Source organism: Perlucidibaca piscinae DSM 21586 (assembly GCF_000420045.1).
Taxonomy (GTDB): domain Bacteria; phylum Pseudomonadota; class Gammaproteobacteria; order Pseudomonadales; family Moraxellaceae; genus Perlucidibaca; species Perlucidibaca piscinae.
Genome location: NZ_ATUE01000009.1, coordinates 1 through 111,335 on the forward strand (window position 1 = coordinate 1; position 111,335 = coordinate 111,335).

Consider the following 111,335-nt stretch of genomic DNA (forward strand, 5'->3'; position numbering starts at 1 on the left):
GCAAAGGGTCTAACATGGCGGGCATCCGATAGGGTCTGGCGGTCAATCCACCCTGCCAGTCCTGTCGCCCATGCTTGCGCAACCAGACCAGAACCGTCGACCGCCCCTGGATACCGTAGCGCACCTGCGCCTGCTTGTAACTCAGTTCGCCTTTTTCAACCTGCTCGACAACGGCGAGTTTAAAAGCCAGCGAGTAATCCCCCTGCGTCCGCTTCACCTCAGCATTCATCGCACTCTCCTGAAAACAGCATGGAAAGTGTCAACCTTATTCAGGACGAGACACCAGCCATGAAAAAGCCCGGTCATGCCGGGCTTTTTCATCACGCAGCCGATGCTGTCGTCAGTGCGACGGCTCGCTGACGGCACGGCGCTTGCGCATGCGGATGTTGAGCATTTCGACCAGCACCGAGAACGCCATGGCAGCGTAGACATAGCCCTTGTCGATGTGCTGACCGAAGCCTTCGGCAATCAGCAGGGTACCGACCAGCACCAGGAAGGCCAGAGCCAGCACCTTGATCGACGGATGATTCTCGACGAAATCGCCGATGGGCTTGGCAGCGAACATCATCACCACGACCGAGGCGACGATGGCGATGACCATGATCTCGACATCCTGGGCCAGGCCGACGGCGGTGATCACCGAGTCCAGCGAGAACACGATGTCGATGATGGCGATCTGCGCGATCACGCTGAAGAAGCCGGCGGTACCGGCGGCCATGGCCGAGGCCTGCTCTTCCGGGCTTTCGCCTTCCACGGTGTCGAAGATCTCGGTGGCACTCTTCCAGAGCAGGAACAGGCCGCCGCCGATCAGGATGAGATCGCGTCCGGTGACAATCACGTCACCCAGCTGGACCAGCGGCTCGGTCAGGCGCATGACCCAGGCAATCGACAGCAGCAGCGCGATGCGGCTGACCATGGCCAGGCCGAGGCCGAAGTAGCGCGCGAACTGGCGCTTCGCGGCTTCGACCTTGTTGACCAGGATGGACAGGAAAATGATGTTGTCGATGCCCAGCACGATCTCGAGCAGGCTGAGGGTGGCCAGGGTGATCCAGGCCTGCGGGTCGTTGATCCATTCAAACATGATGCGTTGCTCGCTCAGACAAAGTGGCAGATGTAGTCGACGCGCTCCGGCGCCTCGATCTGGAAGCTGGACTGTCCCGGCACATTGAAGGACTCGCCGGCGACGATGTCACGCCACGCCGACTCGCCCGGCAGCAGTACGCGGCAGCGGCCGCCGACAATCTCCATCACCTCCGGTGCGCCGGTGTTGAAGGTCAGCGTGGCGGGAAAGATGACGCCCACGGTCTTGCGGCTGGCATCGGCGAACAGCACGGTGTAGCTGACGCAGAGGCCGTCGAAGTAGACGTTGGGTTTCGTGATGACACTGACGTTGTCGAACTGGCTCATGGGTCTCCGCCCGGAAGTGTGGAACAAGGCGCATAGTCTAGGGCCTGCCGCAGGCGCCACCAAGAGCTGTCACCGGCTGGTCACGGAATCTTCACCGGCCTGCAGCCTGTTCATCGCGTGAGCGTCACATGCCCTGCCTAAGGTGGCGGCATGAAAACCAAGCCACTCCGATTTTCATGGCGGGCCGCGTTTGATGATGTCGTCAGCCTGCCCGAGCAGCCCTACCGGTCCGTGCGCGAGCATCTGCGAACCGGAGACGTGGTGCTGTTCTCCGGCCGCACGGCGGCATCCCGCCTGGTGCGTGGCTGCACCGGCAGTCCCTGGTCGCACATCGGCATGGTGGTGCGCCTGCCGGATCTGCCGCAGACGCCTCTGCTGTGGGAAGCGACGCGTGCCAGCAAGACCTGCGACATCGTGCAGGGCAGGGCCTTCGATGGTGTCCAGCTGGTCAGCCTGGATGAGCGCCTGCTCAGCTATCCGGGTGTCGCCGCCGTGCGCCGGCTGCAGGGCGTGACCCTGTCGGCGCAGGCGCGTGGCTGCCTGGAGCAGCTGATGGAGGCATGGTCGGCCAAGCCTTACCGCAACTTCGTGCGTCAGCATGTTGCCGGCTGGTGGTCAAGCGAGCCCGAGCCGGCGTTTGCCCAGGGCGGCTTCTGCAGCGAGCTGGTGGCGGAGGTCTATCGGCACTGGCGGCTGCTGCCTGCCGAGACGCCGGCGCACCATTATGTGCCACGCGATTTCGCCAGTGACGAGCTGGTGCTGCCGGGCGGTTCGGGTGCGCTGGCACCGGCCCGTCTGCTGACGGTCTGATGGCTGGTTTTTTGATCAACCCAGGCTTACTCCCGCAGGGAGAACTGCGCTAGGTTAGGGGTGAGGCAAAGCCTCATGCCGTCGTGGCGGTGCGACGTGGCCGCGCGACTTTCCTCCCTCCTGGAGAGCCCTGCATGATCCAGCGCGCTGCAGATGACACCCGCCCCCTGATGTACGTTCTCGACACCAACGTCCTCATTCACGACCCCAACGCGCTGCTGAACTTCGAAGAACATCTGGTGCTGATTCCGATGACCGTGCTGGAGGAGCTGGACAAGCTCAAGTCCGGCAAGGCCTCGGTGTCGGCCGAGTGCCGCGCTGCCATCCGGCTGATTGATCGCGTGCTCGGCGAGGCCCCGCCGGAACAGGTGCGCCGCGGCGTGCCGATCTGGCGCGACGCGCAGCGCATCCATCTGGGGACGCTGGCGGTGCTCATGGACCAGCCCGAAGGTGGGGTGCAGACGCTGGCCAACTCGCTCAACGACAACAAGATCATCAACGTGCTGGTGGCCTTGCAGCAGGGCCGGCCGGATGCGCGCGTGGTGCTGGTCACCAAGGACATCAACATGCGCCTGAAGGCGCGCGCCTGCGGTCTCGATGCCGAGGACTATGCCAACGACCAGCTGGTGTCGGACATCCGTCAGCTGTCCAAGGGCTATGCCGAGTTCACCGGTTCGTTCTGGGAACGCTTCAATCGTGTCGAGACCGTGCAGGCCATCGGCGAGACGCGTCATTACCTTAGCCGCGCCGACTGGAGCGATCCGGTGTTCGCCAACCAGTTCGTGGTCGACGAGCAGGGCTTCATCGGGCGCGTGCTCAGCGTCGACGATCAGCACATCGTGCTGCGCGACCTCAATCACGAGCGCCTGATGAGCCAGGAGGTCTGGGGCCTGCGTCCGCACAACATCCACCAGGCCATGGCGCTGGACCTGTTGCGCGATCCGTCGGTGCACCTGGTGTCGCTGACCGGCCCGGCCGGCTCCGGCAAGACCATCCTTGCGCTGGCGACGGCCATCGAGCAGAGCATCGAGGAGAAGCGCTTCAACAAGATCATCGCGACGCGCTCGACGCCGCCACTGGCCGAGGAGCACGGCTTCCTGCCCGGTACCGAAGAGGAGAAGATGGACCCGTGGCTGGGTGCCATCAGCGACAACATCGAGGCCCTGCACCTGCATGACGAGAGCCCCAAGGGCTCCATCGCCTACGTCAAGGAGCGCGCCAACATCCAGTTCAAGGCCCTCAACTACATTCGCGGACGCAGCTTCCAGAAGGCGCTGATCCTCATCGACGAGTGCCAGAACCTGACCCCGCACCAGATGAAGGCCATCATCACGCGGGCCGGGGAGGGCTCCAAGGTGGTCTGTCTGGGCAACCTGGCGCAGATCGACACGCCCTACCTGACCCCGACCAGCTCGGGTCTGACCTACATGTGCGAGCGCTTCAAGGGCTTTGCCCACGGCGGACACATCCAGCTCGAAGGCGTGCCGCGCTCGGTGCTGGCGGAGTATGCCGAGGCCAATCTCTGACGTGGCGGCGCGATCATCCGTTCATCTGACCGGATGGTCGCGAATCCTCGTCTGCACAGGGGGCGCATTCTTGATTGTGTCATCTTTTGGCTTTACCCTTCGCGGCGTCAGTGCCAGGGCGAACAAGCCGTCGAGCAGCGCAGCAACCTGACGCCTGGATGAGCCTCTAGCGGACCGTTGTGCAACAGTCAGACTAGGGGCTTTTGTCTTTTTTGTGACATGCGGGATGGATGCATATGCGCCTTTCAGATTACTGCTCGGACGCCGAGTGGGCCAAGATCAAGAAGCTTGCCGACGAGAAGGAGACGCCGTTCCTGGTTGTCGATCTCGAGATCATCAAGCAGAAGTACGAAGAGCTGACCGGCTGCTTCCCGATGGCCAAGGTGCATTACGCGCTCAAGGCCAATCCGGGCCAGCCTGTCATCGACCTGCTGCGCGACGTCGGTTCCAACTTCGACTGCGCCTCCATCTTCGAGCTGGACAAGGTGCTGAACTCGGGCGTCTCGCCGGACCGCATCTCCTACGGCAACACCATCAAGAAGGCGGCCCACGTCAAGTACGCCTATGACAAGGGCATTCGCCTGTTCGCCACCGACTCCAAGTCCGACCTGCAGAACATTGCCGAGTACGCGCCGGGCTCCAAGGTCTTCGTGCGCATCCTGGTGGAAGGTGGCGAGACCGCCGAGTGGCCGCTGTCGCGCAAGTTCGGCTGCCACCCGGACATGGCCATCGACCTGCTGGTGCAGGCCAAGAACCAGGGTCTGATTCCCTACGGCATCTCCTTCCACGTGGGCTCGCAGCAGAAGGACATCGCCGTCTGGGATGCCGCCCTGTCGAAGGTCAAGTACATGTTCGACTGGATGAAGTACGAGGAAGACGTCGAACTCAAGATGATCAACATGGGTGGCGGCTTCCCGGCCAACTACATCTCGGAAGTCAACCCGATCAACGTCTATGCCGAGGAAATCCTGCGCTACCTGCACGATGACTACGGTGATGACCTGCCCGAGATCATCCTCGAGCCGGGTCGTTCGCTGGTCGGCGAGTCCGGCGTGCTGGTGTCCGAGGTCGTCCTGATCTCGCGCAAGTCGCGTACCGACCTCAAGCGCTGGGTCTATACCGACGTCGGCCTGTTCCAGGGTCTGATGGAGACCATGGGCGAGTCGATCAAGTACCCGATCTACACCGAGAAGATGGACGAGTCAGGCAATCGTGACGGCAGCGTCGTGCTAGCCGGTCCGACCTGCGACTCCACGGACATCATGTACGAGAACGTCGGCTATCACCTGCCGCTCAGCCTCGCCGTGCGTGACCGCCTGTACTGGATGACCACGGGTGCCTATACCAACTCGTACAGCTCGGTGGAGTTCAACGGCTTCCCGCCGCTGAAGACCTACTACGTCAAGTAAGCGCGTGTGTGGTTCCTGAAGACGCCCGGCATCCGCCGGGCGTTTTTCATGGTGCGGGCGGCGGCCTGACACGCGCCTCCGCCTGATCCTGGCGATGTTCCTCGGCCAGATCGCGCGCCAGCTCCCGGTCGCGCTCGAACAGGTCCTCGAGCTCGATCATGGCCTGCTTGATGCTGGCGTTGAGCTCGGCCTCGTCCTGATAGATCGCCTGCTGGCGGCGCAGCAGCTCCTCGTCAAAGGACTTGAAACGTTCGATGCAGCGGCTGCTGCGCTCCTTGTCGTGACCCAGACGCAGCAGGACATCCTCGGCCATGGCCAGGCTGCTCAGGTAGGTCTCCCGGTGCACGACGTTGACGCCCATGTCGAGCAGCCGGTAAGCGTGCATGCGGTCGCGGGCGCGGGCATAGATGGGCAATCGCGGGTAGTGCCGGCGAATCAGCCGGGCGGTCTGCAGCGACTCCTCGATGTTGTCGATGGCCAGGATCACCAGCTTGACCTGGGCGATGCCGGCAGCGGTGAGCATGGCCAGGCTGTCCGGTCGTCCGTAGTAGATCTTGTTGCCCAGGCGACGCACGAAGTCGACCTGGCGGGCGCTGCTTTCGAGGGCGACAAAAGGGATGTGCTGCATGCGCAGCACCCGGGCGATGATCTGGCCGACACGGCCGAAGCCGGCGATGAGCACCTCCGGATGCGTGTCCAGCGTGATCTCGTCATAGTGCCTGGGCTCCTTGGCAGCCCAGTGCGGCGCGATGTAGCGTTCCAGCAGCCAGAAGCCCAGCGGGGTCAGTGCCATGGACAGCGTGACCACCAGCACCAGACGCTCGCCCAGCAGCTCGGGCAGCAGACCGAGCAGGGTGGCGGTGGTGAAGACAATGAACGCGAACTCGCCGCCCTGGGGCAGGGCCACGCCCAGACGGATCGCGGACAGCGTCTCGTTGCCGGTGGCCTTGCCGAGCGCGAACAGAATCACGCCCTTGAACAGCATCAGCACGAGCGCGGCAAGCAGCAGCCAGTGACCTTCCGAGAGCAGCAGCGGCAGGTTGGCGGTCATGCCCACGGTCATGAAGAACAGACCCAGCAGCAGCCCCTTGAAGGGCTGGATCTGGGCCTCCAGCTCGTGCCGGTACTCGCTGTCGGCGAGCAGCACGCCGGCGAGGAAGGCGCCCAGTGAAACCGACAGATGAATGCTGTGCATCAGCCAGGCGGTGCCGACCACGATGAACAGGGCGGCGGCCGTGAACAGTTCGGCAGTCTGGCTGGCGGCGATGGCACGGAAGGCCGGACGCACCAGGAAGCGGCTGGCAAAGAACAGGAAGAGCATGACCGCGAGCACATGCCACGGGTCTGGCGGCGTGATGGCGTGGGCACTGGCGGTGCTCGCGCTGACCAGCAGCGGCATGACCGCAAGCAGGGGAATCACGGCGATGTCCTGGAACAGTAGGATGGCAAACGATTCGCGCCCATGCCGGGTGGCGAGCTGGCCCTTGTCGCTGAGCAGCTGCAGGGCAAAAGCGGTGGAGGACAGCGACAGGCCCATGCCGACGATGAGGCTGGTTTCCACGCCGAGGCCGGCGAACCAGCCTGCCAGTGCCAGCAGGCTGCCGGTCAGCAGCACCTGCAGGCCACCCAGGGTGAGCACGGAATGGCGCAGGACCCAGAGCCGGCTGGGTTCGAGTTCGAGGCCGATGACAAAGAGCAGCATGGCGATGCCGAAATCGGCCATGCTGATCATGGCCTCCGGCTGGTCGATGATGTTGAGCAGGTGGGGGCCGATCAGCAGGCCCGAGATCAGGTAGCCGATGACCGAGGGCATGCCCAGGCTGCGCAGCAAGGGCACCACGACGAGGGCAATCGCCAGCAGCCATGCGATGGATTCAACGCCCTGCATGTCGTGCTCTCCGGTAGGCATCAGGTTTCTGGCAGTCTTTTTAGCACAGTGCAGCCGCAAATCCCCTTCCGTTGCTCATACCTTGTGTCAGGGCATGCCCCGAAAGCGAACGGCAAAGGCTATAATGCGGCGGTTTTTTCACCGTCCGAGAGTCGAGGCCCCGACATGAGCTACAACAACATTCCCGCCGGCAAGGATGTTCCCAACGACATCTACGTCATCATCGAGATTCCGGCCAACGCCGCCCCGATCAAGTACGAGATCGACAAGGATTCCGACGCGCTCTTCGTCGACCGCTTCATCGGCACCGGCATGTCCTATCCGGTCAACTACGGCTACATCCCGCACACCCTGTCGGAAGACGGTGATCCCCTGGACGTGCTGGTGGTGACGCCGTTCCCGGTCGAGCCGGGCTCGGTCATCCGCTCGCGCGTGGTTGGCAAGCTCAACATGGAAGACGAAGCCGGCATTGATACCAAGCTCATCGCCGTGCCGCACGACAAGCTCACCCCGCTCTACAAGAACGTCAAGGAGTACACCGATCTGCCCGAGCTGCTGCTGGGCCAGATCAAGCACTTCTTCGAGAACTACAAGGCGCTGGAGCCGGGCAAGTGGGTCAAGCTCACCGGCTGGGAAGGGGCGGAAGCCGCCAAGGCCGACATCCTCAAGTCGATCGAGGCCGCCAAGGCCTGATCCCGCCTGACAGCGGGTTGCGGTACCGGAAGCGCTGCCCACTGGCGGCGCTTCTGCTTTAAGCGGCAACATCCCCGTGGCTGGCTGGTCACAAATAAACCCCCTCATTGCCTGTTTGTCAGACAATTCATTGGTTGTTTACCGTTCATCCTCCCTATCATGGGTCACATCAGGAAGCCCGATGCCGGGTTCCGGAAAAGACCAAAGACCACTGATCAAGGAGAAAACATCATGGGCGAACTGAAGAATTTTGCTGCTGAACAACAGGCTGTCATCGAGCGCGCCAAGAACGCCGGTCGTCAGGCTTACCTGGCTGCCCTCGGCCTGGTTGAAGTGCTGAAGGCTGAAGGCGAGAAGCTGCAAGCCATCGACGTCAACGCCAAGACCGAAGAACTGAAGGCCAAGGCCCAGGAACTGAAGACCAAGCTGCAAGCCGTCGACGTCAAGGCTGAAGCCGGCAAGCTGCAAGCCATCGACCTCAAGGCCAAGGCTGAAGAGCTGAAGGCTCTGGCTCTGGAACTCAAGGGCAAGGTCCTGGCCGTGGATGCCAAGGCTGAAGTCGAAAAGCTGCTGGCCGAAGTCCAGAAGCTGTTCGCTGAACTGGTCGCCAAGGGCGAACAGCGCGCTGCCTGAACCGCGATTGCTGAACCTACTGTTTCATGACAGTACCCTCTTGGGGCGGCGCTAGCCGCCCCTTTTTTTTGCCTCGGCTCCGGCATCCGGCGTCTGCCATCTCTGTGCCGTGCTGCTCGCTTTGCTCCATCCCGTCAATGCCGTTGGTCAGCCGCCAGTTCCGCTGACGCCATTCCTGCTTTGGCTTCACCGCGCGCTGGGCTAGGCTGTGTCTCCCGAGTACGGGATGCACTCGCGCCAACAAGCAGGTAACCATGATGAACAACAAAACCATCGCCCGTCTGGGCCTGATCGCCGTCGCTCTCGGCGCCTCAACTGCCGCTTCGGCTCAGAAGTTCTGCGTCTATGACCCGGTGGGAGCCCAGGGTTCCTTCTTCGCGATGGCCAAGGACTATGCGCTCGCCGCCAAGGGATGGGGTGTGCCCAGTCTCGAGCTCAAGGCCTACACCGACGAGCGCGTCGCCGCCGAGGACTTCAAGGCCGGCCAGTGCGATGGTGTGGCCATCACCGGTCTGCGTGGTCGCGCCTTCAACCCCTATGTGGGCAGCATCGACTCCATCGGTGCGGTGCCGTCCTACAAGCACCTGAAAACCGTGATCCAGGTCCTGGCCAGTCCGCAGAGCGAAGCCAGCATGAAGCGTGGCGCCTATGAAGTGGTCGGCATCATTCCGCTGGGAGCTGCCTTCGTGTTCGTGCGTGACCGCAGCATCAACTCGGTCGAGAAGGCCGCCGGCAAGAAGATCGCCGTGCTCGACTTCGACAAGTCGCAGGCGCGCATGGTGCAGCAGCTGGGCGCCCAGCCGGTGGCATCGGACATCACCAACTTCACCACCAAGTTCAACAACGGCCAGGTCGACATCGTGGTTGCCCCTGGCATCGCCTACAAGCCCTTCGAAATGTACAAGGGTCTGGGTACCCAGGGCGCGGTCTACCGCTTCCCCCTTGCCCAGCTCACGGCCAACATGATGATCCGCACCGACAAGTTCCCGGCCGGCTTCGGGCAGAAGTCGCGTCAGTACGTGCTCAGCCAGCTTGGCACGGCTGACCGCACCATTGCCAAGGCCGAGGCGGACATTCCGGCCAAGTTCTGGCTCGATCTGAGCCCGGCAGACAAGGACAAGTACAACAACATGATGCGTGAAGCCCGTATCCAGATGACCAAGGAAGGCTTCTACGATCCCAAGATGATGTCGATGCTGAAGAAGGTTCGCTGCAAGATCGAGCCGGCCAATGCCGAGTGCGCCGACAAGCTGGAGTGATCCTGCGGGTGCATGGATGATGTGCTGAAAAAGCCGCCTTCGGGCGGCTTTTTCATGCCTGCAAGCTTCGGCAAGGTTGGCGACAGTCAGTGGCATAGAGTGGCATGTTGAAAATAGCGCCGCCATGCCGTCGGTGGTTGTGAGCACCATACAAGGAGTCAAGACATGCCAGCATTTGCATTTGCGCGGTTGCACCCTCCCGCAGCCCTTGTCCGGCTGCGCAGTGCCAGTGTGCTGTGCGGGCTCATGCTGCTGATGGCAGTGACGCAGGCACATGCCATGCAGATCTTCGTCGATGGGCCGTCAGGGGAGATCACGCTCGATGTCGAACCCAGTGACAGCATCGAGAACGTCAAGGCGAAGATCCAGGACAAGACAGGGACTCCGCCCGAGCGTCAGAGTCTCACCTTTGGCGGCATGGTGCTTGAAGATGGCAGGACGCTGGCGGACTACAACATCCAGAAGGAAGCCGTGCTGACCCTGGCCTTGCCTGGCATGCGTGACTTCACGGCGGTGCTGCGTGCGGCGCCGGCCACGTTGATGCTGCACAGCCAGGTGCGCTGGCAGCAAGGCGTGCTGTCATTGCGCGACACGGCCTCCGATGCGCGCGACATGGCAGTTCTGGTGTCGGCGCAGGGTGCCCGTCAGCGTGGAGGCAGAGGTGGCGAGGGCTACGACGCCAAGATCAATGACCTGCTGATCGGACGCACGTTTGCGGCGAATGCCGGCGGTCACTGGGGTGTCATGCTGCTGGCTGGTGACAGCGACTTCCGGGCGGGCAGCGATCTGGACGTGCAGGCAACGCAGTTTGGTGCCGCCCTGTTCGTGGAGCGTCAGCCGGCATCCGGTCGTCGTGTCTTTGCCCTGGCGGGCATGGCACACACTCGCTATCAGGAAAAACTCCGTGACACGGGGATGATCGTGCGTGATCGTGCCGAAGGTCGACGCGTCGACGGACTGCTGGGCATCGAGCAGGCGGTCGGATCGCACATGGCCTTTCGTTCCGTGCTCCGCGGCTCCACCGAGCGCATTGCACGGTCAGCAGTGCTTGATGAGCGACGCGATATCCACTTGGGGACGCTGGAGAACGCGGTGCGCGTGACGCCGGCGGCGCCGACCCGGTCGGGCATCTTCGTCTTGTCACCCTACCTCGAGGCCAGTCACACGCTGGTCACCGCGCCCGAGCTGCTCTCGCCAGGCACTTCGGGTCATGGCTTTGCGACAATTTCATTAGGCATCCAGAGTCACCCCGGCAGACGCTTTCCATTGGTCCTCCATGCCAGGGTGCAGCACAGCCGGGGACTGGATGCGTTTCGTGGCAATGGTTTGGATATTGGCGTCAGCTACGCGTTCTGAGACTGCTGCGGGCGCCTGTGGAATGTCCGGAAACGAAAAACCCGCCTCGATGTGAATTTTGGCGGGTTTTTTGTTGCCATGAAATGGCGTCGAGAGGTGGTGGCTACGGCTGGACTTGAACCTGCGACCCCAGCATTATGAGTGCTGTGCTCTAACCGACTGAGCTACGTAGCCAAACAAGCCGCGAATCTTAGTTTTCACTCCGGAGCCTGTCAAGGACTCCGCCGCAAAACCTCGACCTGCTGTCAGCGTGCCTCGTGCCAGAGCGGAATGCGTCCCGGCACCTGAAGGCCGGCGCTGGCTTCGGCATCCGGCTCCACCCACTGCGGGGCATCCGCACTCAGGGCATTGATCGACTCGACACGGGTCACGCGCACGTCGGCAAAGCGGCCGATCAGCGCGGCATCGCCGGGGAAATGTATCCAGCGCGTGTTCTCGGCGATGCCGATGAGCCAGCCGTCGAAGCGCGTCGACGGACGGTCCACCAGCACGCGCTGCACGCTGCCCAGCATGGCGTCAGTCTTGTGGGCGGTGTTGCGCGCGATTTGCGTCTTCAGTGCCTGCAGACGCTGTTTCTTGACGCTTTCCGGGGTGTCGTCGGGCAGTTCCGCCGCCGGCGTGCCGGGGCGCTTGCTGTAGACGAAGCTGTAGGAATGGTCGAAGCCGACGAAATCGATCAGGTCCAGGGTGTCCTGGAAGTCCTGGTCGGTTTCGCCGGGGAAACCGATGATGAAGTCGGACGACAGCTCGATGCCCGGTTTCGCCGCCTTGAGCCGGGTGATGATGTCGCGATAGACACTGATCTCGTGATTGCGCTTCATGGCCGCGAGGATGCGGTCGGAGCCGCTCTGCACCGGCAGGTGCACATGCGCGGCCAGCTCCGGCAGCTCGGCATGGGCGCGGATCAGCGCGTCGCTGAACTCCAGCGGGTGCGAGGTGGTGTAGCGGATGCGGCCGATGCCGGGCACGGCCGCGACCGCGCGCAGCAGCGACGCGAAGTCGCAGATGCTGCCGTCATGGCGGGGACCGTAGTAGCCGTTGACGTTCTGGCCGAGCAGGGTGACTTCGCGCACGCCCTGGCGGGCGAGCTGGGCAACTTCGGCGAGCACGTCGTCGAAGGGGCGCGAGACTTCCTCGCCACGGGTGTAGGGCACGACGCAGAAGGTGCAGTACTTGGAGCAGCCCTCCATGATCGAGACAAAGGCCTTGTGACCCTCCACCCGTGGCTCGGGCAGGAAGTCGAACTTCTCGATCTCGGGAAAGCTGACATCGACTTGCGACAGCCGGGTGCCGTCACCGCGCGTCACGGCGTCCAGCATCTCCGGCAGACGGTGCAGCGTCTGCGGTCCGAACACCAGGTCGACGTAGGGCGCGCGCTTGAGAATGCCTTCGCCTTCCTGGGAGGCCACGCAGCCACCCACGCCGATGACCACGTCGGGCCGGCTGCGCTTGAGCTTGTGCCAGCGCCCGAGCTCGGAGAACACCTTCTCCTGGGCCTTTTCGCGGATCGAGCAGCTGTTCAGCAGCAGCACGTCGGCCTCGTCCGGGTTGTCGGTGCGGCTCAGGCCATGGCTGCTGGCAAGCAGGTCGCGCATGCGGGACGAGTCGTACTCGTTCATCTGGCATCCCTGTGTCTCGATGTACAACTTGCCGGCCATGTCTGCGTTACCCGTATTGCCTGAGGGCGACATTATACAGGTATGCTTGGGCGAAGTCGGGCCGGGTGGCGGCAGTGCGGGCGAGGGCAGGGAGACAGCGGCATGACGTGGGTGGCGAGCAAGGGATGGCAAGGGCTGCTGGCAGGGGCGTTGCTGTGGCTTCCGGGGTCGCTGCCGGCTGCCGACGCGGACTGGCTGAGTGCGCGGGATGCCTATCGCCAGGGCAATGTGGCTGCGTTCACGCAGGCTGCCGATGCCTTGCAGGGCTCGGTACTGCAGCCCTATGTGCCGTACTGGCAGCTGCTGTTCCGTATCGAGACGGCAAGTGATGCCGAGGTGCGTCGCTACCTGGCGCAGCAGGCCACCCCGCTGCTGGCGCAGCGGGTGCGTGTCGAGTGGTTGCGTCGGCTGGCGAAGCGACAGGACTGGAAGACCTTTCAGCAGCATTTCGCCGAGCTCGACCAGGCCCCCGAGATCGAGCTGCAGTGCCTGTTCCTGCAGTCGCAGCTGGCGCTGGGTCAGCGCATGGATGCTGCCCGTTACAAGGACGCGGTATGGCTGACCGGCAAGGACCAGCTCTCGGTCTGCGACCCGGTGATCACGGCCTGGCAGAACCAAGGCGTGATCAGCGAGGAGGACCGCTGGTTGCGACTGCGTCTGGCGCTGGAGGCCGGCAGCCAGCCGCTGGTGCGCTTCCTTCTGCGCAGCCCGGAGGGTGAGCTGCCAAGCATCGAGGATCTGCGACTGGTGGCCGAGGCGCCGACCGAGTTCATCACCCGCGCCGACCTGGGTCGGCGCGATCAGCGCGAGCTGGCGGCCTGGGCTTACGGTCGCTGGGCGCGTCGTGACCTGCCGGCGGCGGTCGCCATGCTGGAGAGCGATGGCGGACGCCTGGGCAAGGAAGCTGCCGTGGCCTGGCGGCAGATAGCGCTGGCGGCGGCGCGCGAACTGGATCCGCGCAGCGAGCGCTTCTTCGCGCTCAGCGAAAAGGCCTGGTGGCCTGTGGCGCATCACGAAAACCGGTTCCGCCTGCTGGTACGTTACGGCCGCTGGCCTGAGCTGCTGGCGTTGCAGGAACGGGTGCCTGCCGCCGTGCGCGAGCGCCGTGACTGGCAATACTGGCATGCCGTCGCGTCGCTGCAGCTGCCCGGTGCGGCCCGTCATCGCCAGGCCCGCGAGACACTCTGGCAGCTGATCCGCCAGGATGACTACTATGGCCTTCTGGCGCGTGAGCAGCTGGGGCTGAGTCTACCCGCGGCGCAGACGCTGACGGTCGATCCGGTGGCCCGTGATCGTGTCCGTGCCAGCCCCGGCGTGCAACGCGCCTTGGCGCTGTTTGCCTTGAACCAGCGGGTTGATGCCAACAACGAATGGCAGCATGCCTTGCGTGGCGTTGACGAGGCCTTCCGGCTGGCGGCGGCCGAGGTTGCCGAACAGGCTGGCTGGCTGGATCGCGCCATACTCGCGGCGGAGCTGATGACCAATCCGGGCGATCTTGATCGTCGCTTCCCGATGCCGCATCGCGACCTGGCCGATGCCAGCACGCGAGATGCCGGACTGGAGCTGGCCTGGGTCTATGGTCTGATTCGCCAGGAGAGCCGCTTCATGCCGGCGGCGCGCTCGCATGCCGGTGCCGGTGGCCTGATGCAGCTGATGCCGGGCACCGCGCAGTGGGTGGCGGATCGTCTCGGCGAGCCCTGGCAGGCCGAGCGTGTCAACGACATTGCCACCAACATGCGTTACGGCAGCTACTACCTGCGTCATGTCCTCGACGAGCTTGGCCATCCGGTGCTGGCCACGGCCGGCTACAACGCCGGTCCGCGGCGGGCCCTGGCCTGGCAGGCCGACGTGCCCATGCCGGCGACGCAGTACGTCGAGAGCATTCCCTTTGGCGAGACCCGTGACTACGTGAAGAAGGTGATGACCAATGCCGTGCACTATTCGCGTCGTCTCGGCACTGGCGAGACCCGCCTGTTGAGTCGTCTGGGCAGCATTCCGGCGCGTCAGCCGGCGGTCATCGAGGGGCCTTGAATGCGTGCTGACTCCTCACCCAACGACCCGTTGCGCAGCCTGCGACTGCTGGCCTGGGGTGCGCTGCTGAGCGTGGCGCTGCTGCTTGGTGCTGTCGCCGCCTGGCGCGCCTTCATGCCGGTCGACAGCGGCCTGCCGGTGCTGCCGCTGGGCGGCGACTTCAGTCTCGGCGATGACAGGGGGCAGACCTTCCGGCTTGGTGACCAGCGTGGCCAGGTCGTGCTGCTGAGCTTCGGTTTCACCAGCTGCCCTGACATCTGTCCGCTGACCCTGGCGCGCTACCGTGCCGTGCTGGCCGGTCTGTCGCAGGATGCCGCACGCCTGACGCCGGTGATGATCAGCGTGGACCCTGCGCGTGATACGCCCGCGCGCCTGCATGAATACGTGCGCTACTTCCATCCCCGCATCATCGGACTGACCGGCACACCGGCCGAGCTGGCCGTGGTGGCACGCCGTTTCGGGGCGGTGATCCGGGTGCCGGCTCCCGGCGAGCCAGGCCAGGTCATGCACAGCGACTACCTGTACCTGCTTGATACCCAGGGGCGCGTGCGCCGTCTTTATGATCAGCAGGCCGGTGTCGATGCCATCGTCCGCGAGGTTCGAGCCCTGCTGCGCGAGGCGCGCTAGAAGCCGCCGCAGCGCGGCGCTTGCGGTGTCTGTCCTGCACTTGTCATGGAGATGTTATGAGCAACTGCTTCAGTATGCGGTCGGGTCTGCGTGTGGCGATCTGCCTGCTCGCGTTCGGGTGTGTCATCCCTGCCGCCGTGGCGGGCGTTAAAGCGACGGATGTCTGGATTGGCGAGGTGCCGCCCAGCAGCGACGTCGCCGCCGGCTATCTGGTGCTGCGCAACGAGGGCAGACAGCCCATGGCACTGACGGCAATCAGCAGTCCGGTGGCCAGACGTGTCGAATGGCATGACGTGCAGCATCAGGACGGCATGGTGAAGATGCAGCCGCGCCAGTCCGTGCTGCTGGCCCCCGGGCAGCAGCGCGTGCTGGGCCCCGGTGACAGCCATCTGATGTTGATCGGGCTGACACGGCCGCTGGCGCTGGGCGAGCGGGTCGCACTCACCCTGCAGTGGCAGGACGGCTCCCGGCAGACAGTGACGGCGACAGTGCGGCCACGTCCGTTGCCCGCCGCACCGGCAGCAACGCATCACCATCACCACGGTCATCATTGAAACGGGAGCAGGCATGCAGGGGTTGGCACGGGGAGTGATGGCGGGGATGGCCGGGGTGCTGCTGGCGGCCTGTGCCGATGAGCCGGCACCGGCCAAGGCGCGTCCGCTGCCGACCGTCGAAGTGACCGGCGTGCGCGAGATCGAGCGTGCGACCACGCTGTCCGCCATCGGTACCCTGCGCGCCAACGAAAGCCTGATGGTGCGTCCGGAGATCAGTGCCCGTGTGGTGTCACTGGGTTTCCGCGAGGGCCAGCCGGTGCGTCGCGGCCAGCTGCTGGTTCAGCTTGATGACGCCCAGGCGCGTGCCGACATGGCGTCGGTCGAGGCGGCGCTCGCGCTGGCACGGTCCGAGCTGCGCCGGGCCACGGCCCTGCCTGCGGATCTGATCGCCCGGCATGAGCTCGAGCGTCTGCAGGCCCAGCTTGCGATGCAGCAGGCAGCCCTGGCGCGTGCCCGCGCGGTACTGGCAAAAACCCGTATCCTGGCCCCCTTTGACGGTGTTGCCGGTCTGCGCCTGTTCAGTCCCGGCGAGGTCGTGCAGCCGGGCCAGGACCTGTTCTCGCTGACGGCCCTGCAGCCCATGAAGCTGGATGTGCCGGTACCGGAGAGTCGTGCCGGTGACGTCCGTGTCGGTCAGGTGGTGAGCGCCACGATTGCGGCACTGCCGGAGGCGGCAGTGACCGGTCGCGTCGCGGCCATGGAGCCGGCGCTCGATGCCGGGTCGCGAGCCCTGCGGCTGCGCGTGCTCATCGACAACCCGGGTGGTCGTCTGCAGCCGGGCATGACGGCCCGCATCAGTCTGGCCACCTCGGCACCCGTGCGGGTGCGCGTGGTGCCGGATCAGGCGGTGGTGCCCATGGGCGGCCACCAGGTGGTGTTCGTGCTTGGCGAGAAGAATGTCGCGACAGCTGTGGCCGTGCAGCCCGGGTTGCGCGTTGACGGCCTGACCGAGATCGGCGATGCCCTGGCGCTTGCGGCCCAGGTGGTGGTCTCCGGTCAGAACAAGCTCAACAAGCCGTCACAGCCGGTGCGTCCGATACCGTTCCCGGCCGGTGGCGCGGACGTCATGCCATGACCCTGGGTGAGCTCTGCGTACGTCGGCCCGTGCTGGCGACGGTGCTCAACCTGCTGGTGATGCTGGCCGGCGTGATGGCCTGGGATCGCCTTACCGTGCGCGAGTACCCCAACATCGACACGCCGGTGGTGACGGTGCAGACCGACTACCGGGGCGCCAGCGCCGCCATCATCGAGTCGACGGTCACCAAGGTGCTGGAGGACTCCCTGTCCGGCATCGAGGGCATCGACTTCATGACCTCGACCAGCCGCCAGGAAAGCAGCCAGATCACCCTGACCTTCAATCCGGAGCGCGACATCGACAGCGCCTCCAGCGATGTCCGTGACCGGGTCGCCCGGGTGCGCCAGCGCCTGCCGGAAGAGGTCGACGAGCCACGCATCAGCAAGGCCGAGGCGGATGCCCAGCCCATCATGTGGCTGGCGCTGTCGTCGACGCGGCACAGTCCGCTGGCCATCAGCCAGGTTGCCGAACGCCAGATCAAGGATCGCCTGCAGAGCATTGCCGGGGTTTCCGACATCCGTATCAACGGCGAGCGCCGGCCGGCCATGCGCATCTGGCTGGATGCGCCACGTCTGGCGGCCCTCGCGCTGACGCCTGCCGATGTCGAGACCGCGTTGCGGGCGCAGAACCTCGAGGTGCCCTCGGGGCGGGTCGAGGGTGCGGAGCGCGAGTTCACCGTGCTGGCGGAAACCGACCTCAACACCCCGGAGCAGTTCGCCGGCATCATTCTGCGTGACAGCGGCGGCTATCTGGTGCGCCTGGGCGATGTCGCGCGCATCGCGCTCGGCGCTGCCGACGAACGCCGCGCCACGCGCTACAACGGCCAGGATGGTGTCGGTCTCGGCGTCATCAAGCTGTCGACCGCGAATCCGCTGGAGGTGTCCAAGGGCGTGCGCGCCGCGATTCCCGACATCATCGCGCAGCTGCCCGAGGGCATGAACCTGACCCTGGCCTACGACTCCTCGGTGTTCATCGAGGAGTCCATTCAAAGCGTCGCCAGCACCCTCATCGAGGCCACCGTGCTGGTGGTGCTGGTGATCTTCCTGTTCCTGCGCAGCGCGCGCGCGACCCTGATTCCGCTGCTGACCATTCCGGTCTCCCTGCTCGGCGCCATGGTCTTCATGCAGGCCTTCGGCTTCTCGCTCAACACCCTGACGCTGCTCGCCTTCGTGCTTGCCATCGGTCTGGTGGTGGACGATGCCATCGTGGTGCTGGAGAACATCTACCGGCACATCGAGGAGGGCTTGGCGCCGCTGCAGGCGGCGATCAAGGGCATACGCGAGATCGCCTTCGCGGTGATTGCCATGACGCTGACGCTGGTGGCCGTGTTCGCGCCGCTGGCCTTCACCACCGGACGCACCGGCAAGCTGTTCACCGAGTTCGCGCTGACCCTGGCGGCGGCGGTTCTGGTGTCGGGCTTCTGCGCGCTGACCCTGTCGCCGATGATGGCATCGCGGGTGCTGAAACCGGTCCACGCGCAGCCACCGGCCTGGTCGCAGGCCATCGAGCGTTTTCTGGACGGTCTCTCGGCCGCCTACCGTCGCGCGCTGGATCGGGTGCTGCCACGGCAGGGTCTGGTCGCGGGCGTGGCGCTGGCCCTGCTGGGCCTGTCCGGCGTGGTCTACACCAGCCTGCCCAGCGAGCTGTCGCCCATCGAGGATCGCGGCATCATCATTGCCGCCGGCTCGGCACCGGAAGGTGCCACGCCCGAGTATGTCGCGCGCTATGCCGGTCAGGTCGAGGGCATCATCCGCACCGTGCCGGAGTGGCGTTCCACCTTCATGGTGCGCGGCTTCCCGGACGAGTCGCGCTTCATGAGCTTCAACCGCTTCGTGCCCTGGGACGAGCGCGAGCGCAAGACCCAGGAGATGGCGCCGGCTCTGGGGGCGCGCCTGTCCGAGGTACCCGGCCTGCAGGTCGCGCCCATCCTGCCGCCGTCACTGGGGCAGAGCAACCGCAGCAGTCCGGTCGAGTTCGTGGTGCAGACCTCGGCCGGCTACGATGAGCTCAGCGACACCCTGAATGCCCTGATGGATCGTGCTGCCGACAACCCCGGCCTGGTCAATGTCAGCAGTGACCTCAAGCTCAACAAGCCGCAGCTCTCGGTGCGTCCGGATCGCGACAAGGCGGCGCTGCTGGGCATTGCGGTGTCAGACATCGCCCGGGTCCTGGAGTCCTACCTGGGCGGTCGCGCCGTCACCACCTTCAAGCTCGACGGCAACCAGTACGACGTGCTGGTGCAGATCGAGGATGCCCAGCGCGCCGAGCCCGGCCAGCTGGCCGACCTGTTCGTGCGTGCCCGTTCCGGCGAGATGGTGCCGCTGGCCAACGTGGTGTCGGTCGAGGAGAGCATCAGCCCGTCCTCGCTGGGGCATTTCAACAAGCTGCGCAGCGCCACCCTGACGGCCAATCTCGCGCCAGGCTACTCGCAGGGCGAGGCCGTGGCGTTCATGGAGCAGGCCGCGCGTGAGCTCGGCAACCCGCGGGTGAGCACGGACTGGAGCGGGCCCACGCGCGAGTTCCTGGCTGCCAGCGGCACGCTGGCGCTGACCTTCGGTCTTGCGCTGGTGTTCATCTTCCTGCTCCTGGCCGCGCAGTTCGAGAGCTTCCGCCACCCGCTGGTGATCCTGTTCACCGTGCCGCTGGCCATGCTGGGGGCGCTGCTGGCGCTCACGTTCACGGGCGGCTCGCTCAACGTGTACAGCCAGATCGGTCTGGTCACCCTGGTCGGTCTCATCACCAAGCACGGCATCCTCATTGTCGAGTTCGCCAACCAGCTGCGCGCGCGTGGCGAGAACGCGCTGGTGGCGGTGCGTGAAGCTGCCGTGCAGCGTCTGCGTCCTATCCTGATGACGGCGGCCACCATGGTGCTGGGCGCGCTGCCGCTGGCACTCGCCAGCGGAGCCGGTGCCGAGGCACGTCAGCCCATCGGCTGGGTGATCGTCGGCGGCATGACCGTGGGCACGCTGTTCACGCTCTATGTGGTGCCGGCGGTGTATCTGCTGATTGCCGGTCGCGCACCGGTGCCTGTGTTGTCCGAGGCCGAGGAGGCTGCCCATGTCGCGCCCGTCCAATCCCGCTGAAGCCCTGCTGCGCAGCATGCGCGTGACCCAGGGGCTGCTGGCGCGTCCGCAGGTGGCGCGCCCCGGCAATGACCATTGGGATGGTCACCACTTCCGCAATCCCGGCACGCATACCGGACATGGCGTGAAGGCGGCCCTGCGCTGGATGGCGACCCGGCAGCCGGCGCCCTGGCCGCAATGGCGTTCGGACGGTCTGGATGCACGGCCGCAGGTGCGGCTGAGCGAGTCGCTGCAGGACTGGCGGGTGACCTTCGTCAACCATGCCACCGTGCTGCTGCAGATCGGTCCCTGGAACCTGCTTACCGATCCGGTCTGGTCGACCCGCTGCAGTCCGCTCAGCATGGCCGGTCCGCGGCGCGTCTGCCGGCCGGGCGTGGCGCTGCCCCATCTGCCACCCATCCATGCCGTGCTCCTCAGTCATGACCACTACGATCATCTCGACATCCGCACCCTGATCTGGATCTCGCGGCGTGACCAGCCGCTGATCGTCACCGGGCTGGGCGTGGGCTCGCTGCTGCGTGCCAACGGCATCACGCGCGTAGCCGAGTGCGACTGGTGGGAGTCCGTGAGCCTGGGCGACCTGCAGCTGCATTTCGTGCCGGCGCAGCATTTCTCGGGGCGGGGCGCGCGTGATCGTGACCGCACACTCTGGGGCGGACTGGCCGTGACCTGCTCCGGCGGTACCGCATTCTTTGCCGGTGATACCGGTTACGGCCCGCACTTTGCCGCCATTCGCGAGCGTCTCGGCACGCCCAGGCTGGCACTGTTGCCGATTGGCGCCTACGAGCCTCGCTGGTTCATGGCGCCGGTGCACATGAATCCTGACGATGCCGTGCGCGCTCATCGCGATCTGGGGGCACGGCAGACACTGGGCATTCACTTCAACACCTTCCAGCTCACCGATGAGCCGGTGGATGCCCCGGAGCGTGAGCTGCTCGCGGCCCTGCATGCGCATCATGTCGAGCCGGGTCGCTTCGTGGTGCTGCCCGAAGGCGGGGAGATGGATGTGCAGATGTGCGCGAACGTGCCGGCGTCGGCTCAGCTGGTCGGTGAGAACCAGGCCGACATGGCCGCTTCCTGAGCCGCTGCGCGGCGGGCGCCCACGGGTTGCCAGCGCTCCCAGGACACGGCTGCCTGCTGCAGGAAATCAAACAGCGTCATGTGGCGACGCAGCACGCGCTCGTGGCGATGCGGCAGCAGCGGATTGAACAGGCCGAGCGGGTCGAGCAGCTGACGCGGGTTCTTCTTCATCCACAGCCAGGAGCCCATCTCCAGGGTCAGCGGCAGGAAGGGCGGATGTCCCTGCTCGCGCGCCTCCTCATAGAGAAAGTCCCAGAGGTCGCCGTGCGTGGTGTAGCTCAGGCACTGCGGTTCCATCAGGTAGAAGCTGTGGTTGGGGTAGGTGCGCTGGAACAGGTCGCGCAGAGACCAGATCTCGGCCAGATGGGCCAGCGGCGTCTTGCGGCCGGCATAGGGAAACCACAGGCGGTCACGGAAACCGAAGCCGGAATGGCAGTCGATGCTGATGGCCACGCGGTGGCTGAACAGGCGCTGACGCACCACCCGGTACAGCGCCTCCGCTTCCGGCTGCAACACGCCGCCGGCGGGGCCCCGGTACCAGGGCAGGGCAGGGCTCAGGCGCTGGCCGCCGAGTGGCCAGGGCGCCTCCACCTCGGCATCGATGTCGGCATGGCGCATCAGGTCGACACCGGCCGGATTGGCCCGCGTGCCCTTGAGAAAGCCGCCGGGATTGACGATGGGCATGAACACCAGGCGGATGCGGCGCAGCTGCTCGTGCAGCGTGGCGTCCCACGACAGGCGCTCGACCAGGTGACTGAGGTAGGCGATCAGCACCTGGCTGCCGATGCGCTCGACGCCATGCACGCCGCCAAAGAAGCCCACGGCCGGCACGCTGGGGCTGCGGTTGCCCAGCGACAGGCACCAGACCGGCAGGCGGTGACCGTCGGCGTCGACATGGGTGACCACGTCGCACATGACATGGGCGCCAGCGCGGTCGATCAGGGCATCCAGCGCCAACAATTCCGGGTTGTTGGCGAGGCGGCTCATAACCAGTTGCGGCGCTTGAAGTAGAGGAAGGGCGTCACCGCCGACAGCACCATCAGGCCGATGGCGAAGGGGTAGCCGCCGGACCAGTCGAGCTCTGGCATGAAACGGAAGTTCATGCCGTAGATGCTGGCGATCATGGTCGGCGGCAGGAACACCACCGAGGCCACCGAGAAGATCTTGATGATCTTGTTCTGGTTGACGTTGATGAAGCCGAGCGTGGTGTCGAGCAGGAACTTGATCTTGTCGAACAGGAACGAGGTGTGCGCGATCAGGGACTCGGAGTCGCGGATGATGTCGCGCAGGCGTTCGCTGAGCTCGGCGTTGAGCATGCCCGAGCGCAGCAGCAGGTAGAGCATGCGCTGCAGGTCGACCATGGAGATACGCACCTTGCCGATGATGTCTTCCTGTTGCGCGATCTCGGTCAGCAGCGACTCCATGTCGTCGGTCTCGGCATTGCCGAGCACCTGGCTGCTGGTGACCTCGAGATCGGCGGCGACGCGCTCGATCATGTCGGCGAGGTTCTCCACCTTGGTCTCGAACAGGCCGATCAGGATGGACTTCGGATTGCTGACGTTGACCAGACCTTTGCGCGCGCGCAGGCGGAACAGGCGGAAGGCGGCCAGCTCCTCCTCGCGCAGGGTGAACAGGCGATCGCCGTTGAACACGAAGGCGGCCGAGATGTTGGCCGAGGTCTGGTCGGCGTAGTTCAGGAAGTAGGAGCTGATGTGCAGGCCGTCATCATTTTCGTAGAAGCGCGAGGTCGCCTCGATCTCGTAGAGATCGTCGATGCTTGGCAGCTCCTGCCGGTAGGCCGTGCGCACCCATTCGCGTTCCTCGTCCGTGGGGTTGATCAGGTCAACCCAGAGAATGTCCTGGACCAGGTCTTCGGCGGCATTGATGGCCACGGGTTCGAGCAAACCCTTGTTGAGGGTGAAGGCCATCAGCATGGCGAGAACATCTCCCGAGTGGTGACCGCATTCTAGCAATGCCTTGCGCGCGGCAGCCACCCGCCTGAGCATCCCCGGACAAAGAAATAGGTCGTGGCTCAAGGCGGCAGCGTGCGCGCCACAACCAGCGCCCGGACCTCGCCTGCGCCGGCCTCCGTGAGCACGCGAGCAAGCGCCGACAGGGTGGCTCCGGTAGTCAACACGTCGTCGATGACAAGCACGTTGCATCCCTGCAATGGCGGGCCCTGCCAGCTGAAGGCATCGGCCAGGTTGGCTTCGCGTTGCGCCGGCGACAAGGTTTTCTGCATTGCCGTGACGCGCCGGCGCTGCAGGCTGTCGGGCTGGTAACGCATGTGCTGACGGGTGGCCACGTCGCGTGCCAGCAGTGCCGCCTGGTTGTAGCCACGTTCACGCAGGCGTTGCGTGTGCACCGGCACCGGCACGACCAGGCTGTCCTGCCAGTCGGGCGGCAGGCGCGCGGCCAGCAGCTCTCCCAGTGCATCGGCAAGCGTCAGCCGGCCCTGGTACTTGAAGGCGGCGATCAGGGCATCGACCGGAAACTCGTAGCGAAACACGGCGGCCGCCTGCCAGGGTGGCGGATCGCGCTGGCACTCGCCGCAGCAGCGCGTGTTCACGGGTGTCTCTTCATGTTCAGGCAGGGGCAGGGCGCAGCGGCGGCAGCTGTCGTCCAGCCAGGGCAGATCATTCAGGCAGGCCGGGCACAGGCAGCGATCCAGGCAGCGTCCGCCACAAAGAAGGCAGTGGCTGGCTCGAACATTGTCAACCATGGCCTTGATCATGAGTTGACGATAGCGTGCCAGCCTCGCCAGAATCGGCCATTGCCGGCGCGGTGCCGGTCTTTCTGCAGGATGCCTGTCCATGTCCCAGTTCTCCGGCGTGGTGCGTACCGACTGGACGCGCCCGGAAGTGCGCGCCCTCTTCGAGTTGCCCTTCAATGACCTGCTGTTCCGGGCCCAGCAGGTGCATCGCCAGCATTTCGATGCCAATGCCGTGCAGGTCAGCACGCTGCTGTCGATCAAGACCGGCGCCTGCCCCGAGGACTGCAAGTACTGTTCGCAGTCCGGGCACTACGACACCGGCCTCGACAAGGAAAAGCTGCTCGCTATAGAGAAGGTAGTCGAGGAAGCCAGGAACGCTAGGGAAAAGGGCGCCTCGCGCTTCTGCATGGGCGCGGCCTGGCGCAGCCCGCGCGAAAAGGACATGCCCTACGTGCTGGAGATGGTGAAGCGCGTGAAGGCGCTGGGCCTGGAGACGTGCATGACGCTGGGCATGCTCGACGGCGGCCAGGCGCAGCAGCTCGCCGAGGCCGGTCTGGACTATTACAACCACAACCTCGACACCAGCCCCGAGCACTACAACCAGATCATCACCACGCGCAGCTACCAGGACCGTCTGGACACGCTGGCGCATGTGCGTGATGCCGGCATGAAGGTCTGTGCCGGTGGCATCGTCGGTCTTGGCGAGTCACGCGAGGATCGCGTCGGCCTGCTCACCCAGCTGGCCACGCTGCCGGCGCACCCGGACTCGGTGCCGATCAACCAGCTGGTGAAGATTGCCGGCACACCGCTGGGCGAGGTCGACGACCTGGATCCCTTCGAGTTCGTGCGCACCATCGCGGTCGCCCGCATCCTGATGCCGCGCAGCATGGTGCGTCTGTCCGCCGGTCGCGAGCAGATGCCCGAGTCGCTGCAGGCGCTGTGCTTCCTCGCCGGTGCCAACTCCATCTTCTATGGCGAGAAGCTGCTGACCACGGCAAACCCCGAGGCCGAGGCCGACCGTCGCCTGTTCCAGCGTCTCGGCATCCATCCGCGCGAGGAGCAGACGGTGTTCGAGCCGACGCTTGCGGCTGCGCCGGTCAACCGTCCTGCCTCGCTGTGGCGTGATGCCATGGCCACGGCCGGCTGACGCGACCGGACTGCACATGAGTCTGCCATCCGCCTGGGCACAGTGGGCCGACGCCGTCATCGCCGAGCGCACGGCTGCCGGCCTGCTGCGCCGTTACCAGACCCTGGCGTCGCCGCAGGGGGCCCGGGTGCTGCGTGACGGGCGCTGGCTGCTGAACTTCTGCAGCAACGACTACCTCGGCCTCGCTGCAGATGCGCGCTTGCGCAGCGCCCTGCAGCAGGCGGTTGCCGATACCGGCGTGGGTGCCGGCGCGTCGGCGCTGGTGTGCGGGCATCACCACGCCCATGATGCCCTTGCCGAAGCCTTGGCGGACTGGCTGGGTGTCGAGTTGGTGCTGCTGTTCGGCAATGGCTACCTGGCCAATCTCGGCGTCCTGCAGGGCCTGGCCGGACGTGACGACGCGATCTTCCAGGATCGTCTCAACCATGCCTCGCTGCTGGATGGCGGCCTGGCGTCGGGTGCCGCGCACCAGCGCTACCGTCATGCTGACGTGGATGATCTGCAGGCACGTCTGCACCGCACGCCGGCGCGCCGCCGTCTTGTCGTCAGTGATGGCGTGTTCAGCATGGATGGCGACATCGCGCCGTTGCCCGACCTGTTGCGGCTGGCACAGACGCACGAAGCCTTGCTGGTGCTGGACGAGGCCCATGCCTTCGGCGTGCTTGGCGAGCAGGGGCGCGGCAGCGTCAGCCACTTCGGGCTGGCGGCGGATGCCGTGCCTCTGCGCGTCGGCACCTTGGGCAAGGCCTTTGGTGTCTACGGTGCCTTCGTGGCCGGGCCGCGCGCATTGCTTGCGGCGCTGCAGCAGCTGGCGCGGCCGGGCATCTACACCACCGCCTTGCCGCCGGCGCTGGCCATGACCACGCTGACTGCACTGCAACTGGTGCGCGACGAGGACTGGCGACGCCAGCATCTGCAGAATCTGGTGCAGCGCCTGCGTGCCGGTCTGCTGGCCCAGGGCTGGACGCTGATGGCCAGCGACACCCCCATCCAGCCGGTGCTGCTGGGCTCTGCCGAGCGCGCGCTGGCGGTCAGCCAGGCCCTCGCGGAGCGCGCCATCTGGGTCGCGGCAATCCGTCCCCCCACCGTGCCCGCCGGTACCGCACGCCTGCGTCTGACGCTGACCGCAACGCACACCGATGCTGATGTCGACGCACTGCTCGATGCCATGGCGCAGCTGGCGCCAGCCCATGCCTGCCTGGAGGATGTTGCGTGACGCACGCCGATTCCCTGACCCTTTACCACGACACCTATGCCTGCACCGGTCCGGCCGGAGCCGCAGCGCCGGAGCTGGTGCTGCTGCATGGCTGGGGCCTGCACTCGGTGGTCTGGGATCCGGTCGTGCCGGATTTGCTCGAGCACTTCCAGGTCACCGTCATCGACCTGCCCGGCATGGGTCGCAGCCCGCTGCCGCGTCAGGGCCTGCAGCGTGATGACCTGGTGCGGCGTCTGCTCGCGGTGGCGCCGGCTCGCGCCGTGTGGATGGGCTGGTCGCTGGGTGGCGAACTGGCGCTGGCGGTCGCCGCGCAGGCGCCCCAGCGTGTGTCGGCGCTGGCGCTGGTCGCCACCAATGCCTGCTTCCTGCAGCGCGAGGACTGGCCCTGTGCCATGCCGGCCGCGGTCTTTCGCCAGTTCAGCGAGCTTTTCGCCGAGGATGGCGACGGCACCCTGTTCCGCTTTCTCGCGCTGCAGTGCCGTGGCTCCGAGCGCATGAAGGAAGACATCCGCTTTCTGCAGGAGATCGTCTACCTGCAGGGGCTGCCTGCGCCCAGGGCGCTGCGCGAGGGGCTGGATCTGCTGGCGGCGCTGGACCTGCGCCATGAGCTTGCGACGCTGCAGCAACCGGTGCAGCTGATTCTCGGCGCCACCGACTACCTGGTGCCGGCGGCTGCCGGCGACGCCCTCAAGGCCCTGCAGCCGACGCTGTCGCTGGCGGTCATCGAGGGCAGCGGGCATGCGCCGTTCCTGGCGCAGCCGGCGCTGTTCCTGGCAGCGTTCCGTGACTTCTGTCGCGAGCGTCTGGCGCTGGCATGCTGACCATGGCCATGACCTGGCAGGCGCGCGTGCAGCGTCGCTTTGATCGTGCGGCGTCGCGCTACGACGCCTGGGCGGGTGCCCAGCAGTCCTGTGTCGACGAGCTGCTGGCGTGGCTGGCCGGGGACATCCGCTGTGCCGGGTGCTGGCTGGATCTGGGCGCCGGCACCGGTCAGCTGGGCCGCCGCCTGCTCAGCCTGCCAGACATGGAGACGGTGCTGGCACTGGACCTCAGTCCCGGCATGCTGGGCATGGCGATGCACGGCAATGCCGGCGCGGCCATACTCCCTGTCTGTGCCGATGCCCTCGCGCTGCCGCTGGCCAGCCATGCGCTGGATGGCGTGGCGAGCAGCTTTGCCCTGCACTGGACCTGTGATCCGCCGCGTGCCTTGAATGAAATCGTGCGCGTACTCAAGCCGGCAGCACCTGCCTGCCTGGCCATTCCGGTATTGGGCAGCCTGCCCGGGCGCCCGGCGGATACCACGCAGGGCTCGGCCCTGCAGCCGCTGGCAGACTGGCGCGACGCGGCGATGGCGTGCGCGGTCATCGAGAAGGAGCGGGTGGTGACCTATGCCGACCATTACCCGCAACCGGATGACTGGCTGGATGCCGTGCGCGCCATGGGCATCACCGCGCGTCATGCCGGCCCTGAAGGCCTGGGCGGACGCCAGCGCCTGGCTGAGCTGCGGGATGGTCTCGAGGCCGTCCGCGAACCTGCCGGCATTCCCTTGCGCTACACCGTCTGGCAGGTACGCCTGAGAGCGCCTGCCAGCACGAACCAGACAGGATGAACAGGGCATGACCTCTGCGTATTTCATTACCGGTACCGACACCGATGTCGGCAAGACCCTGGTGGCGACGGCTTGGTTGCAGGCGGCCAATGAACGCGGTCTGTCGACGCTGGGCCTGAAGCCGGTGGCGGCAGGGTGCGAGCGTACTGCAGAGGGATTGCGCAATGCCGATGCCCTCGCGCTGCACGCGGCCAGCAGTCTGCGCCCGCTGTATTACGAGGAGGTCAATCCGGTGGCGTTGCCGGATGCCTGCTCGCCACATCTGGCGGCGCGCCATGCCGGCCGGCGGCCAACCGTGTCGCAGGTCGTCGGCTTCTGCCGTGGCAGCCTGTCGCGCCGCGCCGGGCTCACCCTGATCGAGGGCGCAGGGGGCTGGCGGGTGCCGCTGAATGACATCGAGTTCATGTCGGCGATTGCGGTCACGCTCAAGCTGCCGGTGGTTCTGGTGGTTGGTGTTCGTCTCGGCTGCCTGAATGCGGCGTTTCTCACGGCAGAGGCCATACGCCGCGACGGACTGGAACTGGCCGGCTGGGTCGCGAATGTGCGTGATCCCGGCATGCTGGCGCTGGACGAGAACATCGCGTCGCTGGCGCAGGGCTTGAAAGCGCCGTGTCTGGGGGTTGTCCCGGTGCTGGAGTCGCCGTCACCGGCAGCCGCGGCGGCATTCTTGACCAACCTGCCCTGGGCCGCAGCGTCTTGACCGGGGCTTGTTCAGCTGTACTGTACAAAACTCCTGTCATCATGATCTCCGGAAACCGTTACAGGGTTTTCGCAAATCGTGAACGGCCAGTCACAAACCAGAGTGTGTTGCTGTTCAGATTTTGACTAAACTCGAGCACTTCTGTCGGAGCCCGTCGCGTGACTGTCGTGATGTCCGGACTCCCTCAGTCAGACGGAACATACATTCCGGGCATAGCCCGGACACTTACCAGAGGTTTGACAACATGGCATTTCAATACAAGGCCCCGCAGCGCGACATGCAGTTCGTCATGCACGACGTACTTGGTCTCGAATCCCTCTATGCCTCGCTGCCGAAGTTTGCCGATACCAACCGCGAGCTGATCGACAGCGTGGTCGAAGCCGGCGCCCAGTTCTGTGAAGGCGAGCTGGCCCCGATCAACCGTTCGGGTGATGAAGAGGGCTGCACCTTCGACAACGGTGTGGTGACCACGCCCAAGGGCTTCAAGGAAGCCTATGCCAAGTATGTCGAACTCGGCTTCGGGGCACTGGCTGCCGAACCGGAACACGGTGGCCAGGGTCTTCCGCCCACCGTCGGCGTCGCCATGAGCGAGATGATGGGTACCGCCAACTGGTCGTTCGGCATGTATCCGGGTCTGTCGCACGGTGCCATCAACACCCTTGAGGAACATGGCACGCCGGAGCAGAAGGAGGTCTACCTGACCAAGCTGATCTCGGGCGAGTGGACCGGCACCATGTGCCTGACCGAGCCGCATGCCGGCTCCGACCTCGGCATCATCCGCACCAAGGCCGAGCCCAACGCTGACGGCTCCTACGCCATCACCGGCACCAAGATCTTCATCTCGGCCGGTGAGCATGACCTCGCCGACAACATCGTGCACATCGTGCTGGCCCGTCTGCCGGATGCGCCAAAGGGCACCAAGGGCATTTCGCTCTTCATCGTGCCCAAGTTCATGCCCAGTGGCGAGCGCAACACCGTGGCCTGCGGCTCCATCGAGCACAAGATGGGCATCAAGGCCTCGGCCACCTGCGTGATGAACTTCGATGCCGCCAAGGGCTTCCTGATCGGCCCGCCCAACCGTGGCCTGAACTGCATGTTCACCTTCATGAACACCGCCCGCATCGGCACCGCCGTGCAGGGTTTGGCCGCTGCCGAAGGCTCCTTCCAGGGCGCCCTCGAATACGCTCGTGACCGTCTCGCCATGCGCGCCCTGACCGGTCCGGCCAACCCCGAGAAGGAAGCCGATCCGATCATCGTGCATCCGGCCGTGCGTCAGATGCTGATGACCCAGAAGGCCTTTGCCGAAGGCGGTCGTCTGCTCTGCTACTGGCTGTCGACCCAGAACGACATCGTTCAGGGATCCACTGACGAAGAAGCTCGCAAGAAGGCTGACGAGCTGCTGTCCTTCCTGACCCCGATCGCCAAGGCCTTCCTCACCGAAGTCGGCTACGAGTCCGCCAACCACGGTGTCCAGGTCTACGGTGGCCACGGCTTCATCCGCGAATGGGGCATGGAGCAGATCGTCCGTGACACCCGCATTGCCCTGCTGTACGAAGGCACCACGCAGATTCAGGCGCTGGACCTGCTGGGCCGCAAGGTGCTGCAGACCCAGGGTGCCATGCTGCGCAACTTCACCAAGATCGTGCACAAGTTCTGCGAAGCCGAGGCTGGCAATGCCGCCATGGCCGAGTTCACCGGTCCGCTGTCCGCGCTCAACAAGGAGTGGGGCGATCTCACGATGCGCATCGGCATGAAGGCCATGCAGAACCCCAACGAGGCCGGTGCTGCCGCAGTCGATTACATGATGTACTCGGGCTACGTCACGCTCGGCTATCTGTGGGCCTGGATGGCGAAGGTCGCCCAGGACAAGATCGCCGCCGGTGAAGGCAACACCGCCTTCTACGAAGCCAAGATCAAGACCGCTCAGTTCTACTTCAAGAAGATCCTGCCGCGCACCAAGGGCCACGTCGATATCATCGACGGCGGTGTCGACGTGCTCATGCAGATGGATGCCGAGTCCTTCGCGTTCTGATCCGACTGAGGTGACACGGACCGGAGCCCGCGCATGCGGGCTTCTGTCCGTCTGCGACATTCCGTTTTCGCCGGTTTCCACGGCTTGACCCGGCGGCAGTGACCGCCCCAGAGAGAATCGACATGCCCGTCTTCAAGGCTCCCCTGCGCGACATGCGCTTCATCCTCGACGAAGTCTTCCAGGCCAGCGACATCTGGTCGCGTCTGCCAGCCCTGGCGGATGTGGATCGCGACACCGTCGATGCCATCCTCGAGGAAGCCGCCAAGTTCAACGAGAACGTGGTGTTCCCGATCAACCGCTCCGGCGACGAGGAAGGTGCCCAGTTCAACAACGGCGTGGTGACCACGCCCGCCGGCTTCAAGGAAGCCTTTGCCCAGTATGGCGAAGGTGGCTGGATCGGTCTTGGTGCCGATCCGCGCTGGGGTGGCCAGGGCATGCCCAAGATGGTCACGGTGATGACGGAAGAGATCCTGTTCGCGGCCAACCCCTCGTTCGCGCTCTACCCGCTGCTCGGCATTGGTGCTGCCCTGGCCATGTCGCAGCACGCCAGCACCGAACTCAACGAGCGCTACCTGCCCAAGATCTACTCGGGCGAATGGGCTGGCACCATGTGTCTGACCGAGCCGCATTGCGGCACCGACCTCGGCATCATGAAGACCCGCGCCGTGCCGCAGGCGGACGGCAGCTTCCAGATCACCGGGACCAAGATCTTCATCACCGGCGGCGAGCACGACCTGACCAGCAACATCGTTCACCTGGTGCTTGCCAAGCTGCCGGATGCGCCGGCCGGATCCAAGGGCATCTCGCTGTTCGTGGTGCCCAAGTTCCTCGTCAACGAGGACGGCTCGCTGGGTGCCCGCAATGCCGTGTCTGCCGGCAACATCGAGCACAAGATGGGCATCAAGGGCTCGGCCACCTGCGTGATGAACTTCGATGGCGCCACCGGCTGGCTGGTCGGTGAGGTCAACAAGGGCCTGGCCGCCATGTTCGTGATGATGAACTACGAGCGTCTGTCCATGGGCCTGCAGGGCATCGGTGCCTCGGAAGTGGCCTACCAGAATGCCGCCGCCTATGCCAAGGACCGCATCCAGGGCCGCTCCGCCCAGGGACCGCAGCAGCCCGAGAAGGCCGCAGACAGCATCCTCGTGCACGCCGACGTGCGACGCATGCTGCTCAAGGTTCGTGCCCACAACGAGGCCGGCCGCTGTTTCGCCATGTATGTCTCCAAGTACCTTGACCTCTCGAAGTACAGCGAGAATGACGCCGAGCGCGTCGCTGCCAATGACATCGTCGCCCTGATGACCCCGGTCGCCAAGGCCTTCCTCACGGATCGTGCCTTTGACGCATGCGTCGAGGCCCAGCAGGTGTTCGGCGGCCATGGCTACGTGCGCGAGTGGGGCATGGAACAGCTCGTACGTGATACCCGTATCGCACAGATCTATGAAGGTGCCAACGGCATCCAGGCGCTTGATCTCGTTGCGCGCAAGCTGGCGGCCAACGGCGGGCGCTTCATCGAGACCTATCTCGCCGAGGTGCGTGCGCTGATTGCCGAGGCAGCCGGAAATCCTGCCCTCGCAGGCTTCGCGCAGGCCACGGCCGCGGCTGCCGATGCGATTGCCGATGCAACCGCGTGGATCCTGTCGGTGGTGCGTGAGCGTCCCAACGAGCTCAGCGGCAGCTCGGTGGACTTCCTGCATGCCTTCGGTCTGCTCTGCTACGCGCACATGTGGCTGCTCATGGCCCGTGCCGCGGCCGCCGGTGACACGCCGTTCCACGCCGACAAGCTCGCCGTGGCGCGCTTCTTCTTCGGTCGCACGCTGCCTGAGCTGCACAGCCGGGTTGCCGCCGTGAAGGCAGGTTCAGACGACATCATGGCACTGGATGCCGCGAGCTTCTGAGCGCCTCGCTGAATGGTCAGGAAAGAGCCCCGCAAGGGGCTTTTTCTTGACAAAATCCTGACAACCAACCGACAGAACTCACTCGACGCCGGCGCCGCAGTTGTGCAAGCCTGAAACCGTGTGCTCGTGCACCCGTGTCGGAGGGCTGTCATGACTGGCTGGCTGGCTGGAACTGTCCGTGCGATTCCTTTGTGTCTGGCGGCTGTCGGCGCGCACGCTGCGGCAGAGCCGCCCTGCATCGAGCGGGATGCCAAGGGCGATTTCCTCGGCTGGGCCGACTACCCGCACTGTCTGGTCGACCTGCACTCGCAATCCACCGTGCGCTGGCTGGATGACTGGTTCGGTCATCCGGACGTCGAGGACCAGGCCAAGGTGTCGATGCGGGCCATCACCGAGCTGGTGATCGACGAGGAGGGCGAGCTCACCCCGGCCTTGCGTGTGCGTGCCAAGGTCAGGTTGCCGAGAATCAGCAAGCGCCTGTCGCTGGTGTTCGAGGACGAATCCCAGGAGTCCAGCCGCGAGCAGGGCATTCCCACTGTCAACGAGTCGGCGCTGGCCTTGCGCTGGCTGGCCTACAACCTTGATCGCCTGCAGATCGAGACCGATGCCGGGGTGCGCTCCGGTCCTGACCTGTTCGTGCGCGCGCGCTTCCGCAAGACCTGGTCGCTGGGCGAGCACGATGCCATCCGCTTTTCGCAGAGCGCGCGCTACAGCGTCGACGAGCGTCTGCGCGCGATCAACGAGATCGACTACACCCATGCCTTCAGCGCAAAGCGTGCCGGTACCCTGTATCACAACCTCGATCACCAGGAAGAGGACAGCGACCAGGGGCTGTTCTGGTCTCGTGGCGGCCTGATCAGCCAGACGCTCAGCCATCATGCGGCGGTGTCGGCCGGTCTCGGGCAGGAAGGGGTTACCAAGCCGGAGTGGCAGACCGAAAGCCGCTCCCTGTGGCTGCGCTACCGTCAGCGCATCTGGCGCGACTGGCTGTTCTACGAGGTTGAGCCCCGACTGACGCAGACGCGGGCGCGCGACTGGGATACATTACCCGCTATTGCACTGCGTCTCGAAGTACACTTCGGTTCTCAACGCCCGTGATGCCGGCTCCTGATCGAGCCGGCTGCCGTTTCTGCTGGTTGGATTATGACTTCTGCTGCCTTCATTCCGCGCGAGCCGGTGCTGACCGGCGGCTTCGATCAGTACGTCCGCTGGGGTCTTGACCCGCACAGCGGGCAGGCCTTCTGGCTGCGTCAGCAGACCTGCAGTCGCGTGCTGGGCCAGCCGCAAACCATGGAAGTGACCCTGGCCACCTTCCAGCGCAATGGTCGTCGCAGCGAGCTGGTGCATGACAGCGAGCGCCTGTCTCGCCTGCATCGCCGTCAGTGGCGCCAGCACGGACAGTGGGATGTGCTGCAGCACAACTGGAGCAGTGGCAGCTACCTGGCCGAGCGCGAGCAGCAGGTGCAAAGCCGGCTGTTCACGCCGGAGGGACTGGGCAATTGTCGTCTGCAGTCGCTGTCGGCGGCAGAGGCACCGCATCTGCTCGACTGGCCTCTGGGCAGCGTGCACTGGCAGCCCATGAGCTGGCGTGGCGAGGCTGCCGCCCAGGCGCTGGGCGTTTCCGGCAGCTTCCAGGGCGGCACCTGGCAGGCCTGGGGGCGCATGACCACGCCAGGCATGGCCTGGGTGCAGGCCGTGCACTTCACGGACCGTCCCGGTGTCAGCTTTCTCGGCATCGGTCAGACCCTGGCGGCGCAATGGCAGCAGTCCGAGCCGCTCTCGTTGAGCGTCGCCACGCTGCAGCTGGAAGAGGAGGTGATCCAGTTCGATCGCTGGTGGCCGGGCCCCACCGTCGATGCCCCGCGTCTCGACAACTATCGCTGGATGGCCACGCTGGTGAATGCGCGCTACCGCCTTCAGGTTCTTTGCGATGGCGGAAACTCCCGTCTGCAGCCCTGGCTGGCCATGAACGACGCGGTACCCGGTGGTGGTCTCCGGGTGCTCAAGATGACTCCGTTCGCCAGTCTCAAGCTGCGCCTGTTCGCGCGTGGCAGCGACATTCCCCTGCGTGAGCTGGTGGCGCCACATTGTCTGCTGATGACGGCGTTGCCGGGCAATGACATCAACCCCGACGGGCCGCGCGCCATCGCCTGAGTCAGCGCTTGGCGGCGCGTGTGGCGGAACCTGTCCAGGTCAGGATGGCGTTGCGCAGCGTGCGCATGTCCACCGGCTTGGCAATGAAGTCATTCATCCCGGCATCCAGCGCCTGGGCCCGCTGCTCGTCCGAGACGTGTGCGGTCACGGCGAGAATGGGCAGCGGCCGCCGGTGCAGCTCGCGCTCGCGCTGACGCCAGACTTGGGTGGTGGACAGCCCGTCGAGCTCGGGCAGGTCGCAGTCCATCAGCACCATGTCCAGCGCCTCATGCTCCATCAGCGACAAGGCAATCATGCCGTTCTCGGCGGTCAGCGTGTCTATGCCCTGCTTGCGCAGCAGGCCGACAATGACCTGACGCACCCAGGGGTTGTCCTCCACCAGCAGGATGCGCAAGGGCAGGCGCAGGCTCTGGCTGTCGATATCGGGAACATCCGTCCGGATGCGGACCTCCTCGTCTGCCGGCTGACGCACCGCAGGGGGCTCGATGGTCGCTGCCGGGGCGCTGACCCGGGTGTCAGTGCGTGACAGTGCCAGCAGCAGCAGGCAGCTGTGCAGCAGGTGGAACGGCAGCAGCCACTGATAAGGCTCGAAGGGAATCAGCAGCTGTCCGGTCAGCGACAGCGTCAGGGCATTGCGCGACACCAGCAGCAGGGCACTGGCCCAGAAGATCAGGTTGATGCCCTGTCCGGACTGACGTATGGCCGGAATGCAGGCCATGGCCATGACGATGCCGGGTAGCATGGAGACCAGCGTGAGCAGCGCCAGCGCATGCTGACGCTCCAGCACGACGCTGAGCATGAGGGCGATGGCCAGCGCAGCCTGGGTCAGCAGCAGGGCGTGATGCCAGAACGCCGTCAGCAGCTTGCGCTCGCTGAGCAAGGTCAGCACGAACCAGACGATGCTCATCTGCAGCAGCATCATGCACAGCTGCATGAGGCCGTGCTGAATGGTTGGAATGTCCAGCCACCAGGTGCTGGGCACGCCTCGATCGGTGAGCGCGCTGATCACCACCAGCAGCTGGATCAGGGTGAAGCTGGCGAGCAGGCTCCTGGAGTGCCGGCCGCCGTTGAGCAGCAGCAATGCGGCCGCCAGCGCCAGCGTCATGCCCAGGGCCATGCCATGCCAGCTTGACTGCCGCTGTGCCGCACTCAGGCTGGCCATTGGCGTCGACAGGGTGACGGCGGTATTGAGGGCATAGTCCGACTTGAGCTGGAACAGCAGTTCGGAGTCCCCCGGCGGGATGTGTACCCGGAAGGCATAGCCCAGGTGGTCGGGATCGCCGTTGCGGCCCTGATTGCTGGTGCCGGCCTTGCGCCACTGCCAGTTTCCATCGGCGTTGCGCGCATAGAGGCCGATCTGCCCGAGGGTGGCGCGGCTGAACTCCAGCAGACGTTCTTCTGCCTTGCCGGGGTTGTGCAGACGAAGGCGGAACCACCAGGTCTGGCCGCTGAAGCCGAGGTTGATGCGGTCGGTAAGGTGGGGCTGCCAGAGTGTTCGGGTATCCGGGGTGTTTCTGCCCAGCAGCTCCGAGGGCATCAGGTCCTCATCCAGCGTGGCAAAGTGGTCGAGCCAGCGCCCGAGCGCCACGCGTTCCGCATCGGCAGACAGCACCAGACGCTTTTCCGCCGCCGGCAGCGAGCTGCTGGCGAGCAGCATCAGACCGAACAGTGCAAGCCAGGTCAGGCATGAGGTCAGGCGTGAGGACAAGGCGGACTGGTTTGTCATGTCGGAAGACTACACCAGGCCGGCAGGGAAGGGCAGCTGCCCGGCCCCGAGTCGCTCGGGGCCGGGATGGCGGGTCAGCCGCGCGCGGCGGCCTCTGCGACGGTCAGCGCAGTCATGTTGACGATGCGGCGCACGGTGCAGCTCGGCGACATGATGTGTACCGGCTTGCTGGCGCCCAGCAGGATGGGGCCGACGGTGACGCCATTGCCGCTGGCGGTCTTGAGCAGGTTGAAGGAGATGTTGGCGGCATCGATGTTGGGCATGATCAGCAGGTTGGCCGAGCCCTTGAGACGCGAGTTCGGGAAGACCCGGTTGCGGATGTGCTCGTCGAGCGCCGCATCGCCATGCATCTCGCCTTCGACTTCCAGTTCCGGCGCGCGATCCTGCAGCAGCTGGAACACCTCGCGCATCTTGCGTGCGCTGGGCGTGTCCTCGTTGCCGAAATTGGAATGCGACAGCAGCGCGACTTTCGGGGTGATGCCGAAGTTGCGCACTGCTTCGGCGGCAAGCAGCGTCATGTCGGCCAGCTCTTCCGCGCTCGGATCAGGGTTGACGTAGGTGTCGGCGATGAACAGGGTGCGGTCCTGCAGCATCAGCACGTTCATGGCCGCGAAGGCCTTGGCGCCGGGACGCAGGCCGATGGTGCGACGCACGTAGCTCAGGTGCAGGCCGTAGTTGGCAAAGGAGCCGCAGATCATGCCGTCGGCGTGACCGAACTCCACCAGCAGGGCACCGATCAGCGTGGTGCGCCGGCGCGCCTCGCGCTTGGCCAGTTCCTCGCCGACGCCGCGACGCTCCAGCGTGCGGTGGTAGTGCTGCCAGAACTGCTCGTACTGCGGGTAGTTGTCCTGGTCGACGATCTCGATCTCGGAGCCTGCGCGCACGCGCAGCCCGAGGTGCTCGATGCGTTCCGTGATGACACCGGGGCGTCCCACCAGAATGGGGCGCGCCAGGCCTTCATCGACGATGATCTGCACGGCACGCAGCACGCGGTCATCCTCGCCTTCACAGAACACCACGCGCTTGGGCTGCTGCTTGGCCTTCGCGTACACCGGCTTCATGATGAAGGCCGAGTTGTAGACGAATTCGGACAGGCGCTGGCGGTAGGCGGCGAAGTCGGTGATCGGGCGTGTGGCGATGCCGCTGTCCATGGCGGCCTGGGCGACAGCCGGGGCAATCGCCATGATCAGGCGCGGATCCAGCGGACGCGGAATGATGTAGTCGCGACCGAAGCGCAGACTTTCGCCGAGCACCGCATCGGCAGACTCGGCGTGCGCCATGCGAGCGATCGCGTGCACGCAGGCAATCTTCATGGCCTCGTTGACGGTGGTGGCACCGGAGTCCAGCGCGCCGCGGAAGATATAGGGAAAGCAGAGCGCGTTGTTGACCTGGTTCGGGTAGTCCGAGCGACCGGTGGCCATGATGGCATCCGGACGAGCGGCCTTGGCAATCTCCGGCAGGATTTCCGGGGTCGGGTTGGCGAGCGCGAAGATGATGGGGTCGCGAGCCATCTGCTTGACCATGTCCTGCGACACGATCCCGGCCGTGGACAGGCCGAGGAACATGTCGGCACCGGCGAACAGGTCCTCCAGGGTACGGGCATCGGTCTTCTGGGCGAAGCGCTGCTTGCTTTCATCCAGGCCGCTGCGCTCGCTGTGGATCACGCCCTTGGAGTCGGTCACGAAGATGTTTTCGCGGCGCGCGCCCAGGGAGATCAGCAGCTCGAGACAGGAAATGGCGGCGGCGCCAGCCCCGGAGCAGACGATGCGGATGTCCTCGATCTTCTTGTCGACCAGTTTGAGGGCATTGAGCAGGCCAGCGCCGACAATGATCGAGGTACCGTGCTGGTCATCGTGGAAGACCGGAATCTTGCAGCGTTCGCGCAGCTTTTTCTCGACGTAGAAGCATTCCGGTGCCTTGATGTCCTCGAGGTTGATGCCACCGAAGGTCGGCTCCAGAGACGCGATGATGTCGACCAGCTTCTCGGGGTCGCGCTCGTTGATCTCGATGTCGAAGACATCGATGCCGGCGAACTTCTTGAACAGCACGCCCTTTCCTTCCATCACCGGCTTCGAGGCCAGCGGTCCGATGTCGCCCAGGCCGAGCACGGCGGTGCCATTGGTGATCACGGCAACCAGGTTGCCACGGGCGGTGTAGCGGGAAACGGTGGAGGGGTCGCGCTCGATTTCCTCGCAGGGCGCGGCGACGCCAGGCGAGTAGGCCAGTGCCAGGTCACGCTGGTTGCTCAGCTGCTTGCTGGGCGTGACGCTGATCTTGCCGGGCTGGGGAAACTCGTGGTAGTCGAGTGCCGCTTTGCGCAGTGCCTCATCCATAGTGTCTCTCGCTTGTACGGGGTGCTGTTATCAAGCGCCGGAGTATAGCATCGGCGTCCAGTACGCGGGTTATACAGGGCCGTTTCCGTCCGACTGACGGGTCTCGCTTTGGTGGCAGGCAGGCGCGTCCATGCTGGCGCCTGAGGATACGTGAAACGGAGGCATGAAAAAGCCCTCCGGAGAGGGCTTTCAGGTGCTGCCGGCAGTGTCGGGCGGTCAGCCGCGACCCTGTTCTCGCGCCACCGCACGGTAGCCAATGTCGCTGCGGTGGTATTCGCCCGTCCAGCTCACCTTCGCCACTTCGGCATAGGCGGCCGCCTGGGCTTCCGAAACCGTCGCACCGAGGCCGGTGGCGCAGAGCACGCGGCCGCCGCTGGTCACCACCTCGCCATCCTTCAGCGCGGTGCCGGCATGGAAGACCTTGGCATCCGCCGCTTCCTGGCCGAGGCCGCTGATCACGTCACCCTTGCGGATGTCGCCGGGATAGCCGCCGGCAGCCATGACCACGCCCAGCGCCGCACGCGGGTCCCAGTCGGCCTCGATCCGGTCCAGTTCACCGGCGATGCCGGCTTCCACCAGTGCCACCAGCGAGCTGCGCAGGCGCATCATCACCGGCTGCGTCTCGGGGTCGCCGAAGCGGCAGTTGAACTCGATTACGCGCGGCGCGCCGCTGTCGTCGATCATCAGGCCGGCGTACAGGAAGCCGGTGTAGGGATGGCCTTCGCTGATCATGCCGTTGACGGTCGGCATGATGACCTCGCGCATCACGCGCGCATGCACCTCGGCTGTCACCACCGGGGCCGGCGAGTAGGCGCCCATGCCGCCGGTGTTGGGGCCGGTGTCGGCATCGCCGATGCGCTTGTGATCCTGGCTTGTGGCCATGGCGAGGGCATTCCTGCCATCGACCATGACGATGAACGAGGCTTCCTCGCCCTCCAGGAACTGCTCGACCACGACGCGCGCGCCGGCCGAGCCGAACTTGTTGCCCGCCAGCATGTCGATGATGGCTTCTTCCGCCTCGGCCAGCGTCATGGCGACGATGACGCCCTTGCCGGCGGCCAGGCCGTCAGCCTTGATCACGATGGGCGCACCTTTCTCGCGCACGTAGGCGAGGGCGGCATCGGTATCGGTGAAGACCTGGTAGAACGCGGTCGGGATGTCGTGGCGTGCCAGGAAATCCTTGGCAAAGGCCTTGGAACCCTCGAGCTGGGCGGCGTGCTGGGTCGGACCCCAGATCTTCAGGCCGGCGGCACGGAAGGCATTGACCACGCCGTTGACCAGCGGGGCTTCCGGGCCGACCACGGTCAGCGCAATGCCTTCCGACTGCGCGAACGCGACCAGGGCTGCGTTGTCGAGGATGTCCAGCGCCACGTTGCGGCACTTGGCTTCGGTCGCGGAGCCGGCGTTGCCGGGGGCGACGAAGACCGTCTCGACGCGGGGATCCTGGGCCAGTTTCCAGGCCAGGGCATGTTCACGGCCACCGGAGCCGAGCAGCAGAATCTTCATGTTTCTCATCGCCTTGTTCAGGGGCCTTGCTGTTGCGGTGTGGCGGGGTACGTGGAAGACGCCGTGAACCCGTCCCTGGGGGCTCGCATGCGCCATCCATGGCGCATGACGCTTCCACGTACCCCGCCACACCGCAGCAGCAGGGCCGAGGTCAATTCGTTGCACCCGCTCGATGACGTTTCGGCGAGGCGCGGTGGTCAGTTCAAGGCACGGACACGTGCCGAGGTTGCCGGGTGGTGCCAGTCACTGTCCGGGACATCGTGCGCCATGGATGGCGCACGAGAGCCTACAAGGACGTACTCGCGGCGGTCCCGGACAGTGACTGGCACCATCCGGCAGCCGCTCCTCTCGATCAGTGTCGGAAATGCCGCATGCCCGTGAACACCATGGCGATGCCGGCTTCGTCAGCCGCCGCGATCACCTCGGCGTCACGCATCGAGCCGCCCGGCTGGATGATGGCCGCAATGCCTGCCTTGGCGGCATTGTCGATGCCGTCGCGGAACGGGAAGAAGGCATCCGAGGCCATCACGGCACCCTGCACCTGCAGGCCGGCGTGCTCGGCCTTGATGGCGGCGATGCGCGCGGAGTTGACGCGGCTCATCTGGCCGGCACCAACGCCCACGGTCTGGCGGTTCTTCGCGTACACGATGGCATTGGACTTCACGTACTTGGCGACCTTCCAGGCGAAGATCAGGTCGTGGATCTCGGCTTCGGTCGGCGCGCGCTTGGTCACGATCTTGAGATCGCTGTCCTTGATCATGCCCAGGTCCTGATCCTGCACCAGCAGGCCGCCGGTGACGCGTTTGAAATCCCACTGCGTGGCGCGCGAGGTGATGTCAGGCAGAGCACCGCAGGTCAGCACGCGCACGTTCTGCTTGGCGGCGGTCACGGCCAGGGCTTCCGCGGTCACGCTGGGGGCGATGATGACTTCGACGAACTGGCGGTCGACGATGGCCTTGGCGGTGTCGGCATCGAGTTCGCGGTTGAAGGCGATGATGCCGCCAAACGCCGATTCCGGGTCGGTGGCGTAAGCCAGGTCATAGGCCTTGCGGATGCCGCCTTCGGCATCCGGCACCACGGAGACGCCACAGGGGTTGGCGTGCTTGACGATGACGCAGGCCGGCTTGGCGAAGCTCTTCACGCATTCCAGGGCGGCATCGGTGTCAGCGATGTTGTTGTACGACAGCTCCTTGCCTTGCAGCTGCTTCGCGGTGGCAACCGAGGCCTCCTTGGGCGCGGCTTCCCTGTAGAAGGCGGCACGCTGATGCGGGTTCTCGCCGTAGCGCAGATCCTGGGCCTTGAAGAACTGGGTGTTGAAGGTGCGCGGGAAGGTATCGCGGGCAGCCAGGTCGCCCTTGGTCGAGCCAACCAGACCGCCGAGGTAGTTGGCGATCATGCCGTCGTAGCCGGCAGTGTGCTCGAAGGCCTTCACGGCCAGGTCGAAGCGGGTTTCGTACGACAGGCCGCCGGTGGCCTTCACTTCGGCCAGCACGGTGTCGTAGTCCGACGCGTTCACCACGATGCCGACATGGGCGTGGTTCTTGGCAGCCGAGCGCACCATGGTCGGGCCACCGATGTCGATGTTCTCGATGGCGTCAGGCAGCGTGCAGTCAGCCTTGGCGACGGTGGCAGCGAAGGGGTAGAGGTTGACCACCACCAGGTCGATGCCGCCGATGCCGTGCGCGGCCATGACCGCGTCATCCTGGCCGCGACGGCCGAGAATGCCGCCATGAATCTTGGGGTGCAGCGTCTTCACGCGGCCGTCCATCATTTCCGGGAAGCCGGTGTAGTCGGAGACCTCGGTCACCGCCACGCCCTCGCTCTGCAGCAGCTTGAAGGTGCCGCCGGTGGAGAGCAGGTGGACGCCGGCGGCAGCCAGCTCGCGGGCAAAGGCAACAATGCCGGTCTTGTCGGAAACGCTGATCAGGGCGCGCTGCACACGTTGGGTCATGTTCGGGCTCGGGTCGTGCTGAGGAGTATGAAAAGAAACGCCCGGACCATCACGATCCGGGCGTCGTCTGCCGGCTGTCAGTTCATCAGGCCGTGTTGCTTGAGCTTCTTGCGCAGCGTGCCGCGATTGAGGCCGAGAATCTCGGAAGCGCGAGTCTGGTTGCCGCGCGTGTACTCAAGGACCACTTCCAGCAGCGGGGTTTCCACCTCGGCGAGGACCATGTCGTAGACCTCGGTCGCACGTTCGCCATCCAGATGGGCAAAGTAGTTGCGCATGGCAAGCTCGACATGGTCGCGCAGGGTCTGGTTGGGGCGGGTGCTGGTGCTGGTCAGCGGTTTCTTGATGACGGACATGTCCATGCGTGTAACTCTCGAAAGTGTGCGGGTGTCAGGCGGCGGCCACGGGCCGCCGGTCGTCGACCCGGCGCAAAAAATACTCGCTGACCAGCGCGATCTGCTGGTCAGCCTCGGTCATGGCATTGAACTGCCGGCTGAGCGCACGGCCCTCCGGCAACGTGTCGGCATACCAACCCAGGTGCTTGCGTGCGAAGCGGACACCCAGGTGCTCACCGTAGAAGGCATGCAGGCTGCGCAGATGGCACAACACGATGTCACCGCATTCCTCCAGGGTGGGAGGAGGCAGTGAGTTGCCGGTTCTCAGGAAGTGAGCGATTTCACGGAACACCCATGGACGGCCATGGGCACCGCGTCCGACCATAATACCATCGCAACCGGTGTGCTCAAATACTCGCCGCGCCTTTTCCGCAGTGTCGATGTCGCCATTGGCCAGCACCGGAATGCTCACCGCCCGCTTGATGGCGGCGATGGTGTCGTATTCGGCCTCGCCGAGGTACTTGTCCGCGCGCGTGCGGCCATGAATGGACAGCATGCGGATGCCGGCCTGTTCGGCAATCTTCGCGATGGTGACGCCGTTGCGGTTGTCGCGGTTCCAGCCGGTACGCGTCTTCAGTGTCACCGGCACGTCCACGGCGGCAACCACGGCATGCAGGATGCGCTTGACCAGGGCCTCGTCCTGCATCAGGGCGGAGCCGGCGAGGCGATTGCAGACCTTCTTGGCCGGACAGCCCATGTTGATGTCGATGATCTCGGCGCCGCGAGCGACGTTCTGACGTGCGGCCTCGGCCAGCATATCGGGGTCGTAGCCAACAATCTGCACGGTGACCGGTCCCGGTTCGCCGCTGTGGTCAAGGCGGAAGCGTGACTTGTCGGTGTGCCAGAGACGGGTCTCGGATGACACCATCTCGGACACCACATGACCGGCGCCCAGCGACCGGCAGAGTTGCCGGAAGGGGCGGTCGGTGACCCCGGCCATGGGGGCCAGCGCCAGCGGCGTCTCGATCTGGTGCGGACCGAGCATGAGCGGTTGCAGGAAGCTCATCAGGGCTGCGGCGTCAAGGCGGCGCTGGCGAACGCCGGGTAGCTGCCATCAGCCGCCGCGCGCTGGCGAATGCCCACCTGTATCTGCACCGGCTGCTCGCCTTCCAGCAGGTCAACGGCGCCGGAGGCAGGCAGGTAGTCCGACGGCATCAGCTGGCGCGAGCCCACGATGTCGCCGGCCTCGTTCTTCATCTGCAGTTCAAGCACGGGCCAGGGCTGCAGGATGCGCGCGGAGTGCATGAGCACGGCACTGACCTGCCAGACGCCAGGCGTGGCGGCATCCGCCACCAGGTCGACTCGGCTGGTTTGCCAGACGTCACGCAGGACGGGGCGCTCCAGGCTGCTGCCCAGCGCGGTCACCACCGGTGTCAGAACCTGGCGCACACCGGGATGCGCCAGCCAGAGCGGGCGCAGCAGCCAGAGCAGCTGTGCCGCGATCAGCAGCAGGCCGAGCAGGAGCAGCCAGGACAGGCGCCGTGAGGGCGGGGTGGTGGTTGTCGCTTGCGGTGCCGTCAGGGGCGTGCCCGGGCGTGTGCCGGTGCTGGTGATCTCTGCCATGGCGCGTCCCCTCTCGTTCAATCCGGTTTCAGTGTCGACGGCCGGACAGGCGGCACCAGTCCTCGTCGCGGGTGGCGAGGCCGTCCATGTCGCACCACTGGCTATAAATAGCGCGTAATTCGTCCACTTGCGACAGGATGATGCCAGACAGCGCGATCTCGCCGCCGGATCGCAGCAGCCCGGTCAGGGTCGGCGCCAGCATGCCCAGCGGGCCGGCGAGAATGTTGGCGACCACGACATCGGCCCCCTGGCCATGGTTGAAGTCGGCAGGGAAGTCCTCGGGCATGAACATCTTGACGCGCTCGGCCACGCCGTTGCGCTCGGCATTGTCGCGGGTCGCGGTCAGCGCCTGCGGATCGAGGTCGACGCACCAGGCTTCGCGGGCACCCAGCAGCAGGGCGGCCACGGCGAGGATGCCGGAGCCGCAGCCGTAGTCGACAACGACCTTGTCCTTGAGGTCCAGACCATCCAGCCACTCCAGACACAGCGCGGTGGTCTGGTGGGTGCCGGTACCGAAGGCCAGGCCCGGATCCAGCAGCAGGTTGATGGCGTCGGGGCGCGGGGGGGGCGTCCAGCTCGGTACCACCCAGAGGCGGTCACCGAAGCACATGGGGTGGTAGTTGTCCATCCAGGCGCGTTCCCAGTCCTTGTCCTCCAGCACCTCGATGCGGTGTGGTGGCAGGGCATGGCCGAGCTCGGCCTCCATGAACTCGACCACGGCATCCATCTCGGAGTCGACCACGAACAGGCCGATTACACGGGTTGCGTCCCACAGCGGCTGTGCCCCGGGCGGTGGTTCCAGCAGGGGCTGATCCGCGGAGTCCTCCATCAGCACGGCGGCCGCCCCCACGGTCTCCAGCAGGGCTTCGTACTGAGGCGCATGCGCCTTCTGGGTCTCGATCTTGAGTTGCAGCCAGGACATTCGCGGGCTCCTTGGAAAAGACCGCGAAGTGTAGTCGTCTTGCTGGCGATTTTGTAGTCAGACGCTGGTCTGAAAAGGTATGAAAAAGGGGTTGTGCCCTGGGGCTGATGTCTGACGGAAGACATCAGCCCCAGGGCACAACCCCTTGACGCAGGCGGGTGTCAGCCCAGGCCCAGCTTCTTCTCCAGGTGATGGATGTCCACGCCGCCCTTGAGAAAGGCTTCATCGTTGAGGATGACGTCACGGTGCAGCGAGATGTTGCTCTTGATGCCGTCGACCACGATCTCGTCGAGCGCGTTGCGCAGGCGGCGCAGGGCCACGTCGCGGCTCGGGCCGTAGGCGATGAGCTTGCCGATCAGCGAGTCGTAGTTGGGCGGCACGCTGTAGCCGGAGTACAGGTGCGAGTCCATGCGGATGCCGGGGCCGCCGGGGGCGTGGTAGTAGTTGACCTTGCCGGGGCAGGGCATGAAGGTGCGCGGATCCTCGGCATTGATCCGGCTTTCCACGGCATGCCCGCGTAGCGTGATCTGGTCCTGGGTCACCGACAGGCCGAGGCCGGCGGCGACGCGCAGCTGTTCCTGGATGATGTCGACGCCGGTGATCATCTCGGTGACCGGATGCTCGACCTGCACGCGCGTGTTCATCTCGATGAAGTAGAAACGCTCGTTCTCGTAGAGAAACTCGAAGGTGCCGGCGCCGCGATACTTCATCTGCTCGCAGGCACGCACGCAGGCGGCATAGACCTCCTCGCGGATATGCTGCGGAATGCCGGGTGCCGGTGCCTCCTCGACCACTTTCTGGTGGCGGCGCTGCAGCGAGCAGTCGCGGTCGAAGAGGTGGATGGCTTTGCCTTCGCCGTCGCCGATGATCTGGATCTCGACATGGCGTGGATGGATCAGGAACTTCTCCATGTACACGGTGTCGTCACCGAAGGCGGCACCGGCTTCGGCCTTGGTGATGGCCAGCGCGTTCAGCACCTCGTGTTCTTCGTAGACCACGCGCATCCCGCGGCCACCCCCGCCGGCAGCTGCCTTGATGATGATCGGCAAACCGATCTTGCGTGCCATCTCGAGGGCGTCATCAGCGGTCACGGCGCCATCCGAGCCCGGCACGGTGGGCACGCCGGCCGCCTTCATGGCCACGATCGCTGACACCTTGTTACCCATCATGCGGATGGATTCGGCGCGCGGACCGATGAACCTGAAACCGGACTTCTCGACCGCGTCGGCGAAGTCGGCGTTTTCGGCGAGGAAGCCGTAGCCGGGGTGTATGGCCTGGGCGTCGGTGACTTCCGCCGCCGAGATCAGCGCCGGAATATTGAGGTAGGAGTCCTTGCTAGGCGCCGGACCGATGCACACGGCCTGGTCGGCAAGACGCACGTGCAGCAGGTCGCGGTCGGCCTTGGAGTAGACCGCCACGGTCTTGATGCCGAGCTCCTTGCAGGCGCGCAGGATGCGCAGCGCAATTTCGCCACGGTTGGCGATGACCACCTTGTCCAGCATGTCGGTGATCTCCGCTTAGACGATGGTGAACAGCGGCTGGTCGTATTCCACCGGCTGGCCGTCCTCGACCAGGATGCTCTCGATGACGCCGCCCTTGTCCGCCTGGATCTGGTTCATCATCTTCATGGCCTCGATGATGCAGATGGTGTCACCCGGCTTGACCGTGGCACCGATCTCGACGAAGCGGGCGGAGCCGGGAGCCGGCGAGCGGTAGAAGGTGCCAACCATGGGCGAGCGCTGAACATGACCATTGGTGGAGGGTTCGCTGGCGGCCGGAGCCGTGCCCTTGGTGCTGGCAGCAGCGGGAGCGGGCGCCGGCGCCGGTGCGGCAATCGGGGCCGGCATGGCGGCGGCTGCCGGCGGCAGGCTGTAGCTGACCGCGTTCGGTGCCCTGTTGCGGGCGATGCGTACCGATTCCTCGCCTTCGGTGATTTCCAGCTCGTCGATGCCGGACTCTTCCACCAGCTCGATCAGCTTCTTGATCTTGCGAATGTCCATGAAACTCTCCTCAATGAATTCAGTGGGCGCTGCGCAGCAGGCGCAGGGCATGAGACAGGGCCAGCTCGTAGCCGTGGGCACCGAGACCGGTGATCACGCCGATGGCCTTGTCGGACAGATACGAGTGCTGCCGGAACGGCTCACGGGCATGCACGTTGGACAGATGCACCTCGATGAACGGAATGCTGACGCCGAGCAGGGCGTCGCGGAGTGCCACCGAGGTGTGGGTGTAGGCCGCCGGATTGATCAGGATGCAGCGAGTGCCATCCTGGCCGGCCTGGTGTATGCGGTCGACCAGGGCGCCTTCGTGATTGCTCTGGAAGCATTCCAGGCTGACGCCGGCCTGTTCGGCCTGTGCCAGCAGACGCTTGTTGATGCTGTCCAGGGTCTCGGCGCCGTAGAGGCCGGGCTCGCGTTGTCCGAGCAGATTCAGGTTGGGTCCGTGCAAGACAAGCAGGGCAGGCATGAGGCGGGCTTCCTGAATGGATGTGATGTCCTGCAGCGGCGATGATAGCGGCCGTATGGCTGCAAATGGCAGCGATTGACGCCAAATGCCGGACAAGTTGCTCGGCAAGATAGCGAAAGCCCGCAGGCCAGGCAATCACCTTGCAGCACAGTGTGTGCTTTTTGGGACAAAGCCTGCCGGCAGCCGCCGAATGGCATGCGGAAGTCGCCATTCAGCCGGTCGTCGGTCGATGAACGGCAAGCCCGGTGACCGACTGGACACCGGGCAAACAAAGCTCCTACTCTCGGGTCCAGAAAGAACAAGAGGTGAACGCGCGGCGGGTCCGATCAGTCTCCCGGCTCATCACACGCCATGCAGTTCGTCCCGGCGGGTCAACCCCGACAGACTGGAGGGCAGGTTGCATGCGGAATTCCGTGGTCATGCGTTACGTTGCTGGCGTGTGTTGTCTTCTACCCCTTCCCGTGCTGGCAGCCTCAGGCTGGGACATGACGGCTGGCGTCACCGACATCAGCAACCAGGTCTTTTCCCTGCACCGCACCATTCTCTATATCTGCATCGCCATTGGTCTGGTGGTGTTCGGCATGATGTTCTGGTCCATCCTGCATCACCGCAAGTCCAAGGGGGCGGTGGCCGCCAATTTCCACGAAAGCACGACCGTGGAAATCATCTGGACGGTGATTCCCTTTCTCATCCTCATCGGCATGGCGATTCCGGCAACCAAGGTGCTGGTGGCCATGAACGACACGGCGGATTCCGACCTCACCATCCGTGTCACCGGTTCGCAGTGGAAATGGCATTACGAATACCTGACCTACGGGGATGACAAGGACGTCGGTGTCGGCTTCCTGTCCGCCCTGTCGACGCCGCGCGAGCAGTACGAGCGTCAGGCGGGCGGTTTCGGCAGCAGCAACCTGCCCGATTTCGAGAAGCACCCCAACTACCTGATCGAGGTCGATCGTCCACTGGTGATTCCCACCGGCAAGAAGGTGCGTTTCCTGGTCACGTCCGATGACGTCATTCATGCCTGGTGGGTGCCGGACTTCGCGCTCAAGCGCGATGCCGTGCCCGGCTTCATCAACGAGCTCTGGACCGAGGTTCCGGCCGGCAAGGAAGGGGTCTACCGCGGTCGCTGCGCCGAGCTCTGCGGCAAGGATCACGCCTTCATGCCCATCGTTGTCGAGGCGCGCTCCGATGCCGAATTCAAGACCTGGCTGAAGCAGGCCAAGGTGCGTGCCGCCGAGGAGGCCAAGGCCGCTGCCGCGTCCGTGGACTACAAGTTCCCGTCGCTGGATGCCGCCATGAAGGAGGGCGAGGCTGTCTACACCGCACGCTGCGCCGCCTGCCACCAGGTCAACGGCGAGGGTCTGCCACCGATGTTCCCGGCCTTGAAGGGCAGTGCCATGGCTACCACCAAGACGCGTCTGGGCGAGCACATCGACATCGTGGTGGCTGGCAAGAACGCCATGCCGGCCTGGAAGGCCATTCTCACCCCGCGCGAAATGGCGGCAGTGGTGACGTACGAACGCAACGCCTGGGGCAACAGCACGGGTGATCTGGTGCAGCCTGCGGAGATGGTCAAATGAGCGGAGAACACGTCTTGTCCCACCCGGCCCATGACCACGACCATCATCATGCGCTGAAGCCGTTCTGGCAGCGCATGTTCACCACCACCAATCACAAGGACATCGGCACGATGTACCTGGTGTTCGCCTTCCTGATGCTGCTCTGCGGCGGGCTGGCGGCCATGGTCATCCGTGCCGAGCTGATGTATCCGGGCATGCAGCTGGTGCAGCCGGACTTCTTCAACCAGATGACCACGGTGCATGGTCTGCTCATGGTCTTCGGCGCCATCATGCCGGCCTTCACCGGTTTCGCGAACTGGATGGTGCCGATGATGATCGGTGCCCCGGACATGGCCTTGCCGCGTCTCAACAACTTCTCGTTCTGGCTGCTGCCGTTCGCCTTTGCCATGCTCATCGGCTCGGTGGTGATCTCGGTCATGGGCGGCGGTCCGGCACCCAACTTCGGCTGGACCTTCTACGCGCCGCTGTCCACCACCTACGGTCCGGCTAGCACCGACTTCTTCATCTTCTCCGTGCACCTGATGGGCATCTCGTCCATCCTCGGCGCCATCAACGTGGTCGTCACCATTCTCAATCTGCGCGCCCCCGGCATGACGCTGATGAAGATGCCGCTGTTCGTGTGGACCTGGCTGATCACCGCGTTCCTGCTCATCGCCGTGATGCCGGTGCTGGCGGGCGTGGTCACCATGATGCTCACCGACCGTCACTTCGGCACCAGCTTCTTCAGTGCCGCCGGTGGTGGTGATCCGGTGCTGTTCCAGCACATCTTCTGGTTCTTCGGACATCCCGAGGTCTACATCATGATCCTGCCGTCGTTCGGGATCGTCTCGGCCATCATTCCGGTGTTCGCGCGCAAGCCGCTGTTCGGCTACTCCTCCATGGTCTATGCCACGGCCTCGATCGCCTTGCTGTCGTTCGTGGTCTGGGCCCACCACATGTTCACCACCGGCCTGCCGCTGGCCGGCTCGCTGTTCTACATGTACATGACCATGCTGATCTCGGTGCCGACCGGCGTGAAGGTGTTCAACTGGGTCGCGACCATGTGGCGCGGTTCGATCAGCTTCGAGGTGCCCATGCTGTTCGCGCTGGCCTTCGTGGTGCTGTTCACCATCGGCGGCTTCTCCGGACTCATGCTGGCCATCACGCCGGCCGACTACCAGTACCACGACACCTATTTCGTGGTGGCGCATTTCCACTACGTGCTGGTCACCGGCTCCCTGTTCGCGATCTTTGCCGGCGCCTACTACTGGCTGCCCAAGTGGTCCGGCCACTGGTTCAACGAGCGCCTCGCCAAGCTGCACTTCTGGAGCTCGCTGCTGTCGGTAAACCTGCTGTTCTTCCCGATGCACTTCGTCGGGCTGGCCGGCATGCCGCGCCGCTATGCCGACTACTCCATGCAGTTTGCCGACCTCAACTTCTGGATCTCCATCGGCGGTTTCTGGTTCGGTGCCAGCCAGCTTCTGTTCATTGCCGTGCTGCTGACCCTGAAGCGCCAGCCCAAGGCGCCGGCCAATCCCTGGCAGGTGACTGACGGCCTGGAGTGGACCGTGCCCAGCCCGGCGCCGTACCACACCTTCTCCGAACCGCCGACCGTGAAGTGAGTCAGGACATGGCCTCGTCACCATCGATCACCCGGCAGCTGTGCTGGCTGTCGGGTGTCGGCGTGGCCATGTTCGTGTTTGCGCTGTTCGTGATGCCGCCGATCTACCGGGTGTTCTGCGAGATCACCGGTCTCAATGGCAAGCCCTCGGCGATGGCGGCCGGCGAAACACCGGGTGTGGTGTCTGATCGAACCGTCACGGTGGAGTTCGTGACCTCGGTGGATGCCGGTCTGCCCTGGCAGTTTGCCGGTGACCGGCGCGTGATGACGGTACGACCCGGACAGATCAACCAGGTCTCGTTTCATGTCGTCAACGAGGCCAGCGAGGCCGTCACGGGGCGGGCCATCCCCTCGGTGGCGCCCGCGGCCGGCGCGGCGCACGTCAAGAAGACGCAGTGCTTCTGCTTCGAGGAGCAGACCCTGCAGGCAGGCCAGCGGCTGGACATGCCGCTGATCTTCTACATCGACCCGGATCTGCCCAGGCATGTCCGGACCGTGACACTGGCATACCGCTTCTATCGTCAGGCTGACCAGGCCCCGACGTTGTGACGCGAAACCCTGATACGAGGAGATGTGCGTGATGACCCACACCAGCAATCTGCCGCATGCTGACAAGCCGACGCACTACTACGTGCCGGAATCGAGTCCCTGGCCCATCTTCGGCTCCGCCGTGCTGTTCGTCTTCGTGCTTGGTGCCGGCAACATGATCCAGTCGCACAGCCAGTCGGGCATCGCCGCCAACGAGGGCACGCTGAACTTCCTGTTCCCGATCGGCCTGCTGGGCATCTTCGCCCTGATGTTCCTCTGGTTCCGTGACACCATCCGGGAAAGCATGGGGCACATGAACTCCCTGCAGATGGATCGTTCCTATCGCCAGGGCATGACCTGGTTCATCTTCTCCGAGGTCATGTTCTTTGCGGCGTTCTTCGGCGCCCTGTTCTACGCGCGTCAGTTCAGCGTGCCGTGGCTGGGGGGCGAGGGCAAGGGTGCCATGACCCACGAGGTGCTGTGGCCGCAGTTCCAGGCACTGTGGCCGCTGGTGAAGATGCCCAGTGGCGAGACCACGCAGGCCATGGGGCCGTGGGGACTGCCGTTCGTCAACACGGTGATCCTGCTGACCTCGTCGGTGACGCTGACCATTGCCCATCATGCTCTTTTGGTGGGCGATCGTCGTCGCCAGGTCGGGTTCCTGGCGCTGACCGCGCTGCTGGGCGTGATCTTCCTGGCCTGCCAGGTCTACGAGTACCAGCATGCCTATGCCGAACTGGGGCTGACCCTGGATGCCGGCATCTACGGCTCGACCTTTTTCATGCTGACCGGCTTTCACGGTCTGCACGTCACCATCGGCACCCTGATGCTCATCGTCATGACCCTTCGCTCCATGAAGGGTCACATGACGCCGGACAGCCATTTCGCGTTCGAGGCCTCGGCCTGGTACTGGCACTTCGTCGATGTTGTCTGGCTGTTCCTGTTCGTGACGGTGTACTGGCTCTGATCAGGTGCTGAGGCCGTGGGGCTCGATCAGGCCGAGCGCGCCCATGACGAACAGGGCGGCAACAATGAGTATGGACAGGATCACGCGTCGCTTCAGTGCCTGCAGCAGCTGTTGCGGGTCGCCCTTGGCGCCGCGTGACATGGCGCGCAGTGCAACCGCGAGTTGCCATACCACCAGGGCCAGTGCCAGCAGGATGAAAATGTTCAGCATGACGTGTCTCTCCGTTGTGATGTGAAGCGGAGTATAGGCATGGGGGATGTAGTGAGCCGGCCGCAGGCGACGAGCGGTCAACGCCGATGGGCGTGGGGCCCGTTGGCGATGGCGCTGGCCGGGCTGCTCGTGCTGCTGTCGCTGGCGTTCTGGCAGTGGCAGCGTGCTGCCGAGAAGCAGACCTTGCGTGATCGCGAGCAGTCGCGAGCCGGGCTGGCGGCGCTGGATTGGCAAGGCATGCGGGCGCTGGGGGAGGATGTCGCCGACCGGCCAGTGCGCCTGCAGGGCAGATTCGATGATCGGTTTCTGGTCGCGCTGGATAACCAGTTGCGCAAAGGGCGCGCCGGGCAGGAAGTGTTTGCCGTGTTTCACGCCGCGGACGGCCGTCAGGCCGTGCTCGTCAATCTGGGCTGGCAGCCCAGCGATCGTCAGGGTGGTCCCGCCATTCGTCGTCAGGTTCCCGCTGTGAGCGAGATCATTGGTGTTGCCGACCTGCCGCCGGCCTATGTCGTTGCCGGCGCGCCGCAGCGCGAGCGCGGACTCTGGCGCGCCGGGCGCATCGAGCCGGCGCATTGGGCGCAGTATTGGCAGCTGCCCTTGCTGGCGTGGACGGTCAGATTGTCGCCCGAGGTTCCTGGTGGCTATCTGCGGGACTGGGCACCGCGTACCACGCAGCGCATGGGACCGGATCAGCATCGCGGCTATGCCGTGCAATGGCTGGCGCTGGCACTGGCATGGTGCCTGTGCTGGTGGGCGTTCTGGCGGCATGCCGCCAGCGGGGAGGAGAGGTGATGAGGTCGGGGGAAACGCGTCGCCGGTCGGCGCGCTGGGTGCTTCTGGCCATGCTGGCCAGCGTGGTGCTGCCGCTGTGGCTGGGACAGGTGGCGTATGAGCGCGGCTGGTTTGCCGGCGGACAGACCAACAAGGGCAAGCTGCTGACGCCGCCGCTGGCGCTCACGACCTGGGTGCCCGGGGAGGCTGCCAGCACGTCATCCGGTCTTGCCTCACGCTGGTGGATCATCTACGTGGTGCCCGCCGACTGCGACGCTGCCTGCCGCAACAGCTGGGAGGCCTTGCCGCGCATGCAGGCCGGCCTGGGGCGCTACCGTGACCGTGTGGGCGTTCTGCTGATCAGTGGCGCCGGCAGTGCCGCCGTGCCGGATGCCCTGCGGCGCGATCCGCAGGTGCGCGTCATGCACAGCGAGCTGGCGGCTGCCGACCTGGCGGCCAGCGGTCGCTGGCACATCATGGATCCCATGGGCTGGATCATGCTGCGCTACGTGCCGCCGGCAGATCCGCATGCCGCCGTGCTGGCCGCCCAGGATCTGCTCGACGATCTGCAGAAGCTGCTCAAGGTATCCCGCATTGGCTGACTCGACTCGCGCACGTCTGGTGCAACTCTCCCGCCTCGCCGTTCTGCTGGTGCTGGTGGTCATCATCCTGGGCGCCTGGACGCGCCTGCGTGATGCCGGACTGGGCTGCCCGGACTGGCCGACCTGCTACGGCCATTACACGGTGCCCACCACGCCCGAGGCTCTGGCGCGCGCCAGTGCCCTCTACCCCGGTCAGGTGGTTGATCCGGCCAAGGCCTGGCCGGAAACCATTCATCGTTTCTTCGCGGCCGGCATCGGCTTCGTCATCCTGGTCATGGCCGGCTGGCTGTGGACGCTGCGACGGAGTCGCCCGGATCTGCCCTGGCGCCACGCCTTGGCTCTGCTGCTGCTGGTTTCCTGCCAGGGCGGCTTTGGGGCCCTGACCGTCACCGAGAAGCTCTATCCGCCCGTGGTGACCACGCATCTGCTGCTCGGGTTTGCGACCTTGACCGGTCTGGTGCTGCTCAGCTTGCGACTGTCCTCGGCCTTTGCATCGGCGGCACTGAGCCGTTCACGAGCGGCAGACTTGCGTCCCCTGGTGAGGGTGGCGCTGGTGGTGGTGTTGGCGCAGATCTTTCTTGGCGGCTGGACGGCAGCCAATTACGCCGCGGCCGTCTGCACCGATCTTCCGATCTGCCAGCCTGGCTGGCAGCAGGCCTGGAGTCCGGCACAGGCCTTTGCGCTGTTTCATCCCGATGACCGCTCCTTCGAATTTGCGCCGCATCTCGATGCCTCCGCCAAGGTGACCATACATGCCGCTCATCGCATCGGCGCCATGATCACCACCGTGGTTCTGCTATTACTGGTCTGGCGCCTGTGGTCGCAGGCCGCTTCCGGACGCTATCGCGGTTTCGCCATGGCGGTCGCGGGGCTGCTGCTGCTGCAGCTGGTGCTCGGCGTGATCAACGTGAAGGCGGGTCTGCCGCTGTGGAACGCGGTGGCGCACAACCTGGTGGCTGCCCTGCTGCTGCAGGTGCTGGTGATGCTGGCATTCGCCCTGCATCGTGACATGAGAAGAGGGTGAGCACGGTATGGCAACGGTAATGATGGCGCAGGCTGCAGCTCCCTGGCGTGCCTACTGGGCGCTGACCAAGCCCCGGGTGGTGGCCATGCTCATGGTCACTGCCGGTGTCGGCATGATACTGGCGCCGCATGCCCTGATGTCGCCCGGGCGGTATCTGCTGGTGCTGGCCGGGCTCTGGGCCGGCATGGCCTCGGCGGCCGTGATCAACCAGTGGGTCGATCAGCGCATCGATGCGGTCATGGCGCGCACCCAGGGGCGTCCGCTGGTGGCTGGCACGGTGTCCGGACCGGCGGCACTGCTCTGGGCCGGTTTTCTCGCGGCGCTCTCCATGCTCGTCCTGACGCTGTGGGCAAATCCGCTCACGGCCTGGCTGACCGCGCTGGGCATGGTTGGCTATGCCGGCATCTATACCCGCTATCTGAAGCGGGCCACACCGCAGAACATCGTCATTGGCGGTCTTTCCGGGGCGCTGCCGCCGCTGCTCGGCTGGGCCGCCGTCACCGGCGAGATGTCGGCACAGGCCTGGCTGCTGGTGCTCATCATCTTTGTCTGGACGCCGCCGCATTTCTGGGCCCTGGCGATCCACCGCCGCGACGAGTACGCGCGTGCCGGCATTCCCATGCTGCCGGTGACACATGGTGTCAGGCTGACCGCAGACTGTGTCTGGTACTACACCATTCTGCTGGCCATCGTGGCCGTGATGCCCTGGCTGATCGGCATGTCCGGCGAGCTTTACCTGGTGGTGTCCAGCCTGCTGTCGCTGCGTTTCATGCAGCAGGCCTGGCGCTTGCGACAGGGCGATGACCCTGCCCAGGCCATGCGTACTTTCGGGTTTTCCATCGTGTATCTGCTCGGATTGTTCGCGGCGCTGCTGGCTGATCATGGTCTGAACCAGCTGATGGGCTGAACGGCTTGACAAGATGCATTTTTATTGTTGCGTTGCCTGCCCAATCCGTGTCTAATCAAAAAGCCTGTGGGCACCTTCTCTACAAAACGCCATGTTCAATCATTTGCGCGCGTAGCGGATTGTGGGTCATGGGAATCCGATACAGTGTTTTTTGAGGTTGATTATGTCGCAGCGTGAGCAGGGCACCGTGAAGTGGTTCAACGATGCCAAGGGTTTCGGTTTCATTCAGCGCCAAGCTGGTGAAGACGTGTTTGTCCACTTCCGTGCCATTCGTGGCGATGGCCACCGCTCCCTGCGGGACGGCCAGAAGGTCGAATTCAGCGTGGTGAAGGGCCAGAAGGGCTTCCAGGCTGAAGACGTCCTGCCCCTGGACTGATGCACCGGTCAGGGCAGACCGTTCCGGTCTGCCCTGACACCCTCATCGGCTTTCTTCCAGCCGATTTCTCCTTTATTACCGCATCGGGAGCCGGGCTTTTCCCCCTGTCTTTCTCGGCCTCAGGTATTGGTATCGTGTTGGCCCGATGCCCAACCGAGTGTTTTCGAGTTTGACTATGCGCAGCAAACAACGCGTTGCCCTGCTGTATTCAGTGCTTGGCATGGCGTACGTTCTCAATGGCCTGTTCATGTTGGCCATTCCAGCCGTCTGGCTGTCCTTTTTCCCGTTGGCGTTTTCCGCTCCTGCATCTCTCGATGCCCTGCATGCCGTGCGTCTTCTCGGTACCGTGGAACTTTCCCTGGCCCCGCTGTTCTTCTGGTGTGCCCGCAATCTCAAGCGTTGCCGCTCGGTTCGTCTGGTTCTGACGCTGCAATCCGCTGGCTTTGCCCTCATGGTCGCCGTTTCCTTGCTGGCCCAGCCCCAGGTATCGACCCAGGCCTGGCTGTCACTGGCCATCCTCGCCATTCCGGCCCTGCTGCTGCTGCTGCTTGGCATTCCGCCGCGCACGGTGCGCGTGAAGGGGCCGCGCGAGTCCGGCGAGGTCAAGTGGTTCAATGCCAACAAGGGTTTCGGCTTCATTACCCGCGACAATGGCGACGACATTTTCGTGCATTACCGGGCCATTCGCGGCGAGGGCCATCGCACCCTGCGTGAAGGCCAGCGCGTTGATTTCTTCCTCAAGCGTGGTGACAAGGGCCTTCAGGCCGATGACGTGCAGGCACTGTGATGACGACACAGATGAATGACGAGATTGATGCACCCGCTGATGCCCATGCGCCAGCGCCGGAGGCTTTGCCCGAGGCGGTGGTGACCGATGAGCCTGAGGCTCCCGTGGTTGTCGAGGCGGCGCCTCGCGTGCGTTTCGCCGAGCTGCCGTTGCCGTCCGAGATCCTGCGTGCCGTGGATGATCTCGGCTTCGAGTTCTGCACCCCTATCCAGGGTCGTGTGCTGCGCTTCACGCTGGCGGGGCACGATGCCATCGGTCGGGCGCAGACAGGTACCGGCAAGACCGCGGCCTTTCTCATCACGGTGATTGCCGACCTGCTGAAGAACCCCATTCGCGAGGAGCGCTATGTCGGCGAGCCGCGTGCGCTGGTGCTGGCACCGACGCGCGAGCTGGCATTGCAGATCGCCAAGGACGCCGAGGGACTGGCCAAGTATGCCGACCTCAATGTCGTCACCCTCGTTGGCGGCATGGATTACGAGAAGCAGCGCCGTCAGCTCAATGACAAGCCGGTGGACATCGTGGTGGCGACACCGGGCCGTCTGATCGATTTCGCCAACAAGCAGGAAGTCCATCTCGACCAGGTCGAGCTGCTGGTGATCGACGAGGCTGACCGCATGCTGGACATGGGCTTCATTCCCGACGTCAAGCGCATCGTGCGTCTGACGCCGCCGAAGTCGCATCGCCAGACCCTGCTGTTCTCCGCCACGTTCACGCGCGATGTGCTCAACCTGTCGGCGCAGTGGACATTCTGCCCGGTCACCGTGGAGATCGAGCAGGACCAGGCGACAACGGAGACCGTCGACCAGAAGGTCTACATCGTCACCACCGATGAAAAGATTCCGCTGCTCTACAACCTGATCACCCAGCACAAGCTGGAGCGCGTCATGGTGTTCGCCAACCGCCGTGACCAGACCCGTCGCCTCACCGACGTGCTGAAGGCGCACAACCTGTCGTGTGCGCTGCTGTCGGGTGACGTGCCGCAGGAAAAGCGCGTGAAGACCCTGGACAACTTCAAGGCCGGCAAGATCAGCGTGCTGGTTGCCACCGATGTGGCCGGTCGCGGCATTCACGTCGATGGCGTCAGCCATGTCGTCAACTTCACGTTGCCGGAGCAGACGGATGACTACGTGCACCGCATCGGTCGTACCGGCCGTGCCGGCGCCAGCGGTACCAGCATCAGCTTTGCCTGCGAGGATGACGGCCATCTGATTCCCGAGCTGGAAGCCGCCATCGGCCGCAAGCTGGACTGCGTGCATCCGCCTGCCGAACTGCTGGCACCCATCCCTGAGGTGACGGTGATTCACGGGGCCTCCGGTGCCGAGCCGGCACCGCGTCGTCCGGGTGGTGGTGGTGGCGGCGGGGGCGGGCGTCGCCCCGGCGGCCCCCGTCGCCGCTGATCCTGTTGCTCGCGAAGCCCGGCCCTGTGCCGGGCTTCCTGTTTCCGGGCGTCGCGTCTACTCCGAAAGTCGCGTAGCGATATCCTGCCGATTCCGTAGTCTCGATGAAGTGGGATAGAGCCGCATGTGCAGCGTCTCGCAACCCGGACCAAGGAGTTGAAAATGACAAGACAAAGAAACTGGGAGGCCATAGCGGCCAGCCCGAAATTCCAGGCGCTGGTGGCGCGCAAACGCCGCGTGCTGTCCGGATTGATGCTGTTCTCGATCTTCTATTACTTCCTGCTGCCGCTGGGCGCGGCCTATCAGCAGGACCTGTTCAAGCAGCAGGTCTGGGGCCCGCTGAACGTTGGCCTGGTGTTCGCGCTGTCCGAGTTCATCGTGGCCTGGGGCGTCGCGATCATCTACTCGCGCATTGCCAACCGCGAGTTCGATGCTATGGCGGCCGAGATCGTCGCCGATGCGGAGGGGCGCTGACATGAGCAGAAAACTCTGGTTGGGCGGCCTGCTCGGTCTGGGCATTCCCGCCGTGGCACTGGCTGCGGAAGGGGCGGTAGCGCTGGAATACCGCTTCCTGACCTTCATGGTGTTCGGCGCCATCATCATGCTGACCATGTTCGTGACCTATGTCGCCTCCAAGAAGGTGCATTCGGCCTCGGACTTCTACACGGCGGGTGGCGGCATCTCCGGCCTGCAGAACGGCTGGGCCATCGCGGGTGACTACCTGTCGGCAGCCTCCTTCCTGGGCATCGCCGGCCTGATCTCGCTGTACGGCTATGACGGCTTCATGTATTCCGTGGGCTGGCTGGTGGCCTACATCACGGTGCTGCTGGTGATTGCCGAGCCCTGTCGCAACATCGGCAAGTACACGCTGTCCGACATCCTGGCCTACCGCAATGACCCGAAGAAGACCCGCATCGTCGGAGCCTTGTCGGTGATCACCGTGTCGACCTTCTACCTGACCGCGCAGATGGTCGGTGGCGGCGTGCTGGTGAAGACGCTGATCGGCATCGATTACGAGATCTCCGTGATGGCGGTCGGCGTGCTCATGCTGGCCTACGTGCTGTTCGGCGGCATGGTGGCAACCACCTATGTGCAGATCATCAAGGCCATTCTTCTGGTGGCGGCATCCATCATCCTGGTGATGATGGTGTGGGCGCCCTACGGCTTCAGCCTGCCCGGTTTCCTGGAAGCGGTGGTTGGTGATGCCAAGGTGCAGGCCCAGGTGGCCAAGCTGCTGGGCGACTCCGCTGGCAACATGACTGCCGCCGAGCTGGGGCAGCGCTTCCTCGAGCCGGGCCTGTATCTGAAGGATCCGCTCGATCAGCTCTCGCTGGGCATGGCGCTGGTCTTCGGTACGGCCGGTCTGCCGCACATCCTGATGCGTTTCTTCACCGTGCCGAATGCGCAGGAAGCGCGCAAGTCGGTGGTCTGGGCCATGGCCATCATCGGCGGCTTCTATGTCCTGACCATCTTCCTGGGCATGGGTGCGGCCATTCATGTCGGCTCTGCAGACATCGCCCTGATCGACAAGGGTGGCAACATGGCAGCACCGCTGCTGGCCCAGTTCCTGGGTGGCGGTGCTGACTCCATGTTGGGCAACTTCATGCTCGCCTTCGTCGCTGCCGTGGCCTTCGCCACCATCGTGGCGGTGGTGGCCGGTCTGGTGCTGGCCTCGGCATCGGCCATGGCGCATGACCTGTATGTCGGCGTCATCCGTGGCGAGCACGCCACCTCCGAGGAGCAGGTGCGTGCCGCCCGCATCTCGACGGTGATCGTCGGCGCCATCGCCATCGTCATCGGCATCGCTGCCAAGGGCCAGAACGTGGCACATCTGGTGGCCCTGGCCTTTGCGGTCGCCGCCTCCGCCAATCTGCCCTGCGTGCTGCTGACCCTGTACTGGAAGCGTTGCAACACCGGCGGCATCATCGCCGGCATGCTGATCGGCACCACGGCGGCCATCTCGCTGGTGCTGGTGTCGCCTAACATGACCTATCCGCTCAAGGTCAAGGCGGACGCGGCCAAGATGATTGCCGAGGCGCCGGAGAAGCGCGCCGGTCTGGAGGCCAAGCTGGCGGACGCCACGCTGTCCGAGCAGGCTCGCGGCACGACGACCAAGGCCCTGGCCAAGCTCGACAAGGATGTCATCAAGGCTGAAGAGGATCTGGTCAAGTACGCCAACGAAACGACCTCGCTAGTCGGTCTCGAGAAGCCCCTGATCGAGCTCAAGAACCCGGGACTGATCTCGATTCCGCTGGGCTTCCTGGCGGTGGTCCTGGGCTCCCTGCTCTATGGTCGTGACCGTCGTGCCGAGGAGAAGTGGACCGAGCTCTACGTGCGTCAGAACACCGGCATCGGTGCCAGCAAGGCCCAGGCCCACTGACCACGTCAGCAGCTGACTGAATGCAGAAGGGCGACCCGCGGGTCGCCCTTCTGCATTTGCGGCGGTGCTGGAGGTGTCAGCTAGCTGTTGTTGCCGGTGGCCAGAAGAAGTCGCGCGGATGGCGCCACAGGTGCTGTCCGATCAGGCGCAGCAGGGGCAGCCAGAGCCTGAACTTCACGCCGCGTGATTTCAGGGCCAGCATGAGTGCCAGCGTGAAGCTGACGCCGAGATTGGTGAGGCCGATGGCGGCGATGCCTGCGATGGTGAAAAGCGCGGTCTGCCAGGTGATCATGAAGTCCAGCGCGGCCAGTGCGTAGGCGAAGTTGGCGGCCGCGAACGCGATATGGCGGATGTCCAAGGGCAGGCCGAGGATGTAACCGATGGTCGCGGTGCTACCCAGCATGATGCCGAAATAGAAGTTGCCGGCCAGTGCCCCCAGGTTCAGGCGCAGATAGTGCGCCAGTCGCCTGCGCCCTGGCTCGGACAGCCAGCGCATCCACGGTGCTGCCGCGATGCGTTCAGGTATCTGCGCGTAGATGGCCTTGTTGTCGTAGTAGCCGGCAATCAGGCCGGACAGGAATAGGAAGAAGCCCGCGATGGCGGCATGGAACAGTGACAGGCTGTGCAGCGGATCGAGCTCGTGCAGCAGGCGCAGGGCCTTGGCCTCGCTGGCCGGGCTGCTGCCCTGAACGCCGGCCCAGAGCAGCGCGATGGACAATGCCACCGGAAACGCGATGCCGATGTTGCCGAGGATGGCGATGAACTGGCTGCGAAACACGCTGATGCACAGCAGGGCCAGTTCGCCCAGGTGTTTTTCGGCCTGGCGCCGGGGCAGGCCCTCGACGCTGGTGGCCAGATGCGAGGCGGTCATCGCCGGCTGCTTGGTGGCGACCGTGCCATGCACCATGTGGATGAGCATGAAGCCCAGCGAGTAGTTCATGCTGTGCAGGAAGGCCTGGGTGAAGGGGGCCATCACCAGACGGGCGCTGAGCACCTTGAGCAGAGCCATGACAGCGATGATCACGCCGCCCTTGGCCGCTGACAGGCCGAGCTGGCGGAAGTCCTCGCGTCCGGTGGTGATGTAGTGGTCACCAGTCTCGCTGGCATGCTCGGTGATGTTGCGTGCCAGCAGCTGCGTGTTGCGCGACAGCAGGGCGCGTATGCTGTGACTTTGCAGCTCGCCAGCGGCCAGGGTTTGCCAGCACTGGGCCAGCAGCAGCGGGGCGTTGCTGTCATCGGCGTCGAGCAGCGCGAGGATCAGCTCGAGTCTGTCCAGCGACTGCTCCAGGCGCACCAGCACGGTGGTCAGGCTGACGCTGACGCCCTGACTGCCGGCGAGCTTGCGTACCCGGCGTATGACCTCGCGGCATTGCGCCATCAGCACGTCGATCTGGCGGGCATCGATGGCGTCAAGGTATTGTTCCAGGAGGAGCCCGTTCTGCTCGCGCACATAGCGCTCGGTCTCGGCATTGAGCGCCAGAAACGGCGACTCCAGTGCTTCCACCACCGGGTAGCTGCGTACCAGCTCCGGCTCCAGCCCCAGTGCGCTGATGCGGTGTGCCAGCACGCGCAGCGCCTCCAGCTGTTGCTGACGGGCATGGGTGGCATGTGCGGGCGTGTCGTGGCAGTGGCGCAACAGGGCAAACAGACTGCCCCAGAGCTCGCCGGGAATGTCGCCTATCCAGTGGCTGTCCTTGCCGCGGCGGGTCAGGCGCGAGAACAGGTCGCTGAGCGAGCTGTCATCCTGCAGCGGCGGGATGAGGCGCTCGCCAAGGCGGCGCCAGATGCCGCTGGTCACGGTTTCGTTGCCGAGCAGGCCAATGTCGGTATAGAGCCTGATCTGGCGATGGCGCCCCATGATGGCGCCCAGGTAATGGCAGAGCGCATCGCGATAGATGGCGTGCTGCGACAGCGTCCCGTTCAGGATCTGCAGGCGCAGCATCGCGGCGTCGCTGTTTTCCCGTGCGGACGGACGCAGGTAGTCCATGAGTTCGTGCAACGGCTCCAGCGAGCTGGCGGTGGGGTCGGCGATGAAGCGGTCAAGGCAATCCAGCAGCATGTACGAGGTCTCGGACAACAGGCATGTCAAAGGCTAACCGATGCGGCGTGCAAGAGGGCAGTGATGGTGTTGCGGATCGATCCGGATGGGGTGGATCGTGAAGGAAGTTACCGACCACGCTGAGACCAGCTGAAGTGGTCGGGATAGCAGGATTCGAACCTACGACCTCTACGTCCCGAACGTAGCGCTCTACCAGACTGAGCTATACCCCGTGCTTTCCGACAGTGGCCTGTCTTCAAGTGGCGCGCATTCTAGCACGTGAAACGGATTTGAAAAGGGGAATCAGTGTGTTCTTGCCAGTGCCAGGCGCGCCAGATGCATCAGCGCATCCCGGTAGGGGCTGGCCGGCAGGGCGTCGAGTGCCGCGATCGCCGCATCGGACTCGCGCGCCGCGCAGGCATGGCTGTATTCCAGCGCGTCGCAACGCTGCACCAGGGCGATGATGGTGTCGAGCTGGTCGAGGCCGCCATCACGGATGGCATGACGGATCAGGTCGGCATCCGCCGGCGCCAGCACCTGCATGGCACGGATCAGCGGCAGGGTGGGCTTGCCCTCGGCGAGGTCATCGCCGACGTTCTTGCCCATGACATCGGCGCTGCTGGTGTAGTCCAGCACGTCATCGACGATTTGGAAGGCGGCACCCAGGTGCTGGGCATAGGCGGCCATGGCCTGACGGTATTCGGGCGTGGCCAGGGCGGCGGAGCATTCGGCGGCGGCCTCGAACATCTTCGCGGTCTTGCCGCGAATGACTTCCAGGTAGCGTGCCTCGGTGGTGTCCGGGTCGTGCTGGTTGATCAGCTGCAGCACCTCGCCCTCGGCGATCACGCAGGTGCCGTCCGACATGATGTCGAAGATGGCCTGGTTGCGCAGGCTGGCGATCATCTGGAAGGCCTTGGACACCAGGTAGTCGCCGACCAGCACGGCGGTAGGATTGCCCCAGCGCGCATTCACCGTGGGGCGTCCGCGACGCAGATCGGACATGTCGACGACATCGTCGTGCAGCAGGGTGGCGGTGTGCAGCATCTCGATCAGCGCGGCCACCACGACATGGTCACGACCCTCGTAGCCGCAGGCACGTGCCACCAGCAGGGAGACCAGCGGACGCAGGCGCTTGCCGCCGCTCTGCACGATGTATTCGCCCACTTCGCTGACCAGCGGTACGCGCGACTTCAGTTGCGCGGAGATGCAGGCATCGACGGCCTGGAAGTCGTCATGCACGAGGGTCAGGATGTCTTTGAAGTCCATGGGCGAACGCGAGGCGAGGTCAGCTTGAGATGGCCGCGAGTCTAGCACAGCCGGCCTGCCTGTCGCCCCGTGACGGCTCAAAAGGTCAGGGTGGCGGTGATGGTGTCGCTGTAGCTGCCGCCGGCGACATTCTGCTGCGCCGGGATGCGTCCGTAGACCGTGAAGTTGACGTTGAACGGCAGCAGGATGGTGGTGATGTTGATGTTGCTGCTCTGCGAGTTGGCCCCGCTGCCCCACAGCACCAGACGGGTGATGTCCTGGTACAGGTTGTAGTTCAGGGTGTTGGCTGCCTGGGTCATGTGCCGGGCGCTGCTGTTGCCGCTGGCCCCGGCCGACAGGGCGATATTGAGGGTGACGATTTCCAGCAGGCCGGACGTGCAGCTGACCGTCAGCGTGCCGGAGGCATCGCGCGGCAGCACGGTGAGCGGGTTGTAGTCGCCGAAGCTGACCGGCGTGGTGCTCAGCGAGCAGCTGGCGGCGTGGATCTGGCCGGTGGCGAGCAGCAGGACAAGACTCAAGGCGCGAACTGACATGTGACCTCCGTGGCGCTGTTGTCGGCAGGAGCTGGCAGTGACTCGATGATGCACTGGCGGCCGTCAGGAAGCTGCAACCGGATACGGGCTCCGACCCAGCCCTGTGGCAGCCACAGCAGTCCGTCATTGCCGCTGGGCAGCTCGCTGGCCTCGCGGTCGCGGCTGACATGACTGCCGGCGGGCAGCGCACCGCCATCCGGCAGCCGGACGTGCCAGCGTTGCGACCAGTCACTGACCGGCAGGGCGAAGCTGACCAGGCCGGCTCCGCGTGGCGGGCGCACCTGTTGTTCACTGTGGCTGATCTGGTGGCTGAGCGGGATGTCGGCGGCCTCCAGGCGGATCTCGCTGGGGTGATAAGGCCGTACACGACTGACCAGGAGACGCCCGTTGGCCTGGGTTTCTCCCATGGCCTGGTTGTCCTGGTAAACGCGTATGCCGGGCAGGCCGGCATCGACAATCAGCCAGCTGTCCTGCAGGCGCCGTCCCCAGCCCAGCAGTCCGGGTGACCAGTTCACGGTGGTATCCAGGCTGGCCAGCAGGCTGCGACTCAGGTTGCTGTGCTCGCTGACCACGCTGCCGGTACCGCGCTGACCGTCATAAAGCGCGCTCAGCGTCGTGCGCTGCTGATCCCGGCTGCGCGCCAGTCCGGCTCTCAGACTCCAGTCCTCCTCGGGTCGCCATTGCCATTGCAGCTCGGCGCCCAGCGCGTGTTCGCTGTCCTGTCTCAGGCTGGCGGACAGACTCTGGCGGGTGCTGATCCAGCGGTAGGCCGTGAGGTTCTTCTGCCAGCCCTGGCTGGCGACATGGGTGGCGCCCAGGTTGAGCTGCCAGCCCGAGTGCCAGCTCTTCTGGATGGCGAGGTTGTTCAGCGTCAGGTCCTCGCCGATGCGTCGGGTTTCGTCGATGCGGGCAATCGATGTCTGCATGCCATGACCCCAGTCGCGTGCGGCATTCACGGTGATCCGCCGTGCGATGGCGCCGGCGTCGCGACCCAGGGTCAGGTGCTCTGGCGAATAAGTCTGGAAGCCGGCCTGCCAGCTGCTGCGCTGCGAGCGCCAGCTCTGGCTGAAGCCGGCCATGTGACCGCCACCGGCCTCGCGGTCCGAGGACAGTCCCAGCTGCAGATTGCTCAGGCCGAGTCGAACGCTGCTCCAGAGCCAGTCGCTCTGCAGGATCTGCGACTGCTCAAGCAGGTCGGTCTGCAGGCCGGCGGTAAGCCGGTCGCTGAGGCCCTGGCGCCAGCGCCCGCGCACAAAGCCTTCCTCGTACCGGTCATTTTCCTGGCCCAGGGCCAGTCGCTGCTTGCCGATCAGCAGGTTCCAGTCGGTCAGCCCCGGTCGCAACAGCTGCGGGCTGCTGTAGAACGGTTCGCTGATGCGGACTTCCCGACCGAGCCGGTCCCGAGTCACCACCGACAGCTCGCCGTAGCCGGAGCTGCCCAGCTCGGGGCTGAGCAGGAAGTCGCCGGCCTGCAGCGGTACCCGCTGGCGCAGCTGGTTGTCGACATAGATCTCGGCCATCGACGGCAGCAGGCTGGTGCCGGCAATGCTGGGCAATGGAAAGGTTGGCAGCTCGGGGTGCTGGCTGAAGTCGCTACCCCAGGAAAGACCGCCGCTGAGCAGACGGTTGCCTTGCAGGTCGGTGCTGACCTGGTCGCCGATCAGCAGGGTTTCGCGGCGCCCGGTCAGATCCCGGCGCCATTGGCTGTCCAGACGTACGGTGCCTTCCGGCAGAAAAAGGTGGCGGCTGCGCGCATAGCCCCAAGGGCTGCTGACGCCAAGCTCGGCATCCGTGGCCAGGCGCGATGCGGTCTCGGTGTTGGCACTGGCGGTCAGCCCCAGATTCAGGGTGCCGGCCCAGATGGCGGGCAGCACCTGCAAGCGGCTTTCGGTATCGCGTTGCCAGTGCTGGCCGGGCAGCTCGGCGGCAATCTGAAGACGGGCGTCACAGGCATCAAGGCGGTGCGCAATGCCTGTCAGCGCCAGCCAGCTCTCGTTGTGCAGCAACCGCGTCGTCGAGTCGCTCGCCGGAGAACGGCCCGTCCAGTCCGCATAGCGGGAGGCGGGTACCCAGACCGTGCCATCGTCACCAATCAGGATGCGGCCATCGCGGCCCTGATCGTCCGGACGACTCTGAACGGACACCACCTGGATGCCCGGCGCCAGCGATTGCGTGCAGGCCGAGTCAAACCAGGCCGCGTCCGTCATGAGTCGTGATCACGTCACTGCTCGGCATGCAGGGCATGGGGCGGGGTCACGGCATCACTGGTCATCGCCACCTGGCCATTGACTGCCAGTCCGGCCGGCACCGTGAGCACGCGTGTGGCACCCGGCAGCACATAGAGCTGGGTGTCGATCCGTTGCGTGTCGGCACTCGGGCTGGACAGCGTGACCTGCTGGATGCGTGCGTGGCGCTCACCCTGGTTCTCGATCACCAGTCTGGCCGTGTCGGCAGTCTCGCCCGGCTGCCAGCGCCAGCGCAGCCGCGAGTCGGCAAGCGGGCTGGCCGGCATGAACAGTGGCAGCGACAGGCGCATGGCCAGACGCAGACGCGTGTCGGTGGCGGCAGCCGGATCCGCCGGGGCTGGAAGTTCGCTGAGCAGCACGCGCCAGCTGCGCTCGCTGCTGGCGCGGCTCGGGGTCTGGCGCCAGCCGATGCGCACGATCTGACGACTGCCCGGTGCCAGCTTGAAGATGGCCGGCGTGATGATCAGGTCGTTGTCGTCCTGCAGGAGGTCGGCATTGTTGACCTGCAGCCAGCGCTTGACGTCGGCCTGAACGGAGACGCTCTCCGTGTCCTGGTTGGTCACCGTGAGCAGGGTTGTCGGCTTCTGTTCGGTGAAGGTCAGGCGGGTGGGGGAAATGTTGAGAGTGGCCCCCAGGACGGCTGGTGACAGGGTGGCGAGGGCGAGCAGCATCAGTGAACGGATTTTCATGGCTGGCTCCTTACCATTCCACTGTCATGGTCAGGGTGTCGCTGTAGCTGCCGGCAGGCACATCCTGGCCAGCGGGGATGCTGCCGTAGATGATGTGCGGGACGGCGGTCAGCCCTAGCCCGACTCCGGCCACGCCCGGTGCCGAAGAGGGCCAGGGGGTGATGTTGACGTCGCTGTAGACTTCGTAATCAAGGTAGTTGGTGCCGGCGTCCTTCATGCGTCGTCCGGTGTGGAGGCCGTCATTGATGGTCAGCTCGTAATCCGTGAGCAGCGTGCAGGTGACATTGGCGGTGGTTTGCGCGAGGTCCGGAAGCCCGCTGGCCGGGTCATAGGCGCCAAAAGCCAGGTCGGCAATGGCAGCAATGCTGCAGGACGAGACCACGTTGGCAGTGACCTGGAACGGCTCGGTATCGACGGCTGCCAGGCTCTGGCTGGCGCCTACCGCAAGCGGCAGCGCCAGCAGGGCGCGTGCGACAGGGTGACGACAGGTGAAGATGGCCATTTCATGCGCTCCTGTGACAGGGACTGTACAATGTCAGTATGTCACTCGGTGCTGCAGCGAAATAGCCGACTTCTGTTCCACTTGCGTGCGTTTGTCGTGTGTCTGCCGCCGTCTGGCTGGTTTGACGTCACTTGCGCTGACGTCGAAATTTGCCTAGAATCCCGCCCCTCGAATTTCTCGGAAGCGGGTGCGCACCACGGCGCACGAACGCGAGCCTGCCGGATCACCGGTATTGAGGCCCGGACCCGTCCCGATAGATGCTTTAGGAGCAGGGTATGTACGCGGTAATCAAGAGCGGTGGCAAGCAGCACCGTGTGGTCGAAGGCGAGCGCCTCAAGGTCGAACTGCTGGCTGTCGAGCCGGGCCAGACCATCACCTTTGAAGACGTCCTGATGGTCGTCAACGGTGACAACATCCAGATCGGCACCCCGGTTGTCGCCGGCGCCAAGGTCACTGCCGAAGTGCTGGACCACGGCCGTCACGACAAGGTCCGCATCGTCAAGTTCCGTCGCCGCAAGCACTACCGCAAGCAGGCGGGTCACCGTCAGTACTACACCGAACTGAAGATCACGGGCATCAGCGCCTGATTGGCGTGATCGCTCTTAGCGAGAGGTAATTCGACATGGCACACAAAAAAGCAGGCGGTTCCACCCGCAACGGTCGCGACTCAGAAGCCAAACGCCTTGGCGTCAAGGTCTACGGCGGCCAGCAGATCCAGGCCGGCGGCATCATCATCCGTCAGCGCGGCACCCAGTTCTGGGCTGGCGAGAACGTCGGCATGGGCCGTGACCACACCCTGTTCGCCACGGCGAACGGCGTGGTCAAGTTCGTGACCAAGGGCGAGTTCAACCGCAAGTACGTCGTCGTCGAAACGGCGGCCTGAGCGGTCAGCGCCCGAAAAGCCCCGCCTGTGCGGGGCTTTTTCATTTGCGGAGTGAAGTCAGATGCGGTTTGTCGATGAGGCGGTAATCAAGGTGGTGGCGGGCGATGGCGGCAATGGCTGCATGAGCTTCCGTCGCGAGAAGTTCATCCCCTTCGGCGGCCCCGACGGCGGCGATGGCGGCCATGGCGGCTCGGTCTGGGCCGAGGCCGACATCGGCGTCAACACCCTGGTGGACTACCGCTATACCCGCCAGTTCCGCGCTCAGCGCGGCGGTAATGGTCGTGGCGCCAACTGCACCGGCAAGTCCGGCGACGACGTCACGCTCAAGGTGCCGGTCGGGACCACGCTGCTCGATGACAGCACCGGCGAGGTGCTCGGCGACCTGACTCAGGACGGCCAGCGCATCCTGCTGGCGCGCGGTGGTCGCGGCGGCCTCGGCAACATCAACTTCAAGAGTTCGACCAACCGCTCGCCGCGCAAGACCACCGATGGCACCACCGGCGAGCATCGCGAACTGCGTCTCGAACTCAAGGTGCTGGCCGATGTCGGTCTGCTCGGCATGCCCAATGCCGGCAAATCCACGTTCATTCGTGCGGTGTCGGCTGCCAAGCCCAAGGTTGCCGACTACCCGTTTACCACGCTGGTGCCCAATCTCGGCGTGGTCGATGTCGATCGCACGCGCTCCTTCGTGATGGCCGACATTCCCGGGCTCATCGAGGGGGCGGCAGAGGGTGCCGGTCTCGGCATCCGCTTCCTCAAGCACCTGGCGCGTACCCGCTTCCTGCTGCATCTGGTCGACATCTCGCCCTATGACGGCAGCGACCCGGTGCATGCGGTGCAGGCCATTGCCGGCGAGCTGGAAAAGTTCTCACCGACGCTGGCTACGCTGCCGCGCTGGCTGATCCTCAACAAGACCGACCTTCTCGAGTCGCCCGAGGCGGTGGACGAGCGCTGCACCGACATCGTCGCCCGCCTGGGCTGGACCGGTCCGGTATTCCGTACCTCCGGCCTTACCCGGGATGGTGCCATGACCGTGTGCTATCGCCTGATGGAGGCCATCGAGGCGCAGCGCGAGGCCGAGGCGCTGGATCCGGCGCTGGCCGAGGCAGAGCAGGCCAAGCGTGCCCAGCTGGTGCAGGAAGGTCGCGACAAGATCCGCGAGCTGGATGTCCGTCGCGCTGCCGAGCGCCGCGCCCTGCGCCTTGGCATCGATCCGTCACAGCTCAACGATGACGACGACGATGACTGGAGCGAGGACGACGAGGACGCGCCAGAGATCATCTACCGGCCATGAGGCCGGCTGTCCCCGCTGTCAGTGCTTGAGCTGGCGGCGGGGAGTGCGCACAATCCCCGCAATTCTTTCGCAGGTGTCCGATCAGCATGTCTTCGCATCGTCTCCGTCTTTCGCAGGCCCGGCGCTGGGTGGTCAAGATCGGCTCCGCCCTGCTCACCGACGATGGTCAGGGTCTGGACCAGCAGGCCATGGCCGGCTGGGTGGCGCAGATGGTCGCGCTCAAGGCGCGCGGCATCGAACTCATCCTGGTGTCTTCCGGGGCGGTTGCGGAAGGCATGGTGCGCATGGGGCTGCGTCAGCGTCCCGAGGACGTTCCGGCCCTGCAGGCCTGCGCCGCCATCGGCCAGATGGGCCTGGTCCAGGCCTACGAGTCGCATTTTCGCGAGCATGGCGTGCGTACCGCACAGGTCCTGCTCACGCACGACGACCTCGCTGACCGGCAGCGCTACCTCAACGCGCGCAGCACCTTGCGCACGCTGATGGACTGGGGCGTGATCGCCGTCATCAACGAGAACGACACGGTTGCCACGGACGAGATCCGCTTTGGTGACAACGACACCCTCGGCGCCCTAGTCGCCAACCTGGTTGAAGCCGAGGCGCTGATCATTCTCACCGACCAGGACGGCATGTTCGATCGTGATCCGCGCAACGACCCCGATGCCGTGCTGCTGCCTGAAGTGCAGGCCATGGACGAGCGTCTGCTGGCGATGGCCGGTGGTGGCGGCAAGCTCGGGCGTGGCGGCATGATCACCAAGGTGCGCGCCGCCAGGCTGGCTTCGCGCTCCGGCTGCGCCACCGTGATTGCCAGCGGACGCGGCGAGCGCATTCTCGAGCGTCTGCAGCAGGGCGAGGTGCTGGGCACCTTGCTGCTGCCTGAGCAGGACCGCCTGGTGGCGCGCAAGCAGTGGCTGGCAGGCCACCTGCAGCATGCCGGGCGTCTGGTGCTGGATGCGGGAGCCGTGCGCGCGCTGCGCGAGGGCGGCCGCAGCCTGCTGCCGGTGGGCGTGCGTCAGGTCGAGGGCAGCTTCCAGCGTGGCGAGGTGGTGGCCTGCGTCGACGAGCAGGGCCAGCAGGTCGCTGTCGGCCTGGTCAACTACGGTGCCGACGAGGCGGCGCGCATTGCCCGTCTGCCCTCCGAGCGCATCGAGTCGGTGCTGGGCTATGTCGATGCGCCCGAGCTGATTCATCGCGACAACATGGTGCTGGTCTGACGCCCGTGCCATTGCCGGCCCCCCGGGTTTTGTTGGCCTTGCTGGCCGTCTACCTGATCTGGGGCTCCACCTACCTCGCCATGCGCTGGACCATCGAAGGACTGCCGGCCCTGTTCAGTGCCGGCTTCCGCTATCTGGTGGCGGGCTCTCTTCTCTTTCTGCTGCTGCGCTGGCGTCACCATGACCTGCCGACCCGTCGGCAGTGGTGTCATGCCGGTCTGGTTGGCGTGCTCCTGCTGCTGGGTGGCAACGGCGCCGTCGCCGTGGCCATGTCGCTGGGCGTGAATTCGGCGCTGTCTGCCACCGTGGTCGCCATCACGCCGCTCTGTGCCACGGTGTTTGCCGGGTTCTGGGGCTATCGTGCCGGTCGGCTGGAGTGGCTGGGCCTGCTTCTGGGGCTGGCCGGGGTCTGGCTGCTGGCGCAGGGGCAGGGACTGTCGGGGTCGCCGGCTGGGCTGGCACTGCTGATCTTCGCGGCATTGAGCTGGTCGTTCGGCTCGATGTGGGGCAAGCGTCTCGACCAGCCCGGCGTGTGGATGGCCTGCGCCGTGCAGATGCTGGTGGGCGGGCTGGCACTGTTGCTGACCAGCCTGCTGGCGGGTGAGCACTGGCGTTTGCCGGACAGCGTCGCCAGTGTCTGGGCACTGGCCTATCTGATCTTCATCGGTGCCCTGGTCGGTTTCTCGTCCTACGTGTATCTGCTGGCCACGGTGCGTCCGGCGCTGGCCACCAGCTATGCCTATGTCAATCCGCTGGTCGCGGTGCTGCTGGGTGTCTGGCTGGGAGGCGAGCAGGTTGACCGCCATGAGCTGGCCGGTCTGGTCGTCATTGTTGCTGGTGTCGTGCTGGTGTGCTGGCCGCGCAAGGATCCAACGAAAGTTGGTTGACTGACTGGTCACGTCTCGGGTATCACGGGTCACGTCCGATGCCCGTGCGAGAACCCACATGGCCCATTCCCTGCCGCTGATGCGTGCTCTTCCTGATGCCGGCGGCCTGCCCGGCATAGGCCATCTGCCTGCCATGCTCAGTGATCCGCTGACCACCCTGAACCGGCTGGAGTCCCGGCTTGGCCCGGTGTTTCGCACCCGCCTGCTGCGTGATGCCGTGGTTCTGCTCGGGCCTGACGCCAACGCGCGCGTGCTGCAGAACCGCGATGGCGAGTTTTCCAGTGCCGGTGGCTGGGGCTGGTTCATCGACCCGGTGTTTCCCGGCGCGGTCATGTCCATGGATGATCCTGCCCACCGCTTCCAGCGTCGCATCATGCAGGCCGCTTTCAAGAAGCAGGCGCTGGTGCGCTATCTCGACCACATGGGGCCGGAGATCGGACGCGTGCTCGGGCGCTGGCAGACCGGGGATGCCGTGCCGGTGTTTCCCGCCATCAAGCAGCTGACGCTGGATCTGGCCACGCGCGTGTTCATGGGGGTCGAGCCCGGGCCGGAGTCGGCGCACGTCGATCATGCCTTCATTGATGCCGTCGAAGCGCCGATTGCCCTGATCCGTTCGCCGATACCGCCGTTCAAGATGTGGCGTGGCGTGAAGGGGCGGGAGTATCTGGTCCGGCATTTCCGCGAGCTGATGCCGCGCAAGCGCGACAGCGATGCCCCGGACTTCTTCAGCCAGTTCTGCCAGGCGCGCGACGAGCAGGGGCGGCGCTTCAGCGATCAGGAGATCATCGACCACATGATCTTCCTGATGATGGCCGCGCATGACACCACGACCTCGACACTGACCACGCTGTTTCATGCCCTCGGCCGGCATCCGCAGTGGCAGGAGCGCCTGCGCGAGCGCAGCCTGGCCATGCCGGACGACACGCTCGCGTTCGATGACCTGGAGTCGCTGCAGGAAATCGACTGGTGCATGAAAGAGGCCTTGCGCCTGTATCCGCCTCTGACCTCGATTCCCCGCCGCACCACGCGTGAGGTCGAGTTTGCCGGTCATCGTCTTCCGGCCGACACCCTGGTCGGCGTGTTTCCCTTGCACACGCATTACATGCCAGCCTGGTGGAGCGAGCCTTACCGCTTTGATCCGGAGCGCTTTGCGCCGGCCCGGGCAGAGCATCGCGGCCATGCCTTCCAGTGGATCCCGTTCGGGGGCGGGGCGCACCGCTGCATCGGTCAGCATTTTGCCGAGCTGCAGGTCAAGGCCATCCTGCATCAGGTGTTGCGCCGTTTCCGCTGGCAGGTACCAGCGAGCTATCGTCTGCCCTGGCAGGCCATGCCGATCTCCAAGCCGCGCGATGGGCTGCCGCTTCGGCTTCAGCGTTTGCGCTGACACGGCGGTCTCGCCAGCCAATTTGATCCGGATCAAGGTTTTTCCGGCGCCTTCGTGATGTCATGCAGTCATCAAGACATGGCAAGCAAGGAGCGGAAAATGGAACTGCTGATGGAGCTGGGTGATTTTGGCGGCATGCTGTCGCTGGTGGTGATTCTGCTGAGTGCCCTGGCCATTCCCGGTGGCGTGATCTGGGCGTTGCTGCATCAGGTCAAGGGGCCGATCGAGCGTGCTCGCGAACCTGCTCCGCAGGCGCCTGAGCACCACTCCGAATGGCGTGACCAGCGTTACGCCGGCCACTGAGTAAGAGGGCGGTCTGGCCGGTGCGGCTCACGCACACTGGCTGCCACCCAGCCTGGCCAGACTGTTCTCGTCCACAATGTCGACATGCCGGCCGCTGACCTGAACGATGCCGCGTTGCTGCAGCGCGCCCAGGGTCCGGCTGACGGTTTCCAGTGCCAGGCCGAGGTGATTGCCGAGATCACCCCGGCTCATGGGCAGGCGCAGATGCAGCGGATCCAGCCGGCGCTTGCGATGGCGCTCCATCAGGCTGAGCAGAAAGCTGGCGACACGGCTTTCCGCGCTGTGCTGGGTCAGCAGGTGCATGCGCTGGTAGTCGGCGCTCATGGCCGAGCTCATGATCTGGAACAGATGCTGCTGCAACGCCGGCAGCTGGCGTGACAGCTGACTCATCGACATGATCGGCAGGGCGCAGAGCATGCTGCGTTCCAGTGCCACGGCCGTGGTGATGCACTGCGCCTGGCCGAGATGCTCCAGTCCCACCACCTCGCCGGGCAGGTAGAAACCGGTCACCTGTTCCTCGCCCTGGGCATCGACAATGATCGTCTTCACGGCACCCGAGCGCACGGCATAAAGCGCGCTCGCGGCATCGCCACGCGCGTAGACAACCCCTCCCTTCGGCAGCACCGGAATCTGTCCGACCGCATGCGCGACCTCCTCCAGCATCTGCTGATCGAAGGAGGGTGGAAAGCACAGCTTGCTCAGTCCGCAGTCCTGACAATGGACGGGTGTGGCGTTTGTGGTTGCGTTCATCCTGTTGTTCGTCCGAATTAGGCGCCTCGCAACGGATATCCGGTGTGTTGCCCATGGTGTGCTGTTATGTTTCGGCCTGTTACAGGCGACCGGCCGCCAGGCTGGCCGTCGTGTCATTCCCTTGCGGTGATAAACGCGCGCAGCCTGATAACAATAACCAATTCTGTGAACGAGGGAACTGTTCGTGATCGAAGCAGCCATTGCCGATTTTCAAGCCAACATGTGGCTTTATATCTCAATTCCATTCGTCAGCGGTCTCATCGGCTACGTCACCAAGGTGGTAGCCGTGCAGATGATGTTCCTGCCACTCGAGTTCATCGGCATCAAGCCGTTCCTGGGCTGGCAAGGCATCGTGCCTCGCAAGGCCGAGAAAATGGCAACCACGGCCGTCGACCTGATGACTCAGCGCCTGATCAAGCCGGAAGAGCTGTTTGCCCGACTTGATCCATTGCGTGTCGCCAGCGAGATCGAAGTGCCGATGACTGCCGCCGCCGAAGACATCGTGCGTGCCGTGGCTACCGAATACCAGCCCGGCCTCTGGGAGGGCATGCCCGAGTTTGCCCGCCAGAAGATCATTCGCAAGGTCCAGGCCGAAGCGCCGGCGGTGGCCTCGGAAATCATGCGTGCCATCCAGGGCAACCTGAGCCATTACTTCGACCTGAGACACATGGTCATTTCCAACCTGATGAAGGACAAGCGCCTGCTCAACGAGATCTTCCGCAAGGTCGGTCGCAACGAGTTCAAGTTCTTCAGCACCGCCGGCTTCTACTTCGGTTTCGGCATCGGCCTGATCCAGATGGTGTGCTGGGCGCTGTTCCGCGAGCCGTGGCTGCTGCCGCTGTTCGGCGGCTTCGTGGGTCTGTTCAGCGACTACGTCGCCCTGCAGATGCTGTTTCGCCCGATGCATCCGAAGAAGATCCTGGGCTACACCTGGCAGGGGCTGTTCCTGAAGCGTCAGCAGGAGGTCGCCGCTGACTACGCCGCCCTGATCTCCAAGCAGCTGCTGACGCCGTCGAACATGATCGAGGAACTGTTTCGCGGTCCGATGTCCGACCACATCATGGAGCTGGTGCAGCGCCATGTGCGCGTGCTCATCGACGAGCAGTCCGGCATTGCCCGTCCGCTGGTGGTCTACGCCGTCGGCAGCCAGCGCTACATCGAGATGAAGGCTGTCGTTGCCGAGCGCATTCTCGCCAAGCTGCCGGAAACCATGAAGCACATGGAGAGCTATGCCGAAGAAGCCATGGATGTGCGCAACACCCTGGTCACCCGCATGCAGAGACTGACCCCGGAAGAGTTCGAGGGCTTGCTGCGTCCGGCATTCAAGGAGGACGAGTGGATTCTCATCACCGTGGGCGCCGTGCTCGGCTTCGTGGTGGGTGAGCTGCAAGTCCAGATCATGATCTGATCCGGACATGAAGGGAACGAAGTCACAGGGAATGGGCGGTGAGATGAACAGCAGCAGGCGTGGGGTGCCGGTGCTGGCGCTGATTCTCGGCGGGTCGGTGCTGGGGGGGGTACTGGCAGGGGTCTGGGTGGTCGGCAACATCGATGCCAACCTGTTCCTGCGCGATCAGCAGGCTACGGTGCGCATTCCCGGTGTGGTGCCGGTCACGGCCGACATTCTCAACAATCTCGACATCGAGCTGAAGGGAGACATCACCACCACGGTGCCGGTCGACCAGATGGTGACGCTGCCGATCCGCGACACCCTGAACGTGATGGCCACGGTCGACCATGACATTCCGATCAAGATGAATGTGGCCATTCGTGACACCATCCGTCTTGATCAGGTCATCAAGGTCAACTCCAAGGTCGAGGTCGACGTGCTCGGCACCACCTTGCGCCTGCCCGTGCGGGGCGACATTCCCATCAAGGCGGACGTGCCGGTCACCATGAACGTGCCAGTCAACCAGCCGGTGCGCATGAAGTTCACGGCACCGGTGGCGGTGGACATGCAGCAGGCGTTGCGGGTGCCGCTGCGCACCAACATCGCCACCACCATTCCGATCAGCAGCCGGCTTGACGTACCCGTGCGTTCCGCAATGAACGCCAACGTGACCATTCCCGGACCGGTCGACACGGTCATCACCAAGGCGGATCTGAATCTGCCATTGCGCACGCTGGGCTTCTCCCGCAATCGCGATGAGCAGTCTGTTGTCGAAGCCGGGCCCTCCAGCGGCGTGGCGCAAGCGGGCACGCTGCCGGCCAGGACGGTGGCTGCCGAGGGGGCAGCGCAGTGACCGGGCGACGCTTGCTGCTGATCGGCGTGCTGGCGTTTGCCGGCAGCTTCATCGGATTCCTGGCCTACGCCCACCTGGCCTTGTCAATGTCCCTCCAGAAGCAGACCGGCGTGCTTCGCCTGCCGTCACAGCTTGACGTGGTGGCAGAGGCGACGCGCCCGGTGAAGATCGAGCTCAAGGGCATGATCAATGCCACCGTGCCCATTGATCAGGATATCAAGGTGCCCCTGACCGGTACCTATGACGTGCTGGCCGAGTCCCGCTCCAAGGTGCCGGTCGATTTCGTCATCAAGTACAACGGCATGGTTCCGATTCGCGGCGAGGCCTTCATCGAAGGCAGCACCGACCTGATCGTCAACAGCCGTTTCCTGCCATCGTTCCCGCTGCGCATCAAGCTGCCGCTGGACTTCGAAGCGCCGGTCGCGTTGAGCGTGCCGGTCAGGACAGTGCTGGACGTGCACTACAAGGGGCCGGTCAAGGTGGTGTTCAATCAGGACGTGACATCGCGCCTGAAGACCACGTTTGTCACCAGCTTCCCGGTAGATCGCGTGCTCGACACGCCCCTGAAGGCGGTCTTTGGCATGCGCCTGAAGCCACGCGTGGAAACTGTTCCGCTGGAGTTGATCAGGGCTGATCTGCGTATTCCGCTGAGTGCCATCGGCCTGGCTCGCAAGACGGCTGACGCCAACTGAGGTGTTGTCGAGGCGGCATTGCCGTGATGCAGACATGAAAAAACCGGCTCAAGGCCGGTTTTTTCATGTCCACGCGGAACGCGCTGGCGCAACCCGGGGGTCGCGCCGGCAGATCAGGCGAGGGCCTTGATCTGGGCGTTCAGGCGGCTCTTGTGACGAGCAGCCTTGTTCTTGTGGATGATGCCCTTGTCGGCAATGCGGTCGATGACCGGCACGGCGACGGTGTAGGCGGCCTGGGCAACAGCCTTGTCGCCGGTGGCGATGGCGTTGACCACTTTCTTGATGTAGGTACGCACCATGGAGCGCAGGCTCGCATTGTGCAGGCGCTGCTTGTCGTTCTGACGCGCGCGCTTCTTGGCTTGTGCAGAGTTGGCCACGGGGCGACTCCTGAAAAAACGGTTTAAGAGGGTTCCGGACCGGCGCTAGCCATATCCAAAATCAGGCGCGTAATGATGCCGAGCATCCTCAAGCAAGTCAACTGCGAACTGGTCATGGAACCGCGCTCAGGCTAAGATTCCGGCGCGATCAAGGAGTCGTCATGTCCAGCACCCCCCCCGTCAGTCCCCCACGCGGGCAGAATCTGTGGCGCTCCACCGCGATCGTCAGCGTGATGACCCTGCTGTCACGCATTGCCGGCCTGGTCCGCGACATGGTGTTCATGAACCTGTTCGGTGCCGGCAAGCTCATGGACGCCTTCCTGGTGGCGTTCAAGATTCCCAACTTCCTGCGCCGCCTGTTCGCCGAGGGCGCGTTCTCGCAGGCCTTCGTGCCGGTGCTGGCCGAGGTGCGCACCCAGCGTGGCGATGCCGAGGTGCGCCGCCTGATTGATCACGTGGCCGGTTCGCTGGGGGTGATCGTCGGCGGCCTGAGCGTGGTCGCCATCGTGTTCTCGCCGGCCATCATCTTTGTCTTCGCGCCCGGCTTTCGCGGCGACGAGATCAAGTTCGACATGGCAGCGGACATGCTGCGCATCACCTTTCCCTATCTGCTGCTGATTTCGCTGACCGCATTTGCCGGCGGCATCCTCAACACCTACGGCCGTTTCGGCGCCTCCAGCTTCACACCGGTGCTGATGAACCTGTGCATGATCGCCTGCGCGATCTGGATGGCACCGCTGCTCAGCGAACCCATCATGGCGCTGGCCTGGGGCGTGCTGATCTCCGGCATCGTGCAGCTCGGCTTCCAGTGGTGGCCGTTGCGCCAGATCAACCTGGTGCCGCGCTTCCGCCCTGACTTCAAGGATCCGGACGTCAAGCGCATCCTGACCCTGATGCTGCCGGCCATGTTCGGCGTCTCGGTCAGCCAGATCAATCTGCTGCTGGATACCGTGCTGGCCTCCTTCCTGGTCGAGGGCTCGGTGTCCTGGCTGTATACCGCCGAGCGACTCACCGAGCTGCCACTGGGACTGATCGGCATTGCCGTTGCCACGGTGATCCTGCCCACGCTTTCCGCCAAGCATGCCCAGAAGTCCGATGCCGAGTTTCGCGCCACCATCGACTGGGCGCTCAAGGTCATTGTCATGGTCGGCGTGCCGGCCTCGCTGGCGATGGGGGTGCTGGCCGAGCCGCTGATGGCCTCGCTGTTCCATCATGGCCGTTTCGATGACACTGACGTGGTGAAGTCGGCCATGGCGCTGCAGGCGCTGTCGGGCGGCATTCTCGCCTTCATGCTGATCAAGGTGTTTGCGCCGGCCTTCTATGCACGTCAGGACATCAAAACGCCGGTGCGCATCGGCATCATTGCCATGGTCGCCAACATGGTCTTCAACCTGATGCTGGTCTGGCATCTGGAGCATGTCGGCCTGTCGCTGGCCAGCACGCTGTCGGCCTTCGTCAATGCCGGTCTGCTCTACAAGGGGCTGCATCAGCGCGACATCTATCGTCTGGGCCCGGCCTGGTGGTTGCTGGCAGCGCGGTTTGCCGCCGCCAATGCGGTCATGCTGGCCGTGCTCTGGCTGATCACGCCGGAGTCATCCTGGTGGCTGGCGGAGCAGGGCTGGGGCCGGCTTGGCTGGGTGCTGCTGATCTGCGCTGCCGGCGCCGCCGCCTATGGCGTGGCGTTGCTGGCGGTCGGCTTCCGTCCGCGTGAGCTGCGACACCCATGAGCCAGCGTCCGGTCTGCCCAGCCTGTCCCGACCTGACCGGGCTTGCCGTATACTCGCCTGTTGCTGTGCTTTCAAGATGAGCGGCCCATGGAACTGATTCGCGGTCTACACAATCTGCGCGCACGTCACGTTGGCAATGCGGTCACCATCGGCAATTTCGACGGCGTGCACTGCGGCCATCAGGCCATGCTGGCGCAGTTGCGTGCCGAGGCGGAAGTGCTGCAGGTTCCGACCCTGGTCATGTGCTTCGAGCCTCAGCCCCAGGAGTTCTTTGCCGGCGACGCGGCACCGGCGCGCCTGATGACCGGTCGTGACAAGCTCGAGGCGCTGGCCGCCTGCGGTGTCGATCGCGTGCTGATGGTGCGTTTCAATGCCGCGTTCCGTTCCTACACCGCGCAAGGCTTCATTGACGCGTTGCTGGTGCGTGCGCTGGGCGCGCGTCATGTGCTGGTCGGCGATGACTTCCGCTTCGGGTGTGACCGCAGTGGTGATCACGAGTTGCTGGTGCAGGCGGGCAGTCGCCACGACTTTGCGGTGGGCCGCATGCCGACCGTGCTCTGGCAGGGTGAGCGGGTCAGTAGTACGCGTCTGCGCACGGCGGTGGCGGCGGCAGACTTCGCGCTCGCGGCCGAGCTGGCAGGACGTCCGTTTGCGGTGCAGGGGCATGTCGTGCACGGCGACAAGCTGGGGCGCACGCTCGGGCTGCCCACGGCCAATCTGCTGATGCGTCGCCAGGTACTGCCGTTGCGCGGCGTGTTCGCGGTCGAGGTCGATGTGCTCGGGCAGGATGGCCTGGTCCAGACCGGCCTGCCGGCGGTCGCCAATGTCGGTTCGCGCCCGACCGTGCAGGGGGTGCAGGCGCGCTGCGAAGTGCATCTGCTTAAATTCAGCGGCGACCTCTATGGTCGTCGCATCCGCGTCCGCTTCCTGAAGAAGCTGCGCGACGAGCAGCGTTTTCCGTCACTGGATGCGCTGAAGGCAGCCATCGAGGCGGATGTTGCTGCTGCCCATCATCATTTTGCGGTGTGAAGAGCGATACATGGATTACAAGACGACGCTGAACCTGCCGGAAACCGGTTTCGCCATGAAGGCCAGCCTGGCCACGCGCGAACCGGCCCGTGTCGAGGCCTGGAAGCAGCAGGGCCTGTACGCGAAGATTCGCGCCGCGCGTGCCGGCCGTCCGCAGTTCATCCTGCATGACGGCCCGCCCTATGCCAATGGCGACATCCACATCGGGCATGCCGTCAACAAGATCCTCAAGGACATCATCGTCAAGGCCAAGACCCTGGGCGGCTTCGATGCGCCCTATGTGCCGGGCTGGGACTGCCATGGTCTGCCCATCGAGCTCAATGTCGAGAAGCAGGTCGGCAAGCCGGGCGTGAAGGTCAGCGCGAAGGAGTTCCGCGAGAAGTGCCGCGAGTACGCAGCCTCGCAGGTGGCGCGCCAGTCTGTCGATTTCCAGCGTCTGGGCGTGCTCGGCGACTGGGACCAGCCCTACCTGACCATGAACTACACCCAGGAAGCGGACATCATCCGCGTGCTCGGGCAGATCGTCGGCAACGGGCACCTGCTCAAGGGGCTGAAGCCGGTGCACTGGTGCATGGACTGTGCCTCGGCGCTGGCCGAAGCCGAAGTGGAGTACCAGGACAAGACCTCGCCGGCCATCGATGTCGGCTTTGCCGTGGTTGATGCCGCCGACTTCTCGGCACGTGCCGGGCTGACTGCCGCTGGCAAGGCAGTCCCGACCGCCGAGCTGGTGATCTGGACCACCACGCCGTGGACGCTGCCGGCCAACCAGGCGGTCTCCGTTCACCCCGAGCTGAGCTATGTGCTGGTGCGCGTCAGCGTGGCGGGCGTGGCACGCCACCTGGTGCTGGCCGAGTCGCTGTGGGAGGGCGCTGTCGCGCGATACGAGGGCAGCGATGCCGAGGTGCTGGCCACATTCGCCGGCCAGGCGCTTGAAGGCCTGCAGCTGCAGCATCCGTTCCTGGCGCGCGTGGTGCCGGTGATTGTCGGTGATCATGTCACCGCCGATGCCGGTACCGGCGCCGTGCACACCGCACCCGGCCATGGCCAGGACGACTACGTCGTCGGCCGCCGCTACGGTCTGCCGGTCGACAACCCGGTGGACGGCAACGGCGTGTTCCTGGCGTCGACCCCGGTCATGCGCTCGGGTGCCGTGCTTGCCGGCCTGCACGTGAACAAGGCCAACGAGCCCATTCTCGACGAGCTGCGCCTGCCGCGTGGCGATGGTGCCGCGCCGCTGCTCTGCTTCAGGAAGCTCAATCACAGCTACCCGCACTGCTGGCGCCACAAGACGCCGATCATCTTCCGCGCCACCCCGCAGTGGTTCATCAGCATGTCGCAGAACGGCCTGCGCGATGCCGCGCTGGATGCCATCAAGCAGGTGCAGTGGCTGCCCGACTGGGGTCAGGCCCGCATCGAGGGCATGGTCGCCGGGCGTCCGGACTGGTGCATCTCGCGTCAGCGCACCTGGGGCGTGCCGATCACGCTGTTCGTGCACAAGGAGACTGGCGAGCTGCATCCGCGCACGGCTGAGCTCATCGAGCAGGTCGCGCTCAAGGTCGAGCAGGCCGGCATCGAGGCCTGGTTCGAGCTGGCCCCCGCCGAGCTGCTGGGTGACGAGGCTGGCCAGTACGACAAGGTCACCGATACCCTCGACGTCTGGTTCGACTCCGGCGTCACCCACACCTGCGTGCTCAAGCGCTTCAAGGGCCTGAGCTATCCGGCCGATCTTTACCTGGAAGGCTCCGACCAGCATCGCGGCTGGTTCCAATCCTCGCTGCTGGCCGCCATCGGTGCCAACGGCAGCGCACCCTACAAGACCGTGCTCACGCATGGCTTCACGGTGGATGGCCAGGGTCGCAAGATGTCCAAGTCGGTCGGCAACGTGGTGGCACCGCAGAAGGTCATGCAGACCCTGGGTGCCGACATCATCCGTCTCTGGGTGTCGGCCACCGACTACCGCGGCGAGATGTCGGTCAGCGACGAGATCCTGACCCGCATGTCGGACAGCTACCGCCGCATCCGCAACACGCTGCGCTTCCTGCTGTCCAACCTGAACGGCTTCGAGCCCGCGCGCGATGCCGTGCCGGCCGACCAGATGCTGGCGCTCGACCGCTGGGTGGTGGATGCCGCCGCCAGCCTGCAGGACGACATCATCGCGGCCTATGACGAGCTGGCCTTCCACCAGATCTATCACAAGCTGCACAACTTCTGTGTCGCCGAGCTGGGCGGCTTCTACCTCGACATCATCAAGGATCGCCAGTACACCACGCAGGCCGATTCGCTGGCGCGGCGTTCGGCGCAGACCGCGCTCTGGCACATCGCCGAGGCCTTCGTGCGCTGGGCCGCGCCCATCCTCAGCTTCACCGCCGAGGAGATCTGGGAGGTGCTGCCGGGCGAGCATGCCGACAGCGTGTTCCTGGCCGAGTGGCACACCGGCCTGGCCCGTCTGCCCGAAGACAAGCCGTTGCTGACGCGCGCCTACTGGGATCGCGTGCTGGCCGTGAAGTCGGCGGTCAACAAGCAGATCGAGGAGGCACGCAATCGCAAGGAGATCGGCTCCGGCCTGTCCGCCGAGGTCGAGCTGTTCGTGTCGGATGAGCTGCGTGACCTGCTGGCCCAGCTCGAAGACGAGCTGCGCTTCGTGCTCATCACCTCGGCCGCGCGCCTGCGTCCGCTGGCGGAGCAGGGCGGTGTCGCCACCGACGTCGACGGCCTGCGCGTGGCGGTGATGCCGTCCACTTACGTGAAGTGCTCACGCTGCTGGCACTACCGCGCCGATGTCGGCAGCGACCCGGCGCATCCCGAGATCTGTGCGCGCTGCGTGGCCAACGTGGCTGGCAGCGGCGAGGTGCGTCACCATGCTTAAGGCGCTTTTTCGCCAGCCCGGCAGCTGGCTCTGGCTGGCGCTTGCCGTTTATGCCCTGGATTACCTGACCAAGGTCTGGGCCAGCGAGAACCTGGTCTACGGCTGGAGCCGGGAGATACTGCCGTTCATGAACTGGACGCTGGCGCACAACACCGGCGCCGCCTTCAGCATGCTCAGCGAGGCGGGCGGCTGGCAGCGCTGGTTCTTCGTGGGTCTGGCGCTGGTGGTCAGCATCGGTCTGCTGATCTGGCTGTTCCGCCTGCCGGCAACGGCACGCTGGCTGCCGGTGGCGATTGCCCTGTTGCTGGGTGGTGCGATCGGCAACCTGCATGACCGCATCCTGCAGGGTTACGTCGTCGACTTCATTCATGTCTACTACGGTGACTGGCATTTCCCGGCCTTCAACATTGCCGATTGCGGCATCACCGTCGGAGCCATCATGCTGATCATCGACAGCCTTTTTCTGGAGCAGCGACGGGAGCGCAGCCAATGAACCGCATCGGACCCGGCAAGCGCGTCAGCTTGCATTTCACCGTGTCGCTGGGCTCCGGCGAGGTGCTCGACAGCACCCGCGAGCGTGAGCAGCCACCGACGTTCGTGTTTGGTGACGGCAGCCTGCTGCCCGGCTTCGAGCGCGCCATCGAGGGCCTGCAGGCCGGCGACCAGGGCCGCTTCACGATTGCCGCCGCCGACGGCTTCGGCCTCTGGCAGGAAGACAACGTCCAGCACTTTCCGCGTCACCAGTTCGGCGAACAGCTGCTCGAGCCCGGCATGGTGATGAACTTCGCCGATGCCAGCGGTGCCGAGCTGCCCGGCGTCATCAAGGACCTGCCCGACGGCGTGGTCGTGGTCGATTTCAACCACCCGCTGTCAGGGCGCGATCTGGTGTTCGAGGTCGATATCCTGCGCGTTGTCGATGCCGACGCCAGCCCCGTATCCTTGCAGTGATACAAAACATGTGAGTGTGTCTGGCGGGGTAAGGGGGGCGGAAATGATAGCGAAGCGTTTTTCCGCCCTCCTTACCCCGCCAGACACACCTCCTGGAGTTGAGTCATGGATATCAAGCTCGCCAACCCGCGTGGATTCTGTGCCGGCGTTGATCGCGCCATCGAGATCGTGAACCGCGCGCTTGAAGTCTTCGGTCCCCCCATCTACGTGCGTCACGAGGTCGTGCACAACAAGTTCGTGGTGGATGACCTGCGCAACCGCGGTGCGGTGTTCGTCGACGAGCTCGACCAGGTGCCGGATGACGCCATCGTCATCTTCTCGGCACATGGCGTTTCGCAGGCGGTGCAGGCCGAGGCGGCCCGTCGCGGCCTCAAGGTCTTCGATGCCACCTGCCCGCTGGTCACCAAGGTGCACATCGAGGTTTCGCGCTATGCCCGTTCCGGCACCGAAGCCATCCTCATCGGGCACGCCGGCCATCCCGAGGTCGAGGGCACCATGGGCCAGTACGAGACGGCGCATGGCGGCAGCATCTACCTAGTCGAGGACGAGGACGATGTCGCCCGCTTGCAGGTGCGCCATCCCGACCAGCTCGCCTTCGTGACCCAGACCACGCTCTCGGTGGATGACACCGCCCGCGTCATCGATGCCCTGCGCGCACGCTTCCCGGCCATCCAGGGGCCGCGCAAGGACGACATCTGCTACGCCACCCAGAACCGCCAGGACGCGGTCAAGACACTGGCCGGCCAGTGCCAGCTGGTGCTGGTGGTGGGCTCGCCGAACTCATCCAATTCCAACCGGCTGCGCGAACTGGCCGAGCGCATCGGTGCGCGCGCCTACCTGATCGACAACGCCGACCAGATCGAGAAGGCCTGGCTGGATGGTGTCGAAGCCGTGGGCGTCACCGCCGGGGCGTCGGCGCCGGAGGTGCTGATCACCCAGGTCATCGAGCGCCTGGAGAGCTGGGGCGGCCAGGCCCCGGAAGAGCTGGCCGGGCGTCCCGAGAACATCACCTTCTCCATGCCGCGCGAGTTGCGCATCCCCGTCAAGCTGGTCTGAGTGGCGGCACTGCGGTCCCGGGTCTAGCCTTTGAGATGACCAGGCTGGATTGCGGGGCCGCATCATGTCGAGACTGCAGGTATCCGCCGCTGCGCGTCCGGGCTGTGCCGGATTCTCCCTCGTTGAGTCACTGCTGGCACTGACCCTGCTGATGACGGCCATGACCGGTCTCATGCAGGCCCAGGCCGGCGCACTGATCAGCAGCCGCATCGCCTTGCAGCAGCAGGAGGCGGCGCTGCTCCTGCGCGATCTGCTCGGACGCTGGCAGCTCAACCGCGACGCTGCCAGCACCTACCTGAGCGCCTTGCAGGCCCCCCTGGAGGCGGTGGCGGCAGCCGATCCCTGTCTGACGGCCGCCTGCGCTCCCGAACCGCGCGCCAGTGCCGATGTCGCCGCGCTGGCCGAGTCCCTGCGCCAGCGCCTGCCGCAGCCCCGCTGGCTGCTCGAACCCTGTCTGGATCATCCCGGTCACTGCCTGCTGGTGGCCTGGGGCGGAACCGAGGCCAGCAGCGGCCCGGATGGTGCCTGTCTGGATGCTGCCGGCCAGCGTCATGCCAGCGCGCGCTGCCTGGTGGTGGTGTTGCCATGAGGCGTTTCGGCGAGCGCGGTTTCAGTCTCGCCGAGTGGCTGCTGGCGGTGTTGATCGGCAGCCTCATCCTGGCGTCGGCGTTGCTCTTGCTGCAGGTGCAGCTGCAGCACCTGACCCGGCTGCGCGTGCCTCAGTCTCTGCAGCAGGAGGCGGTCTGGCTGCTGACTCGCTGGCAGCACGGCGTCCTGCTTGCCGGGCAGGGAGGGGTGGCGGCGCTGGGTTGGCCGGAGCCCGGGCTGCGCGCCTGGTGGCCGGCCGATGGCCGGGGTGCTGGCACACCACGCAGTGACCAGCTGCTGCTGCAGCGTGTGCTGGCGCAGGCGGCCAGTGATTGCGAGGGTACCCTGGTCGCGGCGGGCCGCGTGCTCGTCGAGCGCTATCACGTGCGGGCCGACAGCAGCTCCTCCCAGCTGGTGCTGGCCTGCGATGGCGGCAGCTGCGGCGACGGCCTGTGCCAGCGCCTGGGCGATGCCGGCATCGCGCTGGCCTCCGGCATTCGCAGCCTGCAGGTGCTCTATGCCGTGCCTGCCGCCGGAGAGGCTCCTGGCTCATTGCGCTGGGTCGATGCGACCACCTTGCAGGCCCAGAACGAGACTGGCGTGCGCGGCATCCGCATCGGCCTGCTGCTGAGCGCGCCGGAGTCCGCGGGCGGGCAGCGTGTCTCCGGCGCGTGGTTCGGGCATGTGCTGGAGGCCGGACCGGGGCATGCCGGTCACTGGCAGATGACCTGGGAGCTGCCGCATGGCTAGCCGGCAACGCGGCCAGGTGCTGCTTGCGGTGCTGCTGCTGACCGGGCTGCTCGCGGCACTGGGTCGGCAGGCGTTGCAGGCGGTCTGGCTGCAGCAGCATCAGGCCGCCGGCGAGCGCCATCAGCTGCTGCATGACAGCCGTCTCCTGGCCCGCGTGGCCTGGCTGGAAGCCTTGCCGATTCCGGGCCTGGGCAACATCGACAGCGGCCAGCCCTGGCATCCGTTGCGCACTTCCGATGCCGTGCAGCTGCGCTGCGGCCACTGGCAGGATGCCGTTGGCGCGGTCTGCACCGGCGAGCTGGCGGAGACGCCGGCTGACTGGCAATGGCGTCTGCAGCGTCTGCCGGATACGGCGGAGTCGGCTGCCGAGGCCGCGACTGACACCACCGTCTTTGCCGCAGCCGGGCCGCAGCACTGGCAACTGGACGTGCTCGGTCGTGACGACGGCCGCCTCAGCGGCTGGCAGCTGCGCTACCGCCAGCTGGCGGCCCCGTGATGATCCGCCCGGGCGGTCGTCCGGCGTATGCCATGCGACTCAGGCAGCGCGGCGTGAGCCTGGTCGAGTTGCTGGTGGTGACCGCGCTGCTGGCCCTGACCTGTGTCGCCACCCTGGTGGACTGGCCCTACTGGCTGCGTCCCCAGCAGGGCCGGCAATGGCTGCTGCAGACACAGCAGGCACTGGTCCAGCTGCGCCTGCAGGCCATGCGCGAGCGCGAGGACATCACGGTCTGTGCCGCGTCCGGAGCAGCGGCCTGCACGGCGCGCTGGCAGGGCAGCTGGCAGGTCTTTGCCGATGCCAATCTCGACCAGCGCTGGCAGCCCGGCGAGCGGCGCTACCCGCTGGTGCCGGAACTGCCGGCGGGCTGGCATCTGCACTGGCAGAGCTTTCGCCGCGATCCGGTGCTGATCTGGCGCCATGCCGGCGATGCCGGGTTCAGCAATGGCACCTTGACCCTGTGCCCGCCCAGACCGCAGGATGCGGCCCTCATGCAGCTGGTGATCAGCCGCAGCGGCCGGCTGCGGATGGTGGTGCCGCTGCAGCTCGATGCGGCAGCCGTGCAGTCAGCCCGTTCGCGTTGCGGCTGGGGTGCGGGCCAGGGGGAGTGAGCATGCGTGTGATCGTGGTGGGGGGCGGCATCAATGGCCTGCTGGTCAGCCGGCGTCTGGTGCAGGAAGGCGTGTCGGTGCAGCTGCTGGAGCGAGGCGAGCCGGGGCAGGAGTCGTCCTGGGCCGGTGGCGGCATCGTCTCGCCGCTTTACCCGTGGCGCTATGCCGAGCCGGTGACTGCCCTCGCCAGCCATGCCCAGCAGGCCTATCCGGCACTGGTGGCGGCCTTGCGGGACGAGACTGGCATCGACAGCGAGCTGGAGCGCTGCGGCCTGCTTTTCGTCAACACCCCGGATGCCGAGCCCGCGCTGGCGTGGGCCGCCGGCCGCCAGATGCCGGTGCAGACGCTGACACGCGCCGAGCTGCATGCCGGCTGGTCAGGCCTGGCAGCGGATGCCGACACCGGACTCTTCTTTCCGACCCTGGCGCATGTCCGCAACCCGCGCCTGCTGCAGGCGCTGCAGGCCATGCTGGGGCGTCACCCGCTGGCGCAGGTGCTCATCGATGCCGAGGTCGAGGCGGTGCTGCCGGCTGCGGCCGGCCACGCTGCCGGGGTGCGCCTGCGCTCAGGGCAGCTGCTGCATGCCGATGCGGTGGTGGTGTGTGCCGGGGCCTGGACCGCGCAGCTGCTCGCCGGTGCCGGCGTGACGCTGCCGATCCGCCCGGTGCGCGGCCAGATGCAGCTCTACAAGACCGCACCCGGCTCCTTGCCGGGCATGATCCTGCGTGACGGGCACTACCTGATTCCGCGTCGTGACGGTCATGTGCTGTGCGGGTCGACGCTGGAGGATGCCGGTTTCGACAAGCACACTACCGAGGTCGCCGGGCAGGAGCTGGCGGCTGCCGTGCGCGCGATCTGGCCGGCCCTGGCGAAGCAGCCGCTGCTGCGGCAGTGGGCGGGATTGCGTCCCTTCGCGCCCAACGGGGTGCCCTTCATCGGGCCGCTGCCGGGACAGCAGGGGATATGGATCAATGCCGGCCAGTTCCGCAATGGTCTGGTGCTGGCACCGGCCTCGGCCGAGGTGCTCACGGATCAGCTGCTGGGGCGCCAGGGCCGGATCGATCCGGCGCCCTACCAGCCGGGCAGGGCGAGTCAGTCGCCGGAGGGGTGATCGCGGAACCAGGCGTCGCGATGCGCCTCGCTGCAGAACACCTTGCCGCGCGACTGCGTGCTTTCGCCGGCCGGCACGTGCACGTCGCAGTAGGCGCAGCGCTGCATGACCTGGGGCGGGGTGTCGGCAGGCGGCAGCTGTGCCGGTGGCGTGATCAGCTTGCGCACCAGCTTGTAGCCCAGCCACACGAACAGGGCGATCAAAAGCAAACGCAGGATCAGGGCCATCATGCTTCCTTCTGCTGGCAGTCGTAGTCGACTATCCTAAGGGACTTCCAGCCCACTGCCTACACCGTGACCATGGCCGACTCCCTGTTGCGCATCGCCGTTGCCCAGCTCAACCTGCTGGTTGGCGACATTCCCGGAAACACCGATCAGCTCATTGCCGCTGCCGTCACCGCGCGCGATGACCATGGCGCCGACCTCATCGTGTTTCCCGAGCTCAGCCTGACCGGCTACCCGCCGGAGGACCTGCTGCTGCGTCCCAGCCTGGCCGGGCGTGTCGAGGCTGCCGTGCAGCGCCTGCTGGCCGTGTCCGGCATCACCCTCGTGGTCGGTCTGCCCGACACCACGCCGGATGGCCTGTTCAACGCCACCTGGGTGCTGCGCGATGGCCAGGTGCTGGCGCGCTATGCCAAGCAGGCCCTTCCCAACGAATCCGTCTTCGACGAGCGCCGCTACTTCCGCAACGGTGACCAGCCGGTGGTGTTCGAGCATCTCGGGGTGCGCCTCGGCCTGCTGATCTGCGAGGACCTCTGGCAACCCGAGCCCTGCCGTCGCGTGCGCGAGGCCGGCGCCGAGCTGGTGCTCAATCTGAACGCCTCGCCCTATCACCGCGGCAAGGCCGAGGAGCGTCTGGCGCTGGCCGCCTTGCGCTGCCGCGAACACGGTCTGCCCATGGTCTACTGCAACCTCGTCGGCGGCCAGGACGAGCTGATTTTCGACGGCGGCTCCTTCGCCACCCAGGCCTCGGGCGAGGTGGCCCTGCAGGCGCCGTGGTTCGAGGCCGGTCTGCATGTCGTCGACTACGACATCACGACACGCCGCTTCCTGCCGGCGAGCCGTGCCGAGACTCCCGTTGATGAAGCGGCCGTTTACCGGGCGCTGGTGCTGGCGGTGCGCGACTACGTCAACAAGAGCGGCTTCAAGGGCATCGTGCTGGGCCTGTCCGGAGGCATCGACTCGGCGCTGACCCTGGCCATCGCCGTCGACGCCCTCGGGGCCGAACGCGTGCGTGCGGTCATGATGCCCTACCGCTATACCGCCGAGATCAGCCTGGAGGACGCCGAGGCCGAGGCGCGCACCCTGGGCGTGCACTACAGCGTGCTGTCCATCGCGCCCATGGTCGAGGCCTTCAGCGCCACGCTGGCCGACACCTTCGCCGGTCTCGGCAAGGACAAGACCGAAGAGAACCTGCAGGCGCGCTCGCGCGGCACCCTGCTCATGGCCATCTCCAACAAGCTCGGCTACCTGGTGCTGACCACCGGCAACAAGTCCGAGATGTCCGTGGGCTACGCCACCCTCTACGGCGACATGGCCGGTGGCTTCGACGTGCTCAAGGACGTACCCAAGACGCTGGTGTTCCGCCTCAGCGAGTGGCGCAACCTGCAGAGCCCGGAAGCGCCGCCCATCCCGCAGCGTGTCATCGATCGCCCGCCTTCCGCCGAGCTTGCGCCTGACCAGAAGGACGAAGATTCTCTGCCGCCGTACCCGGTGCTGGACGAGATCCTGCGCCGCTACATCGAGTGCGACGAGAGTGCCGCTGCCATCGTCGCGGCCGGCTTCGATGCCGACACCGTGCAGCGCGTGCTGCGTCTGGTCGACATCAACGAATACAAGCGCCGCCAGGCTGCGGTCGGCCCGCGCATCACGCCGCGTGCCTTCGGCAAGGACAGGCGCTACCCCATCGTCAACGGCTGGCGCATCGGCGACTGATTCGTCCCCGCGCGCTGGCGAACCTCGCCTGGCGTGACTAGCCTTCCCTGGCCGCGATTGCATGCCGGCCAGGGGAGGCCTCATGACGCTTGCCAGATCCATCGCCCTCGGCCTGTGGCTGATCAGTGCCGATGCCGCCGCGCAGCTGCTGCCACCCGCGCTGCCCTGGCTGTCTCCGCGCTCGCCGGCGCTCTGGCTGGGGCTGGATGCCGGCGTGGAGCGGGGTGCGTCTGCCGATGCGGCTGTCGACAACCCTCAGGCCGTCATCGCGGCCGCCCTGACAGCCTGGTTGCAGGCGCCCTCGAGCAGTGCCCGTCCCTGGCCTGCTGATGGCGTGCGCATCGGTGTGCTGGCCGTGCTGCCGGACGACACCGGCCATCTGCAGCCGCTGGTTGTGCACCCTCCAGAACCGCTGGATGTCACCCGGCACTGGCCCGAGCAGCCGGATCGGCGGCATTTCCGCCTGGCGGGCAGCTATCAGCTGCTGGATGCGTCAGGGCAGGTGCTGTCCTGGGGTGCTGACTGGCAACCCGGCCAGCGGCTGCAGTTCGAGATGCCCTGGCTGTTGCCTGCAGACGCTCTGCCGGCCGCGGAAGGCGTTGCCGGCATCCGCCTGCAGCTGCCGGCGCGTCTGCCGTCCGAGCAGCGGCCCCGACTGCTGCTCGACAACATGACGGCGCCGGGAGAGCCCGCGACATTCTCGGCCGAGCTGACCCTGCTTGCCGACACGGGCAGTGCACTGGTTGCGGACATGACGGCGTGGTGGCAGCAGTGGCGGCAGCAGCAGGGGCAGGGCGCTCTGCCTGCGCGCTGGTGGCGACTGCACCTGGTTGCTGACGGTGACACGCTGCCGGCCGGCGGCTGGCGTGAACCCGGCAGCGGCATGATGCCGACGCTGGATCTGTCCTGGCGCTGGCCATCGAGCATGGGTACGGCGCGCGCTCGTCTGCTGCGACTGCTGCCCACGCTGCTGCCGGACGCGGCCCTGCAGGCGCCGGCAGATGCCTCCGCCATGCTGGCGGGGTTGCAGCGTCTGCATCACGGCCAGCCGGTAGCGACGCTGGCCGCTGACTGGGCGACAGCGGTGGCCGTGCCGGCGGGCTGCGGTCACACCGGCACGCTGCTGCTGCAGGCTGCCATGCCTGACCCGGCAGCGACTGACCTGCAGGCAGCAGCCAGACAACCCTCGCAACTGCCTGATCTGCCCGTGCACGGGCTGGTACTGAGTGCGCAGCCGCAGCTGTGGCCGGGACTCCTAGCCTGGCAGCAGGCAGCGGCCGGACAGTGGCCAGAATTGCTGACACGCTGGGTCGACCGCCATTTGGCACCGGGCAGTCCCGGCCTCATCGCCGATGTCCAGCCACTGTCACCGGGGCGCTCGGCGCTGCTGCTGACGACGGCCAGCCAGGTGCCCGGCCGTTCCAGGCTGCAGGCCGCACAGGGCTGGCTGGCCTGTGCCGAGCTCGCTCCCTGCAGCTGGCCGGCGCCCTGGCCCGATCCGCTGCCCGGCAGCGATGCCGCGGCTGCCAGTGGCGCCTCGCCACGCTGGCTGGCGGATGATGGCGTGGCCTCGGGTGCCCTGTTGCCGCCCATGACGCCGGCAGCGTGGCCTGCCGCTGAACTCGACGCCCTGCTGACAGCGCTTGCACTGCCCGTCACTCCCACGATGCAGGCTGCTCTGCGCCATGCCCTGCAGGCCGTGACAACGCAGCCGCCACCCTGGCTGGGCACGGATCTCTTGCTGCCGGCAGCCTTGCCATCCGCTGCCGCGACGCCTTCCGGTCATCGCCTGCGCATGGGGCAGGATGGTTTGGTGCGGCTGCTGCGGCCATCCGGTGAGCCGGCCTGGCTGTGGCTGCCAGCGGCACTGCGCAGCCACTGGGCGCGACTGCAGCAGGATGCGGCACAGGCCGGTGAGTTTCCGCTGCCGGCACGCTGGCAGCTGATGACACGCCCGAGGCCGGACGGACGGGCTGACACGCATGCCTTCAACGTGCACGGCGGGGTCATGCTGGCGCTGCACTGGCAGGACCCGGAACAGCCGCGTCTGGCCTGGCGGCATGTGCCTGATGCGCTGGGGCCGGTGCGCCATCTCAGCCTGTTCACCACCGTCAGTGCCGACGGCCCCAGGCCCTGGCTGCTGGCCGCTCACGACAGTGGCGCAGTGTCGCTGCGTGACGGCCTTGACGGGCGTCTGCAGTGGTCAGCCATGGCGGAGCCGACGCTGGCACCCTGGCAGGTGCTGATGCACGACGCCCTCGGCTTTCTCGCCTATGCGCCGACGCGCTCAGGCAGTGTCTGGCGCCTGCAGGGGCGACCCGCAGAGCCGGGAGGTCTGCATCTGCAGGTGGCGGCACGGCTGGCGCCGGCAGCGGCAGCTACGGCGGACTGGCTTGATCAGGCGCGCCTGTCACTGGCCTGGCAGCGCGTCGGCGTGCAACGCCTGCCGCGACTGGCGCTGGTGGCGAGCAGCCTGGATCTGTCGGGCCAGACTGGCGTCGGGGAGGGCATCTGGGCCTGGCATGACCACAGCTGGCCGCAGGGTGACGCCGTGCGGGCTGAGTCGTTGTCGCACTGGTCACCGGACCAGGCTCTGGCGCCGGCGACAGCCATCGGCTGGCACCGACCCTGGGCAGTGGCTGGAACCCGCGTTGTCAGCGCGCCGGGCTGGCTGCAGGGGGCACTGGTCGTGACCACGGCAAGCCCGCGTCAAGGCAGCAGCGAGTGCGCGCCACCGGTCTGGCAGCAACAGGCGCATCATCTGCCCTGGCTGACGACGGGGGTGACGGGGGTGACGGGAGAGGCGGGGATGGCGCGGGTTCAGACCCTGTCGGAGCCGGTGGCAGAGACTGCCACGGCGTTTGCGCATCTGGTGCCACAGCTGGCTGCCGACGGCAGCCTGTCATGGCAGGGCCCGGCGGCTGACTATCGCATCAGCCTGCCGGTGCCGGCGGCATGGCGCCAGCGCATCAGTCGCCAGCCCCTGCCGTTGCGGCCTTAGCTGTCCTTGCTGGTGGCCGCTGCCGGCATCAGCGCGGCGGCCTGGTCGGCGAGGTCCTTCATGCCCAGGGCACGGTAGCCACGCACCAGCAGCGTCAGCGCTTCCGGCACGGCGGCGCTTTCCGGGTAGTTTTCCACCACCCAGCGTGCGCGATTGACGGCGGCGACGGTGGCGCCGCGGCTTTCGTAGTAGCGCGCGACATGCAGCTCGGCTTCGGCGAACTGGTTGTTGAGGTGAATCATGCGCTGGCGGGCATCCGCGCCATAGGCGCTGTTCGGGTAGCGCTGCAGCATCTGGCGGAAGTCATCGAAGGCGACCCGGGCCTGGCCGAAGTCACGGTGGGCCAGGTTGATGGGCATGCGGCGCAGCAGGCTGTCCTGGTCAATGCTGAAGTTGGACAGGCCGCGCAGGTAGAGCACGTAGTCCAGGCGCGGGGAGTCGGGGTGCAGACGCAGATAGCGGTCAGCCGCCGTGATGGCGCCCAGGTAGTCGGCCTGCATGTAGCGGCCGTAGATCACTTCCAGCTGGGCCTGCTCGGTGTAGGAGCCGACCGGGTACTGCGACTCCAGGGCTTCGTAGCCGCTGACGGCCAGGCTGTAGTTGCCGGCCTTGAGGGCTTCATTGGCCTCCTTGTAGTAGGAGGCTTCGGTCTTCACGGCCATGGGGCCGGTCGAGGCACAGGCAGCAAGGGCCAGCGGCAGGCTGACAATCATGACGCGACGCAACAGCTTGTTCATGGATTCGTCCAATGGTGAGCACCAGGGCGGGTGCACGGGTACAATGGGGCTATTAAACACCAGCTCGCCGAGCCCGCCAAACCATGTCGCACGCAATTTCCCTGAATGCCGTCGTCCCCCCCGAACTGGCAGGGGCACGTTTCGACCAGGCGGCCGCCCAGCTGTTCGCCGAGTATTCCCGCGAGCGCCTGAAACAGTGGATCCAGGACGGCACGCTGACGCTTGACGGCCGCGCCGCCAAGCCCAAGGACAAGGTCATGGGCGGCGAGTGCCTGCGCGCAGAGGTCGAGCTGGCCGACGAGACTCGTGCCGGCGCCGAGGACATCCCGCTCGAGATCCTGCACGAGGACGAGGATCTGCTGATCATCAACAAGCCGGTGGGGCTGGTGGTGCATCCGGGGGCCGGCAACGCCAGCGGCACCCTGATGAACGCGCTGCTGCATCATGATCCCGAGCTGGCCAAGCTGCCCCGCGCCGGCATCGTGCATCGTCTCGACCGTGATACCAGCGGCCTGATGGTGGTGGCGCGCAACCTGATCGCGCACGCCAGCTTGGCCGAGCAGCTTGCCGACAAGCGCGTCTATCGCGAATACGAGGCGGTGGTCTACGGCAACATGACGGGCGGCGGCCAGGTCGATGCCCCGATTGACCGTCACCCGCACGACCGCGTGCGTATGGCCGTGGTGCCCGGCGGTCGTCCGGCCGTGACCCATTACCGCATCCTGCAGCGCTTTCCCAACCATACCCATGTGCGTTTGCAGCTGGAGACTGGTCGCACCCACCAGATCCGTGTACACATGGCGCACATCGGTTACCCGCTGGTGGGCGATCCGGTCTATGCCCGTCTGCGCTTCCCCAAGGGGGCCAGCGAGACCCTGCTCACCTGCCTGAAGACGTTCCAGCGCCAGGCCCTGCATGCCCGTCGCCTCGGCCTCGTGCATCCGCGCAGCGGCGAGCAGTGCCTGTGGGAATGTGAACTGCCCGATGATTTCCTGCGCCTGCTCGACGTGCTCAAGCAGGACGCCCAGCCAGCCACTGCCTGAGCGACACCCGTCATGAGTGATGACCTTCTGCGCCATGCCCTGAGACCGGACTGGCCGGCTCCGGCCAACGTCCACGCCCTGGTGACCACCCGTCTTGGCGGTGTCAGCACGTCGCCGTACGACACCCTCAACCTCGGTGATCACGTCGAGGATGCCCCGGCTGCCGTGGCCAGCAATCGTGCCCTGCTCGAGCAGGCGCTGCAGGCCGTCGCGCCCGCGCAGGCGCCGCAGTGGCTGAAGCAGGTGCATGGCATCCGCGTGTTCCATCCCGATGCCGAGGCGGCGGTGCGTCGCGCGCAGATTCCCGAGGCCGATGCGGCCTGCACCACGCTGGCCGGCGTGCCGCTGACGGTCATGACCGCCGACTGCCTGCCGGCCTTTTTCACCGACCGCGCCGGCTCCCGGGTGGCCGTGGCCCATGCCGGCTGGCGCGGGCTCTGCGATGGCGTGCTGGAGGCCACCGCGGCCGAATTTGCCGATCCTGGCGAGGTGCTGGTCTGGCTGGGCCCGGCCATCGGTCCCGAGGCCTTCGAGGTCGGCGGCGAGGTGCGTGCGGCATTCATGGCGCATGATCCGGCGGCGGCCGATGCCTTCCGGGCGGTGCCGGGCACTGCCGACACCTGGCTGGGCGATCTCTATCTGCTCGCGCGTCAGCGCCTGGCGCGGGTTGGCGTCACCGCCGTTCATGGTGGCGGTCTCTGCACGGTCAGCGATGCGCAGCGTTTCTATTCCTTCCGTCGCGACCGGGTTACCGGCCGCATGGCCAGTGTCATCTGGCGAGTCGAGGAGACAACATGACCCGGGTCGTGGTGGTCTACCACAGTGGCTACGGCCATACCGCCGTGGTGGCACAGTGTGTTGCCGAGGGCGCTCGCCGGGTTGACGACGTCTGTGTCTCGGTGATGCCGGTGTCTGCCCTGGACTGGGACCTGCTGGATTGCGCCGATGCCCTGGTGTTCGGCGCACCGACCTACATGGGCAGCGTCTCGGCCGCCTTCAAGCAGTTCATGGACGACACCTCGCGCATCTGGTTCCGCCAGGGCTGGCGCGACAAGCTGGCGGCCGGCTTCGTCAACTCCGGGGCACTCAGCGGTGACAAGCAGGTCGCGCTGCAGCAGCTGCAGACCTTCGCCGCCCAGCACGGCATGCACTGGCTGAGCTTTCCCCTGCAGACCACCGGCACCGGGCCGGACGACCTCAACCGCCTGGGCTGCAACAGCGGCCTGATGACCCAGTCCGACAACGCCGATCCGGCGCTGACGCCACCGGCCGGCGATCGCGAGACCGCCGCCTGCTTCGGCGAGCACATCGCGCGCTGCGCGCAGCGCTGGCGACGAGGGGCAGATCACCTTCCGCGCTGAGCGTGCTACGTTTCTGATACAGAGTGGGGCCTTTTCTGTCTTGAAATGACAGATTGTCATCCACATCTCTTGAACAGGCGCAGCCCCTTCTGAAGTCTGCGCACGGATTTTCAGGAGACCATCATGCGTCCGGAACGATTTACCGCCAAGCTGCAGACCGCCTTGTCCGATGCCCAGTCGCTGGCACTCGGGCAGGACCACAGCAGCATCGAATCCCTGCACCTGCTTATCGCGCTGCTGCAACAGGGCGATGCCACCCTCATGGGGCTGCTCGCCCGCGCCGGTGCCGACACCCGTCAGGCCCTGACCCTGGCGCGCCAGCAGCTCGCCGATCTGCCCCGACTCACCACCGCCACCGGCGAGATCGGCGCCGGTCAGGACCTCATGCGCGTGCTCAACCTGGCCGACCGCCAGGCGCAGCAGCGCAAGGACAGCGTCATCACCACCGAGCTGGCCGTGCTGGCCATGCTGGAAGGCAACAGCCAGGCCGGCCAGGTGCTGCGCAAGGCCGGTGCCCTGCCGGAAAACCTGAAACGGGAGATAGACCAGATGCGTCAAGGCGATTCCGTTCACGATGCCGGTGCCGAGGATCAGCGCCAGGCGCTGGCCAAGTACACCATCGACCTCACCGAGCGCGCCGCAGCCGGCAAGCTCGATCCGGTCATCGGCCGCGACGACGAGATCCGTCGCACCGTGCAGGTGCTGTCGCGCCGCACCAAGAACAACCCGGTGCTGATCGGCGAGCCGGGCGTGGGCAAGACCGCCATCGTCGAGGGCCTGGCGCAGCGCATCGTCAACGGCGAGGTGCCCGAGAGCCTGAAGTCCAAGAAGGTGCTGTCGCTGGACATGGGCGCCCTGATCGCCGGCGCCAAGTTCCGCGGCGAGTTCGAGGAGCGTCTCAAGGGCGTGCTCAAGGAGCTGTCCGCGCTGGAAGGCCAGGTCATCCTGTTCATCGACGAGATCCACACCATGGTCGGTGCCGGCAAGGCCGATGGCGCCATGGATGCCGGCAACATGCTCAAGCCCGCGCTGGCGCGTGGCGAGCTGCACTGCGTCGGCGCCACCACGCTGGACGAGTACCGCCAGTTCATCGAGAAGGATGCCGCGCTCGAGCGCCGCTTCCAGAAGGTGCTGGTCGACGAGCCCTCGGTGGAGGACACGGTGGCCATCCTGCGCGGTCTCAAGGAGCGCTACGAGCTGCACCACGGCGTCGACATCACCGACCCAGCCATCATCGCGGCCGCGCGCCTGTCGCACCGCTACATCACCGACCGCAAGCTGCCCGACAAGGCCATCGACCTGATCGACGAGGCCGCCTCGCGCATTCGCCTGGAAATGGATTCGCGGCCCGAGGCCATGGACCGTCTCGACCGCAAGCTGATCCAGCTCAAAATGGAGCGCGAAGCCCTCAAGCAGGAGGAAGATGCCGCCTCGAAGCAGCGTCTGGTCAAGCTTGACGAGGAGATCGCCCGCATCGAGAAGGAGTACGCCGAGCTCGATGCCGTCTGGCAGCGCGAGAAGGCCTCGGTGGCCGGCGCCCAGGGCATCAAGGAGCAGCTTGAGCAGGCCCGCCTGGACTTTGACGCCGCGCGCCGTGCCAATGACTTGGAAAAGATGTCGCGCCTGCAGTACGGCGTCATCCCCGACCTCGAGCGTCGCCTGGCCAGTGCCCAGTCGGCGGGCGAGGGCGACCAGCCGGCCATGACCCTGCTGCGCAGCAAGGTCACCGATGCCGAGATCGCCGAGGTCGTCGCGCGTGCCACCGGCATTCCGGTCGCGCGCATGCTGGAGGGCGAGCGCGAGAAGCTGCTGCGCATGGAAGAAGTGCTGTCGGCGCGCGTGGTCGGCCAGGACGAAGCCGTGAAGGCGGTCTCGAACGCCGTGCGCCGCGCCCGTGCCGGCCTCACCGACCCGTCGCGCCCGAGCGGATCCTTCCTGTTCCTGGGCCCGACCGGCGTCGGCAAGACCGAGCTCTGCAAGGCGCTGGCGAACTTCCTCTTCGACAGTGAAGAGGCCATGGTGCGCATCGACATGTCCGAGTTCATGGAGAAGCACAGCGTGTCGCGTCTGGTCGGCTCGCCTCCGGGCTATGTCGGCTACGAGGAGGGCGGCACCTTGACCGAGGCGGTGCGTCGTCGTCCCTATGCGGTGATCCTGCTCGACGAGGTCGAGAAGGCGCACCCGGATGTGTTCAACATCCTGCTGCAGGTGCTCGAGGACGGCCGTCTCACCGATGGCCAGGGCCGCACGGTCGACTTCCGCAACAGCCTGATCGTGATGACCTCGAACCTGGGCGCCGACCTGATCCAGAGCCTGACCCAGGCCGGCAGGCTGGATGAGGTGCGACCGGCGGTGATGGAAGCGGTGGGACGGCACTTCCGCCCCGAGTTCATCAACCGCATCGACGAGACCGTGGTGTTCGCGCCGCTGGGCGAGGGCCAGATCAAGGCCATTGCCGAGATCCAGCTCGACCGTCTGCGCGGCCGTCTGGCCGATCGCGAGCTCAAGCTGGTGCTCAGCGATGCCGCCATGGATCAGCTGGTCGCGGTCGGTTTCGATCCGCTGTTCGGGGCGCGTCCGCTGAAGCGGGCGATCCAGGCGCGCATCGAGAACCCGCTGGCGGATCACCTGCTGCGCGGCGACTTTGTCGCCGGCGACACCATCCAGGTCGACGAGGCCCACGGTGCGCTGCTGTTCAGCAAGGCGCGCCTGCACTGAGCCCGTTCACCCGCGCGAACGGATCAGCGACCCGGCAAGGCATGTGCAGGATTTGTTTCCTGCACATGCCTTGACATTTCATGAGCTTGCGTAAAAAATCACCACCTTCATGGCGGGTGCCGATCCCCTGAACACCCTCAGCACGTCGGCGCCGGAGTCTGGTACTCCGCCGGGGTGACGCTGACATGCGTCATTCCTCTTCCTCCTCTCGCGGCTCGCTGCGCACACCCGTTGCCAGCATCCCGCAGCCTCCACCCCGAGGCCGACCGAGGCGCGCATCTGCCCCCATGAGATTTTTCGATCGTGCTAGAATCCTGCGCCCAAACGCGCAGGGTCTGGCTTGGCCATTCTTTTTTCAGGGTGAATCGTGGAACAGTTATCCGGCGGTGAAATGCTCATTCGCGCGCTCGCAGACGAGGGCGTGGAATATCTCTTTGGTTATCCTGGCGGCGCTGTGCTGCACATCTACGACGCCTTGTTCCAACAGGACAAGGTCAAGCACATCCTGGTCCGCCACGAACAGGCTGCCGGCCATGCCGCTGACGGCTACGCCCGTGCCACCGGCAAGGTCGGCACCGTGCTGGTGACCTCCGGCCCCGGCGCCACCAACACCGTGACCGCGATTGCCACGGCGTACATGGACAACATCCCGATGGTGGTGATCTCCGGCCAGGTGCCGTCGCACCTCGTCGGCGAAGACGCCTTCCAGGAAACCGACATGGTCGGCGTCAGCCGTCCCATCGTGAAGCACAGCTTCCAGATCCGTCACGCCTCGGAAATTCCGGGCGTGGTGAAGAAGGCGTTCTACATAGCCGCCTCGGGTCGTCCGGGTCCTGTCGTCATCGACATTCCCAAGGACTGCACCAACCCGAACGAGAAGTTCGATTACGAGTACCCGGCCAAGGTCAAGCTGCGCTCCTACACGCCGCCGGGCCGTGGTCACAGCGGCCAGATCAAGAAGGCCGTCGACGAGCTGCTGGCCGCCAAGCGTCCGGTGATCTACGCCGGCGGCGGCGTGGTGCAGGGCAACTCGGCCCACCTGCTCACCGAGCTGGTGCGCACCCTCGGCTACCCCTGCACCAACACCCTGATGGGCCTCGGCGCCTATCCGGGCAGCGACCCGCAGTTCATCGGCATGCTCGGCATGCACGGCACCTACGAAGCCAACATGGCCATGCACCACAGCGACGTCATCCTCGCTGTCGGCGCGCGCTTCGATGACCGTGTCACCAACAACACCGCCAAGTTCTGCCCGGGTGCCAAGATCATCCACATCGACATCGACCCGGCCGCGATCTCCAAGACCGTGCGCGTCGACATCCCCATCGTGGGTGCCGTCGAGCCCGTGCTCACCGAGATGCTGGCGCTGGTCAAGGCTGCCGATACCAAGCCCGATGCCGCCGAGCTCAAGCTCTGGTGGGAGCAGATCGGCCAGTGGCGCGCTCGCCACGGCCTGCGCTACGAGCCGGCCCAGCCCGGCGAGATGAAGCCGCAGCAAGTGGTCGAGATGCTCTACAAGGTCACCGACGGCCAGGCCTACGTCACCTCCGACGTCGGTCAGCACCAGATGTTCGCGGCTCTGTACTACAAGTACGACCGTCCGCGTCAGTGGATCAACTCGGGCGGCCTCGGCACCATGGGCTTCGGCCTGCCGGCCGCCATGGGCGTCAAGCTGGCCTTCCCGGATGCCATCGTGGCCTGCGTCACCGGCGAAGCCTCGATCCAGATGAACATCCAGGAGCTGTCGACCTGCCTGCAGTACGGCCTGCCGGTGAAGATCGTCAACATCAACAACCAGTCGCTGGGCATGGTCAAGCAGTGGCAGGACATGCAGTACGAAGGACGTCACTCGAGCTCGTACATGGAGTCGCTGCCTGACTTCGTGAAGCTGGTCGAGGCCTACGGCCACGTCGGCATGAAGATCACCGATCCGGCCCAGCTGGAATCGAAGATGCGCGAAGCCTTCGCCATGAAGGACAAGCTGGTCTTCCTCGACATCTACGTGGACCCGAGCGAGCACGTGTACCCGATGCAGATCGCCAAGGGTTCCATGCGTGACATGCTGCTGAGCAAGACGGAGCGTACCTGATCATGCGTCGTATCATTTCCGTGCTGCTGGAAAACGAAGCCGGCGCCCTGTCGCGCGTGGTGGGCCTGTTCTCCCAGCGCAACTACAACATCGAAACCCTGACCGTGGCGCCGACCGACGACCCCACGCTGTCGCGCATCACCCTGACCACCAGCGGTGACGAGCACAAGATCGAGCAGATCACCAAGCAGCTCAACAAGCTGATCGAAGTGGTCAAGGTCGTCGATCTCAGCGAAGGCCAGCACATCGAGCGCGAGCTCATGCTGATCAAGGTCAAGGCCGTGGGTGCCGTGCGTGCCGAGATCAAGCGCACCGCCGACATCTTCCGCGGTCACATCGTGGACGTGACGCCCAGCGTCTACACCATCCAGCTGACCGGCCCCAGCGACAAGCTGGACGCCTTCATCGAGGCGCTGTCGGAGACCTCGATCCTGGAAGTCGTGCGTACCGGCGTGTCCGGCATCGCGCGTGGCGAGAAGGTGCTCAGCATCTGACGTTGCGTGGGGTGGTGGATTGACGAGAAGGCCCGCGAAAGCGGGCCTTTTATTTAGGTTACTTTTTGATGCATGTGAACTTTATTTCTGCCTCAGGGAATTGGCCTAATGATCTGGGGACTAAATCTTCATTTATTATTTTTAAGTCCGTGTTTTTTTCTTTGCAAAAATTGGCTGCCTCATTATAGGTTTTCTTCTTGACGCGACTGAGTGAGCCAAATGCCCCAGTGTCGCGCCGTGCAATTGAGTATATGTCGTCGCCTTTTGTCATTACTCCCGAACTGGTTTGGCATCCACTAAAAGATAGTGCTATAAGTGCAATAAATAATGTATTAATAGTGCTTCTCATTTTATTTCCTGCGCCCTCTCGGCTTTTATTTTATCCTTAAGCATGATATACATGCTTTTGTTTTTTTCTATGCCTTTAATGTAGTAAATTATGTCTTCATCATTGCTTGTATAATCAATCTCATAGCCTTCCATGTAGAGTTTCAGTCTGGCCATGCAAACATCTTCTTTGTATGTTTTATAGTAGCTGGTGTCTCCAGATAGATAAAATTGGATTTTTTCTGATGAGTCTATTGATCTCTTGCAGTCAATATAAATTCTTTTTTCGATATCTGAGTATTCTGCGCAGCCTGTGAGGAAAATTGATGTAAGTAAAGCTGTTTTTGTTTTCGATACCAATGTTGTTTTCCTGATGCTGAAGGAGTTTCTGTTAGCCGCTAAGCTGGGGAAAGTACATAAAATAAATGACTTCGCTTCCGGAATAATAGTCACGATTGACATTTTTACCTTCCTGTGTAGAACGCTCAGCATATTTCTGCCTAATTCTCTGAAGAACATGCTTTGCAGGAACCGAACGATCAAAGCCACTCGGCACAGAGCATCCGATAATGCGCTCCACAAACTCTCCCCAACGGTAGGCATTTTCATGCCTAGCAATTTTGATATTCTGTGTTCTCAGGTGTGGCTCTGAATTTTCATACCAGATTGTGTGGTCGGCGGATTCTCTCGGTCGGAAGTCGCTGGGATTAGGTCGCCAAAATATTGCATGCGCCAACGCCTCTCTGCGCCACTTACGATTTATGAAGGTTGGAAGACAGTAGTAGATCTCAGGGCAAGCCAATACCGCCGATGCTTGCCCTTTAGGGTTTGATAGGCTCCACCAGAGCTTGGAAAAAAGTGTGCCCGTAGTCTTTCTAGATAGATGCGGGCGTTTGTACTGAATACCGACCAGCTTTCCATTTGCCAAAAGTGCCTCATCAGAAGGCCACGTCTTTTCATCTGCGGGGGACACTGCAAATGTCGATACAGTTACTCCTAGACGGAGAAAGTAATCTTCAATCTGCTGTGTAATCCATATTTCAAACTCTCGCTCAAGAGGAATGCCAAAATGCGGATTTAGCACGATGTTACTCCTTCTCAGCTAACTTGATTCAGGGGGATAATTCGCGGAGCCTAACTGCGGTTGACTCAGTGCCATAGCTGTCGCGATATGTCCAGTTATTATTAGTCATCGAAAGAATCTTGTCCCTCTCCACGTGTCCAACTCCAATCATATCCGGCTGATTTGTCTCCAATACCTCGGTGATCAACGTATCGCCCTCAATTCGCCACTTTGATCTAATACGAAAGTCGATCTTGAAGTCGAAAGCCACTATTGAGCCGATATGCTCAACAGTATGGTCTGATGAGTACTTTGAGACACCCGAAGTAATAAGTCCCTCCATATCCAACTTCTCCGACCACGAGCCAAGAATGATCTTCTCCATGTCAGCTACAGATTGCGGCTCTATTGCCATGGAAAGACTTGCGAAGCTGAGCAATACAAACAAGAGCAGAAGACGATGCACAGTAGATCTCCCTAAATGAATCTATACCGCAGCACTGCGGCGTAATAATCGCAAGTTGCTGCATAAGACGGAGGGGGGGGGGAGGGAAAGAAATCCAGAACTATCAGCTTCTTGGAAAAACAGATACAGCACTCCCTGCCGCCAAATACCGCTAATCCACTGTTGCCGAGCATGCCACCTGTTTTCGGCTGGAGCAATGCGGTTTGTCGTGATCACATTTCATGCTGGCAAGGGGTGAACTGTAACCCTTTACAAAAGATGAGCGCGGGGTGCTGTGCCCCTGCTCGCACCGCTTGAACCGCTGCCGTTTTCCTACCAAGATGCATGCGACACGATCGGAGCATGAGCATGTCAGCCACTGCAACCCTCTCCAGCAAGTACCAGATCACCATCCCCATGGTCGTGCGTGAGGCGCTTCACTGGGAGGCGGGCCAGGAGCTTGTATTTATCCCCAATGGCAAGGGGGTGCTGGTCATGCCGGCGCCGGAGCTGGCTCAGTTGGTCGGCATCGCCGAGAGCGCGAGCACGCAAGACTACCGTGGTCGTCAGGATCGCTTCTGATGTCAGTAATGTAGCTGCATTGCGAACAGTGACTTGCAGCCTGCCTCAGCGCGTTGAAGTCGACACCGGCTTGATCAGGCTTGCTGCCGGAATGCCGAACATCTCATGCAGCTTCCAGATCATCGGCAGTGTCAGCACACGCTTGCGATTGAGAATCTCGTAAACCCGGTTTGATCGTCCGATGGCCGGCTCCAGATCCTTCACCGTCAGCCCCGACTGCTCCATGCGAAAGCGGATGGCTTCCACCGGGGCGGCAGGTCAATCGGAACGTGTTCAGCCTCATGCGCTTCGATCATCGCCAGCAGTGCAGTGAGGGCATCGGCGTCAGCTGAGCCCTGTTCGGGTTCCTTGCCAAACCAGAGCGAGGCCTGTGCCAGTGCATAGCGGTAGTCGGCTTCGGTGCGTATCGGTGTGATGTTCATGTCCTGGTCTCCTGTGCGCTTTGCACCAACCCCTCCAGCACCGCCCGTTCCTTCGCCGGCAGCGGCCCGGACTTCTGCAGGGCAAAGTCGAAATACACCTGCACGGCCTTGCCGCGTGCCACCACGTGCCCGTCCTGGCTGGCTTCATGGCAGACCACGAACGAGGAGGTGCCGATGCGCTCGATCCAGGTGCGCACGCTGACCTCGCGGCCGTAGTGGATCTGCGCCACGAAGTCGACCTCGACGCGGGCGAGAATCAGGCTGAGCGCCTTGATGTCCAGTTCCGGCGTGAAGATGCGGAAGACGGGTTCGCGCGCCGTCTCGAACCAGCCGCTGACCACGGTGTTGTTGATGTGGCCGAAGGCGTCGGTTTCGTAGAAGCGCGGCATGAAGGTGGCGTTGAACATGGCATCCGGTCAGTCGTGGTAGTGATCATGGTCGTGGTCTGCGATTGTGCCGCATTTGCCAGGCCCTGGCGTCGGGCATCTGGCGTCTGGCCGCAGGCACGACAGGGTCAGCCGGCGCGGCGGTTCCAGAACGCGTTCACCAGCGGTTCCCGGAGGCGCTTCTCCAGCGCGAACAGGCCAATCTCGAGTCCGGTCAGCGACGGCGCGATCTCGTAACGCCGGATCAGCCCGGCCAGCGGGCTGTTGTCGAGCACGATGCGCGGCACCACGCCGATGCCGAAGCCCAGGCTGACCATGCTGACGATGGCCTCGTTGCCGGCCACCTGCGCGTAGATGCGCGGACGTATGCCGTGGCCGCGCAGCCAGCGCTCGATGCGCGCACGCGCCAGACCATCCTCGGACAGGATCATCGGCACCTCGCGCCAGTTCTCGGCGCTCGGCGTCTGCACCTGCTCGTCGTTCAGCAGCTGCGGCGTCACCGGCCCGATGAAGCAGAGCTCGGTGCGCGCGATGGGCTGGAAGGCCACGCCCGGCGGCAGGCTGTCGGGGCGGGCGCCGATGCTGATGTCCTCATGTCCGTTGCGCACGCGCTCGACGGCGCGCTCGGCGTCGCCGGTGTGCAGCTTGAGTTCGATGTGCGGATGGTCTTCGCGGAAGCGGCTGAGAATGTCGTAGAGAAAGCTGTAGCTGGCGGTCACCGAGCAGTACAGGCTGAGTTCGCCACGCAGCGTGACCTGGTCGGCCTGCAGGGCCAGTCGCAGACCGTCCCAGCCGCGCAGGGTCTCGGCGGCGTATTCGCGGAACAGGCGGCCTTCGCGGGTCAGCGACACCGAGCGGTTGTCGCGCAGGAAGAGCGGGGCGCCGACGCTGTCTTCCAGCTGCTTGATGGTGCGGCTCAGGGCCGACGGGCTGACGTGCTGTTCGCGGCTGGTGCGGCCGAAGTGCAGGGTCTCGGCCAGGGCCATGAACAGGCGCAGGCTGTGCTCATCCATGTCGTTTCTCTTTTTGGCATGTTGCGTTGCATTTATATCATTTTACGCAATGCGCGGGATGTCGTACTGTGCGCGTCCAGGATTTCCGTGACCACCACGGCCATCCACCCGTTCATTCCATGCTCGCTGAGGCAGACATCATGAAAGTGTATTACGACAAGGACGCAGACCTTTCCATCATCCGTGGCAAGAAGGTCGCCATCATCGGTTACGGCTCGCAAGGCCACGCCCACGCCCAGAACCTGCGCGATTCCGGCGTCGACGTCACCGTCGGCCTGCGCAAGGGTGGCGCTTCCTGGTCCAAGGTCGAAGCCGCTGGCATCAAGGTCGCCGAAGTCAATGACGCCGTGAAGGGCGCCGACGTCGTCATGATCCTGCTGCCGGACGAGAACATCCCCGAGGTGTACGCCAACAACGTCGCCCCGAACATCAAGCAGGGCGCCACCCTGGCGTTCGCTCACGGCTTCAACGTGCACTACAACCAGGTCGTGCCGCGCGCCGACCTCGACGTGATCATGGTCGCGCCGAAGGGCCCGGGCCACACCGTGCGTTCGGAATACCTCAAGGGTGGCGGCGTGCCGTCGCTGATCGCGCTGTACCAGGACGTCTCCGGCAATGCCAAGCAGATCGCCCTGTCGTACGCGGCTGCCAACGGCGGCACCAAGGGTGGCGTGATCGAGACCAACTTCCGCGAAGAGACCGAAACCGACCTCTTCGGCGAACAGGCCGTGCTCTGCGGCGGCGCCGTGGAACTGGTGAAGATGGGCTTCGAAACCCTGACCGAAGCCGGCTATGCTCCGGAAATGGCCTACTTCGAGTGCCTGCACGAACTCAAGCTGATCGTCGACCTGATGTACGAGGGCGGCATCGCCACCATGAACTACTCGATCTCGAACAACGCCGAATACGGCGAGTACGTGACCGGTCCGGAAGTCATCAACGAGCAGTCCCGTGTCGCCATGCGCAACGCCCTGAAGCGCATCCAGACCGGCGAATACGCCAAGATGTTCATCCTCGAAGGCAAGACCAACTACCCGTCCATGACGGCCCGTCGTCGCCTCAACGCCGCTCACCCGATCGAGACCGTCGGTGCCGAACTGCGTTCGATGATGCCCTGGATCCACAAGAACAAGCTCGTGGACCAGAGCAAGAACTGATCTCCGGATCGTTCCGTCCCGCCGGCCTGCCGGCGGGGTGTCGAGAAAACGCGGCCCCGGCCGCGTTTTTTTATGCCTGCCGCACGGCTGTCATGCCGCCACGGCATCCTTGCATCGGCAATTCTGCGTCACAGGCCCGCCGAGGCTGGTCTCGGCCGGTGCCTGTCATTATGATCGGTGCCATCACTGCAGAGGACCTCTCATGTCACACACCCCGCATGACCACGACGATCACAACGGGCTTACCTTCGAGGTGGTCGAAGACGAGCACCATGAGAGCGGTCAGCGAACCCGCCACAGGGGGATCTACCTGCTGCCCAACCTGTTCACCACGGCAGCGCTGTTTTCCGGTTTCTACGCGATCATCTCGGCCATGGGCGGCAACTACATCGCGGCCGCCATGGCCATCTTCGTCGCCGGTCTGTTCGACGGCATGGACGGACGCATCGCGCGCCTGACCAACACCCAGAGCGCCTTCGGTGCCGAATACGACTCGCTCTCCGACATGGTCAGCTTCGGCGTCGCGCCGGCGCTGGTGATGTTCAGCTGGGCACTGCAGTCGCTGGGCAAGCTGGGCTGGATCTGCGCCTTCCTGTACACCGTCGCTGCCGCCTTCCGCCTGGCGCGCTTCAATGTCCAGCTCACCGTGGTCGACAAGCGCTACTTCATCGGTCTCGCCAGTCCGCTGGCGGCGGCCATCGTGGCGGCCTTCGTCTGGGTCGGCGTCGAGAACGACCTGCTCAAGGATTCGCCGGCGCTGCCCTGGCTGGCGGCGGCCGTGACCGTGGTCTCCGGCTTCCTGATGGTCAGCAACGTCAAGTACTACAGTTTCAAGGAACTGGATCGCAGCCGTGTTCCGTTCGTTGTCATGTTGCCTATCGTGCTTGTGTTCGGCATCGTGATGTACAACCTGCCCATCGGCATTCTCGCCATGTCGCTGCTTTACGCAGTTGCCGGCCCGGTGGCAGCCCTCTGGAACCGCTGGAGGGGCAGGACCAGCTGAGGCAAGCCATGTTCATACGCCGATCGGATCCGAGTCTGCCGCGCCCCAGCGAAATCACTCCCGAATCGGTGTATCTCGAGCGGCGGCACCTGCTCAAGCAGCTCGGTGTCGCCGGACTGGGCCTGGCTTCGCCGGGCCTGGTGGCTGCGGCAGGGCAGGGCGCTGCCGGCGCCCGTCCTGCTCCCGCCAATGCCTACACCGCCATCGCCGATCGCGGCAATCTGCCCCCGTTTCTCGCCAAGGCGCTGGCCGCCCGTCAGCGTGTCACGCGTCCGTTCAGTGAAGCCCTGACGCCTTACGAGGTGGTGAGCGGCTACAACAACTTCTACGAATTCGGCTTCGACAAATCTGATCCGGCGCAGAACGCGCGCAATTTCCGTGTCGAGCCCTGGCGTGTCCGGGTCGATGGCGAGTGCGAGGCGCCAGCCGACTACACGCTGGAGGACCTGCTTGCGCCGCACACCCTGCAGGATCGCATCTACCGCTTCCGCTGTGTCGAGGGCTGGTCCATGGTGGTGCCCTGGGTGGGCTTTCCGCTGGCCGACCTGATTCGTCGCATGCGCCCGACCAGCAAGGCGCGCCATGTCGAATTCACCACCCTGCATGATCCCCAGCGCATGCCGGCACAGCATACCGACCTGCTGGACTGGCCCTATGTCGAGGGCCTGCGACTGGATGAGGCCATGCACCCGCTGACCATGCTCGCGGTCGGTCTATACGGGCGCTCGCTGCCGCCGCAGAACGGTGCTCCGTTGCGTCTGGTGGTGCCGTGGAAGTACGGCTTCAAGAGCATCAAGTCCATCGTGCGCATCCGCTTTCTGGCGCAGGCGCCGCGCACCACCTGGCAGCGCATGGCGCCCGAGGAGTACGGCTACTACGCCAACGTCAATCCTCGTGTCGATCACCCGCGCTGGAGCCAGGCGCGCGAGCGCCGCCTGCCGACCACGTTCTTCTCGCCGAACTGGCGCGAGACGCTGCCCTTCAACGGCTATGCCCGGGATGTCGCGACGCTGTACCGCGGCATGGATCTGCACCGTCATTTCTGAGTGGTCCACGTGAGTCGGGAGCAGGGCATGCAGTCGTCGGTTCGTTCACGGATGCCCGCCTTCTTGCCCTCCTGGCCTGTTGTCGTGGCCGGACTGCTGGCTGTGCTCTGGCCGCTGCTGATGCCTGCCACCGACTTTCTCATCGATCCGGCGCGTGCCTGGGTGCATCACACCGGGGAGGTGGCGAGCTGGCTGCTGGTGGCCACCCTGGCCATGACGCCGTTGCAGCGTCTCAGTGGCTGGCCCGGCTGGATACGCTGGCGTCGTGCCTTCGGCCTGCTCATGGCGCTGGCGGCCAGTCTGCATCTGCTCGCCTTTGCCGGACTCTGGCAGGGCTTCGACCTGCTGCGTCTGGCCGATGAAACCGCGCGCCGGCCCTATCTCTGGGTCGGGCTGTCAGCCTGGTTGCTGCTGCTGCCGCTGGTATTCACTTCGACGCAGTCGGCGCGTCGTCGTCTGGGTCTGCGCTGGCAGCGACTGCATCGTCTGGTCTACGTGGTTGCCGTGCTGGTGATCTGGCATCAGGCCTGGAGTCACAAGCTCGGTCTCTTCGGGGTCTGGGTGGTGGCGCTGCCGCTGTTCCTTTTGCTTTTCTGGCGCGCGCTGCCGGCCGTTCGTCGCGTGGCTGGACGTTTAATGAACGGATCGCTCGCGAAGTGATCATCGGGTTCTGTTTTTGCCGAAAAAACGCGCACTCGGCGAGAGATTTCGAAAAGTGTGTTGACGGGTGGAATTGGCGGCCTATAATGCGCCCCACACCGACGCACTGAGCGCGGTGATGCAGAAAAAGATGTTGAAATTCAACGACTTGAGTATGCTGGCTGAGTGGTTTGATGGTGACCCTGAGGGGTTGCAAAATCGGCTCTCAGCGTCAGCAACGTGATGCGAAATTAAATTGCAAAACGGTGTTGACACGGTGGAGGGATTCACTAGAATACGCCTCCTCGCAAGACGCGCTGCAGACGATGCAACGACGAGTTCTTTAACAGTTTGATCAGACAACTTGTGTGGGTTTTTGCAGTTGTGAAGAGCATCGATAGATGAACTTTCAACGGCAATTACTTACTCGTGAATTCATGAGCAAGACCAATTGTTCCGTTGAGCCAAGCTTGGTGGCCTTAAGCCACTAGTTGAAAAATTAAACTGAAGAGTTTGATCATGGCTCAGATTGAACGCTGGCGGCAGGCTTAACACATGCAAGTCGAGCGGGGACTTCGGTCCTAGCGGCGAACGGGTGAGGAATGCTTGGGAATCTGCCCAGTAGCGGGGGATAACGTTTCGAAAGGAACGCTAATACCGCATACGCCCTACGGGGGAAAGGGGGGGATCTTCGGACCTCTCACTATTGGATGAGCCCAAGTCGGATTAGCTAGTTGGTGGGGTAAAGGCCTACCAAGGCGACGATCCGTAGCTGGTCTGAGAGGATGATCAGCCACACTGGAACTGAGACACGGTCCAGACTCCTACGGGAGGCAGCAGTGGGG

The 111,335-nt window shown here is 65.0% G+C and carries 104 protein-coding genes, 2 tRNA genes, 1 rRNA gene and 2 pseudogenes; 70 read left to right on the plus strand and 39 right to left on the minus strand.

The features are described from left to right. From F595_RS0110675 to ppnP, 3 genes are all read right to left on the minus strand, one after another. A partial coding sequence (locus F595_RS0110675) for a helix-turn-helix domain-containing protein (RefSeq protein ID WP_022956866.1) occupies positions 1 to 229 on the minus strand: 229 nt, incomplete at its 3' end. Between the two features lie 111 nt (positions 230 to 340). Continuing rightward, positions 341 to 1,081 (minus strand): TerC family protein, encoded by a 741-nt coding sequence (locus F595_RS0110680; RefSeq protein ID WP_022956867.1) that lies wholly within the window; start codon positions 1,079 to 1,081, stop codon positions 341 to 343. Between the two features lie 14 nt (positions 1,082 to 1,095). Next, positions 1,096 to 1,407 carry a pyrimidine/purine nucleoside phosphorylase gene (gene ppnP / locus F595_RS0110685; RefSeq protein ID WP_022956868.1) on the minus strand — a complete coding sequence of 104 codons (312 nt, stop codon included), beginning with the start codon at positions 1,405 to 1,407 and terminating at the stop codon, positions 1,096 to 1,098. Positions 1,408 to 1,557: 150 nt separating this feature from the next. Between ppnP and F595_RS14695 the strand changes: the two genes are divergently transcribed. From F595_RS14695 to F595_RS0110700, 3 genes are all read left to right on the plus strand, one after another. Next, positions 1,558 to 2,217, plus strand: a complete 660-nt coding sequence (locus tag F595_RS14695) for a C40 family peptidase (protein WP_022956869.1) — start codon at positions 1,558 to 1,560, stop codon at positions 2,215 to 2,217. Positions 2,218 to 2,351: 134 nt separating this feature from the next. Further along, the gene (locus F595_RS0110695) at positions 2,352 to 3,743 is read left to right on the plus strand and encodes a PhoH family protein (RefSeq protein ID WP_022956870.1); all 1,392 of its coding nucleotides are present in this window, start codon (positions 2,352 to 2,354) and stop codon (positions 3,741 to 3,743) included. Positions 3,744 to 3,973: 230 nt separating this feature from the next. Beyond that, entirely contained in the window at positions 3,974 to 5,152 is a 1,179-nt protein-coding gene (locus F595_RS0110700) for a type III PLP-dependent enzyme (RefSeq protein WP_026913514.1), read from the plus strand. A 46-nt stretch (positions 5,153 to 5,198) separates the two neighbouring features. Here F595_RS0110700 and F595_RS0110705 read toward each other — a convergent pair whose 3' ends face one another. Continuing rightward, complete coding sequence (locus tag F595_RS0110705) at positions 5,199 to 7,040, minus strand: monovalent cation:proton antiporter-2 (CPA2) family protein (protein ID WP_022956872.1); 1,842 nt, start codon at positions 7,038 to 7,040, stop codon at positions 5,199 to 5,201. A gap of 165 nt (positions 7,041 to 7,205) precedes the next feature. Between F595_RS0110705 and ppa the strand changes: the two genes are divergently transcribed. The 4 genes from ppa (at position 7,206) to F595_RS14540 (ending at position 10,981) form a co-directional block, all read left to right on the plus strand. Continuing rightward, positions 7,206 to 7,733 carry an inorganic diphosphatase gene (gene ppa / locus F595_RS0110710; RefSeq protein WP_022956873.1) on the plus strand — a complete coding sequence of 176 codons (528 nt, stop codon included), beginning with the start codon at positions 7,206 to 7,208 and terminating at the stop codon, positions 7,731 to 7,733. A gap of 231 nt (positions 7,734 to 7,964) precedes the next feature. Continuing rightward, positions 7,965 to 8,366: a hypothetical protein gene (locus F595_RS0110715; RefSeq protein WP_022956874.1), complete on the plus strand. Its 402-nt coding sequence runs from the start codon at positions 7,965 to 7,967 to the stop codon at positions 8,364 to 8,366. Between the two features lie 254 nt (positions 8,367 to 8,620). After that, the gene (locus F595_RS0110720; protein WP_022956875.1) at positions 8,621 to 9,625 is read left to right on the plus strand and encodes a putative solute-binding protein; all 1,005 of its coding nucleotides are present in this window, start codon (positions 8,621 to 8,623) and stop codon (positions 9,623 to 9,625) included. Between the two features lie 246 nt (positions 9,626 to 9,871). Next, a complete protein-coding gene (locus tag F595_RS14540) occupies positions 9,872 to 10,981 on the plus strand; it encodes a ubiquitin-like protein (RefSeq protein ID WP_022956876.1) in 1,110 nt (369 codons plus the stop codon). A gap of 97 nt (positions 10,982 to 11,078) precedes the next feature. Here F595_RS14540 and F595_RS0110730 read toward each other — a convergent pair. Next, positions 11,079 to 11,155 (minus strand) — tRNA-Met (locus F595_RS0110730). A gap of 71 nt (positions 11,156 to 11,226) precedes the next feature. Continuing rightward, positions 11,227 to 12,639 (minus strand): tRNA (N6-isopentenyl adenosine(37)-C2)-methylthiotransferase MiaB, encoded by a 1,413-nt coding sequence (gene miaB, locus F595_RS13830; RefSeq protein ID WP_022956877.1) that lies wholly within the window; start codon positions 12,637 to 12,639, stop codon positions 11,227 to 11,229. Between the two features lie 102 nt (positions 12,640 to 12,741). Here miaB and F595_RS0110740 point away from each other — a divergent pair, with 102 nt between their 5' ends. The 6 genes from F595_RS0110740 to F595_RS13845 all read left to right on the plus strand — a co-directional run bounded on the left by F595_RS0110740 (position 12,742) and on the right by F595_RS13845 (position 21,090). Then, a complete protein-coding gene (locus tag F595_RS0110740) occupies positions 12,742 to 14,670 on the plus strand; it encodes a lytic transglycosylase domain-containing protein (protein ID WP_022956878.1) in 1,929 nt (642 codons plus the stop codon). Next, positions 14,671 to 15,297: an SCO family protein gene (locus F595_RS0110745; protein ID WP_022956879.1), complete on the plus strand. Its 627-nt coding sequence runs from the start codon at positions 14,671 to 14,673 to the stop codon at positions 15,295 to 15,297. A 74-nt stretch (positions 15,298 to 15,371) separates the two neighbouring features. Beyond that, entirely contained in the window at positions 15,372 to 15,851 is a 480-nt protein-coding gene (locus F595_RS13835; RefSeq protein WP_169447024.1) for a copper chaperone PCu(A)C, read from the plus strand. A gap of 46 nt (positions 15,852 to 15,897) precedes the next feature. After that, entirely contained in the window at positions 15,898 to 16,926 is a 1,029-nt protein-coding gene (locus tag F595_RS13840) for an efflux RND transporter periplasmic adaptor subunit (RefSeq protein ID WP_022956881.1), read from the plus strand. Next, positions 16,923 to 20,009, plus strand: coding sequence for an efflux RND transporter permease subunit (locus F595_RS0110760; RefSeq protein ID WP_022956882.1), 3,087 nt, complete (start codon positions 16,923 to 16,925; stop codon positions 20,007 to 20,009). The genes F595_RS13840 and F595_RS0110760 overlap by 4 nt, the downstream gene beginning before the upstream one ends. Beyond that, positions 19,984 to 21,090 carry an MBL fold metallo-hydrolase gene (locus F595_RS13845; RefSeq protein ID WP_022956883.1) on the plus strand — a complete coding sequence of 369 codons (1,107 nt, stop codon included), beginning with the start codon at positions 19,984 to 19,986 and terminating at the stop codon, positions 21,088 to 21,090. The genes F595_RS0110760 and F595_RS13845 overlap by 26 nt, the downstream gene beginning before the upstream one ends. On the opposite strand, the gene F595_RS0110770 is transcribed toward F595_RS13845, so the two are convergent. The 3 genes from F595_RS0110770 to F595_RS0110780 all read right to left on the minus strand — a co-directional run bounded on the left by F595_RS0110770 (position 21,048) and on the right by F595_RS0110780 (position 23,904). Then, the gene (locus F595_RS0110770) at positions 21,048 to 22,076 is read right to left on the minus strand and encodes a M14 family zinc carboxypeptidase (RefSeq protein ID WP_022956884.1); all 1,029 of its coding nucleotides are present in this window, start codon (positions 22,074 to 22,076) and stop codon (positions 21,048 to 21,050) included. The genes F595_RS13845 and F595_RS0110770 overlap by 43 nt on opposite strands. After that, positions 22,073 to 23,023 (minus strand): magnesium/cobalt transporter CorA, encoded by a 951-nt coding sequence (corA, locus tag F595_RS0110775; protein ID WP_022956885.1) that lies wholly within the window; start codon positions 23,021 to 23,023, stop codon positions 22,073 to 22,075. Before corA ends, F595_RS0110770 begins: the two co-directional genes overlap by 4 nt. 98 nt (positions 23,024 to 23,121) lie before the next feature. Further along, the gene (locus F595_RS0110780; protein ID WP_022956886.1) at positions 23,122 to 23,904 is read right to left on the minus strand and encodes a ComF family protein; all 783 of its coding nucleotides are present in this window, start codon (positions 23,902 to 23,904) and stop codon (positions 23,122 to 23,124) included. On the opposite strand from F595_RS0110780, the gene bioB reads away from it, so the two are divergent. The 9 genes from bioB (at position 23,903) to F595_RS0110825 (ending at position 34,558) form a co-directional block, all read left to right on the plus strand. Continuing rightward, positions 23,903 to 24,949 (plus strand): biotin synthase BioB, encoded by a 1,047-nt coding sequence (gene bioB / locus F595_RS13850; RefSeq protein WP_022956887.1) that lies wholly within the window; start codon positions 23,903 to 23,905, stop codon positions 24,947 to 24,949. The genes F595_RS0110780 and bioB overlap by 2 nt on opposite strands. 16 nt (positions 24,950 to 24,965) lie before the next feature. Then, entirely contained in the window at positions 24,966 to 26,165 is a 1,200-nt protein-coding gene (gene bioF, locus F595_RS0110790; protein ID WP_022956888.1) for an 8-amino-7-oxononanoate synthase, read from the plus strand. Next, on the plus strand, positions 26,162 to 26,986 hold the full coding sequence (gene bioH / locus F595_RS0110795; RefSeq protein WP_022956889.1) for a pimeloyl-ACP methyl ester esterase BioH: 825 nt from the start codon (positions 26,162 to 26,164) through the stop codon (positions 26,984 to 26,986). Before bioF ends, bioH begins: the two co-directional genes overlap by 4 nt. Continuing rightward, on the plus strand, positions 26,980 to 27,774 hold the full coding sequence (locus tag F595_RS14290) for a methyltransferase domain-containing protein (protein WP_022956890.1): 795 nt from the start codon (positions 26,980 to 26,982) through the stop codon (positions 27,772 to 27,774). The genes bioH and F595_RS14290 overlap by 7 nt, the downstream gene beginning before the upstream one ends. A 7-nt stretch (positions 27,775 to 27,781) precedes the next feature. Then, positions 27,782 to 28,474, plus strand: coding sequence for a dethiobiotin synthase (gene bioD / locus F595_RS0110805; RefSeq protein WP_022956891.1), 693 nt, complete (start codon positions 27,782 to 27,784; stop codon positions 28,472 to 28,474). A gap of 244 nt (positions 28,475 to 28,718) precedes the next feature. Continuing rightward, positions 28,719 to 30,506 (plus strand): acyl-CoA dehydrogenase C-terminal domain-containing protein, encoded by a 1,788-nt coding sequence (locus F595_RS0110810; protein WP_022956892.1) that lies wholly within the window; start codon positions 28,719 to 28,721, stop codon positions 30,504 to 30,506. Positions 30,507 to 30,628: 122 nt separating this feature from the next. After that, on the plus strand, positions 30,629 to 32,404 hold the full coding sequence (locus F595_RS0110815; RefSeq protein ID WP_022956893.1) for an acyl-CoA dehydrogenase C-terminal domain-containing protein: 1,776 nt from the start codon (positions 30,629 to 30,631) through the stop codon (positions 32,402 to 32,404). A 150-nt stretch (positions 32,405 to 32,554) separates the two neighbouring features. Next, positions 32,555 to 33,502 carry a hypothetical protein gene (locus F595_RS0110820; protein ID WP_156873869.1) on the plus strand — a complete coding sequence of 316 codons (948 nt, stop codon included), beginning with the start codon at positions 32,555 to 32,557 and terminating at the stop codon, positions 33,500 to 33,502. Positions 33,503 to 33,547: 45 nt separating this feature from the next. Next, positions 33,548 to 34,558 carry a hypothetical protein gene (locus tag F595_RS0110825; RefSeq protein WP_022956895.1) on the plus strand — a complete coding sequence of 337 codons (1,011 nt, stop codon included), beginning with the start codon at positions 33,548 to 33,550 and terminating at the stop codon, positions 34,556 to 34,558. A gap of 1 nt (position 34,559) precedes the next feature. On the opposite strand, the gene F595_RS0110830 is transcribed toward F595_RS0110825, so the two are convergent. The 12 genes and pseudogenes from F595_RS0110830 to aroQ form a co-directional block, all read right to left on the minus strand. Next, positions 34,560 to 36,284: a response regulator gene (locus tag F595_RS0110830; RefSeq protein ID WP_084683020.1), complete on the minus strand. Its 1,725-nt coding sequence runs from the start codon at positions 36,282 to 36,284 to the stop codon at positions 34,560 to 34,562. A gap of 74 nt (positions 36,285 to 36,358) precedes the next feature. Further along, positions 36,359 to 37,435 carry a phosphate acyltransferase gene (locus F595_RS14940; protein ID WP_322782718.1) on the minus strand — a complete coding sequence of 359 codons (1,077 nt, stop codon included), beginning with the start codon at positions 37,433 to 37,435 and terminating at the stop codon, positions 36,359 to 36,361. Then, positions 37,409 to 38,626, minus strand: a pseudogene (locus F595_RS14945) (malic enzyme-like NAD(P)-binding protein); the annotation flags it as partial. The pseudogene F595_RS14945 and the gene F595_RS14940, both read right to left, overlap by 27 nt. Before the next feature lie 207 nt (positions 38,627 to 38,833). Then, entirely contained in the window at positions 38,834 to 40,123 is a 1,290-nt protein-coding gene (purD, locus tag F595_RS0110840) for a phosphoribosylamine--glycine ligase (protein ID WP_022956898.1), read from the minus strand. A 352-nt stretch (positions 40,124 to 40,475) separates the two neighbouring features. Then, positions 40,476 to 42,074, minus strand: coding sequence for a bifunctional phosphoribosylaminoimidazolecarboxamide formyltransferase/IMP cyclohydrolase (gene purH, locus F595_RS0110845; RefSeq protein WP_026913518.1), 1,599 nt, complete (start codon positions 42,072 to 42,074; stop codon positions 40,476 to 40,478). A gap of 77 nt (positions 42,075 to 42,151) precedes the next feature. Beyond that, positions 42,152 to 42,433 (minus strand): DNA-binding transcriptional regulator Fis, encoded by a 282-nt coding sequence (gene fis / locus F595_RS0110850; RefSeq protein WP_022956900.1) that lies wholly within the window; start codon positions 42,431 to 42,433, stop codon positions 42,152 to 42,154. Between the two features lie 28 nt (positions 42,434 to 42,461). Continuing rightward, entirely contained in the window at positions 42,462 to 43,463 is a 1,002-nt protein-coding gene (dusB, locus tag F595_RS0110855) for a tRNA dihydrouridine synthase DusB (RefSeq protein ID WP_156873876.1), read from the minus strand. Positions 43,464 to 43,471: 8 nt separating this feature from the next. Further along, positions 43,472 to 44,029 (minus strand): DUF3426 domain-containing protein, encoded by a 558-nt coding sequence (locus F595_RS0110860; protein ID WP_022956902.1) that lies wholly within the window; start codon positions 44,027 to 44,029, stop codon positions 43,472 to 43,474. A 28-nt stretch (positions 44,030 to 44,057) separates the two neighbouring features. Beyond that, positions 44,058 to 44,951, minus strand: a complete 894-nt coding sequence (gene prmA / locus F595_RS0110865) for a 50S ribosomal protein L11 methyltransferase (RefSeq protein ID WP_022956903.1) — start codon at positions 44,949 to 44,951, stop codon at positions 44,058 to 44,060. A 161-nt stretch (positions 44,952 to 45,112) separates the two neighbouring features. After that, the gene (gene accC, locus F595_RS0110870; protein ID WP_022956904.1) at positions 45,113 to 46,453 is read right to left on the minus strand and encodes an acetyl-CoA carboxylase biotin carboxylase subunit; all 1,341 of its coding nucleotides are present in this window, start codon (positions 46,451 to 46,453) and stop codon (positions 45,113 to 45,115) included. A 15-nt stretch (positions 46,454 to 46,468) separates the two neighbouring features. Next, on the minus strand, positions 46,469 to 46,951 hold the full coding sequence (accB, locus tag F595_RS0110875; protein WP_022956905.1) for an acetyl-CoA carboxylase biotin carboxyl carrier protein: 483 nt from the start codon (positions 46,949 to 46,951) through the stop codon (positions 46,469 to 46,471). A 19-nt stretch (positions 46,952 to 46,970) separates the two neighbouring features. Further along, positions 46,971 to 47,417 (minus strand): type II 3-dehydroquinate dehydratase, encoded by a 447-nt coding sequence (aroQ, locus tag F595_RS0110880; RefSeq protein WP_022956906.1) that lies wholly within the window; start codon positions 47,415 to 47,417, stop codon positions 46,971 to 46,973. Between the two features lie 419 nt (positions 47,418 to 47,836). On the opposite strand from aroQ, the gene coxB reads away from it, so the two are divergent. The 4 genes from coxB to F595_RS0110900 are packed head-to-tail and all read left to right on the plus strand — an operon-like array spanning position 47,837 to position 52,095. Further along, on the plus strand, positions 47,837 to 49,000 hold the full coding sequence (gene coxB, locus F595_RS0110885; RefSeq protein ID WP_051144703.1) for a cytochrome c oxidase subunit II: 1,164 nt from the start codon (positions 47,837 to 47,839) through the stop codon (positions 48,998 to 49,000). Continuing rightward, on the plus strand, positions 48,997 to 50,601 hold the full coding sequence (gene ctaD / locus F595_RS0110890; protein WP_026913522.1) for a cytochrome c oxidase subunit I: 1,605 nt from the start codon (positions 48,997 to 48,999) through the stop codon (positions 50,599 to 50,601). Before coxB ends, ctaD begins: the two co-directional genes overlap by 4 nt. Positions 50,602 to 50,609: 8 nt before the next feature. Further along, positions 50,610 to 51,149 carry a cytochrome c oxidase assembly protein gene (locus tag F595_RS13860; protein ID WP_022956909.1) on the plus strand — a complete coding sequence of 180 codons (540 nt, stop codon included), beginning with the start codon at positions 50,610 to 50,612 and terminating at the stop codon, positions 51,147 to 51,149. Positions 51,150 to 51,180: 31 nt separating this feature from the next. Further along, positions 51,181 to 52,095 (plus strand): cytochrome c oxidase subunit 3, encoded by a 915-nt coding sequence (locus tag F595_RS0110900; RefSeq protein WP_051144704.1) that lies wholly within the window; start codon positions 51,181 to 51,183, stop codon positions 52,093 to 52,095. Here the strand turns inward: F595_RS0110900 and F595_RS0110905 are convergent, their stop codons facing one another. Further along, positions 52,096 to 52,305, minus strand: a complete 210-nt coding sequence (locus F595_RS0110905) for a DUF2909 family protein (RefSeq protein WP_022956911.1) — start codon at positions 52,303 to 52,305, stop codon at positions 52,096 to 52,098. It abuts the gene before it with no gap. A 108-nt stretch (positions 52,306 to 52,413) separates the two neighbouring features. On the opposite strand from F595_RS0110905, the gene F595_RS14295 reads away from it, so the two are divergent. From F595_RS14295 to F595_RS0110950, 9 genes are all read left to right on the plus strand, one after another. Further along, on the plus strand, positions 52,414 to 53,097 hold the full coding sequence (locus tag F595_RS14295) for an SURF1 family protein (protein WP_022956912.1): 684 nt from the start codon (positions 52,414 to 52,416) through the stop codon (positions 53,095 to 53,097). Then, a complete protein-coding gene (locus tag F595_RS14700) occupies positions 53,097 to 53,678 on the plus strand; it encodes a hypothetical protein (protein ID WP_022956913.1) in 582 nt (193 codons plus the stop codon). Before F595_RS14295 ends, F595_RS14700 begins: the two co-directional genes overlap by 1 nt. Continuing rightward, positions 53,671 to 54,702: a COX15/CtaA family protein gene (locus F595_RS0110920; protein WP_026913524.1), complete on the plus strand. Its 1,032-nt coding sequence runs from the start codon at positions 53,671 to 53,673 to the stop codon at positions 54,700 to 54,702. The genes F595_RS14700 and F595_RS0110920 overlap by 8 nt, the downstream gene beginning before the upstream one ends. Before the next feature lie 7 nt (positions 54,703 to 54,709). Then, the gene (gene cyoE, locus F595_RS0110925) at positions 54,710 to 55,609 is read left to right on the plus strand and encodes a heme o synthase (RefSeq protein ID WP_040568618.1); all 900 of its coding nucleotides are present in this window, start codon (positions 54,710 to 54,712) and stop codon (positions 55,607 to 55,609) included. A gap of 163 nt (positions 55,610 to 55,772) precedes the next feature. Beyond that, positions 55,773 to 55,985 carry a cold-shock protein gene (locus F595_RS0110930; protein ID WP_022956916.1) on the plus strand — a complete coding sequence of 71 codons (213 nt, stop codon included), beginning with the start codon at positions 55,773 to 55,775 and terminating at the stop codon, positions 55,983 to 55,985. A 175-nt stretch (positions 55,986 to 56,160) separates the two neighbouring features. Further along, positions 56,161 to 56,772, plus strand: a complete 612-nt coding sequence (locus F595_RS14950) for a cold-shock protein (protein WP_322782717.1) — start codon at positions 56,161 to 56,163, stop codon at positions 56,770 to 56,772. Then, positions 56,772 to 58,169 carry an ATP-dependent RNA helicase RhlB gene (gene rhlB / locus F595_RS13870; protein WP_084683035.1) on the plus strand — a complete coding sequence of 466 codons (1,398 nt, stop codon included), beginning with the start codon at positions 56,772 to 56,774 and terminating at the stop codon, positions 58,167 to 58,169. The genes F595_RS14950 and rhlB overlap by 1 nt, the downstream gene beginning before the upstream one ends. A 162-nt stretch (positions 58,170 to 58,331) precedes the next feature. After that, the gene (locus F595_RS0110945; protein WP_022956919.1) at positions 58,332 to 58,643 is read left to right on the plus strand and encodes a DUF485 domain-containing protein; all 312 of its coding nucleotides are present in this window, start codon (positions 58,332 to 58,334) and stop codon (positions 58,641 to 58,643) included. 1 nt (position 58,644) lies between these two features. After that, complete coding sequence (locus tag F595_RS0110950; protein WP_040568619.1) at positions 58,645 to 60,549, plus strand: solute symporter family protein; 1,905 nt, start codon at positions 58,645 to 58,647, stop codon at positions 60,547 to 60,549. Between the two features lie 76 nt (positions 60,550 to 60,625). On the opposite strand, the gene F595_RS0110955 is transcribed toward F595_RS0110950, so the two are convergent. The 7 genes from F595_RS0110955 to F595_RS0110985 all read right to left on the minus strand — a co-directional run bounded on the left by F595_RS0110955 (position 60,626) and on the right by F595_RS0110985 (position 67,823). After that, a complete protein-coding gene (locus F595_RS0110955) occupies positions 60,626 to 62,608 on the minus strand; it encodes a site-specific recombinase (RefSeq protein ID WP_022956921.1) in 1,983 nt (660 codons plus the stop codon). A 135-nt stretch (positions 62,609 to 62,743) separates the two neighbouring features. Then, a tRNA-Pro gene (locus F595_RS0110960) sits at positions 62,744 to 62,820 on the minus strand. Between the two features lie 70 nt (positions 62,821 to 62,890). After that, entirely contained in the window at positions 62,891 to 63,853 is a 963-nt protein-coding gene (locus F595_RS0110965) for a polyprenyl synthetase family protein (RefSeq protein ID WP_022956922.1), read from the minus strand. 77 nt (positions 63,854 to 63,930) lie between these two features. Then, positions 63,931 to 64,386, minus strand: a complete 456-nt coding sequence (locus F595_RS0110970; RefSeq protein ID WP_026913529.1) for a Csu type fimbrial protein — start codon at positions 64,384 to 64,386, stop codon at positions 63,931 to 63,933. Further along, positions 64,368 to 66,593 carry a fimbria/pilus outer membrane usher protein gene (locus F595_RS0110975; protein WP_022956924.1) on the minus strand — a complete coding sequence of 742 codons (2,226 nt, stop codon included), beginning with the start codon at positions 66,591 to 66,593 and terminating at the stop codon, positions 64,368 to 64,370. Before F595_RS0110975 ends, F595_RS0110970 begins: the two co-directional genes overlap by 19 nt. Before the next feature lie 14 nt (positions 66,594 to 66,607). Beyond that, on the minus strand, positions 66,608 to 67,321 hold the full coding sequence (locus tag F595_RS0110980) for a fimbrial biogenesis chaperone (protein ID WP_022956925.1): 714 nt from the start codon (positions 67,319 to 67,321) through the stop codon (positions 66,608 to 66,610). A 10-nt stretch (positions 67,322 to 67,331) separates the two neighbouring features. Further along, on the minus strand, positions 67,332 to 67,823 hold the full coding sequence (locus F595_RS0110985) for a Csu type fimbrial protein (protein ID WP_022956926.1): 492 nt from the start codon (positions 67,821 to 67,823) through the stop codon (positions 67,332 to 67,334). Positions 67,824 to 68,098: 275 nt separating this feature from the next. On the opposite strand from F595_RS0110985, the gene rplU reads away from it, so the two are divergent. The 7 genes from rplU (at position 68,099) to F595_RS0111020 (ending at position 73,785) form a co-directional block, all read left to right on the plus strand. Next, on the plus strand, positions 68,099 to 68,410 hold the full coding sequence (gene rplU / locus F595_RS0110990; protein WP_022956927.1) for a 50S ribosomal protein L21: 312 nt from the start codon (positions 68,099 to 68,101) through the stop codon (positions 68,408 to 68,410). Between the two features lie 35 nt (positions 68,411 to 68,445). After that, positions 68,446 to 68,706, plus strand: coding sequence for a 50S ribosomal protein L27 (rpmA, locus tag F595_RS0110995; protein WP_022956928.1), 261 nt, complete (start codon positions 68,446 to 68,448; stop codon positions 68,704 to 68,706). Between the two features lie 61 nt (positions 68,707 to 68,767). After that, positions 68,768 to 70,000 (plus strand): Obg family GTPase CgtA, encoded by a 1,233-nt coding sequence (gene cgtA, locus F595_RS0111000; protein WP_022956929.1) that lies wholly within the window; start codon positions 68,768 to 68,770, stop codon positions 69,998 to 70,000. Between the two features lie 86 nt (positions 70,001 to 70,086). Continuing rightward, the gene (gene proB, locus F595_RS0111005; protein WP_022956930.1) at positions 70,087 to 71,211 is read left to right on the plus strand and encodes a glutamate 5-kinase; all 1,125 of its coding nucleotides are present in this window, start codon (positions 70,087 to 70,089) and stop codon (positions 71,209 to 71,211) included. A 38-nt stretch (positions 71,212 to 71,249) separates the two neighbouring features. Then, a complete protein-coding gene (yedA, locus tag F595_RS13875) occupies positions 71,250 to 72,098 on the plus strand; it encodes a drug/metabolite exporter YedA (protein ID WP_265596742.1) in 849 nt (282 codons plus the stop codon). 58 nt (positions 72,099 to 72,156) lie between these two features. Beyond that, complete coding sequence (locus F595_RS0111015; RefSeq protein WP_022956932.1) at positions 72,157 to 73,482, plus strand: cytochrome P450; 1,326 nt, start codon at positions 72,157 to 72,159, stop codon at positions 73,480 to 73,482. A gap of 99 nt (positions 73,483 to 73,581) precedes the next feature. Next, complete coding sequence (locus F595_RS0111020; RefSeq protein ID WP_022956933.1) at positions 73,582 to 73,785, plus strand: hypothetical protein; 204 nt, start codon at positions 73,582 to 73,584, stop codon at positions 73,783 to 73,785. Between the two features lie 27 nt (positions 73,786 to 73,812). Here F595_RS0111020 and F595_RS0111025 read toward each other — a convergent pair whose 3' ends face one another. Continuing rightward, positions 73,813 to 74,535: a helix-turn-helix domain-containing protein gene (locus F595_RS0111025; RefSeq protein ID WP_022956934.1), complete on the minus strand. Its 723-nt coding sequence runs from the start codon at positions 74,533 to 74,535 to the stop codon at positions 73,813 to 73,815. Between the two features lie 184 nt (positions 74,536 to 74,719). On the opposite strand from F595_RS0111025, the gene F595_RS0111030 reads away from it, so the two are divergent. Genes F595_RS0111030 through F595_RS0111040 form a run of 3 tightly spaced genes read left to right on the plus strand, consistent with a single transcriptional unit; the run spans position 74,720 to position 77,470 of the window. Beyond that, a complete protein-coding gene (locus F595_RS0111030) occupies positions 74,720 to 75,943 on the plus strand; it encodes a DUF445 domain-containing protein (RefSeq protein WP_022956935.1) in 1,224 nt (407 codons plus the stop codon). A 43-nt stretch (positions 75,944 to 75,986) separates the two neighbouring features. Next, the gene (locus tag F595_RS0111035; protein WP_156873870.1) at positions 75,987 to 76,778 is read left to right on the plus strand and encodes a hypothetical protein; all 792 of its coding nucleotides are present in this window, start codon (positions 75,987 to 75,989) and stop codon (positions 76,776 to 76,778) included. Further along, positions 76,775 to 77,470, plus strand: a complete 696-nt coding sequence (locus F595_RS0111040; protein WP_022956937.1) for a hypothetical protein — start codon at positions 76,775 to 76,777, stop codon at positions 77,468 to 77,470. The genes F595_RS0111035 and F595_RS0111040 overlap by 4 nt, the downstream gene beginning before the upstream one ends. A gap of 113 nt (positions 77,471 to 77,583) precedes the next feature. Here F595_RS0111040 and rpsT read toward each other — a convergent pair whose 3' ends face one another. After that, positions 77,584 to 77,847, minus strand: a complete 264-nt coding sequence (gene rpsT / locus F595_RS0111045; RefSeq protein WP_022956938.1) for a 30S ribosomal protein S20 — start codon at positions 77,845 to 77,847, stop codon at positions 77,584 to 77,586. A 161-nt stretch (positions 77,848 to 78,008) separates the two neighbouring features. Between rpsT and murJ the strand changes: the two genes are divergently transcribed. From murJ to F595_RS0111115, 11 genes are all read left to right on the plus strand, one after another. Next, positions 78,009 to 79,574: a murein biosynthesis integral membrane protein MurJ gene (gene murJ / locus F595_RS0111055; protein ID WP_022956940.1), complete on the plus strand. Its 1,566-nt coding sequence runs from the start codon at positions 78,009 to 78,011 to the stop codon at positions 79,572 to 79,574. A gap of 87 nt (positions 79,575 to 79,661) precedes the next feature. Beyond that, a complete protein-coding gene (gene ribF / locus F595_RS0111060) occupies positions 79,662 to 80,603 on the plus strand; it encodes a bifunctional riboflavin kinase/FAD synthetase (RefSeq protein ID WP_022956941.1) in 942 nt (313 codons plus the stop codon). Positions 80,604 to 80,613: 10 nt separating this feature from the next. Next, complete coding sequence (gene ileS / locus F595_RS0111065; RefSeq protein WP_022956942.1) at positions 80,614 to 83,469, plus strand: isoleucine--tRNA ligase; 2,856 nt, start codon at positions 80,614 to 80,616, stop codon at positions 83,467 to 83,469. Continuing rightward, positions 83,462 to 83,962, plus strand: coding sequence for a signal peptidase II (gene lspA / locus F595_RS0111070; protein WP_022956943.1), 501 nt, complete (start codon positions 83,462 to 83,464; stop codon positions 83,960 to 83,962). Before ileS ends, lspA begins: the two co-directional genes overlap by 8 nt. Further along, positions 83,959 to 84,417, plus strand: a complete 459-nt coding sequence (locus F595_RS0111075) for an FKBP-type peptidyl-prolyl cis-trans isomerase (RefSeq protein WP_022956944.1) — start codon at positions 83,959 to 83,961, stop codon at positions 84,415 to 84,417. Before lspA ends, F595_RS0111075 begins: the two co-directional genes overlap by 4 nt. Positions 84,418 to 84,522: 105 nt before the next feature. Further along, positions 84,523 to 85,473 (plus strand): 4-hydroxy-3-methylbut-2-enyl diphosphate reductase, encoded by a 951-nt coding sequence (ispH, locus tag F595_RS0111080; protein ID WP_022956945.1) that lies wholly within the window; start codon positions 84,523 to 84,525, stop codon positions 85,471 to 85,473. 64 nt (positions 85,474 to 85,537) lie between these two features. Next, complete coding sequence (locus F595_RS0111085) at positions 85,538 to 86,062, plus strand: type IV pilus modification PilV family protein (protein ID WP_022956946.1); 525 nt, start codon at positions 85,538 to 85,540, stop codon at positions 86,060 to 86,062. Further along, positions 86,059 to 86,811: a PilW family protein gene (locus F595_RS13880; protein ID WP_040568620.1), complete on the plus strand. Its 753-nt coding sequence runs from the start codon at positions 86,059 to 86,061 to the stop codon at positions 86,809 to 86,811. The genes F595_RS0111085 and F595_RS13880 overlap by 4 nt, the downstream gene beginning before the upstream one ends. Next, positions 86,804 to 87,307, plus strand: coding sequence for a hypothetical protein (locus F595_RS0111105; RefSeq protein WP_156873871.1), 504 nt, complete (start codon positions 86,804 to 86,806; stop codon positions 87,305 to 87,307). The genes F595_RS13880 and F595_RS0111105 overlap by 8 nt, the downstream gene beginning before the upstream one ends. Then, positions 87,307 to 87,918, plus strand: a complete 612-nt coding sequence (locus F595_RS0111110; protein WP_022956951.1) for a GspH/FimT family protein — start codon at positions 87,307 to 87,309, stop codon at positions 87,916 to 87,918. Before F595_RS0111105 ends, F595_RS0111110 begins: the two co-directional genes overlap by 1 nt. Before the next feature lie 2 nt (positions 87,919 to 87,920). Next, positions 87,921 to 89,030 carry an NAD(P)/FAD-dependent oxidoreductase gene (locus tag F595_RS0111115; RefSeq protein WP_022956952.1) on the plus strand — a complete coding sequence of 370 codons (1,110 nt, stop codon included), beginning with the start codon at positions 87,921 to 87,923 and terminating at the stop codon, positions 89,028 to 89,030. On the opposite strand, the gene F595_RS0111120 is transcribed toward F595_RS0111115, so the two are convergent. Further along, positions 89,012 to 89,260 carry a PP0621 family protein gene (locus F595_RS0111120; RefSeq protein WP_022956953.1) on the minus strand — a complete coding sequence of 83 codons (249 nt, stop codon included), beginning with the start codon at positions 89,258 to 89,260 and terminating at the stop codon, positions 89,012 to 89,014. The two genes, F595_RS0111115 and F595_RS0111120, sit on opposite strands and share 19 nt — an antisense overlap. Positions 89,261 to 89,329: 69 nt before the next feature. Here F595_RS0111120 and F595_RS0111125 point away from each other — a divergent pair, with 69 nt between their 5' ends. Both F595_RS0111125 and F595_RS14300 read left to right on the plus strand, forming a co-directional pair. Further along, positions 89,330 to 90,964, plus strand: a complete 1,635-nt coding sequence (locus F595_RS0111125) for an NAD+ synthase (protein ID WP_022956954.1) — start codon at positions 89,330 to 89,332, stop codon at positions 90,962 to 90,964. 82 nt (positions 90,965 to 91,046) lie between these two features. After that, positions 91,047 to 93,965, plus strand: coding sequence for a hypothetical protein (locus F595_RS14300; RefSeq protein WP_022956955.1), 2,919 nt, complete (start codon positions 91,047 to 91,049; stop codon positions 93,963 to 93,965). Here F595_RS14300 and F595_RS13885 read toward each other — a convergent pair. Next, positions 93,962 to 94,702: an outer membrane protein assembly factor BamD gene (locus F595_RS13885; protein WP_022956956.1), complete on the minus strand. Its 741-nt coding sequence runs from the start codon at positions 94,700 to 94,702 to the stop codon at positions 93,962 to 93,964. The two genes, F595_RS14300 and F595_RS13885, sit on opposite strands and share 4 nt — an antisense overlap. 83 nt (positions 94,703 to 94,785) lie before the next feature. Here F595_RS13885 and rluD point away from each other — a divergent pair, with 83 nt between their 5' ends. The 6 genes from rluD (at position 94,786) to ilvN (ending at position 102,407) form a co-directional block, all read left to right on the plus strand. Beyond that, positions 94,786 to 95,745: a 23S rRNA pseudouridine(1911/1915/1917) synthase RluD gene (gene rluD, locus F595_RS0111140; RefSeq protein WP_022956957.1), complete on the plus strand. Its 960-nt coding sequence runs from the start codon at positions 94,786 to 94,788 to the stop codon at positions 95,743 to 95,745. A 12-nt stretch (positions 95,746 to 95,757) separates the two neighbouring features. After that, complete coding sequence (pgeF, locus tag F595_RS0111145) at positions 95,758 to 96,543, plus strand: peptidoglycan editing factor PgeF (RefSeq protein WP_022956958.1); 786 nt, start codon at positions 95,758 to 95,760, stop codon at positions 96,541 to 96,543. After that, the gene (locus F595_RS0111150) at positions 96,540 to 97,106 is read left to right on the plus strand and encodes a flavodoxin family protein (protein ID WP_022956959.1); all 567 of its coding nucleotides are present in this window, start codon (positions 96,540 to 96,542) and stop codon (positions 97,104 to 97,106) included. Before pgeF ends, F595_RS0111150 begins: the two co-directional genes overlap by 4 nt. A 123-nt stretch (positions 97,107 to 97,229) precedes the next feature. Continuing rightward, the gene (clpB, locus tag F595_RS0111155) at positions 97,230 to 99,824 is read left to right on the plus strand and encodes an ATP-dependent chaperone ClpB (RefSeq protein ID WP_022956960.1); all 2,595 of its coding nucleotides are present in this window, start codon (positions 97,230 to 97,232) and stop codon (positions 99,822 to 99,824) included. 367 nt (positions 99,825 to 100,191) lie between these two features. Further along, on the plus strand, positions 100,192 to 101,913 hold the full coding sequence (locus F595_RS0111160; protein WP_022956961.1) for an acetolactate synthase 3 large subunit: 1,722 nt from the start codon (positions 100,192 to 100,194) through the stop codon (positions 101,911 to 101,913). Positions 101,914 to 101,915: 2 nt separating this feature from the next. After that, positions 101,916 to 102,407, plus strand: a complete 492-nt coding sequence (gene ilvN, locus F595_RS0111165; RefSeq protein ID WP_022956962.1) for an acetolactate synthase small subunit — start codon at positions 101,916 to 101,918, stop codon at positions 102,405 to 102,407. A 345-nt stretch (positions 102,408 to 102,752) separates the two neighbouring features. On the opposite strand, the gene F595_RS14710 is transcribed toward ilvN, so the two are convergent. Genes F595_RS14710 through F595_RS0111175 form a run of 3 tightly spaced genes read right to left on the minus strand, consistent with a single transcriptional unit; the run spans position 102,753 to position 104,263 of the window. Further along, the gene (locus F595_RS14710) at positions 102,753 to 103,094 is read right to left on the minus strand and encodes a hypothetical protein (protein ID WP_169447026.1); all 342 of its coding nucleotides are present in this window, start codon (positions 103,092 to 103,094) and stop codon (positions 102,753 to 102,755) included. A 31-nt stretch (positions 103,095 to 103,125) separates the two neighbouring features. After that, positions 103,126 to 103,818: a hypothetical protein gene (locus F595_RS14715; protein ID WP_156873874.1), complete on the minus strand. Its 693-nt coding sequence runs from the start codon at positions 103,816 to 103,818 to the stop codon at positions 103,126 to 103,128. Between the two features lie 28 nt (positions 103,819 to 103,846). Then, entirely contained in the window at positions 103,847 to 104,263 is a 417-nt protein-coding gene (locus F595_RS0111175) for a hypothetical protein (protein WP_022956964.1), read from the minus strand. A 348-nt stretch (positions 104,264 to 104,611) separates the two neighbouring features. Between F595_RS0111175 and F595_RS0111180 the strand changes: the two genes are divergently transcribed. Then, entirely contained in the window at positions 104,612 to 104,824 is a 213-nt protein-coding gene (locus tag F595_RS0111180; protein ID WP_026913533.1) for an AbrB/MazE/SpoVT family DNA-binding domain-containing protein, read from the plus strand. Positions 104,825 to 104,869: 45 nt separating this feature from the next. On the opposite strand, the pseudogene F595_RS13890 reads toward F595_RS0111180, so the two are convergent. The 3 genes and pseudogenes from F595_RS13890 to ilvY all read right to left on the minus strand — a co-directional run bounded on the left by F595_RS13890 (position 104,870) and on the right by ilvY (position 106,645). Beyond that, positions 104,870 to 105,246 (minus strand): annotated as a pseudogene (locus F595_RS13890) (helix-turn-helix domain-containing protein). Continuing rightward, the gene (locus F595_RS0111190) at positions 105,243 to 105,653 is read right to left on the minus strand and encodes an acyl-CoA thioesterase (RefSeq protein WP_022956966.1); all 411 of its coding nucleotides are present in this window, start codon (positions 105,651 to 105,653) and stop codon (positions 105,243 to 105,245) included. The pseudogene F595_RS13890 and the gene F595_RS0111190 overlap by 4 nt, the downstream one beginning before the upstream one ends. Positions 105,654 to 105,760: 107 nt before the next feature. Beyond that, a complete protein-coding gene (gene ilvY / locus F595_RS0111195) occupies positions 105,761 to 106,645 on the minus strand; it encodes an HTH-type transcriptional activator IlvY (protein WP_022956967.1) in 885 nt (294 codons plus the stop codon). A 140-nt stretch (positions 106,646 to 106,785) separates the two neighbouring features. Between ilvY and ilvC the strand changes: the two genes are divergently transcribed. The 5 genes from ilvC to F595_RS0111230 all read left to right on the plus strand — a co-directional run. After that, positions 106,786 to 107,802, plus strand: coding sequence for a ketol-acid reductoisomerase (ilvC, locus tag F595_RS0111205; protein ID WP_026913534.1), 1,017 nt, complete (start codon positions 106,786 to 106,788; stop codon positions 107,800 to 107,802). A gap of 202 nt (positions 107,803 to 108,004) precedes the next feature. Continuing rightward, positions 108,005 to 108,805, plus strand: coding sequence for a CDP-diacylglycerol--serine O-phosphatidyltransferase (gene pssA / locus F595_RS0111210; RefSeq protein ID WP_022956969.1), 801 nt, complete (start codon positions 108,005 to 108,007; stop codon positions 108,803 to 108,805). Positions 108,806 to 108,813: 8 nt separating this feature from the next. Beyond that, positions 108,814 to 109,851, plus strand: coding sequence for a protein-methionine-sulfoxide reductase catalytic subunit MsrP (msrP, locus tag F595_RS0111215; protein ID WP_022956970.1), 1,038 nt, complete (start codon positions 108,814 to 108,816; stop codon positions 109,849 to 109,851). A gap of 27 nt (positions 109,852 to 109,878) precedes the next feature. Beyond that, positions 109,879 to 110,511 (plus strand): protein-methionine-sulfoxide reductase heme-binding subunit MsrQ, encoded by a 633-nt coding sequence (locus F595_RS13895; protein WP_022956971.1) that lies wholly within the window; start codon positions 109,879 to 109,881, stop codon positions 110,509 to 110,511. Between the two features lie 480 nt (positions 110,512 to 110,991). Further along, positions 110,992 to 111,335, plus strand: a 16S ribosomal RNA gene (locus tag F595_RS0111230); the annotation flags it as partial.

Coding starts and splice junctions, on each gene's coding strand:
- proB (WP_022956930.1), top strand. CDS start 70,087: ATGTCTTCGCATCGTCTCCGTCTTTCGCAGGCCCGGCGCTGGGTGGTC.
- corA (WP_022956885.1), bottom strand. CDS start 23,023: ATGCTGATGGCCTTCACCCTCAACAAGGGTTTGCTCGAACCCGTGGCC.
- miaB (WP_022956877.1), bottom strand. CDS start 12,639: ATGGCCGGCAAGTTGTACATCGAGACACAGGGATGCCAGATGAACGAG.
- murJ (WP_022956940.1), top strand. CDS start 78,009: ATGTCCAGCACCCCCCCCGTCAGTCCCCCACGCGGGCAGAATCTGTGG.
- F595_RS13840 (WP_022956881.1), top strand. CDS start 15,898: ATGGCCGGGGTGCTGCTGGCGGCCTGTGCCGATGAGCCGGCACCGGCC.
- F595_RS0110980 (WP_022956925.1), bottom strand. CDS start 67,321: ATGAAAATCCGTTCACTGATGCTGCTCGCCCTCGCCACCCTGTCACCA.
- pgeF (WP_022956958.1), top strand. CDS start 95,758: ATGAGTGATGACCTTCTGCGCCATGCCCTGAGACCGGACTGGCCGGCT.
- F595_RS0110970 (WP_026913529.1), bottom strand. CDS start 64,386: ATGTCAGTTCGCGCCTTGAGTCTTGTCCTGCTGCTCGCCACCGGCCAG.
- ispH (WP_022956945.1), top strand. CDS start 84,523: ATGGATATCAAGCTCGCCAACCCGCGTGGATTCTGTGCCGGCGTTGAT.
- lspA (WP_022956943.1), top strand. CDS start 83,462: ATGCTTAAGGCGCTTTTTCGCCAGCCCGGCAGCTGGCTCTGGCTGGCG.
- bioD (WP_022956891.1), top strand. CDS start 27,782: ATGACCTCTGCGTATTTCATTACCGGTACCGACACCGATGTCGGCAAG.
- F595_RS0111075 (WP_022956944.1), top strand. CDS start 83,959: ATGAACCGCATCGGACCCGGCAAGCGCGTCAGCTTGCATTTCACCGTG.
- F595_RS0110815 (WP_022956893.1), top strand. CDS start 30,629: ATGCCCGTCTTCAAGGCTCCCCTGCGCGACATGCGCTTCATCCTCGAC.
- rplU (WP_022956927.1), top strand. CDS start 68,099: ATGTACGCGGTAATCAAGAGCGGTGGCAAGCAGCACCGTGTGGTCGAA.
- rhlB (WP_084683035.1), top strand. CDS start 56,772: ATGACGACACAGATGAATGACGAGATTGATGCACCCGCTGATGCCCAT.
- rpmA (WP_022956928.1), top strand. CDS start 68,446: ATGGCACACAAAAAAGCAGGCGGTTCCACCCGCAACGGTCGCGACTCA.
- F595_RS14295 (WP_022956912.1), top strand. CDS start 52,414: ATGGCGCTGGCCGGGCTGCTCGTGCTGCTGTCGCTGGCGTTCTGGCAG.
- aroQ (WP_022956906.1), bottom strand. CDS start 47,417: ATGCCTGCCCTGCTTGTCTTGCACGGACCCAACCTGAATCTGCTCGGA.
- ctaD (WP_026913522.1), top strand. CDS start 48,997: ATGAGCGGAGAACACGTCTTGTCCCACCCGGCCCATGACCACGACCAT.
- F595_RS0111085 (WP_022956946.1), top strand. CDS start 85,538: ATGTCGAGACTGCAGGTATCCGCCGCTGCGCGTCCGGGCTGTGCCGGA.
- F595_RS13835 (WP_169447024.1), top strand. CDS start 15,372: ATGCGGTCGGGTCTGCGTGTGGCGATCTGCCTGCTCGCGTTCGGGTGT.
- F595_RS0110830 (WP_084683020.1), bottom strand. CDS start 36,284: ATGACAAACCAGTCCGCCTTGTCCTCACGCCTGACCTCATGCCTGACC.
- F595_RS0110700 (WP_026913514.1), top strand. CDS start 3,974: ATGCATATGCGCCTTTCAGATTACTGCTCGGACGCCGAGTGGGCCAAG.
- F595_RS0110695 (WP_022956870.1), top strand. CDS start 2,352: ATGATCCAGCGCGCTGCAGATGACACCCGCCCCCTGATGTACGTTCTC.
- F595_RS14300 (WP_022956955.1), top strand. CDS start 91,047: ATGACGCTTGCCAGATCCATCGCCCTCGGCCTGTGGCTGATCAGTGCC.
- F595_RS0111190 (WP_022956966.1), bottom strand. CDS start 105,653: ATGTTCAACGCCACCTTCATGCCGCGCTTCTACGAAACCGACGCCTTC.
- ilvC (WP_026913534.1), top strand. CDS start 106,786: ATGAAAGTGTATTACGACAAGGACGCAGACCTTTCCATCATCCGTGGC.
- F595_RS13895 (WP_022956971.1), top strand. CDS start 109,879: ATGCAGTCGTCGGTTCGTTCACGGATGCCCGCCTTCTTGCCCTCCTGG.
- purD (WP_022956898.1), bottom strand. CDS start 40,123: ATGAAGATTCTGCTGCTCGGCTCCGGTGGCCGTGAACATGCCCTGGCC.
- F595_RS0110745 (WP_022956879.1), top strand. CDS start 14,671: ATGCGTGCTGACTCCTCACCCAACGACCCGTTGCGCAGCCTGCGACTG.
- F595_RS0110955 (WP_022956921.1), bottom strand. CDS start 62,608: ATGCTGCTGGATTGCCTTGACCGCTTCATCGCCGACCCCACCGCCAGC.
- F595_RS0110950 (WP_040568619.1), top strand. CDS start 58,645: ATGAGCAGAAAACTCTGGTTGGGCGGCCTGCTCGGTCTGGGCATTCCC.
- F595_RS0110975 (WP_022956924.1), bottom strand. CDS start 66,593: ATGACGGACGCGGCCTGGTTTGACTCGGCCTGCACGCAATCGCTGGCG.
- F595_RS13885 (WP_022956956.1), bottom strand. CDS start 94,702: ATGAACAAGCTGTTGCGTCGCGTCATGATTGTCAGCCTGCCGCTGGCC.
- F595_RS14540 (WP_022956876.1), top strand. CDS start 9,872: ATGCTGCTGATGGCAGTGACGCAGGCACATGCCATGCAGATCTTCGTC.
- F595_RS0111150 (WP_022956959.1), top strand. CDS start 96,540: ATGACCCGGGTCGTGGTGGTCTACCACAGTGGCTACGGCCATACCGCC.
- F595_RS0110825 (WP_022956895.1), top strand. CDS start 33,548: ATGACTTCTGCTGCCTTCATTCCGCGCGAGCCGGTGCTGACCGGCGGC.
- F595_RS0111105 (WP_156873871.1), top strand. CDS start 86,804: ATGGCTAGCCGGCAACGCGGCCAGGTGCTGCTTGCGGTGCTGCTGCTG.
- F595_RS0110945 (WP_022956919.1), top strand. CDS start 58,332: ATGACAAGACAAAGAAACTGGGAGGCCATAGCGGCCAGCCCGAAATTC.
- ppa (WP_022956873.1), top strand. CDS start 7,206: ATGAGCTACAACAACATTCCCGCCGGCAAGGATGTTCCCAACGACATC.
- fis (WP_022956900.1), bottom strand. CDS start 42,433: ATGGACATGTCCGTCATCAAGAAACCGCTGACCAGCACCAGCACCCGC.
- F595_RS0110985 (WP_022956926.1), bottom strand. CDS start 67,823: ATGGCCATCTTCACCTGTCGTCACCCTGTCGCACGCGCCCTGCTGGCG.
- prmA (WP_022956903.1), bottom strand. CDS start 44,951: ATGTCCTGGCTGCAACTCAAGATCGAGACCCAGAAGGCGCATGCGCCT.
- bioB (WP_022956887.1), top strand. CDS start 23,903: ATGTCCCAGTTCTCCGGCGTGGTGCGTACCGACTGGACGCGCCCGGAA.
- F595_RS0110705 (WP_022956872.1), bottom strand. CDS start 7,040: ATGCAGGGCGTTGAATCCATCGCATGGCTGCTGGCGATTGCCCTCGTC.
- F595_RS0111015 (WP_022956932.1), top strand. CDS start 72,157: ATGGCCCATTCCCTGCCGCTGATGCGTGCTCTTCCTGATGCCGGCGGC.
- F595_RS14290 (WP_022956890.1), top strand. CDS start 26,980: ATGCTGACCATGGCCATGACCTGGCAGGCGCGCGTGCAGCGTCGCTTT.
- F595_RS14700 (WP_022956913.1), top strand. CDS start 53,097: ATGAGGTCGGGGGAAACGCGTCGCCGGTCGGCGCGCTGGGTGCTTCTG.
- F595_RS0111035 (WP_156873870.1), top strand. CDS start 75,987: ATGAACAGCAGCAGGCGTGGGGTGCCGGTGCTGGCGCTGATTCTCGGC.
- F595_RS0110810 (WP_022956892.1), top strand. CDS start 28,719: ATGGCATTTCAATACAAGGCCCCGCAGCGCGACATGCAGTTCGTCATG.
- F595_RS14940 (WP_322782718.1), bottom strand. CDS start 37,435: ATGGACAGCGGCATCGCCACACGCCCGATCACCGACTTCGCCGCCTAC.
- F595_RS0110965 (WP_022956922.1), bottom strand. CDS start 63,853: ATGGACTTCAAAGACATCCTGACCCTCGTGCATGACGACTTCCAGGCC.
- F595_RS0111180 (WP_026913533.1), top strand. CDS start 104,612: ATGTCAGCCACTGCAACCCTCTCCAGCAAGTACCAGATCACCATCCCC.
- accB (WP_022956905.1), bottom strand. CDS start 46,951: ATGGACATTCGCAAGATCAAGAAGCTGATCGAGCTGGTGGAAGAGTCC.
- F595_RS14950 (WP_322782717.1), top strand. CDS start 56,161: ATGCGCAGCAAACAACGCGTTGCCCTGCTGTATTCAGTGCTTGGCATG.
- msrP (WP_022956970.1), top strand. CDS start 108,814: ATGTTCATACGCCGATCGGATCCGAGTCTGCCGCGCCCCAGCGAAATC.
- ileS (WP_022956942.1), top strand. CDS start 80,614: ATGGATTACAAGACGACGCTGAACCTGCCGGAAACCGGTTTCGCCATG.
- F595_RS13860 (WP_022956909.1), top strand. CDS start 50,610: ATGGCCTCGTCACCATCGATCACCCGGCAGCTGTGCTGGCTGTCGGGT.
- F595_RS0110680 (WP_022956867.1), bottom strand. CDS start 1,081: ATGTTTGAATGGATCAACGACCCGCAGGCCTGGATCACCCTGGCCACC.
- F595_RS0110770 (WP_022956884.1), bottom strand. CDS start 22,076: ATGAGCCGCCTCGCCAACAACCCGGAATTGTTGGCGCTGGATGCCCTG.
- F595_RS0110900 (WP_051144704.1), top strand. CDS start 51,181: ATGACCCACACCAGCAATCTGCCGCATGCTGACAAGCCGACGCACTAC.
- F595_RS0111120 (WP_022956953.1), bottom strand. CDS start 89,260: ATGATGGCCCTGATCCTGCGTTTGCTTTTGATCGCCCTGTTCGTGTGG.
- F595_RS0110720 (WP_022956875.1), top strand. CDS start 8,621: ATGATGAACAACAAAACCATCGCCCGTCTGGGCCTGATCGCCGTCGCT.
- F595_RS0110905 (WP_022956911.1), bottom strand. CDS start 52,305: ATGCTGAACATTTTCATCCTGCTGGCACTGGCCCTGGTGGTATGGCAA.
- coxB (WP_051144703.1), top strand. CDS start 47,837: ATGCGTTACGTTGCTGGCGTGTGTTGTCTTCTACCCCTTCCCGTGCTG.
- F595_RS0110715 (WP_022956874.1), top strand. CDS start 7,965: ATGGGCGAACTGAAGAATTTTGCTGCTGAACAACAGGCTGTCATCGAG.
- clpB (WP_022956960.1), top strand. CDS start 97,230: ATGCGTCCGGAACGATTTACCGCCAAGCTGCAGACCGCCTTGTCCGAT.
- F595_RS0110930 (WP_022956916.1), top strand. CDS start 55,773: ATGTCGCAGCGTGAGCAGGGCACCGTGAAGTGGTTCAACGATGCCAAG.
- F595_RS13880 (WP_040568620.1), top strand. CDS start 86,059: ATGAGGCGTTTCGGCGAGCGCGGTTTCAGTCTCGCCGAGTGGCTGCTG.
- F595_RS0110860 (WP_022956902.1), bottom strand. CDS start 44,029: ATGGCAGAGATCACCAGCACCGGCACACGCCCGGGCACGCCCCTGACG.
- accC (WP_022956904.1), bottom strand. CDS start 46,453: ATGCTGGACAAGGTGGTCATCGCCAACCGTGGCGAAATTGCGCTGCGC.
- F595_RS0111115 (WP_022956952.1), top strand. CDS start 87,921: ATGCGTGTGATCGTGGTGGGGGGCGGCATCAATGGCCTGCTGGTCAGC.
- F595_RS0110820 (WP_156873869.1), top strand. CDS start 32,555: ATGACTGGCTGGCTGGCTGGAACTGTCCGTGCGATTCCTTTGTGTCTG.
- F595_RS0111025 (WP_022956934.1), bottom strand. CDS start 74,535: ATGAACGCAACCACAAACGCCACACCCGTCCATTGTCAGGACTGCGGA.
- F595_RS0111020 (WP_022956933.1), top strand. CDS start 73,582: ATGGAACTGCTGATGGAGCTGGGTGATTTTGGCGGCATGCTGTCGCTG.
- rluD (WP_022956957.1), top strand. CDS start 94,786: ATGTCGCACGCAATTTCCCTGAATGCCGTCGTCCCCCCCGAACTGGCA.
- ppnP (WP_022956868.1), bottom strand. CDS start 1,407: ATGAGCCAGTTCGACAACGTCAGTGTCATCACGAAACCCAACGTCTAC.
- F595_RS13845 (WP_022956883.1), top strand. CDS start 19,984: ATGTCGCGCCCGTCCAATCCCGCTGAAGCCCTGCTGCGCAGCATGCGC.
- cgtA (WP_022956929.1), top strand. CDS start 68,768: ATGCGGTTTGTCGATGAGGCGGTAATCAAGGTGGTGGCGGGCGATGGC.
- purH (WP_026913518.1), bottom strand. CDS start 42,074: ATGACCCAACGTGTGCAGCGCGCCCTGATCAGCGTTTCCGACAAGACC.
- F595_RS14695 (WP_022956869.1), top strand. CDS start 1,558: ATGAAAACCAAGCCACTCCGATTTTCATGGCGGGCCGCGTTTGATGAT.
- F595_RS0111110 (WP_022956951.1), top strand. CDS start 87,307: ATGATCCGCCCGGGCGGTCGTCCGGCGTATGCCATGCGACTCAGGCAG.
- ribF (WP_022956941.1), top strand. CDS start 79,662: ATGGAACTGATTCGCGGTCTACACAATCTGCGCGCACGTCACGTTGGC.
- F595_RS0110760 (WP_022956882.1), top strand. CDS start 16,923: ATGACCCTGGGTGAGCTCTGCGTACGTCGGCCCGTGCTGGCGACGGTG.
- ilvY (WP_022956967.1), bottom strand. CDS start 106,645: ATGGATGAGCACAGCCTGCGCCTGTTCATGGCCCTGGCCGAGACCCTG.
- F595_RS0111125 (WP_022956954.1), top strand. CDS start 89,330: ATGGCCGACTCCCTGTTGCGCATCGCCGTTGCCCAGCTCAACCTGCTG.
- cyoE (WP_040568618.1), top strand. CDS start 54,710: ATGGCAACGGTAATGATGGCGCAGGCTGCAGCTCCCTGGCGTGCCTAC.
- pssA (WP_022956969.1), top strand. CDS start 108,005: ATGTCACACACCCCGCATGACCACGACGATCACAACGGGCTTACCTTC.
- bioF (WP_022956888.1), top strand. CDS start 24,966: ATGAGTCTGCCATCCGCCTGGGCACAGTGGGCCGACGCCGTCATCGCC.
- ilvN (WP_022956962.1), top strand. CDS start 101,916: ATGCGTCGTATCATTTCCGTGCTGCTGGAAAACGAAGCCGGCGCCCTG.
- F595_RS0110740 (WP_022956878.1), top strand. CDS start 12,742: ATGACGTGGGTGGCGAGCAAGGGATGGCAAGGGCTGCTGGCAGGGGCG.
- F595_RS0110780 (WP_022956886.1), bottom strand. CDS start 23,904: ATGGACAGGCATCCTGCAGAAAGACCGGCACCGCGCCGGCAATGGCCG.